This is a genomic window from Cohaesibacter haloalkalitolerans (assembly GCF_003574655.1).
GTDB lineage: Bacteria > Pseudomonadota > Alphaproteobacteria > Rhizobiales > Cohaesibacteraceae > Cohaesibacter > Cohaesibacter haloalkalitolerans.
On sequence record NZ_QNUM01000002.1, the window covers coordinates 115,344 to 230,686 of the forward strand.

General features: G+C 57.4%; 98 protein-coding genes, 1 pseudogene and 1 riboswitch (1 of these 100 only partly in view). Of the genes and pseudogenes, 50 read left to right on the forward strand and 49 right to left on the reverse strand.

Annotated elements, in window-relative coordinates; translation table 11 throughout:
* Window positions 1-31: 31 nt before the first annotated feature.
* Window positions 32-1,195 carry a PA0069 family radical SAM protein gene (locus DSL70_RS04400; protein ID WP_119306712.1) on the reverse strand — a complete coding sequence of 388 codons (1,164 nt, stop codon included), beginning with the start codon at window positions 1,193-1,195 and terminating at the stop codon, window positions 32-34.
* A gap of 222 nt (window positions 1,196-1,417) precedes the next feature.
* Window positions 1,418-1,747: a hypothetical protein gene (locus tag DSL70_RS04405; protein ID WP_119307257.1), complete on the reverse strand. Its 330-nt coding sequence runs from the start codon at window positions 1,745-1,747 to the stop codon at window positions 1,418-1,420.
* Between the two features lie 405 nt (window positions 1,748-2,152).
* On the opposite strand from DSL70_RS04405, the gene DSL70_RS04410 reads away from it, so the two are divergent.
* Entirely contained in the window at window positions 2,153-2,734 is a 582-nt protein-coding gene (locus tag DSL70_RS04410) for an ATP-dependent Clp protease proteolytic subunit (RefSeq protein ID WP_119307258.1), read from the forward strand.
* 81 nt (window positions 2,735-2,815) lie between these two features.
* Here the strand turns inward: DSL70_RS04410 and DSL70_RS04415 are convergent, their stop codons facing one another.
* Window positions 2,816-3,076, reverse strand: coding sequence for a DUF1127 domain-containing protein (locus DSL70_RS04415; RefSeq protein ID WP_119306713.1), 261 nt, complete (start codon window positions 3,074-3,076; stop codon window positions 2,816-2,818).
* Between the two features lie 161 nt (window positions 3,077-3,237).
* On the opposite strand from DSL70_RS04415, the gene DSL70_RS04420 reads away from it, so the two are divergent.
* A complete protein-coding gene (locus DSL70_RS04420; RefSeq protein ID WP_119306714.1) occupies window positions 3,238-4,167 on the forward strand; it encodes a LysR family transcriptional regulator in 930 nt (309 codons plus the stop codon).
* Between the two features lie 54 nt (window positions 4,168-4,221).
* Window positions 4,222-5,025 carry a hypothetical protein gene (locus tag DSL70_RS04425; RefSeq protein WP_119306715.1) on the forward strand — a complete coding sequence of 268 codons (804 nt, stop codon included), beginning with the start codon at window positions 4,222-4,224 and terminating at the stop codon, window positions 5,023-5,025.
* Between the two features lie 37 nt (window positions 5,026-5,062).
* Here the strand turns inward: DSL70_RS04425 and DSL70_RS04430 are convergent, their stop codons facing one another.
* From DSL70_RS04430 to DSL70_RS04440, 3 genes are all read right to left on the reverse strand, one after another.
* Window positions 5,063-6,001, reverse strand: coding sequence for an AEC family transporter (locus tag DSL70_RS04430; RefSeq protein WP_119306716.1), 939 nt, complete (start codon window positions 5,999-6,001; stop codon window positions 5,063-5,065).
* A 119-nt stretch (window positions 6,002-6,120) separates the two neighbouring features.
* Window positions 6,121-6,354 (reverse strand): hypothetical protein, encoded by a 234-nt coding sequence (locus tag DSL70_RS04435; RefSeq protein WP_119306717.1) that lies wholly within the window; start codon window positions 6,352-6,354, stop codon window positions 6,121-6,123.
* Window positions 6,355-6,578: 224 nt separating this feature from the next.
* Window positions 6,579-7,499 (reverse strand): S49 family peptidase, encoded by a 921-nt coding sequence (locus tag DSL70_RS04440; protein WP_119307259.1) that lies wholly within the window; start codon window positions 7,497-7,499, stop codon window positions 6,579-6,581.
* A 283-nt stretch (window positions 7,500-7,782) separates the two neighbouring features.
* Between DSL70_RS04440 and DSL70_RS04445 the strand changes: the two genes are divergently transcribed.
* Window positions 7,783-8,988: an amidohydrolase gene (locus DSL70_RS04445; RefSeq protein ID WP_119306718.1), complete on the forward strand. Its 1,206-nt coding sequence runs from the start codon at window positions 7,783-7,785 to the stop codon at window positions 8,986-8,988.
* Window positions 8,988-9,509, forward strand: a complete 522-nt coding sequence (locus DSL70_RS04450) for a GNAT family N-acetyltransferase (protein ID WP_119306719.1) — start codon at window positions 8,988-8,990, stop codon at window positions 9,507-9,509. Before DSL70_RS04445 ends, DSL70_RS04450 begins: the two co-directional genes overlap by 1 nt.
* A 4-nt stretch (window positions 9,510-9,513) precedes the next feature.
* Here the strand turns inward: DSL70_RS04450 and DSL70_RS04455 are convergent, their stop codons facing one another.
* The 3 genes from DSL70_RS04455 to DSL70_RS04465 form a co-directional block, all read right to left on the reverse strand.
* Window positions 9,514-9,903, reverse strand: coding sequence for a lysozyme inhibitor LprI family protein (locus DSL70_RS04455; protein ID WP_162916349.1), 390 nt, complete (start codon window positions 9,901-9,903; stop codon window positions 9,514-9,516).
* 112 nt (window positions 9,904-10,015) lie between these two features.
* On the reverse strand, window positions 10,016-10,861 hold the full coding sequence (locus tag DSL70_RS04460) for a tRNA1(Val) (adenine(37)-N6)-methyltransferase (protein ID WP_162916350.1): 846 nt from the start codon (window positions 10,859-10,861) through the stop codon (window positions 10,016-10,018).
* Between the two features lie 68 nt (window positions 10,862-10,929).
* Complete coding sequence (locus tag DSL70_RS04465) at window positions 10,930-11,166, reverse strand: putative signal transducing protein (protein ID WP_119306722.1); 237 nt, start codon at window positions 11,164-11,166, stop codon at window positions 10,930-10,932.
* A 385-nt stretch (window positions 11,167-11,551) separates the two neighbouring features.
* Between DSL70_RS04465 and DSL70_RS04470 the strand changes: the two genes are divergently transcribed.
* The 3 genes from DSL70_RS04470 (at window position 11,552) to DSL70_RS04480 (ending at window position 16,336) form a co-directional block, all read left to right on the forward strand.
* Window positions 11,552-12,580, forward strand: coding sequence for a polyprenyl synthetase family protein (locus tag DSL70_RS04470; RefSeq protein WP_162916351.1), 1,029 nt, complete (start codon window positions 11,552-11,554; stop codon window positions 12,578-12,580).
* Window positions 12,581-13,057: 477 nt separating this feature from the next.
* Window positions 13,058-14,959, forward strand: a complete 1,902-nt coding sequence (locus DSL70_RS04475; RefSeq protein WP_162916352.1) for a tetratricopeptide repeat protein — start codon at window positions 13,058-13,060, stop codon at window positions 14,957-14,959.
* A 492-nt stretch (window positions 14,960-15,451) separates the two neighbouring features.
* Complete coding sequence (locus DSL70_RS04480) at window positions 15,452-16,336, forward strand: 4-(cytidine 5'-diphospho)-2-C-methyl-D-erythritol kinase (protein WP_119306724.1); 885 nt, start codon at window positions 15,452-15,454, stop codon at window positions 16,334-16,336.
* 44 nt (window positions 16,337-16,380) lie between these two features.
* Here the strand turns inward: DSL70_RS04480 and DSL70_RS04485 are convergent, their stop codons facing one another.
* The 3 genes from DSL70_RS04485 to DSL70_RS04495 all read right to left on the reverse strand — a co-directional run bounded on the left by DSL70_RS04485 (window position 16,381) and on the right by DSL70_RS04495 (window position 18,960).
* Window positions 16,381-17,736 (reverse strand): DUF3422 family protein, encoded by a 1,356-nt coding sequence (locus DSL70_RS04485; protein WP_119306725.1) that lies wholly within the window; start codon window positions 17,734-17,736, stop codon window positions 16,381-16,383.
* Between the two features lie 183 nt (window positions 17,737-17,919).
* A complete protein-coding gene (locus tag DSL70_RS04490; protein WP_119306726.1) occupies window positions 17,920-18,426 on the reverse strand; it encodes an arsenate reductase ArsC in 507 nt (168 codons plus the stop codon).
* A 126-nt stretch (window positions 18,427-18,552) separates the two neighbouring features.
* Entirely contained in the window at window positions 18,553-18,960 is a 408-nt protein-coding gene (locus DSL70_RS04495) for an ArsR/SmtB family transcription factor (RefSeq protein WP_119306727.1), read from the reverse strand.
* A 403-nt stretch (window positions 18,961-19,363) separates the two neighbouring features.
* On the opposite strand from DSL70_RS04495, the gene ppdK reads away from it, so the two are divergent.
* The 5 genes and pseudogenes from ppdK (at window position 19,364) to DSL70_RS04520 (ending at window position 29,140) form a co-directional block, all read left to right on the forward strand.
* Window positions 19,364-22,036: a pyruvate, phosphate dikinase gene (gene ppdK, locus DSL70_RS04500; protein ID WP_119306728.1), complete on the forward strand. Its 2,673-nt coding sequence runs from the start codon at window positions 19,364-19,366 to the stop codon at window positions 22,034-22,036.
* 269 nt (window positions 22,037-22,305) lie between these two features.
* The gene (locus DSL70_RS04505; RefSeq protein ID WP_119306729.1) at window positions 22,306-22,935 is read left to right on the forward strand and encodes a LysE family transporter; all 630 of its coding nucleotides are present in this window, start codon (window positions 22,306-22,308) and stop codon (window positions 22,933-22,935) included.
* Window positions 22,936-23,093: 158 nt separating this feature from the next.
* Window positions 23,094-24,074: an ArgK/MeaB family GTPase gene (locus tag DSL70_RS04510; RefSeq protein ID WP_119306730.1), complete on the forward strand. Its 981-nt coding sequence runs from the start codon at window positions 23,094-23,096 to the stop codon at window positions 24,072-24,074.
* Between the two features lie 2,199 nt (window positions 24,075-26,273).
* Window positions 26,274-26,726, forward strand: a pseudogene (locus DSL70_RS22515) (cell wall hydrolase); the annotation flags it as partial.
* 428 nt (window positions 26,727-27,154) lie between these two features.
* Window positions 27,155-29,140 (forward strand): methyl-accepting chemotaxis protein, encoded by a 1,986-nt coding sequence (locus DSL70_RS04520; RefSeq protein ID WP_119306731.1) that lies wholly within the window; start codon window positions 27,155-27,157, stop codon window positions 29,138-29,140.
* A gap of 90 nt (window positions 29,141-29,230) precedes the next feature.
* On the opposite strand, the gene DSL70_RS22835 is transcribed toward DSL70_RS04520, so the two are convergent.
* Window positions 29,231-29,677, reverse strand: a complete 447-nt coding sequence (locus DSL70_RS22835; RefSeq protein WP_342635282.1) for an excalibur calcium-binding domain-containing protein — start codon at window positions 29,675-29,677, stop codon at window positions 29,231-29,233.
* Between the two features lie 30 nt (window positions 29,678-29,707).
* Window positions 29,708-30,370, reverse strand: coding sequence for a uracil-DNA glycosylase (locus tag DSL70_RS04530; protein ID WP_342635283.1), 663 nt, complete (start codon window positions 30,368-30,370; stop codon window positions 29,708-29,710).
* A 376-nt stretch (window positions 30,371-30,746) separates the two neighbouring features.
* Here DSL70_RS04530 and DSL70_RS04535 point away from each other — a divergent pair, with 376 nt between their 5' ends.
* Window positions 30,747-32,438, forward strand: coding sequence for an electron transfer flavoprotein-ubiquinone oxidoreductase (locus tag DSL70_RS04535; RefSeq protein WP_119306733.1), 1,692 nt, complete (start codon window positions 30,747-30,749; stop codon window positions 32,436-32,438).
* Window positions 32,439-32,641: 203 nt separating this feature from the next.
* Here the strand turns inward: DSL70_RS04535 and DSL70_RS04540 are convergent, their stop codons facing one another.
* Together DSL70_RS04540 and DSL70_RS04545 are read right to left on the reverse strand one after the other, a co-directional pair.
* A complete protein-coding gene (locus tag DSL70_RS04540) occupies window positions 32,642-33,364 on the reverse strand; it encodes a protein phosphatase CheZ (RefSeq protein WP_119306734.1) in 723 nt (240 codons plus the stop codon).
* Between the two features lie 349 nt (window positions 33,365-33,713).
* Complete coding sequence (locus DSL70_RS04545) at window positions 33,714-34,097, reverse strand: response regulator (RefSeq protein ID WP_114009869.1); 384 nt, start codon at window positions 34,095-34,097, stop codon at window positions 33,714-33,716.
* Between the two features lie 817 nt (window positions 34,098-34,914).
* On the opposite strand from DSL70_RS04545, the gene DSL70_RS04555 reads away from it, so the two are divergent.
* Window positions 34,915-35,367, forward strand: a complete 453-nt coding sequence (locus DSL70_RS04555; protein WP_119306736.1) for a MaoC family dehydratase — start codon at window positions 34,915-34,917, stop codon at window positions 35,365-35,367.
* A gap of 44 nt (window positions 35,368-35,411) precedes the next feature.
* Here DSL70_RS04555 and DSL70_RS04560 read toward each other — a convergent pair whose 3' ends face one another.
* Both DSL70_RS04560 and DSL70_RS04565 read right to left on the reverse strand, forming a co-directional pair.
* The gene (locus DSL70_RS04560) at window positions 35,412-36,041 is read right to left on the reverse strand and encodes a DJ-1/PfpI family protein (RefSeq protein ID WP_119306737.1); all 630 of its coding nucleotides are present in this window, start codon (window positions 36,039-36,041) and stop codon (window positions 35,412-35,414) included.
* A gap of 27 nt (window positions 36,042-36,068) precedes the next feature.
* The gene (locus tag DSL70_RS04565) at window positions 36,069-37,535 is read right to left on the reverse strand and encodes an MATE family efflux transporter (protein ID WP_119306738.1); all 1,467 of its coding nucleotides are present in this window, start codon (window positions 37,533-37,535) and stop codon (window positions 36,069-36,071) included.
* Window positions 37,536-38,015: 480 nt separating this feature from the next.
* On the opposite strand from DSL70_RS04565, the gene DSL70_RS04570 reads away from it, so the two are divergent.
* Window positions 38,016-38,564 carry a hypothetical protein gene (locus DSL70_RS04570; RefSeq protein WP_162916353.1) on the forward strand — a complete coding sequence of 183 codons (549 nt, stop codon included), beginning with the start codon at window positions 38,016-38,018 and terminating at the stop codon, window positions 38,562-38,564.
* A 221-nt stretch (window positions 38,565-38,785) separates the two neighbouring features.
* Window positions 38,786-39,778, forward strand: coding sequence for a bifunctional riboflavin kinase/FAD synthetase (locus tag DSL70_RS04575; protein ID WP_119306740.1), 993 nt, complete (start codon window positions 38,786-38,788; stop codon window positions 39,776-39,778).
* 93 nt (window positions 39,779-39,871) lie between these two features.
* On the opposite strand, the gene DSL70_RS04580 is transcribed toward DSL70_RS04575, so the two are convergent.
* Entirely contained in the window at window positions 39,872-40,729 is an 858-nt protein-coding gene (locus DSL70_RS04580) for an N-acetylmuramoyl-L-alanine amidase (RefSeq protein ID WP_119306741.1), read from the reverse strand.
* A gap of 646 nt (window positions 40,730-41,375) precedes the next feature.
* Between DSL70_RS04580 and ileS the strand changes: the two genes are divergently transcribed.
* The 4 genes from ileS to DSL70_RS04600 all read left to right on the forward strand — a co-directional run bounded on the left by ileS (window position 41,376) and on the right by DSL70_RS04600 (window position 47,559).
* The gene (gene ileS, locus DSL70_RS04585; protein ID WP_119306742.1) at window positions 41,376-44,294 is read left to right on the forward strand and encodes an isoleucine--tRNA ligase; all 2,919 of its coding nucleotides are present in this window, start codon (window positions 41,376-41,378) and stop codon (window positions 44,292-44,294) included.
* 117 nt (window positions 44,295-44,411) lie between these two features.
* Window positions 44,412-44,948: a signal peptidase II gene (lspA, locus tag DSL70_RS04590; protein WP_119306743.1), complete on the forward strand. Its 537-nt coding sequence runs from the start codon at window positions 44,412-44,414 to the stop codon at window positions 44,946-44,948.
* Between the two features lie 193 nt (window positions 44,949-45,141).
* Window positions 45,142-45,930, forward strand: coding sequence for a hypothetical protein (locus tag DSL70_RS04595; protein ID WP_162916354.1), 789 nt, complete (start codon window positions 45,142-45,144; stop codon window positions 45,928-45,930).
* Window positions 45,931-46,482: 552 nt separating this feature from the next.
* Window positions 46,483-47,559 carry a porin gene (locus tag DSL70_RS04600; RefSeq protein ID WP_162916355.1) on the forward strand — a complete coding sequence of 359 codons (1,077 nt, stop codon included), beginning with the start codon at window positions 46,483-46,485 and terminating at the stop codon, window positions 47,557-47,559.
* Between the two features lie 225 nt (window positions 47,560-47,784).
* Here the strand turns inward: DSL70_RS04600 and DSL70_RS04605 are convergent, their stop codons facing one another.
* Window positions 47,785-48,603, reverse strand: coding sequence for an SOS response-associated peptidase (locus tag DSL70_RS04605; RefSeq protein ID WP_119306746.1), 819 nt, complete (start codon window positions 48,601-48,603; stop codon window positions 47,785-47,787).
* Window positions 48,604-48,930: 327 nt separating this feature from the next.
* Here DSL70_RS04605 and DSL70_RS04610 point away from each other — a divergent pair, with 327 nt between their 5' ends.
* Window positions 48,931-49,431 carry a hypothetical protein gene (locus DSL70_RS04610; RefSeq protein WP_162916356.1) on the forward strand — a complete coding sequence of 167 codons (501 nt, stop codon included), beginning with the start codon at window positions 48,931-48,933 and terminating at the stop codon, window positions 49,429-49,431.
* 40 nt (window positions 49,432-49,471) lie between these two features.
* On the opposite strand, the gene DSL70_RS04615 is transcribed toward DSL70_RS04610, so the two are convergent.
* Complete coding sequence (locus DSL70_RS04615; RefSeq protein WP_119306748.1) at window positions 49,472-50,155, reverse strand: glutathione S-transferase; 684 nt, start codon at window positions 50,153-50,155, stop codon at window positions 49,472-49,474.
* A gap of 347 nt (window positions 50,156-50,502) precedes the next feature.
* Between DSL70_RS04615 and DSL70_RS04620 the strand changes: the two genes are divergently transcribed.
* Complete coding sequence (locus DSL70_RS04620) at window positions 50,503-51,339, forward strand: class I SAM-dependent methyltransferase (protein ID WP_119306749.1); 837 nt, start codon at window positions 50,503-50,505, stop codon at window positions 51,337-51,339.
* 58 nt (window positions 51,340-51,397) lie between these two features.
* Here the strand turns inward: DSL70_RS04620 and DSL70_RS04625 are convergent, their stop codons facing one another.
* The 6 genes from DSL70_RS04625 to DSL70_RS04650 form a co-directional block, all read right to left on the reverse strand.
* Entirely contained in the window at window positions 51,398-54,904 is a 3,507-nt protein-coding gene (locus tag DSL70_RS04625) for a chromosome segregation SMC family protein (protein ID WP_119306750.1), read from the reverse strand.
* A gap of 198 nt (window positions 54,905-55,102) precedes the next feature.
* Window positions 55,103-55,759 (reverse strand): DsbA family protein, encoded by a 657-nt coding sequence (locus DSL70_RS04630; protein ID WP_119306751.1) that lies wholly within the window; start codon window positions 55,757-55,759, stop codon window positions 55,103-55,105.
* Between the two features lie 214 nt (window positions 55,760-55,973).
* A complete protein-coding gene (locus tag DSL70_RS04635) occupies window positions 55,974-56,600 on the reverse strand; it encodes a class I SAM-dependent methyltransferase (protein ID WP_119306752.1) in 627 nt (208 codons plus the stop codon).
* Between the two features lie 337 nt (window positions 56,601-56,937).
* The gene (locus DSL70_RS04640; protein ID WP_119306753.1) at window positions 56,938-57,357 is read right to left on the reverse strand and encodes an organic hydroperoxide resistance protein; all 420 of its coding nucleotides are present in this window, start codon (window positions 57,355-57,357) and stop codon (window positions 56,938-56,940) included.
* Window positions 57,358-57,495: 138 nt separating this feature from the next.
* A complete protein-coding gene (locus DSL70_RS04645; RefSeq protein ID WP_119306754.1) occupies window positions 57,496-57,933 on the reverse strand; it encodes a MarR family winged helix-turn-helix transcriptional regulator in 438 nt (145 codons plus the stop codon).
* A gap of 115 nt (window positions 57,934-58,048) precedes the next feature.
* Entirely contained in the window at window positions 58,049-58,597 is a 549-nt protein-coding gene (locus DSL70_RS04650; RefSeq protein ID WP_119306755.1) for a DUF721 domain-containing protein, read from the reverse strand.
* 620 nt (window positions 58,598-59,217) lie between these two features.
* On the opposite strand from DSL70_RS04650, the gene DSL70_RS04660 reads away from it, so the two are divergent.
* On the forward strand, window positions 59,218-60,264 hold the full coding sequence (locus DSL70_RS04660; protein ID WP_119307263.1) for a site-specific DNA-methyltransferase: 1,047 nt from the start codon (window positions 59,218-59,220) through the stop codon (window positions 60,262-60,264).
* A gap of 270 nt (window positions 60,265-60,534) precedes the next feature.
* Here the strand turns inward: DSL70_RS04660 and DSL70_RS04665 are convergent, their stop codons facing one another.
* The 4 genes from DSL70_RS04665 to mutY all read right to left on the reverse strand — a co-directional run bounded on the left by DSL70_RS04665 (window position 60,535) and on the right by mutY (window position 63,530).
* Window positions 60,535-61,410, reverse strand: coding sequence for a bifunctional helix-turn-helix transcriptional regulator/GNAT family N-acetyltransferase (locus DSL70_RS04665; protein WP_205563155.1), 876 nt, complete (start codon window positions 61,408-61,410; stop codon window positions 60,535-60,537).
* Between the two features lie 174 nt (window positions 61,411-61,584).
* Entirely contained in the window at window positions 61,585-61,935 is a 351-nt protein-coding gene (locus DSL70_RS04670) for an antibiotic biosynthesis monooxygenase family protein (RefSeq protein ID WP_119306757.1), read from the reverse strand.
* A gap of 78 nt (window positions 61,936-62,013) precedes the next feature.
* On the reverse strand, window positions 62,014-62,493 hold the full coding sequence (locus DSL70_RS04675; RefSeq protein WP_119306758.1) for a GNAT family N-acetyltransferase: 480 nt from the start codon (window positions 62,491-62,493) through the stop codon (window positions 62,014-62,016).
* Entirely contained in the window at window positions 62,490-63,530 is a 1,041-nt protein-coding gene (gene mutY, locus DSL70_RS04680) for an A/G-specific adenine glycosylase (RefSeq protein WP_425359337.1), read from the reverse strand. The genes DSL70_RS04675 and mutY overlap by 4 nt, the downstream gene beginning before the upstream one ends.
* Window positions 63,531-64,083: 553 nt before the next feature.
* Here mutY and DSL70_RS04685 point away from each other — a divergent pair.
* A complete protein-coding gene (locus DSL70_RS04685; protein ID WP_280955340.1) occupies window positions 64,084-65,703 on the forward strand; it encodes a methyl-accepting chemotaxis protein in 1,620 nt (539 codons plus the stop codon).
* Between the two features lie 123 nt (window positions 65,704-65,826).
* Here the strand turns inward: DSL70_RS04685 and DSL70_RS04690 are convergent, their stop codons facing one another.
* On the reverse strand, window positions 65,827-66,276 hold the full coding sequence (locus DSL70_RS04690) for an EF-hand domain-containing protein (protein ID WP_119306761.1): 450 nt from the start codon (window positions 66,274-66,276) through the stop codon (window positions 65,827-65,829).
* 317 nt (window positions 66,277-66,593) lie between these two features.
* Between DSL70_RS04690 and tldD the strand changes: the two genes are divergently transcribed.
* Window positions 66,594-68,093, forward strand: a complete 1,500-nt coding sequence (gene tldD, locus DSL70_RS04695) for a metalloprotease TldD (RefSeq protein ID WP_119306762.1) — start codon at window positions 66,594-66,596, stop codon at window positions 68,091-68,093.
* Window positions 68,094-68,239: 146 nt separating this feature from the next.
* On the opposite strand, the gene DSL70_RS04700 is transcribed toward tldD, so the two are convergent.
* Window positions 68,240-69,922, reverse strand: coding sequence for a methyl-accepting chemotaxis protein (locus tag DSL70_RS04700; RefSeq protein ID WP_119306763.1), 1,683 nt, complete (start codon window positions 69,920-69,922; stop codon window positions 68,240-68,242).
* Between the two features lie 224 nt (window positions 69,923-70,146).
* On the opposite strand from DSL70_RS04700, the gene DSL70_RS04705 reads away from it, so the two are divergent.
* From DSL70_RS04705 to DSL70_RS04720, 4 genes are all read left to right on the forward strand, one after another.
* Window positions 70,147-70,455, forward strand: coding sequence for a DnaJ family domain-containing protein (locus tag DSL70_RS04705; protein ID WP_162916358.1), 309 nt, complete (start codon window positions 70,147-70,149; stop codon window positions 70,453-70,455).
* Between the two features lie 337 nt (window positions 70,456-70,792).
* A complete protein-coding gene (locus DSL70_RS04710; RefSeq protein ID WP_119306765.1) occupies window positions 70,793-72,646 on the forward strand; it encodes a DEAD/DEAH box helicase in 1,854 nt (617 codons plus the stop codon).
* A gap of 278 nt (window positions 72,647-72,924) precedes the next feature.
* Window positions 72,925-74,412: an MATE family efflux transporter gene (locus tag DSL70_RS04715; RefSeq protein ID WP_119306766.1), complete on the forward strand. Its 1,488-nt coding sequence runs from the start codon at window positions 72,925-72,927 to the stop codon at window positions 74,410-74,412.
* Window positions 74,413-74,556: 144 nt separating this feature from the next.
* Window positions 74,557-74,775 carry a DUF2093 domain-containing protein gene (locus tag DSL70_RS04720; protein ID WP_119306767.1) on the forward strand — a complete coding sequence of 73 codons (219 nt, stop codon included), beginning with the start codon at window positions 74,557-74,559 and terminating at the stop codon, window positions 74,773-74,775.
* 40 nt (window positions 74,776-74,815) lie between these two features.
* Here DSL70_RS04720 and lpxK read toward each other — a convergent pair whose 3' ends face one another.
* The 5 genes from lpxK to DSL70_RS04745 form a co-directional block, all read right to left on the reverse strand.
* Window positions 74,816-75,835 carry a tetraacyldisaccharide 4'-kinase gene (gene lpxK / locus DSL70_RS04725; RefSeq protein WP_119306768.1) on the reverse strand — a complete coding sequence of 340 codons (1,020 nt, stop codon included), beginning with the start codon at window positions 75,833-75,835 and terminating at the stop codon, window positions 74,816-74,818.
* 23 nt (window positions 75,836-75,858) lie between these two features.
* Window positions 75,859-77,121, reverse strand: coding sequence for a 3-deoxy-D-manno-octulosonic acid transferase (locus DSL70_RS04730; RefSeq protein ID WP_245418094.1), 1,263 nt, complete (start codon window positions 77,119-77,121; stop codon window positions 75,859-75,861).
* A gap of 411 nt (window positions 77,122-77,532) precedes the next feature.
* Window positions 77,533-78,237, reverse strand: a complete 705-nt coding sequence (locus DSL70_RS04735; protein WP_245418095.1) for a lysophospholipid acyltransferase family protein — start codon at window positions 78,235-78,237, stop codon at window positions 77,533-77,535.
* Between the two features lie 300 nt (window positions 78,238-78,537).
* Window positions 78,538-79,380: a 3'(2'),5'-bisphosphate nucleotidase CysQ gene (locus DSL70_RS04740; protein ID WP_119306770.1), complete on the reverse strand. Its 843-nt coding sequence runs from the start codon at window positions 79,378-79,380 to the stop codon at window positions 78,538-78,540.
* On the reverse strand, window positions 79,367-80,737 hold the full coding sequence (locus tag DSL70_RS04745) for a TldD/PmbA family protein (protein ID WP_119306771.1): 1,371 nt from the start codon (window positions 80,735-80,737) through the stop codon (window positions 79,367-79,369). The genes DSL70_RS04740 and DSL70_RS04745 overlap by 14 nt, the downstream gene beginning before the upstream one ends.
* Before the next feature lie 287 nt (window positions 80,738-81,024).
* On the opposite strand from DSL70_RS04745, the gene DSL70_RS04750 reads away from it, so the two are divergent.
* Window positions 81,025-81,672, forward strand: a complete 648-nt coding sequence (locus DSL70_RS04750; protein WP_119306772.1) for a DUF6101 family protein — start codon at window positions 81,025-81,027, stop codon at window positions 81,670-81,672.
* Window positions 81,673-81,816: 144 nt separating this feature from the next.
* On the opposite strand, the gene DSL70_RS04755 is transcribed toward DSL70_RS04750, so the two are convergent.
* Both DSL70_RS04755 and DSL70_RS04760 read right to left on the reverse strand, forming a co-directional pair.
* The gene (locus tag DSL70_RS04755) at window positions 81,817-82,503 is read right to left on the reverse strand and encodes a hypothetical protein (protein ID WP_119306773.1); all 687 of its coding nucleotides are present in this window, start codon (window positions 82,501-82,503) and stop codon (window positions 81,817-81,819) included.
* Window positions 82,504-82,663: 160 nt separating this feature from the next.
* Window positions 82,664-83,500 carry a patatin-like phospholipase family protein gene (locus DSL70_RS04760; protein ID WP_162916359.1) on the reverse strand — a complete coding sequence of 279 codons (837 nt, stop codon included), beginning with the start codon at window positions 83,498-83,500 and terminating at the stop codon, window positions 82,664-82,666.
* Window positions 83,501-83,621: 121 nt separating this feature from the next.
* Between DSL70_RS04760 and DSL70_RS04765 the strand changes: the two genes are divergently transcribed.
* The 4 genes from DSL70_RS04765 to DSL70_RS04780 all read left to right on the forward strand — a co-directional run bounded on the left by DSL70_RS04765 (window position 83,622) and on the right by DSL70_RS04780 (window position 86,943).
* Entirely contained in the window at window positions 83,622-83,819 is a 198-nt protein-coding gene (locus DSL70_RS04765) for a heavy-metal-associated domain-containing protein (protein ID WP_119306775.1), read from the forward strand.
* A gap of 472 nt (window positions 83,820-84,291) precedes the next feature.
* Entirely contained in the window at window positions 84,292-85,785 is a 1,494-nt protein-coding gene (locus tag DSL70_RS04770) for a sigma-54-dependent Fis family transcriptional regulator (protein WP_119306776.1), read from the forward strand.
* 313 nt (window positions 85,786-86,098) lie between these two features.
* Window positions 86,099-86,365 carry a hypothetical protein gene (locus DSL70_RS04775; protein ID WP_119306777.1) on the forward strand — a complete coding sequence of 89 codons (267 nt, stop codon included), beginning with the start codon at window positions 86,099-86,101 and terminating at the stop codon, window positions 86,363-86,365.
* A gap of 86 nt (window positions 86,366-86,451) precedes the next feature.
* The gene (locus DSL70_RS04780; RefSeq protein ID WP_162916360.1) at window positions 86,452-86,943 is read left to right on the forward strand and encodes a GNAT family N-acetyltransferase; all 492 of its coding nucleotides are present in this window, start codon (window positions 86,452-86,454) and stop codon (window positions 86,941-86,943) included.
* Window positions 86,944-87,080: 137 nt separating this feature from the next.
* Here the strand turns inward: DSL70_RS04780 and DSL70_RS04785 are convergent, their stop codons facing one another.
* Window positions 87,081-87,719: an EF-hand domain-containing protein gene (locus DSL70_RS04785; protein ID WP_119306779.1), complete on the reverse strand. Its 639-nt coding sequence runs from the start codon at window positions 87,717-87,719 to the stop codon at window positions 87,081-87,083.
* 471 nt (window positions 87,720-88,190) lie between these two features.
* Window positions 88,191-89,099 carry an EF-hand domain-containing protein gene (locus DSL70_RS04790; protein WP_162916361.1) on the reverse strand — a complete coding sequence of 303 codons (909 nt, stop codon included), beginning with the start codon at window positions 89,097-89,099 and terminating at the stop codon, window positions 88,191-88,193.
* A 423-nt stretch (window positions 89,100-89,522) separates the two neighbouring features.
* On the opposite strand from DSL70_RS04790, the gene DSL70_RS04795 reads away from it, so the two are divergent.
* The 5 genes from DSL70_RS04795 (at window position 89,523) to DSL70_RS04815 (ending at window position 95,312) form a co-directional block, all read left to right on the forward strand.
* A complete protein-coding gene (locus DSL70_RS04795; RefSeq protein ID WP_119306781.1) occupies window positions 89,523-90,290 on the forward strand; it encodes a response regulator in 768 nt (255 codons plus the stop codon).
* The gene (locus tag DSL70_RS04800) at window positions 90,287-91,924 is read left to right on the forward strand and encodes an ATP-binding protein (protein ID WP_162916362.1); all 1,638 of its coding nucleotides are present in this window, start codon (window positions 90,287-90,289) and stop codon (window positions 91,922-91,924) included. The genes DSL70_RS04795 and DSL70_RS04800 overlap by 4 nt, the downstream gene beginning before the upstream one ends.
* Window positions 91,925-92,265: 341 nt before the next feature.
* Window positions 92,266-92,784, forward strand: a complete 519-nt coding sequence (locus DSL70_RS04805; RefSeq protein WP_119306783.1) for a GNAT family N-acetyltransferase — start codon at window positions 92,266-92,268, stop codon at window positions 92,782-92,784.
* A 343-nt stretch (window positions 92,785-93,127) separates the two neighbouring features.
* Window positions 93,128-94,519 (forward strand): SulP family inorganic anion transporter, encoded by a 1,392-nt coding sequence (locus tag DSL70_RS04810; RefSeq protein WP_119306784.1) that lies wholly within the window; start codon window positions 93,128-93,130, stop codon window positions 94,517-94,519.
* 202 nt (window positions 94,520-94,721) lie between these two features.
* Window positions 94,722-95,312 carry an AAA family ATPase gene (locus tag DSL70_RS04815; RefSeq protein ID WP_119306785.1) on the forward strand — a complete coding sequence of 197 codons (591 nt, stop codon included), beginning with the start codon at window positions 94,722-94,724 and terminating at the stop codon, window positions 95,310-95,312.
* Here DSL70_RS04815 and DSL70_RS04820 read toward each other — a convergent pair.
* On the reverse strand, window positions 95,309-97,336 hold the full coding sequence (locus DSL70_RS04820) for a methyl-accepting chemotaxis protein (protein WP_119306786.1): 2,028 nt from the start codon (window positions 97,334-97,336) through the stop codon (window positions 95,309-95,311). The two genes, DSL70_RS04815 and DSL70_RS04820, sit on opposite strands and share 4 nt — an antisense overlap.
* Before the next feature lie 592 nt (window positions 97,337-97,928).
* Between DSL70_RS04820 and groES the strand changes: the two genes are divergently transcribed.
* The 4 genes from groES (at window position 97,929) to DSL70_RS04845 (ending at window position 101,548) form a co-directional block, all read left to right on the forward strand.
* Entirely contained in the window at window positions 97,929-98,216 is a 288-nt protein-coding gene (gene groES / locus DSL70_RS04825; protein ID WP_119306787.1) for a co-chaperone GroES, read from the forward strand.
* A gap of 63 nt (window positions 98,217-98,279) precedes the next feature.
* Window positions 98,280-99,929, forward strand: a complete 1,650-nt coding sequence (gene groL / locus DSL70_RS04830) for a chaperonin GroEL (protein ID WP_119306788.1) — start codon at window positions 98,280-98,282, stop codon at window positions 99,927-99,929.
* A gap of 458 nt (window positions 99,930-100,387) precedes the next feature.
* The gene (locus DSL70_RS04840) at window positions 100,388-100,705 is read left to right on the forward strand and encodes a hypothetical protein (protein ID WP_119306790.1); all 318 of its coding nucleotides are present in this window, start codon (window positions 100,388-100,390) and stop codon (window positions 100,703-100,705) included.
* A 207-nt stretch (window positions 100,706-100,912) separates the two neighbouring features.
* Complete coding sequence (locus DSL70_RS04845) at window positions 100,913-101,548, forward strand: MarC family protein (protein ID WP_119306791.1); 636 nt, start codon at window positions 100,913-100,915, stop codon at window positions 101,546-101,548.
* A gap of 100 nt (window positions 101,549-101,648) precedes the next feature.
* Here the strand turns inward: DSL70_RS04845 and DSL70_RS04850 are convergent, their stop codons facing one another.
* Both DSL70_RS04850 and DSL70_RS04855 read right to left on the reverse strand, forming a co-directional pair.
* The gene (locus DSL70_RS04850) at window positions 101,649-103,304 is read right to left on the reverse strand and encodes a methyl-accepting chemotaxis protein (protein WP_119306792.1); all 1,656 of its coding nucleotides are present in this window, start codon (window positions 103,302-103,304) and stop codon (window positions 101,649-101,651) included.
* A gap of 12 nt (window positions 103,305-103,316) precedes the next feature.
* On the reverse strand, window positions 103,317-103,922 hold the full coding sequence (locus tag DSL70_RS04855; protein ID WP_119306793.1) for a hypothetical protein: 606 nt from the start codon (window positions 103,920-103,922) through the stop codon (window positions 103,317-103,319).
* Between the two features lie 617 nt (window positions 103,923-104,539).
* On the opposite strand from DSL70_RS04855, the gene DSL70_RS04860 reads away from it, so the two are divergent.
* Both DSL70_RS04860 and DSL70_RS04865 read left to right on the forward strand, forming a co-directional pair.
* The gene (locus tag DSL70_RS04860) at window positions 104,540-105,394 is read left to right on the forward strand and encodes an alpha/beta hydrolase family protein (RefSeq protein ID WP_119307266.1); all 855 of its coding nucleotides are present in this window, start codon (window positions 104,540-104,542) and stop codon (window positions 105,392-105,394) included.
* Window positions 105,395-105,898: 504 nt separating this feature from the next.
* Window positions 105,899-107,380 (forward strand): methyl-accepting chemotaxis protein, encoded by a 1,482-nt coding sequence (locus DSL70_RS04865; RefSeq protein ID WP_342635284.1) that lies wholly within the window; start codon window positions 105,899-105,901, stop codon window positions 107,378-107,380.
* Between the two features lie 173 nt (window positions 107,381-107,553).
* Here the strand turns inward: DSL70_RS04865 and DSL70_RS04870 are convergent, their stop codons facing one another.
* Complete coding sequence (locus DSL70_RS04870; RefSeq protein WP_119306794.1) at window positions 107,554-107,763, reverse strand: SlyX family protein; 210 nt, start codon at window positions 107,761-107,763, stop codon at window positions 107,554-107,556.
* Between the two features lie 185 nt (window positions 107,764-107,948).
* Here DSL70_RS04870 and DSL70_RS04875 point away from each other — a divergent pair, with 185 nt between their 5' ends.
* From DSL70_RS04875 to DSL70_RS04885, 3 genes are all read left to right on the forward strand, one after another.
* Window positions 107,949-108,431, forward strand: a complete 483-nt coding sequence (locus DSL70_RS04875; protein ID WP_119306795.1) for an RrF2 family transcriptional regulator — start codon at window positions 107,949-107,951, stop codon at window positions 108,429-108,431.
* A 123-nt stretch (window positions 108,432-108,554) separates the two neighbouring features.
* Window positions 108,555-109,019 carry a phage regulatory CII family protein gene (locus DSL70_RS04880; protein ID WP_119306796.1) on the forward strand — a complete coding sequence of 155 codons (465 nt, stop codon included), beginning with the start codon at window positions 108,555-108,557 and terminating at the stop codon, window positions 109,017-109,019.
* 182 nt (window positions 109,020-109,201) lie between these two features.
* Entirely contained in the window at window positions 109,202-110,212 is a 1,011-nt protein-coding gene (locus DSL70_RS04885) for a hypothetical protein (protein ID WP_119306797.1), read from the forward strand.
* Between the two features lie 805 nt (window positions 110,213-111,017).
* Here DSL70_RS04885 and DSL70_RS04890 read toward each other — a convergent pair.
* Complete coding sequence (locus tag DSL70_RS04890) at window positions 111,018-111,755, reverse strand: ChbG/HpnK family deacetylase (protein WP_119306798.1); 738 nt, start codon at window positions 111,753-111,755, stop codon at window positions 111,018-111,020.
* 996 nt (window positions 111,756-112,751) lie between these two features.
* Window positions 112,752-112,856, forward strand: a riboswitch (SAM-I-IV-variant riboswitch).
* Between the two features lie 92 nt (window positions 112,857-112,948).
* Here DSL70_RS04890 and DSL70_RS04895 point away from each other — a divergent pair.
* Window positions 112,949-113,290, forward strand: a complete 342-nt coding sequence (locus DSL70_RS04895; protein WP_119306799.1) for a hypothetical protein — start codon at window positions 112,949-112,951, stop codon at window positions 113,288-113,290.
* 41 nt (window positions 113,291-113,331) lie between these two features.
* On the opposite strand, the gene DSL70_RS04900 is transcribed toward DSL70_RS04895, so the two are convergent.
* Entirely contained in the window at window positions 113,332-114,462 is a 1,131-nt protein-coding gene (locus tag DSL70_RS04900; protein ID WP_119306800.1) for a glycoside hydrolase family 3 N-terminal domain-containing protein, read from the reverse strand.
* Window positions 114,463-114,579: 117 nt separating this feature from the next.
* On the reverse strand, window positions 114,580-115,343 hold the 3' portion of the coding sequence (gene hisG / locus DSL70_RS04905) for an ATP phosphoribosyltransferase (RefSeq protein WP_119306801.1). The gene runs 223 nt beyond the window's last position; the window shows 764 of its 987 coding nt (coding positions 224-987); the start codon falls outside the window, past its right edge — the gene reads right to left on this strand; its stop codon occupies window positions 114,580-114,582.

The window sequence follows — 115,343 nt, forward strand, 5'->3', positions numbered from 1 at the left end:
GATGTAATCCAAGTTGTCATCAAAAACTGCGTCAAAATAATGACAACTGATCCTCATTTCTCTTTGGCCCCACAAAATGTTTCAAGGATAAGCGAGTCCTCTTGGTGCTATAGCCAAGATTTCTACAGGCGAGGTCCATTCTTTTATGCAGAAGTTCAGCAAAAGGACCCGTTCCACGCATCCGCTGACCGGTTCGACTGTCGTAATCCTTGCCGCCCCGCATGGATCGCAAGACATTCATCACATGTCTGTAGCGATCCGGGTAGTTATGCAGCAACCAGTCCTGAAACAGCGGGCTGACTTCATGGGGCAGACGCAGAAGTATTGTTCCGGCTTCACGGGCTCCGGCTTCATAGGCCGCCTTGAGGATGGCTTCCAGTTCGCTATCGTTGAGCGCCGGGATGATCGGAGCAACCATGACTGCAGTGGGAATGCCAGCCTCGGCCAGCCGGGCAATTGTCTCAAGGCGTCGTTGCGGACTGGCAGCACGAGGTTCCATCGCCCGCGAAAGCTTGTTGTCTAGTGTGGTGACCGACAAGGCGACCTTGACTAGGCCGCGCTCATTGAGCTTTTTGAGCTTGTCGAGATCTCTCAGGATCAACCCGGACTTGGTGACGATCCCCACCGGATGGCCGGTCTCTTCCAGAACATCCAGAATGTCGGGCATAAGCCGATAGGTCCGCTCCACCGGCTGGTAGGGGTCGGTGTTGGTGCCGATGGCGATGGGACGCGGACGATAGCCGGGGGCGGACAATTCGCGCCGAAGCTGGTTGGCCGCATCCGGTTTGACAAACAGCTTGCTTTCAAAATCGAGCCCTGCCGACAGCCCCATATAGGCATGCGTCGGACGGGCGAAACAATAGACACAGCCATGCTCGCAGCCTCGGTAAGGATTGATGGAGCGGTCAAAAGGGATATCGGGCGAGTCATTGCGCGTGATGATCGTGCGCGACTTCTCCTCCTGCACTTCCGTGCGCAGAGGCGGCAGCGCCTCGTCATCGACGTAATCGGACCAGCCGTCATTAATGGGCTCTGTCTGATAGGGCTCGAACCGGCCGGCCTGATTGCTACGGGTTCCCCGGCCACGGATGCGTTTGCCCTCGTGCAGATCGGGATCGACCTGAAAGCCGACAAACGGATCGGCATCTTCCTTAGCGGCTTGTTGAGCAGTTGCCCTGGCGGCTGCCATTGTCATCACTCCATCGCTTGTCGAAGTCAGGCAGTTGCGCTTTGCCTTCGATTCTGTTAGCGCTTTGTTCTATTGGAATGATGCGATATTAAAAAGAACATATCAAGAACAAATTTGATTTGTCCGCTATCGGACGAGGCCCAGAAGATGGAGGGAGCATCTCCCCCCAACACAGAGGAAGCGGCGCGAAGTTCGGAGAACTTCGGCGACTGTCGATCGCTTCAGATGCTATTCGTTGAAGGTGAAGGTCCCGATCTTGCAAACATCGACATCTTCCTTGGTGAGTTGATCGCCATCTTCGAACACAGCCAGGAAGTCGAACATGCAGTTTCCGGTCCCGTCATCAAAGTTGACGTCGATGGCATCACCATGATTGAGGCGCTGACCACCCAGAATATTTTCTTCCCAGTCCTCGGTTCCGCTGTTGGATCCATAGAATTCAACAATCGCATAGCCGGTCTCATTCTTGATCGTGACCTTGCGGTCTGCGGCCTGTGCGGAAACGCTTGAAGCAACGGCCAGACCAAGAAGGGATGCTGCAAGGATATAGTTTTTCATGAAAAAGGTCTCCAATCCCTTCGCAAAGCGCATGCAAAAGCGACCTTGCCCGGGTCGTTTGAAATATCAGACAGGTCTCCGCGCAAGAACAGACATGTACATTAAAAGTGTTTTAAACTCTGAGGTTTAACGGAGGTTGCATTGATTAGATTCCACAAAACCGGGCATTCGGCAACCTGTTTTGCCAGCTTCTCCTCTATAGACCCCTTGAGCAGACATGCAGCATTGTGCCCTTTTCTGCAAACAAAGCCTCGAAGATGCCTTCAATGAGCCATTTTGTTGCATTCATAAAAGGACTTGTTCACGTGTTGTTATTAAGGTGGGCGCGAACTATGTTTGATTCGACGCCCGGTTTGAGCCAGATGCCAAAAGGGCATAGTCAATTGCCATATGGGAGTTCGCACCATGAGCGAAGAAAATGAGAAAAAGTCGGAAGACTCGATGGGCAAGGATGCGGCCGAGGCCCTGTTCAAATCCCGGTCCGTCTTCATTTACGGTGAAGTCACGCAGGAAATGGCCCAGAAGGTCAGCGCCCAGTTGATTGCCCTTGCCGCAACAGGAGACGAGGACATCAAGGTCTTCATCAACTCCCCCGGCGGCCATGTCGAATCCGGCGACTGCATGCATGACATCATCAAGTTCATCAAGCCGAAGGTCTGGATCATCGGTACCGGCTGGGTCGCATCCGCTGGTGCACTGATCTATATCTCGGTGCCAGTCGAGCGTCGTCTCTGCCTGCCGAACACCCGCTTCCTGCTGCATCAACCGTCCGGTGGCGCGCGGGGCATGGCATCGGACATCGAAATTCAGGCCCGCGAAATCATCAAGATGAACGAGCGCCTCAACAAGCTGTTCTCCGAGGCAACCGGTCAGCCGATCGAAAAGATCGCAGCCGATACCGACCGCGATTACTGGCTGTCTGCTGAAGAGGCCAAGGATTATGGCCTTGTATCCAGAATCATCACCTCGCACACCGAAATCGGCTAAGTCGGGGGACCTGCCTTGCGCCCAATCCAGTGCGCGAGGCGATGAGTTCCGAATGCTTTCACAAATGCCTTCTGGCAGGCTTCAGGCCTGCCAGAAATGTTTTGCGGCTTCCCTTTCCGCCTGCTGCCGGGTCAACCCGAAGTCTTCGAGCACCGTGTCGGTAAAGCCGATCGAGTTGAGATCCCGCGCCATCTGCCGACGCTGCCTGTAGCGCCCCAGCCAGAGCACAAGTCTTTCCTGCATTGTTGCTGGTTTACCGGACCGTCCTGCTGCCTTTTCGATGAGCGCCAGCACTTCCCTGTCGCCGAAGCGGTTGAACTCGCCTTCAAACGTTGCCTTCATGGCCTTCTCCTTGATTGTTATTGTTATCCATTGCCCGTGCTATGCCGACAGGATTTGTCCTGATGCAATTATTGCGCTTTTTGCACTGTAATAAAATTGAAAAATAGAAACCTTATATGTGAGAAAAAGTGACATGCCCGCCTCTATCGGAGCCCCTTTCCATGGTGCACCTGCCCCCGCTTGCCTCATTGCTGGCCTTTGACGCTCTCTATCACAGCGGATCGGTGACCGGCGCGGCCCATCAGCTCGGACGGACCCACAGCGCAGTAAGCAAGCAATTGCACCAGTTGCAGGATCTCGCTGGCGTCGCATTGTTCGAAAAGCATGGATCGGGCGTCCGGTTGACACCAGAGGGGCAGAAATTTGCCATTGTGGTTTCTGCGAGCCTTGCCGACATCCGCAGGGGCTACGCCGAGGTGACGCGCAGCCGGAAGCAACAGACGGTTTCCATCAAGGTCAGTTCAACCTTTGCCCGCGTCTGGGCGATACCGATTGTGGCCCGGTTCAACCGGCATCATCCCGATATCGAGATCCAGATCACCCTGACCGTGCCGCAAAATTCCCATGCCATCGATGGCTCTGTCGATCTGGTGCTCAGTTGGGACCGACTGGTAAGCCCGATGGAGGCCCATCCGAATGCCACCACCTTGGGAGATGTGCATATCGGGCCCGTCCTGTCTCCGACCTATGGCTACAGCATCGAGGGCGGTGCCTTCCGCTTTCGCACCCGGATCAACCGGCGCGGATCGGAAACAGGGTGGGAGCGCTGGTCCGAACTGACTGGCCTCAGGATCGTGAGCGAAACCCAGCAGACCTTCGAGCTGGCAGGGCTTGCCTATGAAGCTGCCGAGCGAGGCATGGGCGTGGCGCTTGCGCCGAAGTTTCTGGTCGAGAAGGAGCTGAAGTCGGGGACCCTTGTTGCCCCTGCCGGTTTCTACTGCTTCCGGGAAGGACTGGTGGTGCGGCCCTCCTCGGAGCGCCCTCAGCCCAGCCCCGCAGCCCGGATCTTCCTGGACTGGCTGTCGAGCCATGGACGATTGGGTGACGACGGTTATCTGGCCGCTGACGTGCTGGACCCGGTGTGGGGTTAGTGCCACGATCTCACAGAAAGGCATCACACAGGCACCGTGCAAGGGAAACAGGCGATGACATTCACTATTCTGGAACAATTCAGTTGCGGCAAGTCCGTCAGCGGATACACCGAGGACCGCGTTGTACTGTCCGACCATCATTTCGGCATATTGGATGGTTCGCGCGGGCCAGCGGTTTCCGGCCCGGATGTCATCACGGCCCTGCTCGACGCAGCCAAAGCCCTCATCGAGGCAATGCCATCGGACATCACGCTGCCCGCTTTGACAGAGGCATTGACCGGGCTGGCCGTTGATCACAAGAAAGCGGCAGGACTGAAAGACTTTCGGACAACCGGCGGCTTTGTCTTCTGTCTTTTCTCGCAATATCACCAAGAAATCTGGCGGATTGGCGACTGCAAATTTCGCAATGCGGGACAGGAAAACGCCGTGTTCTGGCAGACGGAGGAGATCTGCGCCAAGGCACGCGCGCTCAAGATCAATGCGCTATTGCAAGATGGCCATGAGGCCGATGCCATCATGGCCCGCCCTGACTATGACCATCTGATCGATGATCTGCTGCTGGACGAGGCGCGCTTCCTGAACCGGCAGGACAACGCCTTCAGCTTTGGCGCGATCAACGGGCAAGGCGTGCCGGACGTGTATAGGGAGAGCTTTCCGGCCCGATCCGGCAGGCTGGTCATCACGTCGGACGGCTACCCCAGTGTTCTTGACACACTCGATGAGTGCGAGCAGGAACTGTCCCGCCTGCTGATGATCGATCCGCTCTGCATTGCTGAAAACCTGCAATGCAAGGGGCTCGGCCCGGCGCGCCATTCCTTCGATGACCGGTCGCTGATTGCCGCCGACCTGACGCTCTGAGCCTTATCCCCTATCTGCTCCTGCCCCTCGCAGCGCATCACAGCGTGGGGTGGAAGCCCAGATAGATGGAGAAAATCGCCAGACTGACCACCGTAGAGACCGCCAGTGCGTTGATCACATAGGCCTTCTCGTGTTCGGTTGCCTTCTGCATGAACAGCGGAATGATGAAGGGTGGCGGCAGGATCATCAAGGTGAAGAAGGCCATCTGGAAGGGCGCCCCGAGCCCGAGCAGACCATCGAGCACAAGGCTGTTGAGCAGCAGGGCCAGCGGCACCAGAATGCCATAGCGCAAGGCGACCAGTTTCAGCACATCGCCAAGGCCTTCACGATGAATGCGAATGCCATAGCCCACCACCAGCAGGATGAGTGGAATGGCCATGCCCGCCAGCAGTTTCATGGTGCCATAGAGGCTGGCCAGCACCGGCGTGGTCTTGATGGTCTCTGACAGGCCGAGCCCGTTGCAGACAAGACCCGCTACCAGCCCGATCACCACCGGCGAGGTGACAAACATCTTGAGGATGGCTGCAGGATCGCTCCGCCCATCGCGGCGGATCATCAGCATGGGAGCAAAAATGAACCAGATGAACAGCTCGTGCGCCAGATCGACCACCGCGATATAGCCCACGGCCTGCAGACCATAGGCACCACCGAACAGGCTCACCCCAAGCATGCCATATTCAAAGCCGGTCATCAGGAACGGGAAGTATGGGTGTCCGGGCGCGAGCTTCGGCCCGACCAGACGCCCAAGACCATAGAGCCCGCCGCAAATGGCTGCCGTTACCACAAACATCCCCAGATAGGATGCCTTCATCTCCATGTCGAGAAAGACCGTGAACAGCACGCTGGGCAAGACCAGATTGACCACCAGCCGGGTCAGCCCCTCCATGATCTCGGCGGACAGGACCTTGAGCAGGCGCAACGACATGCCAGCCAGAATGAGAAACAGAATTGGCAGGATCTGATCGAGCACAGACATGACAACGCCCCTCCCCCGGGCGATCTCTTCCCGCCATGCGTGCGGGACATTGTCAATGCTAGTGTCCAGAATGGTCTCTTGGCAAGGGGGACGCAGTCGCCTTCCCCTGCGCTGTTCGGCTAACGCCTCTCGCGGAAATCGCCGGTTTCGGGGTCTTCTTCAAGATCGATGATATCGGCCTCGCGCTCGGCCCTTGCACGGTCTTCCCTGATGGCTTCAGCCTGTCGCTGCTGCACCTCGGCCTCACGGCGCCGGTTGAGTTCGGTGCCCTGGGCGCGGATCTTGACCAGCAGTTTCGATATGATCCAGAGCGCGGCCAATGCGGCCAGCATTACCATCAGTTTCGCAATCAACGGCGCTCTCCCTCTCTCGGCGGCCAATCCGGATGAACAGGACCGCGATAGCAAACCGCGGCGCCCCTGTCCAGCAGATGTCCTTCAGATGACAAGGTTGGTCAACAGGGGTTGGCTAACAGGGCGAGCCAACAGGTCATGTCTGAATTTGCTTCGAAATCCGGTCTTCAGCCAGCAAGGTGCAAGGGCCCGACGGCCTTGCCTCCAGTCATGAGAAGAGAGGATCAGAGCCCGATGCGTGACCAGAGGGCCCGTTCTTCAAGGCTCGCCAGAACCCGCTCGGCGGATAGACCTTCGGCGATGCGATCAACCGGGTCGCCTGCACTGCCGCTGTGGCTTGATCCCATCGAGAGGGAGCTGGAGTGGAAGAGGCTGAAGAAGCCGGACGGTGGCGCAATCAGCTTTGTCTTCATGTCTTCGCCATAGCGACGCTTGAGATAGCTGTTCATATCGCCCAGTTCGTCAACCAGACCGTAGTCGAGCGCCTTGTTGCCGGTCCAGAACGCACCGGTAAAGAGCTTGTCCTCCGGTTCGGTAAGCTTGTCGCCGCGGCGTCTGCGCACCAGATCCTTGAAGCTTTCGAACAGATCCTGCAGCAGCTCATCCAGATGGGCCACATGCTCGGGGTTTTCCGGCTTGAACGGATCAAGCATCGCCTTCTGGGTGCCTGCGGTGTAGATCCGGCGCTCGACGCCGAGCTTGGCTATGGCGTCCACGAAACCGAAGCCGCCGGACACAACGCCGATGGAGCCCACGATCGAGCTGGGATCGGCGATGATCACGTCACCGGCGACGGCGATCATGTAGCCGCCAGAGGCTGCCGCATCCTCACAGAAGACCAGCACGTCTTTGCCCTTTTCGGCGGCGAGCTGGCGGATGCGCTCATGGATGAGGCGACTTTGCACGGGCGAACCGCCGGGGCTGTTGATCGAAATGGCGACGGCTGGCGCGTCCTTCATGTCGAAGGCCTTCTGCAACGGCCCGGCAATGGAGGCCATGTTGAGGCTTGACCGCATGTGGCCGCCATTGCTGACCATGATCGGCCCGACCATGCGCACCACCGGAATGACCACGGGCTCTTTCAACCATTTTTCAGGCAGAATGCTCGAAGGAATGACTTTCCTGAGATATTTCATGATTTTCATGGCAGACATCCTCTGGTTCACGGTGATCGACGCGGATCGTTCGCCTTGTTTTGTCTTGTTTTATCTGGGGCCGACACTGCTGTATTTCCAGTGCGACGCATTCAAAAATTGTGTTGTCAACGCTCTAGCGCAGGAGCCGTTGAGGTTTGGTTGCATTTTTCTGCAATCTTGCACATTTCGGCCTTTTGGTCTCGCTTTTCCCCTTTTCTTTGCATCGGCGAGAGTCATAAGATGCGCGCGCCGATTGGCACCTACACGCAGACCAAGTTGGAATTTGGATATCATGAGCACAGAGCTGACCAATGCCGAGATCAACCACCTGATCACCTTCCGGCAGGCACTGCACCGCCGACCCGACCTGTCGGGGCAGGAGATGGCGACCGCGCAAAGGGTTGTCGCAGAGCTGGAACAGCTATCGCCGGACCGGATTGTGACCGGGCTCGGCCCATGGGCCGAGCCCGATGGCACCGCCCTTGGCGGCACCGGTATTGCGGCTCTGTTCGAGTCCGGCAAGGATGGTCCGACGCTGCTGTTTCGCTGCGAACTCGATGGCCTGCCCATCGAGGAACGGTCCGACGTACCCTATTGCTCGGAGCTTGAGACCAAGGCCCATCTATGCGGCCATGACGGTCACATGGCCATTCTTCTGGCGCTGGCCATGCGCCTTGGCAAGCAACGCCCGGCCTCTGGCCGCGTGATACTGGTGTTCCAGCCTGCCGAGGAAACCGGCAAGGGCGCCAGAGCGCTGCTGCAGGATCCGGAATTTGCCACCCGTCTCCCCAAGCCGGACATGGCCTTTGCCCTTCACAATCTTCCCGGCCTCGGGCTTGGCAGCGTGGCGCTTAAATCCGGCGCCATGTGCTGTGCCTCTCGCGGCATCCGCATTCAGCTGGAAGGCAAGACCTCACATGCCTCAATGCCACAGGACGGGATCTCTCCGGTCGAAGCTATGATGACCATTGCCGCAGGCCTCAACGGCCTGTCGAATGGCCTTGATGCGGGGCAGGAACTCGATACCAGCTACAAGCTTGTAACCATCACCCACATGAGCGTCGGCGAACCCTGCTTCGGCGTGGCCCCCGGCGCAGGTGAAATCTGGGCGACGCTGCGCACGGTCACCGACGACGTGATGGGGGGGCTGGTCAAGGCAGCCGAAACGCTGGCCAGCAATGCCGCCAAGACTGCCGGTCTTTCCCTGCACATCGAAGAAGACGACGTCTTTGACGCCTGCACAAATGCACAAGAGACCACCGCGATGGTGGCAAAGGCTCTTGCGGCGGAAGGCATCCGCACCGAGGAACAGACCGAGCCGATGCGCTGGTCGGAGGATTTCGGCCAGTTCGGCCATCACTGTCCCTCTACCCTGTTCGTGCTCGGCTCGGGCATCGATCAGCCGCAATTGCACAACCCGGATTTCGACTTCCCCGATGCCCTGACGCCTGTCGGGGCCCGCATCTTCGAGCGCATCATCCGTGATCGGCTGGGCTGATGGTGATCAGGCCCGCACAACCCGAGGACGCCAGCGCTCTGGCCGCCCTCAGCCTTGAAGTGTGGCTGCACACCTATTGCCGCCCCGGCATCCCGCCGGTCTTTGCCAGTTATGCGCTGGAGACATTCACAAAGGCCAATCTGGAAGCACAGACTGCCGATCCCGATCGCCATTTTCTGGTCGACGCCGTGCCCTACGCCGGGCAGGACGGGCTGCGGGGCTACCTCAGCTGGTGCTGCCCGACCGACCTGCCACAGCCTAACTGTCCAAAGAGCGAGATCGATACGCTCTATATACGGGAACGGCACAAGGGACAGGGCGTCGGGTCGGCGCTGCTCAAGGCCTGTTATCAGTCCATGGCAGGCGCGGGACACACGGCGGCATTCCTCCGGGTCAACGCGGAAAACCGCGAAGCCATCACCTTTTATGAGCGCAAGGGCTTCGAGACAATCGGCGAAACATGGTTCGGGATAGAAGGTGAGCGCTATCTCAATTTCGTCATGCGAAAAGGGTTTGTCTGAAACTTCAGAAAAGTGGCTCGCCTGTGGCCGGGTCAGTCCGCAGTTCGGTGCTGCGCCGCGATGTCATTTCGCTCAGGCATGACAGATGGGCCAGACCTGCCATTGATCCGCCGCGAAATGTGTCGGCCACCCGCGCACATTCGGCTTCGCGATAGGGAATCCATGCCCGCTGGGTGTCGCGTAGCAACAGCTTGCCCGGCTCATCAAGCATCGAACGCAGTTGCTGATAAACATCATTCAGCTCGTCATCAGCTTTCTGATAATCGATTGCCGCGCATTCGCTCATATCGACGGTGGTCACCGGGTTTTGACAGTCCAGCGCATAGGCAGATGCTGTCATGGTCAGACTGGATGCGAGTGCGAGAATAAACCGGGTTCGTCCATGGCCAGTCATTGTATGCCCCTTTGCTGCTGTGCCTGAAAAGAGACCGTCTCTGTTCGCCGCCATCATACAGCACGGATAGCTAAATCCATAGCGCCGAAAGGCCCGGGCGGGAATTCGACTCTTACCCCAGATCAATAGCCGCTCCGTGGCGGTGGACCGCTTCGACGCGGGCGCCGGGGGTGTCTGTGCCTGCATCATGCAGGGCAATGGCTGGCAACAGCCGGAACGGGCCGCGGGACTGTTTCTTGCCCTGAACCACCACACGGTGGGCCGCCTCGCCTTCTCTTGGCGAGAAGGGTTGCACGGTAATGCCGCCAAAGCGGCCTTCCATCAGCGTGAGCAGAGCGGGCAATTCATCCGCCCGCTGGACAACGGTGAAGGTGCCACCGCTTTTGAGAATGGAAACGGCGGTGCGGAACCACGGCTCCATCCCCTCGTCGGTCAGCATGTGGGCCGTGGCGCGGGCCTCATTGGGCGAGGTCTGAAAGCGTTCCGGCCGGTAATAGGGCGGATTGGCAATGACGTGATGGGCGAGATTTTCCGTCAAGCCAGCCAGTTTGCGCGGCTCGCCCCGCAAAGCCACATCACAACAGATGACCGATGCGGCGGCCAGATATTTTGCCGAGCGGGCGATGTTGGTGGCGGCAATGGCAGCAACGTCCGGGTCAATCTCGACAGCAAGCAGCCGCAGCCCGCCGACGCGCGCGGCAACGCAAAGCCCGGCAGCCCCGACCCCGGAGCCCAGATCGACCACCAGTTCGCCCGGTCTGGCAGGGGTGCAGGCTGCCAGCAGCACGGCATCGGTTCCCGAGCGGTGATGGCCCTTTCTGGGCTGCAGCAGGGAGATCCGTCCGCCAAGAAAATCATCCTCGCTCATCACCACGTCCGAAGGCAGAGCATCGGCGGAAACAGTGGCTACATCCTCCAGCAAGGCAGGCAGCAGGCTTGGAACGGTCATTGAAGGCATCGCGGGTCTTTCCTGAAAGTCTTCCGGCATCTTTTTGGGAAGTACACTCCCCGCCCTGATCTTCAGGGTCAGTCATCAACTGAACAGTCGAGCTCTTTTTCCAGCCCGGCATCGCGCAACAGTTGCCGGGCGCGCAGCAGATGCGCGTCATCGACCAGCACGCGGCGGGCAATTTGGTGGAGGATACTGCCGTAAAGGGTGCTCATGTTGTGATCAAGAGACTGGAAGGGAATATCCGCATCCCTCAGCAGGGCTTCCACGAAAGAGAGGGTTACCGGATTGTTGGTCTTGATGAGTTCGTCCACGCCAGTGTCCTGCGGCTAAGTCTTCGTTATGGCCGATGGCCAGTGCCCAATGCTTCATGAAAGGGCTCAGGAACCATAAATAGATTTGCAGCCCCTGAAAAGAGCCTTTCGCGGGCTTTCACCCCGCCACAGCCCTCGTGACCCAGCCGTAATAGCCAGCATGAAATGAGGCAAAAGAAGAAGCTCAGACGGCTTGATCAGAGCCGCGAAAGGGCGAATTTTTCACGTTCTGATGGGCGCCCGCATCAAACTGGGCAAAAAAGCCGTTTCGAAGCCGAAATTTGGCGTGATTAAGTAACATTCTTTCCCCCTCCCCCTTGTCGTTCCGGGGTGAGCCGCCTATTCTCGCGACCGAAATTTGAAGACACAAAATTGGAGCCGCCGCGTGAGCGTTGTCCCTCCTCTCAATGAGGCAAACAAGTCCCAGGCCAGCATTCAGCCCCTCATCGACCTCGTCAAACAGGACATGGGAAGGGTGAATGATCTCATTCTCGAGAAGGCTGGTTCGGACGTCGAGATGATTCCGGAAGTGGCCAAACACCTGATCGATTCAGGTGGCAAGCGCCTGCGCCCGATGCTGACGCTGGCCGCCGCCAACATGTGCGGCTATGAGGATGCAGCAGCAGCCGGGCACGTCAAGCTGGCGATGGCGGTGGAATTCATGCATACGGCCACCCTGCTGCATGACGATGTGGTCGATGAGAGCGACATGCGTCGTGGCAAGCTCGCCGCTCGCATGCTGTGGGGCAACCAGGCCAGCGTTCTGGTTGGCGACTTCCTGCTCGGGCAGGCTTTCCGCGTGATGGTCGATGTCGGCTCGATCAGGGCTCTTGATGTGCTCTCGACCGCCGCCTGCGTCATTGCCGAAGGCGAGGTGTTGCAGCTTTCTGTCGCTCAGAACATGAAGACCTCGGTTGCTGAATATATGCAGGTCATCCGCTCCAAGACGGCCGCCCTGTTCGCTGCCGCCTGCGAGGTTGGGCCGATCATCGCGGGCAGCGATGAGACCCGGATTGCGGCGCTGCGCGATTATGGCATGGAACTGGGCAATGCTTTCCAGCTGATCGACGATGCCCTTGATTATGGCGGCTCGGCGGCGGCACTGGGCAAGAATGTCGGCGACGATTTCCGCGAAGGCAAGATTACCCTGCCGGTGATTCTGGCCCATGAACGGGGCTCGGCCGAGGACAAGGCCTTCTGGAAGCGGGTCATGGAAGAGCGCAAGGATGTCACTGACGGTGCGCTTGATTATGCCATGGGACTGCTGGTCAAGACCAATGCCCTTGAAGATACGTTGAAACAGGCCAGAACCCATGGCGCGACTGCCATTGCCTCGCTTGATGTGTTCGAGGACAGCCCCTACAAGGCAGCGCTCATTGACGCGGTGGAATTCTGCATCGCCCGCGGGCACTAACCTTTCAAGGCTTTGCAAACATGGTCGGAAGGCGCTGTTAATTCAGCGCCTTTTTTGTTGCAGCAATCAGGCCTCATGACCACGACGGCCACAGGGCTCTTCTGACATCTCCACCTCCGGCGCTCTGGCCGTTCTTTCGGATGGTCAAATTTTCGCCACCTCTCCCGGCTATGATTTCGACAGTTTGTTTAATTGATCTTTACCGCGCTTTATTATGTACAGGACAAGACACGAGGGCTTGCGAGCAAGCCTCAAAAAAGCCATGCTACATTCCTAATTCGTAAAGAGCTTCAAAGCGGCGCACAGTCACTCTGACTCTTTTGTCCGGATGGACTGGCGGACGAGGTGCCGGGTTTTCCGGTTACAGACACGGGACACTGGCAAGGCGCAATTGCCGCGGCTCTGCTGTCCAGCCAATAATGCTTCGGATTGCGCAACAACAAGGCTGACTAAATGCACTTTCGATTTTCCCTCAAGATGTTTAGACAACACCTCCTGACCGGCGTCGTAGGATTTGCCTTGTTGATGGGACCGGCAACGTTTGCCGGGGCTCAGACAGAAGCCCCCGATATCCCGGAGGAATCCGTGGTGGACGCGCTCGCGGACATCCCGACGACCCTTACCGGCACCTATCTTTCTGCCCTGATCGCCCAGGATGAGGACGACCTTGAACTGGCTGCCCACTTCTATGCTCAGGCGCTGGAAAAAGACCCGGAGAATCCCCTGTTGCTGGAGCGCAATTTCGCCCTGACGCTGGCGGTGGGTGATCACGAACGCGCCTTTGCCCTTGCCGACAAGATGGCAGTCCAGAGCAGCCACAAGGCGGCAGCCAGCAAGGAAGCCGAAGACGGCAAGGCAGAGCAGGATGATTCGGCGGTGGATGCCGAAGGACTTGATGGGCGGATCGCCCCGATGGTGCATATGGCCCTCGGTGTCAAGGCTCTGAAGGGCAGGAACTATTCAAGCGCCGCCATCCAGTTCAAGAGTGGCATGGACGTGATGCAGAACAATCCTGCGCCGCTTCTTGCCCGCGCACCGCTGCGCCGCAATCTCAATGATCCGCGTCTACTCAGCGCCTCGGCGCAGTATGGTCCGTTTGCGCTGATTTCCCAGACCGTTCTGGATGCCTGGGCGACGATCGGTCAGGACAAGACCAAGCTTGACGATGTGATCAGCCTGCTCAAGGCAGATGATGACAGCGAAGTCAACCAGTTCTTCTTTTCGCTCCATGCCGGGCTGATTGCAGCCTACGCCAAGGATTACACCAAGGCCGTGACCCTGTTGCAACAGAGCCTTGATGCGGATCCCAATTCGCTGGCAACGGCAACGGCGTTGGTTAACAACCTTTTGAAGGCTGGCAACAACAAGCGCGCCAGCGAAGTCATCGACACCTTTGCGGCCAGTGCTGCCGACACCGAGGAAAAAGAATGGCTGCAGCAGTCCTTCAGTGCCATGAAGCCGATTGCCAATTCCATCCGCACGCCGCAGGACGGGGCTGCGGAGTTCTTCTCCACTCTGGGCAACGCACTGACGGAAGAAGGAGCCATCGAAGGCGGGGCGCTTTATCTGCAGTTTGCTGACTATCTGCGACCGGGCGACGACTATACCGAGTTTTCCCTCGCCCGCCTGTTCGAGCACATCAACAAGAATGAAGTGGCCCTTGCGCATTATGACTCCATCAAGCCGGAGAGCGCGGTCTATCGCAAGGCTCAGCGACGGGCTGCCTTTGTCGAGGCGCGGCTCGATCATCCCGATCTAGCCATCAAGCGGATGAAGACCCTGCTGGAAGGCAATTACTCCGATCTGGAAACGGTGTCCGTTCTCTCGCGCATCTACCAGTCGGAGCAGCGCTACAAGGAAGCGGTCGACACTCTCAGCCGCGGCATCAACAGCATTCGCACCAAGCGCGACATTCACTGGTCGCTCTATTTCCTGCGCGGTTCTGCCTATGACCAGCTCAAGGACTGGCCGAACACGGAAAAGGACATGCAGTCTGCCCTCAAGCTGTTCCCCAATCAGCCGACGGTGCTGAACTATCTGGGCTACAGCTGGGTGGATCGCGGCATCCATCTGGACAAGGCTATCGAAATGATCCGGCAGGCGGTGGCGTTGAGGCCATTCGACGGATTCTTTGTCGATTCTCTTGGCTGGGCCCACTATCGCCTCAAGCAATATGAGGAAGCTGTCAACTTCCTTGAACGGGCCGTTGAACTGCGCCCCGAGGATCCAACCATCACGGACCATCTGGGCGATGCCTACTGGCGCGTCGGCCGCAAGAACGAGGCAACCTTCCAGTGGCAGCGGGTCAAGACCATGCAGCCAGATGACAAGCTCATGCAATCGGTCGATGACAAGATTGCCAAGGGCCTTACGGACTGACAGTCAGAAGGCTCGCAACGACACAAGCATGGAACGCGCAGAGGCATGGCCTTTGCGCGTTTTTCATGTCACCATTATGCTTTCGTCTCGCTCCGCAAAGGGTTTGCCTTTCCAGACGGGTGTCGGGTCCAGGCAATCTGAACTTGTGTCTAATACGTATCGGGCGAACTTCTCTGAAGGGATCTGGACAAGCCGGGTGGATGTCCATATGCTACTGATTTGAGGGAATTTTTCGTTGGCCTTCAAGGTCTGCCCCCTTCGTCAACCGTTCGTCAGGTTATGTGACTATCAGGAAGGCGACACAGGGTCGAGAATCGTCCTATGGTCAGCCCAAGGTGGTCGGATCAGGGCAGACAGTTAGCGCCAAAGCGGACCGAGAGTCATCAGGGCTGCGGTTCGGGCGCATCTTTCAAGTCCATCTTTCTGTTCCCCCCACAGACGCCAGACCCTATGCGCCCAACACTGACAACCGCTTGAGACAGACAGCCAGCAATGACGAAACCGTCACAGGACCCAGATATCCTCACCTTGACTGCACCAGCCAAGATCAATCTTGCCTTGCATATCACCGGGCAGAGAGACGACGGATATCATCTTCTGGAATCGCTGGTGGTGTTTGGCGGTGCGGCTGACCGCATCCAGTTCAAGCCTTCCAAGCATCTGCACCTGTCAGTCAATGGCCCGTTTGCCGCCAGCTTGCGGCAGGAGCCGGACAATCTGATGGTTCGCGCTGCGCGGCTTCTGGCAACCGAACTCAATTGCGCGGTCGCAGCTGACATGACACTGGAGAAATTCCTGCCCATCTCGGCGGGCGTTGGCGGCGGGTCTTCCGATGCGGCGGCAACCCTGCTCGGTCTGCTGCGTCTCTGGCAACGGACCATCAATGACGACAAGCTGCGCTCCATAGCGCTTAAGCTTGGTGCCGACGTTCCCATGTGCCTTGAAGGCTCCTGCCTGATTGCGCGTGGCATCGGCGATGAGCTGTCCTTCGGGCCCCGGTTGCCCAAGGATCTGGGCATGGTGCTGGTCAATCCGCGCGTGCCAATCTCGACGCCAAGTGTCTTCCGTCGCCTCAAGAACAGAAGCAATCCGCCAATGGGCCCGATGCCCTCGGCTTTCCTCTCGGCTATGGCACTGGCAGACTGGCTCGACAACCAGCGCAATGATCTGGAAATGGCCGCCATTGAACAGGCGCCGGTGATTGAAACCGTGTTGCAGGCGCTGGAAGATGATGGCGACTGCCTGTTTGCCCGCATGTCCGGTTCGGGAGCAACATGCTTTGCCCTTTTCGCTTCAGTGAAGCACGCGGAGTATGCGGCGCGGCGCATGGCCTTCACCCACCCCAACTGGTGGGTCAGCCACGGCGGCGTTCAATAGGGGCCTTGCCCGGACGCATCATCTCTTGCCGGAAGCGCCACCTGTCAGTGCTCCTTTGAGCCGGTCTTGTGGATCAGGCGCTGCTTGACCTTGTGCATGGAAAACCAGATGAAGCCAACCACCGGCACGACCAGTGCGGCGGACAGCAGGCTCTTGTCGAGATGAACGAGCTTGGCCGCGGGTGCCAACAGGTAGCTCAGCAGGCTGACCGCATAATAGGAGATTGCCACCACCGAAAGCCCTTCAACGGTTTCCTGCAACCGGATCTGCAGCGCGGCACGGCGGTCCATTTGGGCCAGCAACTGCCGGTTCTGATCGGTGGTCGTCACCTGAACCCGTGTGCCCAGCAGTTCCGAGGCATGGGCGGCACGGAATGTGAGGTCGTCAAGCTGGCTCTGCGCCGAGCGACAGGTGCGCATGCTGGGTTGATAGCGCCGCTTCATGAATTCGGAGAACAGCTGTCGTTCGAGAATGCGTTGCTCACGCAACAGACCGATGCGCTGCATCACCAATTCCTCATAGGCCCGGCCCGCGTTGAAACGCGAGGAGCTGCTGGTGGACAACATCGACAGCTCGGCGGATATGCCAAGCAGCTCATCAAGCACCACCTTGTCGCTTTCCTGCTCGTCACCAATCCTTGCCACGGTCTCGCTAAGCTTGATGTTCAAGGCACGGATGCTGCCCAGAACCTGCCGTGCCACGGGCAGGGTCAACATCGACATTGCCCGGTAGGTTTCGACTTCCAGAAATCGCTGGATCACCCGCCCCAGACGGCTGGCACCAACATCGCGGCAGGCCAGCACGGCAAGGCGAATCTGTCCACGGTTGTCGAGGTCGAAGTCGGCGGCAATGGCGGCATCACCGTCGCTGACATAGGCGGCGGCAAAACTGGATGGCGAACCAAACCAGTCACGGACCACACCAGACATCTGCTCCTCGATGCCCTTGAGATCAGGCACTGTCTCAATGCGGGCGGAGACCGACGAAACGATCCGACCGGGGAAAGCCTCAAGCCAGTCGATGGTGAAGCGATCATGCAGATCCGTGGCGAAACTGTCCGGCCCCAGATTTGCCGGGCGTGGAGCATAGGTATAGAGGGTGTAGGTGGCAAACTCAGTATGGTTTTCCCATTTGAGAACCATGCCGCCAAGGTCGGCAATGTGATAGACAGCGCCCTCTTCCGGCTGTGGCGCACCGAAGCCCTCCAGAAAAGCAACCAGCTGTTGCCGGGCCAGCTCCGCCGTATGCAGCCCGTCTTCTTCGGGCTTGAGGGCGATGAAGGCCAGGCGGCTCGGAGCATCAAGCTCGAGGAAGGGCCGCGCATGCATCTCGCGGATCATCGGCGCCCGCATCGAGTGGTTGAGGCGCGCTTTGGCTAGACTGGTCTGGCTATCGGCCACTGGATTGGTCCTTCCTGTCCCTCTATCTGCTTTGCCTGCCCACCTTCCGGGCCAAACCGGCAAAGTCTGGTCAAGGAAGAATAATAGTCAAATGTTACAGACCTGTAGAGAGTAAAAGCGAAACACCGTCGCGCTGGCTGGAAAAACCATCGGGATCAAACGGCAGGAAGCGATCAGCGGGCTCTAGTCCAGATCTTCCGTATTGCCCGAATAGCTGGCGATTTCCCGCATTGCAGCCCGCAGATCGTCTTTACTCATGCTCTCGATCGGCAGGGATACGAACCGTCCGATACGATCGGACAGTTGGGCATAAGCCGTCAGGAAAGCCAATTGCATGTCCTTGTCATCTCCCACCTCGGCAGCCGGATCGGCGATGCCCCAGTGGGCAATGGCCGGATTGCCCGGCCAGATCGGGCAATTTTCGCCGGCCGTATGATCGCAGACGGTGATGATATGATCCATTTTCGGGCTGCCCGGCTGGTTGAACTCGCTCCAGTTCTTGGAACGCAGGCGGCAGATCTGATAGCCAAATTTTTCCAGCAGCTGGATGGCCCATGGGTTCGGCTGGCTTATTGTCAGGCTGCCGGCAGAAAAGGCCCTGAACCGCCCTTGTCCGACGCGGCCCAATATGGCTTCAGCCATGATGGATCGAGATGAATTGCCGGTACAAAGGAAAAGGACATTCTGCATTGCGGGCTCCTCGCAGCGCGTTCGATCAGGGAATCGTCAGGGGATACGATTGAAAGATTCAGAAAAGGGTATAACCCAGCAGACACCACACTTTTGAGGCGATTGATACTAACCTATCGGATTAGATCACGCTTCTTTTACCTGCTGTGCCGCGGCATGTTCGACATCAAGGTCAAACCGGGGCCGGTCGACATCGATTTCCCCCGGCATAGCCGTCGGGCATTCATCCTGAAGGAAGGCCATGAGGTCGTTGAGACAGTCCTCAAGCCCGAAATAGATGATGTTGCGACCGCTGCGCTCCGAGTTGATGAGACCCGCCCGCTGCAGAATGGACAGATGGGTCGACAGGGTGTTGTGCGGCACGTCCAGCCTCCGGGCGATTTCGCCAGCTCCCAGCCCCTTTGGCCCCGCCTTGGACAGCAGCCGAAAGACCTCAAGCCGCGTCTCCTGAGCCAATGCGGAAAGGATGATCTGCGCCCGGGTTTGGGACTTCCATGTGCTGGTATTCGTATTGGTGTTGGTGGCGGTGTTCATTGCAAACCTGCCTCTGGAATCTGCTGATGCGCCGAAGCGAGACGTGTCCACGCAAGGGACAATGCGATGGCAGGGACACGATGAGAAAGCGGCAGCCTGCATGACAAGGCCGACTACAGGTCGATGGATATCGACAGCTCATGACACTGACATGACAGCAACGGCCAAAATTGCACCTGCACACAAAAGTTGCCAGCATTTGTAATGCAATGCCCAATCCGAGGGGATATATAGAGGGAGGAGCTTTCGTCGGAAGAGCCACGGCCCTGGCAGACAAGATGGAACCGGCAAGGGAGGCCCCTGCAACAGCAGGCAGAAAAAATGGCCCCTTTTCCAGTTTCACCTTGATCTGAACGACAGGGCAGGTACAGAAGGACTCCTAAACAGAAGGAATGGAAAGAAAATGGTTCTGTCGTCTCATTGGGTCTTTAATTTCGGCGGTGGCAAAGCGGATGGCAACGCCAAGATGCGCAACCTGCTTGGCAGCAAGGGAGCCAACCTTGCCGAAATGACCAACATGGGACTGCCGGTGCCACCGGGCTTCACCATCTCGACCGAATTGTGCAACAGCTACTTCGCCATGGGGCATGTCTATCCGGCCAGCCTGAGGGGCGAGGTGGATGCCGCCATCGAGCGCATCTGTACAGAAACCGGTCGTCGTCCCGGCGACCCGGACAAGCCGCTGCTGCTGTCGATCCGCTCGGGTGCGCGCATCTCCATGCCGGGCATGATGGAAGCCATTCTCAATCTCGGCCTCAACGACGAGACCGTGAAAGCCTTGGCACGGGAGACCGGAGATGCCCGATTTGCCTATGACAACTATCGCCGCTTCATCCAGAAATACAGCGACGTGGTGCTTGGGATCGACCAGATCGCCTTTGAGGAGATCATCGAGGACTACAAGGATGAACGGGGCGTCCTTTATGATTCCGCCCTCACGGCCGAAAACTGGATGGAGATCATCGACGCCTTCAAGGCGATGATCCTGGATGAACTCGATGAGGACTTCCCACAGGAATTCGACAAGCAGCTGTGGGGCGCAATCAGCACGGTTTTCTCCTCCTGGATGAATGCCCGTGCCATCACCTATCGCCATCTGCATGACATTCCGGAAGACTGGGGCACCTCTGCCATCGTGCAGGCCATGGTGTTCGGCAATCTCAATGACCAGTCCGCCGTGGCGGTCGCCTTTACGCGCAGTCAGGAAACCGGCGAGAAGAAGCTGGAGGGATGCTTCCTGCCCAATGCCCACGGCGAGGACATCATCGACGGCGAGTGCAAGCCGCTGCCTCTGACCCATTCGGAAGGCTCCGACGTCAAGAGCATGCAGGAGCTGATGCCGACGCTGTTCAGCCAGTTTCTTGCCATTTGCGAGCAGTTGGAAACCCACTACAAGGACATGATGAAGCTCGGCATCACCATCGAGAATGGCAAGCTGTGGCTGCTGCAAGCCCGGGCAGCAACCCGCACGCCGAAGGCAGCCCTGCGGGTGGCTGTGGATCTGGCCAAGGAGGGTTTGATCAACGAGGCCGAGGCAGTCTCGCGGGTTGACCCGCGGTCGCTCGATCAGTTGCTGCACCCGACCATTTCCGACAGCGAAAAGCGCATCGTCTTTGCCAAGGGCATGGCGGCTTCACCGGGGGCAGCCTCCGGCCATCTGGTTTTCAGCACACGGGACGCGGAAGAATTCGTCAGCCACGGCCGTCAGGTCATCCTGATGCGCATCGAAACCAGCCCGGAAGATGTGCATGGCATGCATGTTGCCCGTGGCATCGTCACCGCACGTGGTGGCATGACCAGCCACGCCGCCGTCGTGGCGCGCGGCATGGGCATTCCATGTGTGACCGGCGCAAGTGCGCTGCAGATCGACTATCAGGAAGAGTCAGTCACCTCCGGTTCGGTCACCCTGCGCAAGGGCGACCTGATCACCATCGACGGCAGCACGGGAGACGTGCTCAATGGCGACGTCCAGATGCAGAACCCGGAACTGAGCGAGGAATTCGCCACGCTGATGGAATGGGTCGACAATATCCGCCGCCTGAAGGTGCGTTGCAATGCCGATACGCCGCAGGACGCCAAGGCGGCGCGCGATTTCGGCGCCGAGGGCATCGGCCTTTGCCGCACCGAGCACATGTTCTTTCAGGACGATCGCATCTTTGACATTCGTGCGATGATCATCGCCACCAGCGAGGAAGACCGACGCCGCTCGATGGACAAGCTGTTGCCGCTGCAGCGGGCCGACTTCGAGGCGCTGTTCGAGACGATGGCCGGGCTGCCGGTCACCATCCGCCTGCTCGACCCACCGCTGCATGAGTTTCTGCCCAACCAGCCCGAGGATATTGCGGCGATGGCGCGGGCGCTGAAAATGGATGAGGCAAGCCTCAAGAGCCGCATTCACGCCATGCACGAATTCAACCCGATGCTCGGCCACCGTGGCTGTCGGCTTGCCATTTCCAAGCCCGAGGTGGTTGAAATGCAGGCCCGCGCCATTTTCGAGGCTGCCGTTGCGGCTGGCGAGAAGACCGGAGCACCAGTACAGCCGGAAATCATGGTGCCACTGGTTTCCATTCGCGAGGAACTGGAGTTCGTCAAGGCGCGCATTGATTCCACCGCCAAGGCAGTGATGAAGGAGATGGGTCACGAGATCGACTATATGGTCGGCACGATGATCGAGCTGCCGCGCGCCGCCCTGCAGGCTCGCAAGATCGCTGAATCGGCAGAATTCTTCTCCTTCGGCACCAACGACCTGACCCAGACAACCTATGGCATCAGCCGTGACGACGCCGCCCGCTTCATCGCCGACTATATCAAGGCCGGTGTTCTGGAGCAGGATCCCTTCATCTCGATCGATATCGAGGGGGTCGGCGAGCTGATCGAGATCGCTTCCGAGCGCGGGCGCTTTGCCCGCCCCGACATCAAGCTTGGCATTTGCGGCGAGCATGGGGGTGATCCCGTTTCCATCGAATTCTGCGAGCGGGTCGGCCTCGACTATGTCTCCTGTTCGCCCTATCGCGTGCCGATTGCCCGCCTTGCGGCTGCTCAGGCAACCCTCAGACGGCATCAGATGATCAAGTGACCGATGCAACAGGGCGGAGGCGGACCTTGTCGGCTCCGCCATCGCCGCAAAAATTTCGGCGCGAGAGAGGTAGTACACAGGGAAAGCGCAAAACATGCGGTCACCATCATTATTTCCGCAAATTTTCTGTATTTTTGAAACCACAACACGATAATATTGCATTTTTCGCAAGGATATCCGTAAACTATCCGGTGTAAACAGCAGCCTTGATCCCTCATTGCGCCAAAGGCTGGCGCGATGCGGGATCCTTTCCGAGCCGGACCAATAGCATGACCAGCGTCTATCTTCAGGGAACTCTTATCGGCCTTGCCATTGCGGCTCCTGTCGGGCCGATCGGCCTCTTGTGCATCCGTCGCACCTTGCGGGACGGACGGCTCATCGGCGTCGCCACCGGCATGGGTGCGGCAACTGCCGACGGCCTGTACGGGCTCATCACCGCAATGGGGCTTTCAGTGTCCGGCCTGCTAGTCAGCCACGGCGACTGGATGCGCCTTGGCGGCGGGTTGCTGATCCTCTATCTCGGTGTCACCACATTTCTGCGTGGCTTTCAGCCTCAGGGGCATGATGCGGCTTCAGCTCCCCCTGCCCATGCTCCGCTCAAGGCCTACGGCACTACCTTCCTGCTGACAGTTTCCAACCCGGCGACCATCATCGCCTTCATCGGCATGATTTCCGGCCTGTCCAAAGGGGCAGAGAGCGGGCCCGGTGCCGCCTACTGGCTGGTGCTCGGCGTCTTTTGTGGCTCGGCCCTGTGGTGGTTCATTCTGGTCGGCATCACGTCACTGCTGCGCGGGCTGGTGTCGGACCGGTTCATGCAGGCGGTTGATTTCGGCTCAGGTGCATTGCTTTCGTTCTGGGGCGGCATGCTCATCTGGCAGGCTGGCCAGACGCTATTCTGAGCCCCTGTTGATGCAGCCTTGAGCAGTAACGCCGAAAGCTGTCCGCACCTCTATGGGACACCCCCCATCAGGAGTTCTACGTCTAACGTCTGTCTGGCCTCCTCCGGGTCATCTGGTTAAGCGATAAGGCAACGCCTGAAACGCCGAAACCGGGATCCATGACCACAACAGCAGCCACCAGTAGCGCCTCTGCCCTGACCCTCGACGCCATTCGCGACGGAGGCAAGAAGGCTTTGGCGCGCGCACTCAGCGCGCTGGAGGCTGAGGACGGCAGCCTTGCCGTGGCCCGGTTGCTGGACGAAGCAGCGCACAATGCTACAGCGCATGTCGTGGGGCTGACCGGCCCACCGGGGGTTGGCAAATCAACATTGACCAATGCCCTTATCCGCCACTGGCGCGCCAATGGTGAGCGGGTTGGCGTTCTGGCGGTGGATCCTTCCTCCCGATTTTCGCAAGGCGCTCTCCTTGGTGACCGCACCCGGCTCGACACAGACCCGAGCGACAAGGACATGTTCGTCCGCTCCATGGCTGCGCGAGATCGCCTGGGGGGGCTCTCGAATGAGGCGGTTGCTGCCATTGTGCTCATGCGGGCGCTGTTCGACAGGGTGCTGGTGGAAAGCGTCGGCATCGGCCAGTCCGAAGCCGATATCGCCTTTGCCACGGATACTGTGATTCTCTGCATCCAGCCGGGTTCAGGCGACAGCCTGCAATTCATGAAGGCGGGCGTGATGGAGCTGCCCGACGTCATCGTCGTGACCAAGGCAGATGTCGGCAAGCCGGCCATGCGCGCCAAGGCCGATCTCGAAGGAGCCCTGTCGCTGACCATGCGCAAGGACAAGGACTGGTCCGTGCCCGTGTTGCTGGTCTCAGCTTTCGACGATACAGGGTTACAACAACTTATAGCAGAAATTAGCCGACACTACGGCAGTTTGCTGGAAAGCGAGAAATTCCTGTCAATCCGTCAGGATCAGGCAACACTTTGGTTGCTGGATCGCATTCGCAGAAAATTCGGAGAGATTGGCCTCGCGCAGATCAACGCCCGGGAACTCATCCATCGAGCTGGCGGCCCGTTCATGGCAGAACAGATGATCTCGGAGGATTTGTCACAAAGACTTGCAAAGAAGGTGGATGACTTGTGAAACTGGTCGGCTGCAAATAAAAGCAAATGGTTAAAACAACCTGAAACGCTTCCGTACATTGGCTCCATCGGAAATTATTGATATGAAACAATTCAGTTCGGCATGGAGGAAAATATTCGTAGCGAACACTTGCGTTTTGGGAGGTTAGATCTCGTATTATGGGAAAATTTTTCTATTCATAACTTTTTCCTATTGGAAATTTGGTAAATTATGCAATTTAAAACGCGAAAAGGTATAATTTTTGGGTGATTTAATATTCATTTCCAGTTAGATTTGAATTGCCTAAATGCATGCTCGGGGGAGCGTCACCTTATTTGGCTCTAGGTGTAGTGCGGACATTCTGCGGGGACTGTTCTGACAATCGCCTCCTACGTTTGAAGTTCTTTGCTGGTTTGAACCAAACGGAAGAGCAAGCTTTTAGGTATTACTTGCCCGGACCCTTTTCAGGGCTCCGGGCATTTTTTTATCCAGACGTCCGAATCTGTGCCCTGCGTTACCCTCCCCAACGCCTCTACAACCAGAAATGTGCATTGACGACCAGAATGCATTCTGTTGCCAAAAACCTTTTCAGAACCCGATTTGCCACTTTCCTCCACATATTCGTGCTGCAAAATGCGACGCATTGTCATTTTTCACTAGAGAAAATTTTTCCTGCCCAAGCTTCGCCTCATTGACCAGTTACGGGGCCAGCAGGGTGACCTGTGAGGGTGCCTGTCTAGGGCGCCGTCGGAAGGGACCGCTTATGGTTTTTTTAACGACAATTGCGACGTTAACGCTCTTTCAAGGTTAATGGTGCATTATTGCCTCTATGGATCGGTCGGTTTTCCGGTTTCTGTGCGTGCGCAGCCCAGCGTATCAATACGGGCATGCGATAGAGTGTAATAGTTGCGTTGTGTAGTTGGTGACAGAATGTCTAAATCCTTGCTTGGCCAAAAGAGCCCTGGTCTGACCGCCTGTCTGATGATCGGTACCGCATTGGTCCTTTCTTTCACTCAATCTCTCGACGAAGACAGGTCTGCTGCGGTCTCTCTGGCCGATCTTAGAAAGCAGGGTTGGACTGCGGAAACTTACGAACAAGCCTTCATGACCCGGCAAGGCGCTGCCAGCCAGCAGCCAGCCCGGGCAAGCGCATCCGGTGCTTCGCAAGCGCCACTCCCCGTACAGACCGCTGCTTTTGCTCCCACAAATGTTGTCGCCAGCGCTTCGGCTGGCCAGTTCCGCAAGGGCACCTATATCCAGATCTCCGAGCCTTCGGACAAGGCACCGGATATCCGCTCACAGCAGTCCTATGCAGTTGCCAGATTGTCGGATCTGGAACCGACCCTCACGGTCGATGCAAGCCGCAAGGGCGATCGCCGCCGCAGCTGGACATGGGAGCCGTTCAAGGTTGCCCACGGACGTCGCGACATTGCCATGAACTGGTCGGGTTCCGTCTGGCACATGGCAAGCCCTGTGGCAGAGGAAAGCAACGACGCCTTGCCAAAGCTGGCTTTTGAGCCTGCTGACGACTTGACGATGGTCATGGCCGATGCACAGCATTTTCTCAAGTCCGACAGCTTCCCGGACGGCTCAGACATGATGTTCGCGCAGAATGGCAACGACTCCGGGACCACAGAAGCAGTTGACCCGACCGTCACCGGCTCGACAGCCCTTGCCTATGCGCCAACCTCGGACAGCACCGAGGCACCATTCGAAGCCATCCTGACCGAGCAGCGCAAGGGCGCCATCAGTGAAGACAATCAGGTGACCGTGATCGATGCGATCGACGATTACAACAGCACCGGCGACGACGGCCCGGCCAAGGCATCCGGCAATGGCGCAACACTGCTAGCCTCTCTGCCCCCTATCAACGCCCTGCCCCGCGCTCGGGTTCCATATTCTTCCACGACAGCCGAAGTCGCCCAGACGTTGCCTCAACCGTCGCCTCAGCCGTTGCCCAAGGTCAGCAAGCCGCTTGACATTTCTCCCATCGTAGCCGATGCCAAGCCGCATCTGACCGAGGAGACCGAAAGCACGCAACAGGCAGCACAGGAAAAATCGGTTCCGTTGACCCTTGCCCGCAGCCAGGCAAGGCGCGCCGAGCTTAAGCTGGCCAAACTCGCTGATACCGATGAGGAAGAACCGACCAAGAAGAAGTCCCGCTGGGCCAGCTGGTTCAACTTCTCCAGCCCCAAGAAGGCCAAGATCGATACCCGTGGCGAGCATGCCTGGGTAACGAACAAGATTCCGAAGTCTTCCTACACCAGCAAGCAGAAGACCTGTCTTGCCAACGCCATCTATTTTGAAAGCCGCTCCGAGCCCGAAACCGGCCAGATCGCCGTTGCCCAGGTTGTGATGAACCGCGTCAAGAACCCTGCCTATCCGGATTCGATTTGCGGCGTGGTCTATCAGAACCAGAACATGCGCAACGCCTGCCAGTTCTCCTTCGCCTGCGATGGCATTCCTGACCGTGTCCGTTCCAAGAAGGCCTGGGATCTGGCCGTGAAACTGGCCAACGAGGTCATCAACGAGGAAGTCTGGTTGAAAGACGTCGGCTCCGCGACCCATTATCATGCGACCTATGTCCGTCCGAAATGGGCCAAGACGATGAAGAAAGCCGACAAGATCGGGTTGCACATCTTCTACAAGACCTATGGCGGCGGCTGGAGCTGATCGCGATCAGAAGAATTCAGGCGGCCCTGCCGCCTGCTCTCCCCCGCAAGGGGGTGGCTTCAAGAAAGCCAGACAGTTCAAGACTCACGACACAAACTGCATCATTCGGGCCTTTCGGGGCCCGTTTTTTTGTTCTGTGATCAAAGGGCGCGGAAACTTTTTCCTCATTTTTACCCAACGACAGGGCATTTTGCACCGAAATCATACGCTTGAAGACGCCAGCGAGGTCAAAATCTGGCCTCCTCTATTTGGAACAACCCCAAATAGCTCCTCCACGATACTGAAAAGAATAATTTTTCTACAATTGCATCTTTCGAAAACATATATTGATATTCTTATTTGTTATGTAAATTATTTTTTTAGATCCTTCTGACAAAATACAACCTGAATTCAGCCCTCTCGAATTTTCTCACTTATTCGGTGCCCTCATGTTTCTCAAATCCCGCAGGCTGGTTGCGTTTTCGCAATCTTTGAAAATTTCCCATCGTATTATCGCTCTGACCGTTATCTGTTTGCTTGGTGTGGCCATTCTTGGAACGACCAACTACCTTGGCTCACAGATGCGAACCGCTGCGATCAAGGAAGGCGAGACGGCCTCGTCGATCAAGGATATCGTTCAGCAGGTCAATCTTGCTGTGCTGAACATGCGCAGCAACGCTTCGAACTTTCTGACGGTCAACGACCGCAAATTCGCTGTCCGCTTTGATCTGGCCTATGAGGATGCCGACAGCCTGCTTAACAAGATTGAGCAACTCGACAGCGAGGGCAAGACGACCGAAGCTCTCTCAGAATTGCGCAAGGCGCTTTCCGATGACAAGGAAAGCTTTCACAAGATCGTAGACAAGAAAACCGAGATTGGCCTGTCCGATTATAGCGGCCTGCTGGGTGATCTGAACAGTATCGCCTCGGATGTCGATAGCATCATCCGCAAGTCTCGCAATCAGCAGCTGATGATCCTCGTTCTTGAAATGCGCCATCTGGAGAAAGACTTCCTCAAGACTGCCGCCGCCGACATTCTCTCGGACCTGCAGGGCAAGCAGAAGGAAATGTCCAACGCGGTTGCCACCGCGATGCTGTCTCCTGATGCTCGCAAAGCCATCATTGATGGCGTCACCACCTATGTGGAGACGATCAACAAGATCCAGTCGATGAAGAACGAGCTGTTCTCGATGTCATCGGAAATGAACTCGCTCTACAACACGATGTCGTTCAAGTTTGCGTCCATCCGGGAACTGGCCAGCGACAGCAACAATCAGGCGCAGGAAAAGCTGAACAAGATCGACCAGCAGGTCGCCTATATTTTTGCAGCAACGCTGGTCGGCTCGATTGTCCTCACCGTGTTGTTTGCCCTGATGCTCGGTCGCAGCATTGTCATGCCGATCCGCACCATCATCAGCTCCATGAACAATCTGGCAGAGGGTGATCGTCAGTCCGAGATCCCCTATGTGGAAGCCCGCAACGAAATGGGCGACATCGCCAAGGCCGTGGAAGTCTTCCGTCAGAATGCCATCGAGCGCGAACGTCTGAAGACCACGACCGAGAAGGAACAGGAGGAAAGAATGCGCCGCCAGCACCGGATGGACGAACTGATCGAACAGTTCCGCGGTCTGGCACAGCAGACCATGGGCGCAGTTGCCGAAAAGACCAAGGGCATGGAAGAAATCGCCAGCACCCTGTCGGCCAACTCGACCCAGACCTCGACACAGGCCGACGCCGTGGAACGCTCTTCCAACGAAGCGCAGGAGCATTTCCAGGCAGTTGCCGCCGCCGCCGAGGAACTGTCCGCCTCGATCAGCGAAATCGGCCGCCAGACAGAGAGTTCTTCAATCGTCATCCAGAAGGCCGTCAATACGGCAACCGCTGCTGACCAGAAGATCTCGAGCCTTGCAAACGCTGCCCAGCAGGTCGGCGAAGTCGTGACCATGATTCAGAATATTGCCGAACAGACCAACCTGCTGGCCCTGAACGCCACCATCGAGGCCGCCCGCGCCGGGGAAGCCGGCCGCGGGTTCGCCGTGGTGGCTGCAGAGGTCAAGGAACTGGCCAACCAGACCAGCAAGGCAACCGAAGAGATTTCGGGCCAGATTTCGGCCATTCAGGCCGAGACCGACGAAGCTGTGGAAGCCATTCGCGCCATCACCCAGACCATGACCGAGGTTGGTTCGACGTCCAACATGATCGCGGCGGCCGTGGAAGAACAAGGCAGTGCCACCGAGAACATCAGCGAGAATGTCCAGCGCGCAGCCGCGGGTGCTGCCAACATCACCGAGAATATCGGCAGTGTTGCAGAAGCAGCCGGTGCAAACCTCGACTCGGCCCAGTCCGTTCTAACGGTTTCCCACGAAATGCTGTCCCAGACACGGGAACTGCAGTCGCTGGTCAACCAGTTCCTGGAAGATGTGGCCGCCGCTTGACCTGACATATAAATGCAAAACAGAGAAACCGCCTCCGGCTTCAACCGGGGGCGGTTTTTATTTGTGCGTTTTCGGGCAGGCAATCATTCTCTAGCGGCAAAGAGAATTGCAGGGGATCCCGTCGTGATTGCCGTCAAGGCGGCGATTGCCGCACTGAGTGAGCTGATACTTTGCCTCTGCACAGGATGTCATCTGCTTGCAGCTTTTCTTCACCGCACAGGAGAAAACCTCCTGCCCACCAGAGGGTTGTGCCACGGCTTTCACCGTGCCCGGCACGAAGGCTGCGCCACCACTGGCTGCAAGGCGCTGCTGAAAGAGGGCCATGGTATTGCCGCAAATGGCCTCACAAGGGATGCCGTCATGGTCAGCGTCTCGTTGTGCGTGCCCGCAAACCCGGAAGTAATAATTTGCCTCGGCACAGGAGCGCATTTGCGAACAGAACTTCTCTACCGAGCAGGATTGGGCAAATCCCGGTCCGGTTGCTGCGATGGTCATCGCAAAGAGAAGGCATGCCATGTGGATGTGTTTGTACATCATGCAAGCACAATAGCATCCATAGCCTAATAATTAGGACTGAAATTCTTTCAGTTTGGCAGCCACTTCAAGAAGGTCCTGCCAGGCGGCCCGCTTCTGGGCAGGTGTACGCAGCAGAAAGGCGGGGTGCAGGGTGGACATGGCCGGGATCTCGCGATGTGGTCTGTCCTGCCCGCCAATGGCGTAGCTGCGCCAGCGCCCGCGCAGACGCATAATGCCATCCTTGCTGTTCAGCAACTGCTGAGCCGATGTGCCACCAAGAAAGACCAGCACCTTCGGATTGACCAGTTCGATATGACGATGGATGAAGGGCTGCATCAGCGCCTGTTCGTCAAGACTTGGCTTGCGGTTGCCAGGTGGGCGCCAAGGCAGAATGTTGGTGATGTAGCTGCTGGAGCGGTCGAGATGGATCGCCGCCATCATCTTGTCGAGCAACTGCCCTGCCCGTCCGACAAAGGGAACGCCCTGCAGATCCTCGTCCCGTCCCGGAGCCTCTCCGATGAACATGACGTCGGCATTGGGATTGCCATCTCCGAAAACCAGCGACTTGGCGGAGAATTTCAGGCTGCAACCGTTATAGGCGCCAAGGGTGGCTCTCAGGGCTTCAAGACTTGCGGCATTGGCGGCAAGGGCGCGTGCATCCTCGACCGTACCCTGCGTGGCGGCCGCAGCACCGGCCCGGGCTGGCGGCGCCATATTGTGCGCCGCAACATTGGACGAAGGATGGGATTGATTGCCCGCTGCCGCTGGCGTACTCCTGTTGGCAGAACCTTGCGGGGAAGACTGCCGATTTTGTGGCGAAACCTGCGCAGATCGTGCCGTTTGGCGCGACAGCATCTGACGCTGACTTTCGGCAAATCGATCTTGCGGCGCAGCATCAACATAGCAATCTGCCCCCATCGCCTCGTACCAGTCGAGGAGGGCTTTAAGATCATGAGATGTTGTCACCACGTTATGCATATTGAACACTTGGATTCGGGCTTCTTTTTCCGCTAATGGTAATCCTTATAGGGCCAACTGCAATAAGTGTCGATAGAAAGCCTGTCTACCGGATAATGAAAAGGACCTGCACATGACAGAGGCAATAGGGACTGGGGTGAGCGAACTTCCTGAACGCGAAAGCATGGAATTCGACGTTGTGATTGTTGGTGCCGGACCTGCCGGGTTGTCTGCCGCAATACGGATCAAACAACAGGCCGCCGAGAAGAATGAAGAAATCTCGGTGGTGGTTCTGGAAAAAGGCTCGGAAGTGGGCGCCCACATCCTTTCGGGTGCGGTGATCGACCCGGTCGCCCTCAGCCGCCTCATTCCGGACTGGAAAGAAGATGAGAGCTGCCCGGTGAAAGTGCCGGTCAAGAAGGACAAGTTCCGTCTGCTCGGACCAGCAGGCGCCATCGGTCTTCCCGGTTTCATCATGCCGCCCTTCATGCACAATGAGGGCAACTACATCATTTCCCTTGGCAATCTGTGCCGCTGGCTGGCTGAAAAGGCCGAAGAGCTGGGCGTCGAGATCTATCCCGGTTTCGCGGCGGCCGAGCTGCTCTATGATGAAAACGGTGCCCTGCGTGGCGTGGCCACCGGCGACATGGGAGTGGGCAAGGACGGACAGCCCAAGGACACCTACATGCGCGGCATGGAGCTTCTGGGCAAATACACCCTTATCGGCGAAGGCGTGCGCGGCTCGCTGGCCAAACAGCTGATCGCCAAATACGCGCTCGACAAGGATTGCGACGTGCCGAAATTCGGCATCGGCATCAAGGAAATCTGGGAAGTCGACCCGGCCAGGCATCAGGAAGGCCTCATCGAACACACCTTCGGCTGGCCGCTTGACAGCTCGACAGGCGGCGGCTCGTTCCTCTATCACATGGAAGACAACCAGGTGGCCGTGGGCCTTGTGGTCTATCTCAACTACAAGAACCCGTATCTGTCGCCCTTCGAGGAATTCCAGCGCTTCAAGACCCATCCGACCGTTGCGCCGCTGTTTGAAGGCGGCAAGCGCATTTCCTATGGCGCTCGCTGCATCGCTGAGGGCGGCTATCAGTCCGTCCCGCGCCTCACCTTCCCCGGCGGGGCTCTGGTCGGCTGCGCGGCCGGTTTTGTCAACGTGCCGCGCATCAAGGGTATCCATAATGCGATGGATTCGGGCATCTTCGCCGCCAACGCCGTGGTCAATGCGCTCAACGACGGACGGGCCAATGACGAGTTGGTGGCCTTCGAGGAAGGCTGGCGCAAGGGGCCGATCGGCAAGGACCTGTTCAAGGTGCGCAACGTCAAACCGTTGTGGGCCAAATTCGGTCTGGTTGTGGGCGTCGGCCTTGGCGGGCTCGACATGTGGACCAACCAGCTGTTCGGCTTCTCCTTCTTCGGCACGCTGAAGCATGGCAAAACGGACGCCAAGGCGACCCTGCCCGCAGCCCAGTGCAAGCCGATCGACTATCCCAAGCCCGATGGCAAGCTCACCTTCGACCGCCTGAGTTCGGTCTATCTGTCCGGAGCCAACCACGAAGAGGATCAGCCCTGCCATCTGGTGGTGGCCGACAGCGCTCTGCAGAAAAGCTCCGAGCATGATGTCTACGCCGGTCTGTCCCAGCGCTTCTGTCCGGCTGCAGTCTATGAATGGGACGAAAGCGGCGAGACGCCTGCCTACGTCATCAACGCGGCAAACTGCGTCCACTGCAAGACCTGTGACATCAAGGACCCGAACGGCAACATCACATGGACCGTCCCTGAGGGTGGCGGTGGGCCGACATACCCCAACATGTGACGATCCATGGTCTCTTCTCGATAGGCTTTCAAGCGGCTGCACCGCTTTGCCTATCTTGGGACCGTCCCCGAAGGCGGCGGTGGACCGACCTACCCCAACATGTAAGGGGTGTACCGTTCGGGCCAGAACGAGAAAAGCCGGGCTGATGACCCGGCTTTTTCTTGTCTTTCACTCTTCCAGCATTCCTGTCGAGAAGAAGGCGCCTATCCGAACAGGGCGTCGATATCGTCCTGACTGCTGTCCTCTTCCTGCTTCAGCTTCTTGTTGCTGAAGTCCAGATCGGCCAGCATGGCGTCGACTTCATCCTGCTGCACCCCTTCACCGGCATGCTGCGGACCATGCAGAATCAGTTCGCGCTTGCGGCGTTCTTCGGGCGTTTCTTCATAGTAACCGGCGTCGATATCACTCATCTTCATCCGTTCGATGAATGTCGTAACGCGTCTGTCGATCACGTTGAGCGCATTGACAACCTTGGATATACGCTGCCCGGTAATATCCTGAAACGAGCAGGCCTCAAAAATCTCGATCACCTTGTCATTGACCAGAGCAAGATAGGCATCCACGTCGCTGGGGTCAGCGCCCATGATTTCCTCGGCGGATGACATGATGATATTCGTTGCATTCTCCGTAGCCTCGACCACGGCATCAAGCTCGCGGCCAGCATCGGGAATTGCGGCATGGCGCATTTCTGAAGGACGAAGAGCGGCAATCTCGTCTTTCATGGAAGAGATCTCGCTCGCAATGGCCGTAAACTCCTGATACAGGGAGGTATCCATCGCCTGCAGATAGGAATCAAGACTTCCCGCCATCACTTCGGCCAGAGCCATGATATCATTGAGGGATATGTTTTCCCCCTTGTTCTGCTCCAGAAAAGCGACGAGTTGCGCGACTTTGTCGGCACTTAGCTGTTCTGCTTCGGCTGCCATTTCAAGTTCCCTTCAGTCAAATTACTGTTTCTTCCATGACTTGGGCGCGCTTTCGTTTCCCAATATTTCTGCGTGCTCACCGCCAAAAGCGCCTGTTCCTTTTGTTCTTTCCCGTTTTGGCGAGATTGAGCGATAGGCGCTACTGTTGGCCATCAGGTTTTCCCTGCGGCTCCCCACCTGCACTGAGGCTGTGGGGTGGTCCTGATTTCCCCGGTCAAGAGGCCTGAGGCGTCTGGTCTGCCTGATGAGTGTGCCGGGCTGCAGGGCCCGGCTACTCGGCCCAACCAAACAATCAAGATGTCTTGCAAGACCTTCCCTTCTACAAGGCGGAAGAGAAGCCCCTTCCAACCTAGTTATCGAATACGGCGTCGATCTTGGTTTTCAGGGTTGCTGCGTTGAAAGGCTTCACGATGTAGTTGTTCACACCAGCCTTCTTGGCTGCAATCACGTTTTCTGTCTTTGATTCTGCCGTCACCATGATGAATGGTGTCTTGGACAGACTGTCGCTTGCACGCACCTGTTTGAGCAGCTCGTAGCCGGTCATCGGCTCCATGTTCCAGTCGGAAATGACCAGACCATAACGGCGATCCTGCATTTTTGCCAAAGCTTCGGTGCCATCGGCTGCATCATCCACGTCTTCAAAACCAAGCTGCTTGAGCAGGTTCTTGATAATGCGGATCATGGTCTTGTAGTCATCGACGACCAGTACTGGCATAGAAAGATCGAGGGCCATTTGTTTACTCCAAACTCACACTGCATTGCCGCCTTGATCAGCGGAATTTTCGACTTTTCAGATTGTTGGTTATAAGTTGCTCAGGAACACGGAGATCCCTGACCTGAACTGCAGACTATCTCAAGGGTTTAAAAAAGCGGTTAACTGGCGTTCAGTCTAAAAAGACCAAATCCCTAACAAACACCCGTTTTTGTTAGTAAATCATCGGAATTTGCTTCAATATTTACTTAGTTGTAGCAATTTGTTCAGTCTTTACTAACCTAAATTTCGATTAACCATAAGTGGTCGTCGCGGATCACAGGATTTCCGCTTTGAACACAGTGCCATTCCTCTTCAAGCGAGTTCTGACGGGGCGCTTTTCCATAGAACAATCCGCAGCAAGCCAAGCGTTGGCAGGGCATGCCGCGATAAGGGCAGGACCGTAGTCCCATCGGACAATAGCCGCCGGGAAGACCCTCGCGGAGCTTTCACGAGCCCCCATGCACTCCCCCACCAAGGCGCTCTTTGACCAGGGACGTCCTTTTATGCACAGTCTTCAAAAAGTGAATCATGGCGTCTTGAGCAGAGACTGTTCTTGCGCCTTCAGACGCCTTCTTTACCGAGTCCTTCCCGCCGAAAGAGGTCTTTCCACTTTTGCTCAATAGACCTATGCCCTGTTGACGCGCAGCACCTTGTTGCACATGCTCAGTTTTGTTGCATTGCAAAAGGCCAAAACAGATTTCAGACCATAAAGTAAAGCAAAGCACAGCAAGACCTTTCTGATGGTAGAGCGTCATCCGCTCGGAGAGAGGGTGCTAACGACCAAGGGAGAGAGAATATGACCGCACCACTGCAAGGCATCACGGCGCAAACCGTCTATTATGAAGACATGCAGATCGGACAGACGGAAAGTTTCACCCATCAGGTGTCCGAGAGCGATATCGCTGCCTTTGCCGACCTGACGGGCGATCACAATCCGGTCCATATCGACAAGGCCTATGGGGAAAGCAGTCGGTTTGGCAGCAATATCGCCCACGGGCTTTACACTGCCAGCCTGTTCTCGGCCATTCTTGGCATGCGCCTGCCCGGGCCGGGGGCGATCTATGTTTCCCAGACCCTGCAATTCAAGGCGCCGGTGCGTCCGGGGGATGCGGTTACCGTCTCGGCAACCGTCAAGGCGAAGGAAGACAAGGGACGCCGCGTCACGCTTGATTGCTGCGCCGAAGTGGACGGGGTTGTCGTGCTGTCAGGGGAAGCGACCGTCATGGCTGTCAGGAAGCCGAAGGATTGACCTCAACGGCAAAGAGAGGGGCAGCCAGAGGCCACCCCTTCGGCTCAGGACAGTTTGACGCCGGTGCGTTTCCAGTCAAAGTCCATCTGGCGGGCAGTCTGCTCCGCCAGCCCTTCCGAGCCGAGCCTTGCGACCATCTGCAGCGCCATGTCGATGCCTGCGGAAATCCCGGCAGAGCTGATCAATGCGCCATCTTCCACCCAGCGGACATGCTCGATGATCTCGACATCCGTGTAGCGGGTACGGAAGTCGGCGATGTCCTCCCAATGGGTGGTCATGCTGCGGCCGCTCACCAGTCCCGCTTCTGCTAGAAGGAAAGCACCGGTACAGACAGATGCCAGCAGGTCCACCTCTGCTGCCCGCCTCTTTACCCAGTCGATGAGCGGCTGGTTGTCCAGATGCGGTTCATGCACACCGCCGGGCACCAGCAGGCAGGCAAGCGCGGGGCAATTGTCATAGTCGTGATCGGGCAGTACGCGATAGCCCGCGCGCGCCACCACCGGCTCCCGGTTCGCAGCAACCAGCAAAGGGGTATAAGGGAAGGCTTCTCCCCGCTTCGCGGCCACGCGCTTTGCGGTTGTGAGCACCTCGAAGGGGCCGCTGAAGTCCAGGACTTCAACCCCTTCATAAAGCAGAATGGCAATATGGCGCTCGTTCCCTTCAGTCTCGGTCATTGCTGATTCTTCCCCTGTCCCCGGTTCTCAATGTGGCCTGTTCGGACCATCCACTATGACCAGATGATCAAAATTGACCAGCCCCAATCGCTCCCGATTGACGAAGCGATAAGTCAGAACCATCGCCGTGATGGCCAATCCCGCAGCCAGACCGACCCAGATCCCCTCGCCTTCCCACCCAAGTTTGAAGGCGCAGAAATAGGAGATGGGCAGCCCGCAGACCCAATAGCCGAAGACCGCAATGAACATCGGCACCTTGGTGTCGCTGAGACCACGCAGAGCACCGGCCATCGTTGATTGCAGCCCGTCCACAAGCTGGAACAGCCCCGCATAGGCAAGATAGCTGACGGCCAGTGCGTATGGAACGGTGTTGGCAGCAATCGTCGGATCCAGATACAGCCCGACCAGGAAATGCGGGAAGACCAGAAAGCTGAAACAGCTGAGCGAGTTGAACAGCGCCGAAATAACCACGGCGACCCAACCGGCACGGCGTACCCCTTCCTTGCAGCGCGCACCATAGGCAAGACCGGTGCGGACTGTGATCGCCTGACTGAGCCCCAGAGGCACCATGAAGGCCAGCGAGGCGAGCTGAATGGCAACCGTGTGCGCGGCCAGGGCATCGGTGCTGATCCAGCCCATCAGGAAGACGGCAGCGGCAAACAGACCCACTTCGACCATGACCATCAGACCGATGGGAATGCCGACGCGGAACAGCTCAAAGAATCGCGGCCAGTCAGGCTTCCAGAAGTGGAAAAGCAGATTGTATTTCTTGTAGCTCTTCTTGCGCAGCACATAGGCCACCAGCAGAACAAAGACAAAGGTCTGCACCACGGAGGTGGAGATCCCTGCCCCGATCAGACCAAGCTCCGGGAAGCCGAACTTGCCGAACATCAGCACATAATTGCCGGCAAAATTGACAAAGAAGCTGGCGATGGTGGTCAGCAGGATCACGCGGGTTTCGCCATGGGCTGTTACCAGCGAGCGCAAGGCAACAAAACCGAGCGAGGGAAAGACACCCAGTGCCGCAAAGTTGAGATAGCCCGCAGCCTTGGCCGAAATGTCCGGCATCTGGCCACCGATGCGATAGATATATTCACCCTGATAAAGGAGGGCCATGATCAGCACCGATATGACAAAGGCGACCCAGATGCCCTGACGGGCTGAACGGCGCACGGAGGTTTCATCCTTGGCACCAATCGCCTGAGCAACCATCGGGCTGACGGCGGAAAGCGCACCGATGCCGAAAACCGCCACGGGATGCATCAAGGCTGAGGCCAGAGAGCCTGCGGCCAGCGCATCGCGGCCAATCCAGCCCATCATGACCACGTCGGTGATCTGGAGAGAAAACTGTGCCAACTGGGCCAGCACCAGCGGCCAGGCCAGCGCCAGTGTGGCAGCGGCCTCGCCGCGCCAGGAAATCGGGGCACCAGAGTTGCTATCGGTTTGGGCAGTCAAATGGCTCTGCCCTTCCAGCACGGGTTGCTGGTCTTGCATGATATCACCAGGGTTTGCGAGATTATTCAGTTCTTCGCCGGCGACCCTGGGGGCATATTTCCATCCACAGCAATCGCCATGGACGGTGCGCCATAAGTCTTCAACGCCGAGCAGTCATATGATCGGAGACAAACCCTATCTGTGTTGTCTCTCCATGTATAGTGCTATTATTGCCTCATGTAACTTTTCCTTGCGCAGGCGATGCACTCACATCTCCTGCTTTCAGGCAAGCCAATTGATGCCCGATGAAAGTTGCCCGCGCCCGGCGATTTGACCAAAGCTGAGGAAAAAGAACTGGCCTCAATCGGGGAGCCGTTATAAAACGGAGATCATAGGTATTTTGCCCTTCTGGCAAGCGTTGCTGCCGACCATTTTCAAGCGCAGCCTTGCACGGGCTATCCGGTCATACTGATTTGCTTTTTTCGAGATTGCTCTTCCGCGGGATCCCTTCCCGACCGGAGCCGACGTCCCGAGGTTGACATGTTGCGCGCAAAACCATCTCTCCGTTCCACCTTCGCCCTAGCCCTCCCCTTAGCTCTCATGGCCGGGCTCGCCGGATGCCAGACCATGCCGATGGGCATGGAAGAGATGAGCGAAGCGCTGTCCTCGGGCGAGGCGATAAGCGGCGAAGCGCAGTGGGGCTTTTCGGCGGCGAGCGGTGATGTGCTGCTGGTTGGCCTGCAGGACGCATCCGGCGTGCTCAGATCCACCGAAGTGATCCCCACGCCGGGTGTTCAGCACGCGGATTTTGCCTTGTCGATCAGCAGCAACGACCGGACCAAATGCGCCTCGCGCGGGTCCTGCCGGTATTCGGCCGAGCTGCGGGCTGGCAATGCGGTCAAGGCCAGCGGCTATGTCTATTACACCACCACCCAGCATCCGGTAATCATGATGACATCGGCCATTGCTGCCCCACCGGAAGCCGCAGCGGCGGCGTTCGATGCGCCAACCACCAGCCAGATCGCCGCTCCGTCCACTGTCGAGCAAGGGAGTGACCGTCAGAGTCTGCCCGCCCCGGTCTATAGATGAGCCAAGGCGCATGAGGATCATCAGAGCGGGAAAGGCATGCCGATTTGTGGTGGCTGGCACGCTCTTGATGTGAATCGGGGGGAGGCTATATTAATGAAGGCCCTTGACCTTGGTTGCGAGGTTAGGCACCTTCCCGCCCGTTCAATCACATGTTCCGAATGACATGCGCTTTCAGTTTCAACCCTGCCGGTCATGGACCGGTCAAGTGGAGTTGCCCCAAGATGATGACCCCTGCTGCGTCCTTTATCGATATCAGACATCCTGAGCAGCCGTTGCCGGACAGCTTCAAGGGCAGCGTTGTCGCAATCGGCAATTTCGACGGCATGCATCGGGGCCATCAGGCCGTTTTGGAAGACGCCGTCAAGGAAGCGCGCGCGACAGGGCTCAAGGCGATCATGCTGACCTTCGAGCCGCATCCTCGCACCCTGTTCCGCCCCAATCGTCCGGTGTTCCGCCTGACCCCGCATGAGGAAAAGGCGCTGGTCGCCAAGGCGCTCGGCCTTGATGGCATGGTGTCGCTGACCTTTGACGAGGCCTTTGCCAGCCAGTCGCCAGACCTGTTCATCACCGACATGCTGATCTCCAAGCTCAACGCCAGAAAGGTGATTGCCGGCTATGATTTCCATTTCGGCAAGGACCGGGTGGGCACCCCGGACTATCTCAAGGAAAAGGGCGAGGCGCTGGGTATCGGCGTCACCATCGTTGACATGAAGACCGACCGCTCGGGAGATGCCGTGTCATCAACCCGCATCAGGCAGGCGCTGGAAGACGGGGCGATCGCTCCGGCCAACCGGCTGCTCGGCTATCGTCATTTCTTCTCGGGCGTGGTGATTCATGGCGCCAAGAACGGACGCAAGCTGGGCTATCCCACGGCCAACATGACGCTACCGGAGAACAGCCGCCTCAGGGAAGGCGTCTATGCGGTCAAGTTCGTGCGCAAGGACGGTTCCCTGCATGATGGCGTGGCCAGCTTTGGCCGTCGGCCGATGTTCGACAATGGCCCGCGGGTCTTCGAGGTGCATATCTTCGACTTCGAGGGCAATCTCTATGATGAGGAAGTTCGGGTCATTCTCTACAGCTACCTGCGCGAAGAGATGAAATTCGACGGCCTTGACGCGCTGATCAACCAGATGGATACGGACAGCGTTCAGGCCCGCGCCATTCTGCGCTATGCCGAACCACTGTCCGAACTGGAAACACGGCTCTGGGATTGAGCCCTCAGGCTCATCAGGAACGACCATCTTTGCAAGACCGGATCGAGAGGCCCCTTGGGGCCTCTTTTCGTTTGCGAGACCGACTGAACACCGTCAATCCATGTCGATCAGGGTGCCATTGATCCAGCCCTGCTGGTCGCCTGTGGCCACCAGATGCCAGACCTCGGGATGGCCGAGGGGCTTGAAGGTGCCACTGCGGATGACATCCACCGCCGCACCCTTACCGATCACCTTGATGACATTGTCCGCATAGGATGGCCAGCGGCGCAGGTTGGCGTCGGTCAGCAGGGTTGGTCCGGTTGCATCATCCTGCCGTTCTCCCAGCAGCGAGGCTCGCAGGCTATCAAGGGGAAACAGCGGATTGGGGTCGATCTTGCGGCCCGCTGCGATTTCAAAGTGACCGGCGATGAAGGAGAGATCATAACGGGCGATCAGGGTCTGACAGATGGCTACAAGCGTCCTGATCTGCGCCGGGGTGTAGTCGAGCCACCAGCCCTTGCCATGGGCGCGGGTCGCCGCAAAGGCAAAATGCAGGCCGTCGGTGCCATCGCGATAGTCGCCCTTGAACCATGGCTGAAAGGAGCCATCCCGCATCTTGGCACATTTGCCCAGATTGACCATCTCTATGCCGAAGGCAAAGGCATTGACGCCACTTTTGCCCTTGTAGCTGCTCTTGCCAGCGTGCCAGGCGCAGCGGTTGAAGGCGACCTGCTGGGTTACGGTTCCGTCGCGCTCAATGGTCAGATGGGCCGAGGCCTTGGCATCCGGTTTCAGGAACCAGCGGACGGCACTGCCATTGTCAAGGCGGCCTGCTGTGTCATGCAGGATGATGCCGCGCGGCGCAAAGGTGGCGGACTGGTTGGGTGACCGTGCAAAGGCTACGGGCTCGCCATTGTGGCAAAGGCTGTGGTTGCGGATGGTGAATGGATTGGAGGCCGAGGTGTCGAACATGATGTTGCTTTTGTCCCTGTTGCTTTCTCTCCGGCTTCTCTTCTGGTTCCTGTCTGCTTCTGGCCCGCAGGGGACCTATCGGCCTGAAATCATCGGAAGCCGCCGGGCAAGCATCGCATGGCAGGGGAAACGGGGGATTTGTGGGATTTGTCGAGCAGGCCGAACCACGCCTGTCGCCCCAGCCACCAAGGGGCCGGACTGCTGCTCGGCACCCATGCGACAAAAGCGCTGTTTTTCGAGAAAACAACGGCCATGGGGGGCTTGTGCTCAGGGAAGGCATGAATTAATGTCGCGCGCGAGAAAAAGGCAACCGCGATGCTTACGAGACATGCCCCGCGCATGAAACCAGATATGAGACTTGCCCAGTTCCGGTGCTATGCACCCCCCGCCGCAGGCCACATTGGCCAGATAGCCAGTCGAATTACTGGCCCGGCCTTCGTGTAACTGGCGCAGATGCAGCGCCCACGAGGGACCGGGACGAACAAGGGGCCGGGTGCACTTGCTGCCACCTGTTGCCTTTTCCCACGAATTCAATAGCTTGACCGAACCACACCTCGCCGCAGGACAGCCACTTCAAGGGCCTATCCGCGGTTTTGCTCGCAAAGAGCCTTAGACGACTGGTCGAGCTGCACGGAAGTGATAGACAATGACTGAAGAACGCGATTATTCCAAAACGCTTTATCTGCCGCAGACCGATTTCCCCATGCGTGCGGGCCTGCCCAAGAACGAGCCCAAGATCCTTGAACGCTGGGAATCCATGAATCTCTACAAGGCGCTGCGCAAACGCTCCGAAGGCCGCGAGAAATATGTGCTGCATGATGGCCCTCCCTATGCCAACGGCAACCTGCATATCGGCCACGCGCTCAACAAGATCCTGAAGGACACCATTACCCGCTCCTTCCAGATGCGCGGCTATGATTCCAACTATGTGCCCGGCTGGGACTGCCACGGCCTGCCGATCGAATGGAAGATCGAGGAAAAATATCGCAAGAAGGGCCAGAACAAGGACGCAGTTCCGGTCAAGGAATTCCGTCAGGAATGCCGCGAGTTCGCCCAGCACTGGATCGGCATCCAGTCCGAGGAATTCAAGCGTCTGGGTGTCGTCGGTGATTTCGAGACCCCATACCGCACCATGACCTTTGATGCCGAGGCCCGCATCGCTAACGAGTTGATGAAGTTCGCCATGTCCGGCCAGCTCTTCCAGGGCTCCAAGCCGGTGATGTGGTCGATCGTCGAGAAAACCGCACTGGCCGAAGCCGAGGTCGAGTATCAAGACCATACCTCCTTCACCATCTGGGTGCGTTTCCCGATCACCGGCCTGCATGGCACGGTCGACGAAGACAAGATGGATGATATGCTTGATGCCGACGTGGTCATCTGGACGACCACCCCGTGGACCATCCCGGGCAACCGCGCCATCTGCTTCAACCCGTCCATCTCCTATGGCCTTTATGAAATCACCGCTGCCGCAGAGGACAACTGGGGCAAGGTCGGCGACAAGCTGATCATGGCAGATGCTCTGGCTGAAAGCGTCTTCAAGGCAGCCCGCGTTGAAGGCTACGAACGCAAGTTTGACGTCGATCCCGCCCAGATTTCCGAATGCGCGCATCCGTTCGCCGGCCTTGACGGCGCCGATGGCTATTATGATTTCGATGTGCCGATGCTGCCGGGTGAGCATGTCACCGAGGAAGCCGGTACGGGCTTTGTGCATACGGCTCCGGGTCACGGTGCGGACGACTATGAAGTCTTCATCGCCAACCGCGAACGCTTTGCCGAATGCGGCACTCCGGAAATTCCGCACACCGTCATGGAAGACGGCTCCTATTTCCCGCATGTTCCGCTGTTCCAGGGTCTTTACATCCTTGACCGCAAGGGCGGCGAAGGCACCACCAACGGCGCCGTCATCAACAAGCTGGCGGACGTCGGCTTTCTGCTGGCACGTGGCAAGATCAAGCACAGCTATCCGCACAGCTGGCGCTCCAAGGCTCCGCTCATCTTCCGCAACACGCCGCAGTGGTTCATCGCCATGGATCGCAACATTGACGGCGAAGGCGACACCCTGCGCAAACGGGCGCTCGAAGCCATTGACGCAACCCGGTTCGTGCCAAAGTCCGGCCAGACCCGCCTGCGTTCGATGATCGAAACCCGTCCGGACTGGGTCATCTCCCGTCAGCGTGCATGGGGCGTGCCGATCACCATTTTCGTCAAGAAAGACGATCCGACCGTCGTGCTTCAGGATAGTGAAGTGAACCAGCGCATCTTTGATGCCTTTCTGGAAGAAGGCGCCGATGCATGGTTTGCCGATGGGGCCAGGGAACGGTTCCTCGGGGCAGACTATGATGCGGAAGACTGGAAGCAGGTCACCGACATTCTCGATGTTTGGTTCGATTCCGGTTCGACCCATGCCTTCTGTCTGGAGCAGCGTGAAGACCTGAAATGGCCAGCGGATCTCTATTTGGAAGGCTCGGACCAGCATCGCGGCTGGTTCCACTCTTCCCTGCTGGAAAGCTGCGGCACCCGTGGCCGTGCGCCCTACAATGCCGTTCTGACCCATGGCTTCACCATGGACGAACAGGGCCGCAAGATGTCCAAGTCCATCGGCAACACCATCGCGCCGCAAGACATCATCAAGGAATATGGTGCGGACATCCTGCGCATGTGGGTGGCCAGTGCGGATTATTCGGACGATCAGCGCATCGGGCCGGAAATCCTCAAGACCATCGCCGACGCTTATCGCAAGATGCGCAACACAATCCGCTGGATGCTCGGCTCGCTGGCTCATTATGACGGCGCTGAAGTGGCCCTCTCCGACATGCCGGAGCTGGAACGGCTGATGCTGCACCGTATCCATCAGCTCGACAGGCTGGTCAATGATGCCTACGACAATTTCGATTTCAAACGCATCATGCACGAGCTCAACTATTTCATGGGTATCGAGCTGTCGGCCTTCTATTTCGACGTTCGCAAGGATGCGCTCTATTGTGACGCTCCAAGCTCCATGCGTCGCAAGGCTTCGCTCTATGTCATCCACGAGCTGTTCATCCATCTGACCGCATGGCTCTCCCCGATCCTGCCGTTCACCATGGAAGAAACCTGGCAGAGCCGCTATCCGTCGGAAAGCGACTCGGTTCACTTCCGCCAGTTCCCGGAGGTTCCGGGCGAATGGAAGGATGATGCGCTGGCAGCCAAGTGGGAGAAGGTGAAAGCCCTGCGCCGTGTTGTCACCGGCGCGCTGGAAATCGAGCGTAAGGAAAAACGTATCGGTTCCTCGCTGGAAGCCGCCCCGAAGGTCTATGTCGCTGACGCAGCGATCATGGATGCCATGAAGGGCATTGATCTGGCAGAAATCTCCATCACCTCGCAGGCCGAGTTGATCGCCGGAGATGCTCCTGCCGGAGCCTTCGTGATCGAAGACGTTAAAGGCGTTGCAGTTGTTCCTGCTCTGGCGGAAGGCAAGAAGTGCCTGCGCAGCTGGAAGATCCTGCCCGAGGTTGGCTCCGATCCGGACTATCCGGATCTGTCCCTGCGCGATGCGGCTGCCATGCGTGAAATCGATGCCGCGTAAAGGTCGCATTTGAGCTTAAGGTAAAGCCGGGGTCTGGCGTGGTTCGGACCCCGGCTTTCTGCTATCCCCGGTTAAGGCTCCTATTCTGCCTTTTCCCTTTTGCTTTCGGAGGCGTGCATGTCGTCACGGTCGCTGGCCTATCTCATTGCCCTCACCGGCTTTCTGGTCGATCAGGCATTCAAGCTCTGGCTATTGTTCGGATATCAGATCGACAGTGTCATGCGCCTGCACGGGCCTGTACGGCTCGCCCCCTTCTTCGATCTGGTGCTGGTCTGGAACCGCGGCATTTCCTATGGCTGGCTGCAACAGGACGGCGATCTCGGCCGCTATCTGCTGATCGGACTGGCGGGAATTGCTGCCATTGTGCTGGCACTGTGGATCTGGCGGACCCGCGACCGGCTCACAGCCTTTGCTCTGGGGCTGGTGATGGGCGGTGCACTGGGCAACGGGCTTGATCGCATCCTGCACGGGGCGGTGGTCGACATGTTCCACTTCCATGTCGGCAGTTTCAGCTGGTATGTCTTCAACCTTGCCGACGTCTGGATCGTGGCTGGAGCCGCCTTGCTGGTGATCGAAAGTCTGTTCGGGGGTGGCAAATCGTCATCTGCAGCAAAAAGCGGCGCGGCCAGCCGCAAAGATGCCGCAAATGAGTGATTAGTCCAGACAGGTGAGCTTTTTCCGCCGGGCCCGGTGTTTTTGTCTCCCTTGAGGGACAACCTTCTCTTGATCTTGAGGCCCGTTCGGAAGTATGTCTAAATCTGATAGGCACATTTTTAACGATGTGTATCAGGTTTGTTTGCGTATGGGCTGGCGCGTTGCTGCCCGAGTATCAAAAGGCGAGATCTTCATGACTGTTAGACGGTACAAGGACATTTTCCAATCCGGTGCCCCAACTCTCGAAAATCGGTCGGCTCGGTCGTCCGGTCTGGTCGCGCTTGCTGTGCTCGGCACCATGGGAATGAGCCTTGCCGGCTGTTCCAGCATGTCCAGTGCCACCTATGGCACGGGTGAGACCCATGAGCAGGAACTGCTGAATGACGTGACCGGCGTCTTCGGGATGCTGCCCAACGACAAGAAACAGACCACGATCGATTACAAGGCGCGCGCCGGACTGGTCCTGCCGCCACAGGATGCCCCCCTTCCCAATCCGAACGACAAGAGGAACAATCCTTCCTATGCCGCCGCCGACTGGCCTCAGGACCCGGACGTGTTGCGCGAAATCTATAATGAGCGCATGGAGAACATGACCGACGCCGAGCGCGAGCAGTTGCTTGCCGCCATCCGCCGTCTGCCTCCGGAACAGCGCGATTCCATTATCAAGAACAACACCGCATCAGCCAAGTTCGCCCAGCAGATCAAGGAACCGGATTACTCCAAAGGGCCGGTCAGCCCCTATGAGCAGGCCGAGTATGACAGGCAGGTCAAGGAACGCCTCGCTCTTATCAGAGGGAAGACGGACGGCGAAAAGAACAAGCGCAATTATCTGACGCAGCCGCCGGAACGTTTTACCGACGTACCACCGGAAGTGGCCGCCGAAATGGACAAGCTGAAGCAGGAAGAAGAAAAGCCGGGCAAGAAGCGCTTCTTCTCCCGTCTTTGGCCTTTCGGCAAGAAAGATCCCCAGACAGGATCCTGATACTCAGTTACAGCACAGATAAAAGGCCGCCTTCGATGGTTCCATCGGGCGGCCTTTTTTGTTGGTCCTGTCATGGCACCCCGCTTTCCAGTGCCCGATGTCGGGCGACAGACCTTCCTGTCCCTGTCTCAGGCCACTCCGAATCTTTACAGACAGGATCACCCGATTCTCGGGCAAATGACCTTTGATCTGTCATCTTCCTCTCTGTTCGGGAGGAATCGCAGTCGATAGAACGCAAAAATCTGCAAGACGATTCCGTACCGACTGGATAATTTCTCCTTGGAAACACGCATAAACCGGGTCGACAGATCCGTAAACCCACATGATTTCTATTAATAATTCAGTAACGAATTGGCAGAAATCTGCGGCTCAAGGGCCAATTTGTGTTTTTTGTGCAACAGTCCCTGCAAAGTAATCCCCCCGATAACAAGAGACGATTGATACAGCCGGAGAAACGAGTATTGTCAGTCTTGTCGCAAGCAGTGAATTACAGTTCTGACTGGACTGGTCACTGCAAAAAATTTTTTTGTTATGACAATGAAGGTCAGAAACATGAACATCAAGAGCCTTATCCTTGGCTCCGCAGCTGCTTTGGTAGCTGGCGGTGCAGCACAGGCAGCAGACCTGCCAGTAGCAGAACCAGTAGATTACGTTAAAGTATGTGATGCATACGGCGCTGGTTACTTCTTCATCCCAGGTACCGATACCTGCCTGAAGATCTCTGGTAAAGTCGAATTCGGCATCCAGAACGGCTTCGTGAACTACAATGGCATGCAGGGCAAGTCTATTGACGAAATTGGCTACTATGTAGAAACCACGATCGCATTCGACGCCAAAGAAGAAACCGAATTCGGTACTCTTGCTGCTCACATCGAGTATGACAACGATACCAACGCTGGTGCTACCGGCGGCAGCATCGCTAAGGGCGGCAAGGGCATGGCTTTCGATAAAGCTTACCTGCAGCTCGGCGGCCTGTATGCTGGTCTGACCGACTCCATCGTCGACTTCAACGCTGGCCTGTACTACGATGACTTCGCCATCGGCCATGACGACCTGCAGTCCATCGGTTATGTTGCTGCTCTGGGCAACGGCGTTACCGCTACTGTAGCTCTCGAAGAATACACCTCCAACACCGGCGGCGCTGGCACCACCATGCCTTCTCTGGCAGCACGTATCGCTGTTTCTCAGGGCTGGGGTTCTGCTAACGTAGCTGCTGCTATCTATCAGTCCCGTTACGCTTCCGCAGCTTTCTCTGCTGACCTTGGCTACATTGTTGGTGCAGAAGCTTCCTTCAACCTGATGGAAGGCCTGTCCTTCGGTATCGCTGGTGGCTACGAAAACGGCTACACCAACGACGGCCTTGGCAACCTGTGGAGCAAGTGGGGCGTTTCTGCTGGCCTCGAGTACGCTCTGGCTGACAACCTGAAAATCGGTGTTGACGCTGGCTATGTCGACTACGATGAAGCTAACTACAAAACCTGGGGTACTTCTGCTCAGTTGACCTACTATCCGGTTAAAAACCTGGAAGTTGGCGCTCGCGTTGGTTACGAAAAGACCGACTTCGACACCGGCTTCGGTACCGACTGGGACGACGTAGCAGGCAAACTGTACCTGAAACGTACTTTCTAATCTAAGCTTCGCTTAGACTGGAAACAGTTCTTGGGCCCCGAGAGATTTCTCTCGGGGCCTTTGTTGTTTTGGGGTAATGAATGATGCACCTGCTGAATCCTGCGTCTGGCAAGACAGATCGTCCGGGAGATCGTCCCAGCGCAAAGCGCAAGCCAAACCGGGGCCAGACCATATATCCGCCCGCACCCTCCCAACATCAACCGTAAGGCAAGTTTTGAAGCCTGATCAGAAAAGATCGAACTGATCGCTCCGCTTCGGGGCCTTTCCTGTATTTTCTTCTCTGCGGGTCGCTGCTTTCCCTCGCCTGCCAGCTTTTCCAGCATCCGCCTCTACAGTCTGGCGTATTGTCACAGTCTGCCCTTGTCCGCCGCGAGGCTCTGTCAGGGACGGATCGTCGTTATGACGCTGGTTGACCCTGTCCGAGACAGGAAAGGCGGTCAGATGGCCGTCCGCCGATGAAGAGAGCAGCGGGCGAGCGTCCTCAAACCGGCCGGAGCGCGTGTTGAGCCAGCCACCATAGTCATCAGGAGCAATGATCAGAGGCAGTCGGTCCGTAACTGGCCTGAAGGCGCGAGGGGCCGGGGTTGTCAGGATCGCAAGCCCATCAAACTCTTCGCCATTCGGCCCCATCCAGGCCTCCCATATTGCGGCCAGCGCGAACAATCCCTGCCCCTCAGAGCGAAAGAAATAGGGCGTTGTCTCTCCGCTTGCATGACGCTGCCATTCGTAGAAGCCGGTCACAGGAACAAGGCAGCGCCGATAGCGGATCGCATTCTTGAACGACGGCTTCTTTTCAACGGTTTCCCGGCGTGCAGAGGTGATCAGCGAAAACTCGCGAGGGTCTTTCACCCAGTCAGGAACAAACGCCCATTTCATCAGGCGTGCGGTGCGTCTGCCATACTCCTCAACGATGGTCAGCACAGGTTCTGTCGGTGCGACGTTATGTCTGGGCGGCATCGGATGCATACCGGGCAGTTTTCCGGCTTCGCCAAATAGTGCAATGAAGTCAGCAAGTTCAGCAGCAACATGTAGTCTTCCGGTCATGACTATCCAATTCGAGCTGTTCTAATCGGTTTTCCAAATCTTTATCTTGTTTCATCTTTTTCACTGTCGCAGCCAGACGTCAAGTATTTGGAAACTATAGCACCCTATGGTTAAAAGTGGACCGGGTAGGAAATCGGTTCGGGATGCTGACTGACGCCGACACTGTCCAGCAACCTGCAAAGCAACGGGTCATATCTTCTCATGCGGGATCAGATAGACCAGGGAACTGCAGGCATCATCGGCGCGATCTGGAACCGAACGCGTTCAATTCCGTGCAAGTTGCCCTGTAGTCCGTGAAGCTTCGTTGAGAGTTCCAAGATGTCAGACATGTCCGTTCTCCCTGAGCCAGAGCTGTTGTTGGAAGCCAACATCAACCCCGTGACGTTGTTGGCGACGGACTATCTCAACCATTTCAATGAAGTTCTGATGCTTATCGAGATGTTGCCCTCGATGCCGGAATGCGCTGAAGACATCGTCTCTTGGCGCCCCATGTGCTATCCAGACTATTTCGAGCAATCAACCTTCAAGGAAAAGCAGCTCGCCATTTCCCTATACGATTCCGTCCAGCCGCAGGTGCGCGATCAGCTGGAATCGTTGGTCCATGATATCGACACCAAGATCATGGGGCTTGTCGAACGCATCGTCTCGGTGGAAGGGGAGCAATCGGGCGCCAGCTTCGACGCCCTTGCTTTCATGGCTTCCACGGAAATCCGACCTCTGATCGACCGCGTCAGTGCCCTCATCAACGATACGGCAAGCGCAACGGACTGGATGCTGGCCATCGACCATCCGACAGCTCAGGATGAAGTCGACCGCCTGTTCGACTAGTCACACAGGCCACCGCTTGCGTGTGCGGGATGACGCTGGTTTATGCCTCGTCTTCCTCGACGACCCATGGCTCCTTCAACGCGGCCTCTTCCCACTCCTTCCAGGCTGGCAGTGTTTTCATGGCAAAGCGATAGGCGTGGAACACCTCGCTGTCTGTCAGTGCGTATTTCTCGAAGCGATTGATGACCGGCGCAAACATCGCGTCCACCGCCCCGAAGGAGCCAAACAGGAAGGGACCACCGGATGCATCAAGGCTTTCGCGCCAGATCTGTTCGATCCGCTCGACATTCTTGACCACGGCAGCTGCGCTGTAGGGGTCCAGATCAAGCGGCTTGATCTCACGGCGCATGTTCATCGGACAACTACCCCTGAGACCGAAAAAGCCTCCGTGCATTTCAGCGGCATAGGCTCTCGCCTTGGCCCGGTCAATCAGATCCTCCGGCCAGAGCCCTGCTTCAGGAAAGAGTTCAGCCACCACTTCAAGGATTGCCAGGCTCTCGCAAATGGTCACGGGCTCCTTGCCCTCTTGCTCGATTTTCAGAGCGGGGACTTTCTTGGTCGGAGAAAACTCGATGAAGTGCGCGTGGCCCGTTGCCTCGTCAAATTGCAGGAAATGCTCTGTGAAGGCAATATTCTTCGTCTTCATCGCAATCCATGGCCTGAAGGACCAGGAGGAGTAATTCTTGTTGGCGATATAAAGCGTCAGCTTGAGAGTCTCGGTCATATCGGCACCTCTTGAAATCGAGTTGATCCCCTAAGTGGGTGCTCAACCCTATTCGGAAATGAAAAGAACGGAAATAGGGATTTCTTATCATATGCTCGGGACATCCTGTCCCTTCCGCTTTTCTCTTGCAGGAGGTGCTCCACAATTATATGGTGTGGGCACTTTCTTTTATTCAGCATGACATGAGCGCGCCCGATCAGGAGTGCGCCTTCCGCCCCCCCCCCCCAAAAAAAAGTCCCGCTGTCGGCCGGATGGGGGTTTGTGCCTTGAATTGATAGCGCTCCTCTTTTCCCGAAATCCAACACAACAAGCGTTCCGGAAAAGGGACCTCTCCGAAAGAATGCATCATGTATGATCTTCTGAACCGGTTTGCCGTCAAACCAATCCCCTTCTGCCAATATACCACACCGGAGCTGTGGACACGCCCACACATCGCCCAGCAGATGCTTGCCTATCACCTTGATGGTAGCAATGACATTGCGTCCCGAAGTTCTTCTGCGATCGAGGCAATCACAAGCTGGATCGATGACCGCTTTTCTGTCCATGGAAAGGCAGTCTGTGACCTCGGATGCGGCCCCGGCCTTTATGCTCGCCAGCTGGCACAAAGGGGAGCGAAGGTGACGGGTTTTGATATTTCCTCCTGTTCTCTCGCCCATGCCCGACAACTCTGCGCAGATCTGGACACAGAACCACGCTTCATGTCAGGCAATTATCTGAATGACCCGCTGCCGACCGATCAGGATCTCGTTTTACTGATCTATGCGGATTATTGCGCCCTGTCCCCCCAACAACGCGCTCACCTGCTCGCAAAGATGCGCGGCCAGTTGCGCGCTGGAGGGCACATCATTCTGGATGTTTTTTCCGACCTGATATTTTCGCAGTTGTCGGAAAGCCTGACCATTGAGCCCAATCTCATGGGAGGTTTCTGGGCTCCGGCTCCTTATGTTGGCCTTCAAAGAAGCTGGCTTTGGCCGGAGAGCATGCTTGCCCTTGACCACTATCTCATCGCAAACGAGAACGAGCAGTTCGAGATATACAACTGGATGCAATATTTCTCACCCGAAGACCTCCGGCGGGAACTTGCCAGTTTTGGTTTCGAGAAGGTGCAAATGGTCGACATTCTTACAGGAGAGGCGCTTGGCGATGAACAGCCAAGGGAGTTTGCAGCAATTCTGTCTCTATAGACACCACGCAAACAGACGAGCGTCTTCGCCAGCCTCGGTAGCAGGCTGAGAACAATCGTCAGGGCTGAGGATGCCCTGGAGGCACCGTGGCGATGGCGGCGCGGCTCTCGTCCTCAGCCACCAGTTCTTCGGCAGCCTCCAGATTGACCGAGACCAGTTGCGACACACCACGCTCGGCCATGGTCACGCCAAACAGCCGGTCTTGCCGTGCCATGGTAATCGGGTTGTGGGTGATGGTCACAAAGCGGGTTTCGGTAAGGGCGCGCATTTCCTCCAGCAGGGCACAGAAGCGCTCCACGTTGGCGTCATCAAGCGGCGCGTCGACCTCATCCAGCACGCAGATCGGGGCCGGGTTGGTGAGGAACACGGCAAAGATCAGCGCCATCGCCGTCAGCGCCTGCTCTCCGCCGGACAAGAGGGTCATGGTCTGCGGCTTCTTACCAGGCGGGCGGGCAATGATATCCAGCCCTGCCTGTAGCGGATCGTCAGCCTCGGTCAGGATCAATTCGGCCTCTCCGCCACCAAAGAGTTTGGCAAACAGCGATTTGAAGTGATTGTTGACCACATCGAAGGACGATAGCAGGCGAGCGCGGGCTTCGCGGTTGAGGTTGAAAATGCCGGTACGCAGCTTCTTGATGGCCTCGATCAGGTCATCCCGCTCGGTCTCCATCGTGGTGAGCTGTTCAGAAATCTCGGTTGCTTCCTCGTCGGCGCGCAGGTTGACCCCGCCGAGCCGCTCCCGTTCTGCCTTCAGCCGGTCGAGCTTGCTTTCCACCGAGGCCATCGACGGCAGCGGAGCATCCTTGTGCAAGCCGGAAAGACCAAAGGTAGCGGCAGGCGCACACTCCATGGCATCGTCGATCTGGCGGGTCAGTTCGGTCTTGCGGGCCCTGATGCCGTTGATGCGTTCGTCGGCCCGGCTGCGTTCTTCGCGCGTGCTGCCAAGCGCCTCAAGGGCGGTCTTGGCTGCAACGCCTGCTTCAAGGGCGGTGCGCTCGGCCTGCGCCAGCTTGTCGCCGGTTTCCTTCTGGGCTTCCTCGGCCTTGCCGATTTCCGAAAGCAGAGCGCGGCGCTTGATGGAAATGTCGTCAGGCCTGTCCAGCAGGTCGTCCCGCTCGGTTTCGGTTTGCGCCAGACGTTCGTCGAGTGTGGCGATCTGGACATCGGCATTATCGGCGCGAGACACCCAGCTCGCCCGTTCTCGCTCGATGGCGGCAAGCCGTTTGGCGCGCATCAGGGCGTCGCGGACCAGCCCGTCCGCCTCGGCACGGACCTCGGTCAAAAGCGTGCGCTTTTCGGTCTGGAGCAGCCGGGCACTATCCCGCTCGCGCTGCAGATGATCGATGGCGGGCAGTTCTTTCTGCTGACGCTCCGCGTCGGTCAGCGCGGCCCTTGCCTCGGCCTCTTCTTCGGCCAACCGGCCAATGGTGGCTTCCAGTGTGGCCTTGCGGGCAAGGATCTGGTTGGCATCGCGCTCGGCCCGTGCCAGCGTGTCGCGCAGGGTGGAAAGGCGCTTCTGGGCATCACGCCACCGGTTCCGGGCGGTCTGTTCGTCCCGTTCCTTGCCTGCTGCCAGCGAGCGCTGTTCCTCGAATGCATGGCGGGCGTTCTCAAGCTGCTCCTCGGCCTCGCCAAGGCGGCCTTCCAACTCGTCCAGCCTGTTGCGCTGTTCAAGTCGCTGGGCGGCGGCAGTGGGCGCGCCTGCACGCATGACCAGTCCATCCCAGCGCCACAAATCGCCTTCCCGGCTGACCAGTCTCTGGCCCGGTTTCAGGAGTTTTTGCAACTCGGTGCCACGATCTGCGGCGGCGATGCCAATCTGGTTGAGACGACGGCTGAGCCTCTGAGGGCCGGAAACATGGGCGCCGAGGCGCGGCAGGTCACCGGGCAGCGACAGTCCGTCATCATCGCCACTGATCTCCCCCCAGTGGCGGGGTGCGGCCGCGTCAAGCGGCGCATCGAGATCGTCACCAAGGGCTGCGGCGAGCGCCACCTCGAACCCGGCGTCGACCTTGAGGCTATCAAGCAGAGGCGGATAGCGCTTGTCCTGCCCACCTTCAACAATCTTCTGCAGTGTGCGCGCTTCAGTGTCGAGCCTATTGAAAGCGCTTTCCGCATCGGCGCGGGCGCGACGGGCGACACTCTCGGCTTCACGGGCTTCAGCAACGGCGCCTGTAGCCTCTTCTGCCTCCTGCTCCAGCGTTTCGAGAACTTCAGAGGCGATATCCACCTCGTCGCGGAGAGTGTCGAGCCCGGCATCCCTGTCGAGTTGTTCGCTGACCCGGTCAAGATCCCGCTCACTCTGGGCCTTCTGGCTGGAGAGGCGCGCCAGACGGCCACGAGCCGCCTCTGTTGCCTGCTGCAATTGCCGCGCAGCCCCTTCGGCCTCAGCCAGACGCGAGGTCCAGTCGCTGGCAACCGCTTCAGCTTCTGCCAGTTCGGCCTCGGCATTCTTCAGCGCGTCATTGGCGGCATGCTGGGCGGCGGCGGCCCCCTCGTCTTCCGCCATCAGCTCGGCCCGTTCCTCATCGAGCGCTTTCAAGAGATCGGCATTTTCGGCCAGCAACTGCTCCTCGCGCTGCTTGTCGGCCTTCAGTTGCTCGACGCGCCGGGCGAGATCCGCCAGCTTTTCCTCAACCCGCTTTTCCTCATTGTCGAGTTCACGGGCGGCAAGGGTCAGGCGCTGCAGACCGGCAGCCTTGGCGGCGGCTTCGTCACGCAGAGCTGGCAGGCTGTGGTTGACCACAGCCTCCTCTCGCGCCGCAGCGGCCTGAGCCGTGGTTGCCTCGGCGACCTTGAAATCGGCGATCCGCAGTGTCTCCTGCGCTTTTTGCTCCTCGTCCAACAGCTCCTGCCAGCGCAGATGATAAAGGGTGGCTTCTGTCGCGCGGATGTCGGCTGAAAGATTGCGATAGCGGCTGGCCTGACGGGCCTGACGCTTCAGGCCTTCCAACTGGGTGGAAATCTGCGCCATGATATCCTCAAGGCGCTCCAGATTGGTCTCGGCGGCCTTCAACCGCAACTCGGCCTCATGGCGGCGGCTGTGAAGACCGGAAATGCCCGCAGCTTCCTCCAGAAGACCGCGCCGTTGGGTCGGCTTCTGGCTGATGATCTCGCCGATGCGCCCCTGCCCGACCAGCGAAGGGGAGCGCGCCCCGGTCGAGGCATCGGCAAACAATAGCTGAATGTCACGGGCGCGGGCGTCCTTGCCATTGATGCGGTAGTTGGACCCGCTTTCGCGCTCGATGCGGCGGGAAATTTCCAGCTCGTCACTGTCGTTGAAGCCAGCCGGAGCCGTACGGTCGCTGTTGTCCAGATAGACGGTTACTTCAGCGGTGTTGCGGGCGGGACGGTTGGTGGACCCGTTGAAGATGACGTCATCCATGCCCGAGGCACGCATGTTCTTGTAGCTGTTCTCGCCCATCACCCAGCGCAGGGATTCCACCAGATTGGACTTGCCACAGCCGTTTGGTCCGACGATGCCGGTCAGGCCGCCTTCGATAACGAAATCCATGGGTTCAACAAAGGACTTGAACCCCAAGATGCGTAGTTTGGTGAATTTCATCGGCCAGCCCCTCGCCCTGCGCCTGAGGCGTTGTGCCCACCAGAACGGACAAAAGAGCGGGTGGAAAGGCGATCAGCCCCGGCAGGACGAGGACAAACAAAAAGGCGCCCCCCGGTCCGCCTCGCATCAGCTGTGCGGGCAGGATCAGGGCGCGCCACAAAACGGTCGGCGGGGACAGCCCCGCCAACGGAAAAGCTCTTACAGCAATGGCTCCAGTACTTTGTCGAACTCCTCATTCGACAGGGCTCCAATATGCTTTTCGCCATTCACGAAGAAGGTTGGCGTTGAGTTGATTCCGAATTCCTTCTGACCACGTTCCCGCACTGCTTCAATGGCGTCCAGCAATTTATCGTCAGAAACGGCTTTCTCAAAGCTTTCCTGTGAAAAACCGGCCAGTTTGGTCAGGCGCTGCAGATTGCCTACCGGATCATCGGTGAAGGCCCAGTTGCGCTGCTGGTCGAGCAGCAGATCGATCATTGCCAGCGCCTTGCCACCGGGGGTGCGGCGCGCCAGCATGGCACCGGCGGTGGCCAGTGGATCAAGCGGGAACTCCCTGAGGATGAAGCGCATCTTGCCGGTGTCGATGTATTTTTCCTTCAGATATTTGAAGGTGGTGCCGTGAAAATGCGCACAGTGGCTGCAGGTCATCGAGAAATACTCGATCACGGTGATCGGAGCCCCTTCTTCACCGAGGGAAATCTCTTCGAGATCAACATTTCTCTTGAGCATTTCTTCGAGCGGATAGGATTCAGCAGCAGCAGGTGCTGCCATTGCAAGGGGAAGAGCCGCCAGGGCAACGAAGCCAGCTGTTGCTTTTGCGCCGGTAATCAGGAAGTCTCTACGGTTCAAAGCCATGGTGTAGTTCCTTAAGAGTTGCGATTTGGATCGTTGGGGACAGTTGCCAGATTTTAGCGAAAAAGCCCCGGCAGTCCTGTTACTTGTCTTACCCTATCCAATCACATTTTGGCGATGAGAGGGCAAGCTGCGACGAAATGCCATTCGTTACAAAATTGTAATTTTCACTTCTTCGAAATTACTACATATTTTCAAGCCTTTTACGGGCTTGTGGTCAAAGTTTGCGCGCGACGATGAAGCGCACCTCCGACGCTTTGGGGAAGGTGCAGGATTCCAGAATCTCGAAGCCCTGCGCCTGCATCAGCAGTTCCAGTTTCTCGGCTGAAATGTAGCTGACGTGAGGCGCCTTGCCGAACCATTGCATGATGGTGATCGGTATACGCAGCAACCCGTGCCTGCCGGACAGGCAAGCTGTTTTGGAAATCAGAACCCCGCCGGGTTTGAGCAGCTTGTGCATGCGCTCGAGCGACGCCGGGATATCTTCCAGAAGATGCATGAAGTTGAAGGCCCAGATGCCGTTATAGGGGGCGTGTTCATCAATGGCCGGGGCAAGAATGTCACCGTGGATGAAATCCACATTGGTCACGTTCTGGTCCTTTGCCTTCTGCCTGCCGATCTCGATCAGGCGGGACGAGATGTCACTGGCCCAGATGTGCCCCACGTGGGGCGACAGCAACAGCGCCGTGGAGCCGGAACCGCAGCCCAGCTCCAGCACCTTGTCATCAGGCTTGAGATAGAGGCGCGTGCGCTCCATCGTCTTTTCATAGGCCTCGACATTCTTGATCGGCCTGGCAGCATAGGTGTTGGCCATGGCGTCCCAGAACTGCTCCGACGTCGGCATAGGGCATCTCCTCATCATTCCCTTGCAAAGGGCCCTTGCAAAAGGCCCTTGCGACAGGCCCTTGCGACAGGTTGCCAGTGAAACAGTCACAAAAGACCGGGCCACCGCAGTTTTCTCACTGCTTGTCAGGAGGCTTTCTCCGGCTTTGAGGCACGCCTCAGCCTGCAGGGATTGTTGGTTCTATCTTACATGGTAATACCTAGAGGAAAAACAAAGACGTTTGCGCAATTCTCATGAAAAATGGCGCTTCCTGTGGCCAGGTGCGCCATTTCACGCATTCTTGATCAAGAGCACCACTGGCGTCGCAAGCCAGCCTCCGCTGAGGATCGTTGTTCGCCTACTTTGCCGAGACGGTCACTTCGATGTTGTCGCGGGTGGCGTTGGAATAAGGGCAGACCTGATGAGCCTTTTCCAGAAGGGCATCTGCAGTTGCAGCATCAAGATCCTTGAGATCGGCGACCAGATCAACTTGCAGGGCAAAACCGACACCCTTGTCGTTCGGGCCGATGCCGACAGTTGCCGTGATGGTCGGGTCGACCAGCTTGACCTTGTCCTGCGAAGCAACCAGTTTCAGAGCACTGAGGAAACAGGCTGCATAGCCGGCTGCGAACATCTGCTCGGGGTTTGTCCCCTCACCGCCTGCACCACCCAGTTCCTTCGGGGTCACCAGAGTGACCTGCAACTGGCCGTCTTCTGATCTGGCAGATCCCTCGCGGCCACCGGTTGCCGTAGCGCTCGTGGTATAAAGAGTTTTCATGGGCTCGTCCTCTCCTCTATTGATGTGTGTCTGATAGCGATCATCTGACTATTATTTATTGCGATAACTATTTGGGCGCTGTTTTGCGTTCTGCGCCCCACGTTCATAGCATTAGCGCACATTTAGTTATCGCGCAAACTATTTTTGAGAATCGAGCAGATTTTTTCGCAACCCTTCCAGTTTGGCTTTCAGATCGATGAGTTCCGGGAACGACATGCCACAGGCTTCCGCCACGCAAGGGGCGACCTTCGATGCGGGCTGGCGCAGCGCCTCGCCTTTTTCCGTCAGGCTGATATTGAGTGCACGTTCGTCCTTTTCATCGCGGACACGCTTGACGAGGCCATCCTGCTCCAGCCGCTTGAGCACCGGGGTCAGTGCGCCGGACTTCTGACCGAGCCGGCAGCCGATATCCTTGAGACTTACCCCGTCCTTCTCCCACAGGATCAGCATGATGAGATATTGTGGATAGGTCAGCCCGAGTGGCTCCAGCAGCGGCTTGTAAAGCTGGGTCATGGCAAGGGAGGCCGAGTACAGAGAAAAACAGAGTTGCCGGTCGAGTGGCATGATATCGGTCATGGCGCGTTCCTGATTTGTTATCGCGCAACGTAATCATGCCCCAGTCCGTTGACAAGGTGTTCTTAAGTGGGCCATGCACCCGTCACCCGGGGACCGGAACATTTTCGGGGAATCGTCAGTTGCGGGCCAGAACCGCATGGCCAAGACGACGCAGGGCGGCAGCCATCTTGTCGTCTTTCACTCCTTCGATCTGATGCTCAAGGGCATCTGCCTCGCTCACCGTCAGGGCGCGCAAGGGATCTGGACGCCGCGACGGTTTGGCGTGAACCGGGCGCTGCAATATCTGGATGCGATCGATGGCAGGATAGCCGAAATAGGCATTGACCCGCTGGATGATGGTGGCCTGTTCATGTTGCAGGAAAACCGACTGGGCACCCTCGCAATGCAGCACCAGGGTACCGGGCCTGAAGCCTTCGGATTCATCCCGGCGAGGCCAGCGGATGCGCTCCGGCTCGGTGCATTCGGCAAATTGCGGGCCGACAATTTCGCCCCAGAAGCGCAGGATATCGGAAGACGCAAAACCCTGTTTGCGACACAACGGGGTCAGGGATGACCCGATGACATCGCGCAGCTGTACCGCACTCTTTCTCTGATAGCGGCGATTGGCGGCCTCGAAAGAGCGCTGTGCCGATTGCCTGTCGTTGCTGTCTTCTGTTTTCTTCATGCCAACAGCCGATCCTGTTTACCCGACTGATTAACCAATGACGCTGCGGGCCTTGTGCCCCATCTGAGGGATGCCTAGAACTCGCGTGGTCAAATTAAGCTGATTTGCGAAGTTAATCCAGATTATCTACGCAAAAATAGTGAGATAGAGTAAAGATTGCGGCAATTTTACGGTTAACTTCATGCAGTTGCTGGCATTTTGTGAAGAAGCGACAGTAAAGGCGGCCCTCGGCAACCACAGGAAATCGCACCGGTTGCCTCGCCTTTTCTCTTTCAAGGTGGGGTTCCACGACAACATCCTCCTCGACATCTGGCTGAAGAGGCGCCCGGCAGTTCTTTCAGTCCGCTGCAAACTCACCTCGTTAACCATTTGTTATCTATAAATTTTCGGTCTTTTCTAAAGTCCTGGATCAAATTGCTTAAAAAGGACAAGTTGCGCTATTCGCTTAACCACCGGTTTACCATGTTGGCTCAGGATGGAGGTAGACGGAAGGGTCTTCGAGTGCGTTTCCTTCCAGATGTAGTTCAGTTGAGTAGAGTATGCGTATGCGTTCGAATGTATCCCTGCAGTCAGGCATCGACCCGACAGAAGCCACCCTCTCCGATCGGCTTGATACCATCATGAAGGGCGACTGTGTTGCCCAGTTGGAAAAACTTCCCAAGCATTCCGTCGACGCGATTTTCGCGGACCCTCCCTATAATCTGCAGCTGGGCGGCGGGCTGACCCGTCCTGACCAGTCGGAAGTGGACGGGGTTACCGATGCTTGGGACCAGTTCGAGAGCTTCGAGGCCTATGATGCCTTCACCCGCGCCTGGCTGCTGGCTTGCAAGCGCGTGCTGAAGCCGAACGGCACCATCTGGGTCATTGGCTCCTATCACAATATTTTCCGCGTCGGCGCGATCATGCAGGACATCAATTTCTGGCTGCTCAATGATGTGGTCTGGCTGAAGACCAACCCGATGCCGAACTTCCGCGGCAAGCGTTTTACCAATGCCCATGAAACCATGATCTGGGCAAGTCGCGACAAGGCTTCCAAATACACCTTCAACTATGAAGCGCTGAAGGCCTTCAATGATGATGTGCAGATGCGCTCGGACTGGACCCTGCCGATCTGCACCGGCCACGAGCGCCTCAAGGGTGACGACGGCAAGAAGGTGCATCCAACCCAGAAGCCTGAGAGCCTGCTCTATCGCGTGCTGCTGTCCTCGACCAATCCGGGCGACGTGGTGCTTGATCCGTTCTTTGGCACCGGCACCACAGGCGCCGTCGCCAAGAAACTCGGCCGCCATTTCATCGGCATCGAGCGCGACCGTGACTATATCGAGGCTGCGCAGGCTCGCATCGATGCGGTCGAACCGGTGGATCTGAGCTCGCTGAAGGTCAGCCAGGGCAAACGCGCCGAACCGCGCATTCCATTCGGGCGCCTGCTGGAAGAAGGCCTGTTGCTGCCAGGGACCGAGTTGACCGACAAGGGCGGTCGCTACACGGCTACGGTGCGGGCCGACGGCTCGCTGGTTTCCGGGGGCCACACCGGGTCCATTCACAAGGTCGGCGCTTTGGTGCAGGGGCTCGACGCCTGCAACGGCTGGACCTACTGGCATTTTGACAAGGATGGCTCGCGCGGCCCGATCGACGACCTGCGCCAGATCATCCGTGATGCGGCCTGATGGCCCTTGCCCGTTTCCGGCGGACCAGTTGGCCCGCCCTCAAGGTTTAACCAAGGAGATGTTCTGAGTTCCGGTTTTTCGGTGAAATCCTGATCAAGATCCAATGTCGCCTGCCTTGAGTTTTGCGTAGCAGGCGGCGGAGGCTTGCTCTGACCCAGTTTGCGACCTCGTGATTTTCACCCAACTGAAGGCGGCCTGATGGCCGTCTTTTTATTTGGGCGGCAGGCTTTGAGATGATTTGCTTTTAAAGAAGCCCCGGCGCAGTGAGGCTCACAGCCGTTTTTCGAAGAACAGATCCGGATAGGGATCTTCATTGAAACGTTCAATCTCGCTCCAGCCGAGCTTGTGATACATGGCCACGGCGTCGCTCAGGACGCTGTTGGTATCAAGCCTCAGGCAGGCGATGCCGAGGTCCCGCGCCTTGGCTTCGGCTTCCCTCATCATGCGCTGGGCAAGGCCCATGCCACGGGCGGTGGGGGCAATCCACAGCCGCTTCAGCTCCGCATATCCCTTGTCGGTTCCCTTGAGGCCGATGCAGCCGATGGGCATCCCGTCCTGCATCGCCAGCAGGAAGGCTCCGCGCGGATGCTCCATGTCCCTAGCTTCGGGATCGGCAGACAGATTGACGTCAAAGCCACTCTTGAGGCGCCTTGCCAGCTCAGCGTAATAGGCTTCAAGGCAGACAATGGCTCGTGGATCAAGCGGCGAGACGATCTCGATGGTCGTGCGCTCAAAGCCAAGGGCAGTGGCGACAATATCCATAGCCTGCAACAGCACCTCCGGATGCGGATGGCGGGCAACAATGTCTGCTGCCTGCTTGTCCGACAGGGCTTCATAGGCGGCAAACTCCGCCGCGCCAGCCTCCGTCAGGGCGACCGAACGGCGACGGGCATCGGTCTCACTGCTTTCAACGGTCACCAGCCCCTCTTCTTCCAACCCGCGCAACAGGCGGCTCATGAGGCCGGAGTCAAGCCGCAGATAGGCGCGGATTTCCCCGATGTCGGAGATGCCCCGACCAATGGCATTGAGAACCCGGGCCGGTCCCAGCGGTCGCCCCCTGCCCAGAAAAGACGCATCCAGCACCCCGGCCTCGGTGGTGACGGCACGATGAAAACGACGGGTGCGCGCTATCGGATCTGACAACATACCCCAACTCCTTGCATTGTTCTTCCTGTTCGCGACGCTTAATAAGCTGAGCTTCATCTGAGCTTCGCGAATTTACCTGACTTTAGTCAGAAATATTTTCAAGTGCAATGGGGGTAGCTGAGAGATCAACCAAAAATGAAAGAGCGAATGGAGAGCAAAGGGACGTATGCCGCCTTAAAGCCCTTCCCCGCGCCCCTCCGGTCCGGAATAGGCCCGTTCGACGCGGGCAACGCGCAACTCGTAATGCTCGTACCATCGCTCGATGCCGAGCTGCTGTGCCATCAGATGCTCGGCATTGCGCTTCCAGTCGATCATGCTCTGCTCGTCCTGCCAGTAGGAAACCGTGATGCCGAAGAGTGCGCCGTCGCGGGTGCTTTCCGCTCCGAGGCAGCCGGGCTGTTGCAGAGCAAGACTGGCCATGGCCTCCCCCATGGCTTCATAGCCATCATGCTGCGGCTTGAGCCGGTTGGAAAAGATCACCGCGTAATAAGGTGGCTCCGGGGTCTTGGCGAAACGGTCAGTCATCTTGTGGCTCCATGGTTGGGGTGAAGCTTCGCATGCTCTTGGCAGGTGCCCGATGGCATAGACAGACAAGCCCAGATGCTAATGCGCCTGACCAACTGGCTTGCGCATCGTGATGGATGTCGGACGGTTATAGCCCGGGTGAGCGGTCTCAAGGGTTTTGACAAAGCCGAGCGCAGCAAAGATCCGATGGTTTTCAACGAGTTCGATACGGGTCTGCAATTCCAGCGCCGTATAACCGAGGCCCTCGGCCCGTTGCTCGGCAATTTTCACCAGCGCCCGCCCCAAACCATCGCCGCGGGCGTCGGCCGATACAGCCATCTTGCCCAGATAGAGACAATCGGGTTTGCCCGTAAGGAACACACAGGCCTTCACCGGGGAACCGATCGACCAGACTTCGCCAATTTCGCATTGGCGGGCGATGTCTTCAACGGTCAGATGATGCATGGAACTCGGCGGATCGATGCGCCCGTCCATATAGGCAAAGGCCTCATGGATGAGCGCCAGAATCTCGCCAAGAGCGGCATCTCCGGGGGCGTGCTTGATTGGATTCAAGGTCATGGGGTGAACTCCACCACTTTGCGGAAGACGGTCGGCAGGGCCTCGCCCCTGATCTGGTCCGGTGTCGACCACCAGCCCCGAGCAAGCGGCGCCTGCGCTTCACACGTCGTTTCATAGATATCGAGCTCAAGATGAAAGTGGGTAAAGGTATGGGTGACCTGCCCCAGTCTCTTGTGAAAGGGCAACCCTGCCGGGGCGGCGGCACGCGCGGTTTCCGGATCGAAGCGCTCGCCTTCCTTCTTGTCGAACCAGTCCGTGGTCGGCACTGCCGTCATCGAGGCAAGCAGTCCCTTGTCCGGACGCTTCTGAAGCCACAGGGCGCCATCCGGTCGGCGAATGAGGAAGGCCGCACCACGTCGGACCGGTTTGTCTTTCTTGGGCGCCTTGACGGGATAGCGCTCCATATCGCCCACCATCTCGGCTTCACAGGCGCCACTGAAGGGGCAGAGCGAACAGGCGGGCCTCTTGGGGCTGCACAGGCTGGCGCCCAGATCCATCATCGCCTGCGCGAAATCGCCCGGACGGTGTGCAGGAGTCAGCTGCGCCATCCTCTCTTTGATCGGCTTCTTGGCGGCAGGCAAAGGTTCATCAATCCGGTAAAGGCGCGCGATGATCCGCTCGATGTTACCATCGACCACCGCCACCGGTTCATCAAAGGCGATGGCGGCGATGGCCGCGGCGGTATAGTCGCCGATGCCCGGCAGCGCCTTGAGGGCTGCGGCACTCTCGGGAAATCGTCCGCCGTGATCGGCAACGATGGTGCGGGCGCATTTGTGCAGATTGCGGGCACGGGAATAATAGCCGAGCCCGGCCCATGCCTTGAGGATGTCCTCCTCATCGGCAGCCGCCAGATCGCCAACCGTTGGCCAGCGCGCCAGAAAGGCGGTGAAATAGTCTTTGACAGCGCCGACAGTGGTCTGCTGCAGCATGATCTCACTGAGCCAGACATGGTAGGGCTCAGGCAGCACACCAACCGCAGCATCGGCCGGGGACGTGCGCCAGGGCAAGGTCCGGTGATGCCTGTCATACCAGGTCAAGAGAGCGGAGGCCTTCGGGGCATTTACCGTCCCGGAGGCACGCTGGAGCGCGGTGCTGTCGTTCACTTTGGGGTCACCTGTCTTGTTCTACCCATGGAGAATCGGATTTTCCCTTAGTGTGACCATTTCTCCTCGGGCAAATCAAGCGTTGCCCTATGGAGAGCGATGGGCATGGCCAATGCCAGCCCCAGCCCAGCCCCAGCCATAACCAGAGCTTTATTTGATATTCATTTTTACTATAAATAAGGAAGATAACTTATACATAAACCACTACATTCAGATGTAATATTGGTAATAAAATCTCCTACTTACGCAAATAATACAATCAATTACATTTTTTTAACTTGTGCGGACCAAAATTTTCACAAAATCGCAAGTAGGTTAGTCTTCAACAAAGCAAAACATGAAGAAACCTTTTCAACAGGGACCAGTCATGTCAATCAATTCTCTCTCCTTTTTGCCAAAATGGGCAACTTCGATAAAGTTCAAGATCTTTTCGATAGTATTGCTATCAGCTATAGGTATCGTCACTTTGACTATACAATCGGGAATGATGACAAAAGACGATCTGATGGCAGACAAGGAACGGGAACTCTCACACCTTGTTCAATCCGCAGTAGCTATAGCTGAAAGCTATAGTCAACAGGCGCAAAAAGGCGTCCTGACAGAAGCGGAAGCCAAGCAGCGCGCCATGGATGCCATTTCCATGATGCGCTACAACGCGGACGACTATTTCTTCATTCTCGGCATGGACAGTCGCATTCTCATGCATCCGTTCAATGCCGATGTCGTGGGCAAGGACACCTCCGGTACCAAGGATATCAATGGTGTCTACACCACGCGCAACTTCATCAAGATCGCCAATGAAAAGGGTGCCGGTAGTCTCAATTATGTCTGGCCGAAACCGGGCGAGACAGACGCCACGCCGAAGATGTCCTATGCCACTCTGTTTGCCCCATGGAGCTGGGTGGTGGTCACCGGCGTTTATATCGATGATATCAATGCGATCTATGCCGCCAACATGCAGCGGCTCTATCTGTTTGCAGGCATCATTGCCCTCGTGATCGTCATCAGTTCCGTCCTTACCGCCTTCTCCATCACCCGCCCGCTGGGCAAGGCCGTCCAAACAACCCGCCTGCTGGCTGACGGCAATCTGGATCTTGATATTCCCAACACGCACAGAACCGATGAGATCGGGGACCTGGGACGGGCGTTGATCGTGTTCCGGGACGGCTCCAGAGAACGGCTGGCGCTTGAAAAGGAACAGGCGATCCAGAAGAAGAAGGGCGAGGAACAGCAGCGCATCATGATGATGGACATGGCCGACCGGTTCGACAATGCCGTCAGCCATATCATCAAGACCGTTGCCCATGCTGCCACCGGTTTCGGGCTGCAGACCGAGCAACTGGCCGAGCGGTCGCGGGAGAATAGTGATCGTGTCAAATCGATCTCCGAGGCCATGTCTGCTTCCAGCAGCAATGTGCAGACCGTCGCCGGAGCGTCCGAGGAAATGACCACCTCGATCACGGAGATTGCTTGCCAGATCGACGAAACCAACCGCTTCTCGCGCACCGCCGTGGATGAAGTGCAGAAGGCGTCGGGTGTCATCGGCTCCCTGTCCCAGTCCTCCAAGGCAATCGGCCAGATTGTCGGGTTGATCAAGGACATTGCCGAACAAACCAACCTTCTGGCCCTCAATGCCACCATCGAGGCCGCCAGAGCGGGCGAGGCAGGCCGTGGCTTTGCGGTTGTGGCAGCAGAAGTCAAGGATCTTGCATCCCAGACCGGCAAGGCAACCGAAGAGATCGCCGACCAAATCAATACGATCCAGAGGATGATTTCCGAGGCCGTGGTCGCCATCGAGCATGTCGACGGCACGATCGGCGAACTCAACCGCATTTCCAGCACCATCGCCTCAGCTGTGGAACAGCAGGGCGCCGCCTCGCAGGAAATCAGTTGCAGTATTTCCGATGCCGCGCGCAACAGTCATCAGGTGACCGAGAATGCAGAAGCTCTCAACGGCTTGGCGCACGAGAATGATCGCGCTGCCGCCGACATGTCCCGGCACGCAACCGATCTGGAGACCCAGATCGCCAACCTGTCCGAGCAGGTCGACGCCTTCCTTGAAGGGATAAGGCAGCAAAATGCCACGGGCGAAACCAGGGTCGCCTGAGCAGCCCGCTCCGCTACAATCCGCTCGCGGCTGAACCGAAAAGAAAAACCCCTCCATCGGCAACAGATGGTGGGGCTTTTTATGTTATGAAAGAGCGAGCGGACTGTCACGCCTCAGGAACAATCAGGCGGACAGGTCAACCGAATTGCCGTCCTCTTCACCGGAATTCTGCAGCTTCAGCGCGGCCTCGTATTCATCCGTCAGGTGCAGCATGTAATTGATGAAATTCTGCTTGCTTTCCTTGTTTTCCAGCTGCGAGACGATCTCGGTAAAGGTATCCTCGTTAATTCCCTCGCCACCCAAAACCAGCGCCAGCGGATTGATCGTGCTGCCCTGCCCGACTTCCAGTTTCATCTGGTTGAGATAGGACATGAACTCCGACTTGGTCAGCTTCCCATCACCAAAGCTGTCAGCGGATTCGAAGTTCTTGCGGCTCAGGATGGGCACATTCTGTGCTTCGTCGACATCAAGGTCGCCGCTCTTGTCGAGATCGTATTTGTCAACCATCATGTCAACGGCCGTCTGATTGCTGATCCGGAAAATGGGCATGTAGCCCGACGCACCACTAATCATGGCTACACTCCCTTCGTGTCTCCGCGGCCATCATCATGGTTAATGATTTTAGGAAAATATGGTTAACCCGAAGTTTAATTTTTACATTACGCAACATTCTTAAAAAATCAGACATAAATCTTCGTGCGGACCATCGGCACACCTCATCTCAGGTGGTCTCAAAGGTCATAGATACCGGGGAGAGAATTTTCGGGATTCACAGGACTTTAAGCGAAGTCGTTTTTATTGTTTAATTCTTTAACTGGATATTGGGCGGCAAGCGCCTTATGTCTAGAGTGAACATAGTCACACAATTGCAATCATTCCGCGGGTCCACCATGCATTCTCTCTCTTCTTCGTTGCCAGCCGCCTTTCAGGCGCTCTCGCCTGCTTCCAGTCTCATCAAGGGCGAAGGCAATGATTTGCTTGAGAGTTATGGTCTGGACAAGGATGAACTGCGGCAACTGCTTGCCGATACGGTGCATGGAGCCGACGATGGCGAGTTGTTCTTTGAACAGACCCAGTCGGAAAGTCTGGTGTTTGACAATGGCCGCCTGAAAAGCTCGGCATTTGATACCGGTCAGGGCTTTGGCCTCAGAGCCGTTGCTGGCGAAATGGCGGGCTACGCCCATTCCGGCGAGCTCAATATGGCCGCCATCCGGCGCGCAGCCGACTCCGTTCGCGGCGTGGCACAAGGTTATGAAGGCGTCTGGGACATGGCGCCACCGCGGGCCAACCACCAGATCTATCGTGGGTTCAACCCCGTCGATGACCTGACCCTTGGCATGAAGATCGCCCTGCTGGAAGAAATCGACGCCTATGCACGCGACAAGGATCCCCGTGTCCGGCAGGTGTCGGCCTCACTGGTTGGCAACTGGCGCCGCGTCGGTATCCTGCGGCCCAACGGCCAGTGGTTCGAGGATGTGCGTCCGCTCGTTCGTCTCAACGTGTCCGTGGTCGTGGGCGAAGGGGATCGCATGGAAGCGGGCAGCCACGGTTTTGGCGGCCGCAACAGTTATGAATTTTTCCTGCAGGACAACGGGCTGGAAGGCGGCTGGCAGAATGCAGCCGATGAAGCCATCCGTCAGGCACTGGTCAATCTGGAAGCCATCGCGGCCCCGGCGGGCGAGCTTGATGTGGTGCTTGGTCCGGGTTGGCCGGGCGTGCTGTTGCATGAAGCGGTCGGCCATGGCCTTGAAGGCGATTTTAACCGGCGCAAGAGTTCGGCCTTTTCCGAGTTGATGGGCAAGCAGGTCGCAGCCAAGGGGGTGACGGTTGTTGACGACGGCACCATTCGTGGCAAGCGCGGCTCGCTCAACATCGACGACGAGGGCACTCCGTCCCAGCGTACCACACTGATCGAGGATGGCATTCTGGTCGGCTACATGCAGGACAGACAGAACGCCCGCCTGATGGGGACCAGCTCCACCGGCAATGGACGGCGTCAATCCTACGCCCATCTGCCGATGCCCCGCATGACCAACACCATCATGGAAGCGGGTGAACATGATCCCGAGGAAATCCTGAAATCCGTCAAGAACGGCATCTATGCGGTCAACTTCGGCGGCGGTCAGGTCGACATCACCTCAGGCAAGTTCGTTTTCTCCTGCACCGAAGCCTATGTCATCGAAGACGGCAAGGTGGGTGCTCCGGTCAAGGGCGCGACCCTGATTGGCAATGGTCCGGAAGCGATGAAACGCATTTCGATGATCGGCAACGACATGGAGCTGGACACCGGCGTTGGCACCTGTGGCAAACAGGGTCAGGGCGTACCGGTGGGCGTCGGACAGCCGACCCTCCGGATCGACGGCATTACGGTGGGCGGCACGCGCACCTGATCCCGTCTTTGCCACCTGCAAACGGGATGAAAAGCACCAATTGAAAAAGGAGGATGGCCCGTGGTCCTGTGGGCCGCCCTCCTTTTTTCGTTCAAGGTCTTCAAGACGCCCCTGATGACGAGGCGCTCAAAGCCGGTTATCTCAACTCAGGCCGCAGAGACATCGGCAAGGAATTGCTCGATATTCCTTTTCAGCGAGACGGCACTTGAGTTCAGCTCGTTGGTGGCATTCTTGACCATCTGAGCGGATTCCGTGGTCTGGGCGGCTTTCTCGGAAACCGAATGCATATTCTGCGAGGCGGAATGGGTGCTGTCGGCTGCCTGCTGCACATTCGAGGCGATTTCGCCCGTGGCTGCGCCCTGCTGCTCGACTGCGGTGGCAATCGCGGAGGTGTACCCGTCGACCTCTTCCATGACCCGGGCAATCTTGGCGATCGATTCGACCGTCTCTCCACTTGAAGCCTGAATGGCGTTGATCAGGCCGCTGATTTCCTCGGTTGCCTTTGATGTCTGATTTGCCAGTTCCTTGACTTCTGCGGCAACGACGGCAAACCCCTTGCCCGCTTCTCCGGCCCGCGCAGCCTCTATGGTGGCGTTGAGCGCCAGAAGGTTGGTCTGCTCGGCGATGGCCTGAATAAGGCTGACCACCTCACCGATCTTGCGTGAGGCTTCGTCCAGTTCGGCGACCTTGCCGTTGGAGATCTTGGTGTCTTCGGTTGCAACGGCGACCACTTCCTTGCTGCGCACCGCCTGCTGCATGATTTCGTTGATCGAGGCGGTGAGCTCTTCGGCAGCAGAGGCAACCGAGCGCACATTGGCCGATGCATCATGGCTGGAGGCGGACGCCTGCGTGGAGCTGCCCTCGGTCTGGCGGGCGATGTCTTCGAGATTGTTGGCAGCATGATCCATTTCACCGACCTGGGTTGCGACCACATCAAGATTCCGGCCAACGCTCTCCCGGAAAAGTCTGATCAGCTCAGACGTCCGCTCTGCCCGTTCGATACGCTCGGCATCATTCTGCTTTTCCAGTTCGGCCAGTCGGCGGCGTTCGATGGCGCCAATGCGGAATTTCTCGACAGCGCGGCTCATGGCACCGATTTCGTCATTGCGGTCCTGACCGGAGATATCGGCGTCAAGCTGGTTGTCGGCAATGGCCAGAATATCCTGATTGAGCAACGAAATGGGCTTGGCAATATTGCGGGCAAGAAAGAAGCCGAAGCTGCCCGCAACCATCACAAGCACCAGCGCGATCATGCCGGAGTTGCGGGCCGCTTTCCAGAATGTGTCCTGCACATCGGTGAGCAGCACGCCGGACCCGAGAATCCAGTTCCAGGCCCTGAAGTGTTTCACATAGGAGAGCTTGTCGAAATACTGCCCGCTCGGGTCCTGATAGACATAGCCGACATAGGCATTGCCATTCTGCGTTGCCTTCTCGATGAACTCCCTGACATGATACTTGCCCTTGCCATCCCGAGACTGCATCATGTTGGTGTTCTCGTGTTCAGGCTTGGCAGGATGGACAATATTCACACCAGTTCCATCATAGACGAAGACATAGTCCTTCTCCTGATAGCGCAGACCACGCAAGGCGGTTCTGGCTCGAAGCTGAGCCTCTTCCGTGGAAAGCTCACCACTCTGGGCCTTCTGGTAGAAGGTATCGGTCACGTTGTAGGCAGCGTCAACGACGCTCTGGATTTCGTGGCGCTTGAAGCTATTGAGGTTGCCGTCGAGGGTAAAAAGCTGGTAGCCGAGCATGAGCATGAAGGATAGGACAAAGAAAGCAACGAGCGCGTAGAGTCGGCTCGAGATGCTATGAAAGATCTTGGACAAGGTTTGGCTCCTGTGCACTTTTGTTGGTATGCTGGTTTTCGCCGATTGTTTGCTGTTTACGGTTATAGAAAGGTAAACTTGCGGGAAACTTATTACCCAAAAGCATTAGATTGGTTCCAATGAGTAGAGACCTTTTGTCTCACAGCATACCACTTGCTATGGTCCGGCTAATTTGCGTTCCCTTTTCGTTTTCGATTCAGGCATTTACCAAGGCAAATCCTACGATGACAAAGCATCCTCTTGATCATTTGATCGAACAGCGCATTCAGGAAGCGCTCGACAACGGCGACCTTTCCAACCTGCCCAATGCGGGAAAACCACTGCCCGATCTAGATCTTTCGTCAGAGGACCTGCTGGCCCGCGTGGTCAGGGAACAGGGTGGGGAGCCAGCCTTTGTTACCCTCAACAGGCAACTGCAAATGCTTCTCAAACGGCTCGATCAGGTAAAAGACCCCATCCGGCACAGGGCGCTTGAGCAACAGATTGCCGATATGCGGACAAAAATGGCGATTGAGAAGGAACGGGGCTTCTAGGCGACACGATTCATTTTCTACGCAAACCCGGCAGAGCATATCCTTCACGGCCACTTATCCCGGTCCAGAGGCCCGCCCACCTCTCTGTCACAGCCCTGCCCCTCCCTGCCGAGTGCTTTGTGACAATCTTTTTGCCCAATTGCGTCAATCGGGCCAAGGAACGATTGCATTTTACAAAATCGTCCTCTACAAGGAGGCCTCACCCCGTGACATGGTTGGCCGATGGTGCAGCTTGCCTCTGAGCAAAGAAAGCTGCGAGGGGAAAAGGCTTCAAGACGCGGGAAACAATTGACGAAGGCCAGAGCTCTGCTGGCAAGGATTTCCTGGAAAGCCTCACATGACTACTTTTGAAAGCGTGCATCCCGCGCTTGCCTCCGCATTGACCAAACGCGGCTATGATCACCTCACATCCGTACAGCAAGCCGTCATCGAAGCCGACGTCAAGGGACGCGACCTGCTTGTGTCCGCCCAGACGGGTTCGGGCAAGACCGTTGCCTTCGGCCTTGGCATGGCAGAAAGCCTGCTGGACGCTGGCGGCAAGCTGCCGCGCGCTTCCGAGCCGCTGGCGCTGGTCATTGCCCCGACCCGCGAACTGGCCATGCAGGTCAAGGCCGAACTCGAATGGCTCTATGCCGACTGCGGCGCCCACATTGCGTCCTGCGTTGGTGGCATGGATATCCGCCGCGAGCGCCGCGACCTGTCCAACGGCTGCCATATTCTGGTCGGTACGCCAGGCCGCCTGCGCGACCATATCGAACGCGGGTCTCTCGATCTGAGCCAGCTCCAGGTTTCCGTGCTGGACGAAGCGGACGAGATGCTTGATCTGGGCTTCCGCGATGATCTGGAGTTCATTCTGTCCAACGCTTCGGAAGAACGGCAGACATTCCTGTTTTCCGCGACGGTTCCGAAGCCGATCGAAGAACTGGCCAAGACCTATCAGCGCGATGCCCTGCGGATCACCACCGCTGAGCAGCGTCACCAGCATGCCGACATCGACTATCATGCCCATCTTGTTTCGCCAAAGGACAAGGAAAAGGCCGTCATCAACGTGCTGCGCTTCCATGAATCCCCGAGCGCGATGATCTTTTGCTCGACCCGTGAGATGGTGCGCCACCTGTCATCGCGCCTGTCCAACCGCGGCTTTGCCGTTGTGGCCCTGTCCGGCGAGCTGAGCCAGAGCGAACGTACCCTTGCGCTGCAGTCCATGCGGGACGGTCGGGCGCGGGTCTGCGTGGCAACCGACGTTGCTGCCCGCGGCATCGACCTGCCGAACCTTGATCTGGTGATCCATGCGGATCTGCCCAACAACTCCGAAACCCTGCTGCACCGCTCGGGCCGTACTGGCCGCGCTGGCCGCAAGGGCAACTGTGCGATCATCGTGCCGCAGAACAAGCGCAATCTGGTCCACCGTCTGTTGAAATTCGCCAATGTCCGCGTTCAATGGGAGGCAGTTCCTTCCATCGACGACATTCTCAAGCAGGATCAGGCCCGCATTTTCAACCATCCGCTGCTGAAGACTGCGCCGGAAGGGGACGACCTGGCTCTGGCCCAGAACCTGCTGGCCACCTATGGTGCCGAGCAGATCGCTCATGCGTTTCTCGGTACCCAGCAGGCAAACTACCCTGCACCGGAAGAACTGATCGAACTCAGCTATCAGGACGACGGCCGCAAGGGCGAGCGTGAGCGCGAACGCAACGACTTTGAAGATGGCGTCTGGTTCCGTGTCAATGCCGGTCGCAAGCATCGCGCCGAACCACGCTGGCTGTTGCCGCTCATCTGTCGGGTTGGCGGCTTCAACAAGAAGAAAGTCGGCTTCATCCGCATTCTCGAGAGTGAAACCGTGTTCGAACTGGCTCCGGATGTTGCAGACCGGTTCCAGGATGTGATGGAGACAGAAGGCACCGGTGAAAAGAGCCTTCGGATTACCAAGATCGGCGAACGTCCGGAACAGCTTCTGGGCGGCGGTCGTGGTGGTCAGGGTGGTCGTGGCAAGCCGCAGGGCAAGGGCCCACGGTCCGGCGATGGTCCGGGTCCACGTTCGCGTCGCCGTGATGCGCGCCCGGAAGGCCGCAGCAGGGATGATGGCTTCCGCCGGGACCGCGGAGACGACGGCTTCCGCCGCGACAAGAAGCCTTACAGAAGCAAAGGCGGCAAGGGCGGAAAATCGAACTATCATCCGCTCAACGACTAGAGTGCTTGCGGCTTCCTTCGCCTTGCGTGGGAACTCATGCCGAATGACAGAATTGCAGCAGCCCGGGTTTTGCCCGGGCTGACTTGTTTCAGGGGCCTGCAATGTCTGCAAAGACAGCCGCAAAACAGACCCGCAAAGGTCAATTATGCCCGCCCCCTTTCATTTCCCTGCAACATTGCCTATCTAGTTGTCTCACGCCCGGACGTGCATCCTGACGCGATGCGCCCTCAGATTTCCTAGCCTCTGCCCTTGACGGCTGCCACTTGACAGGATTTTGCATGAACGAAAAGCTCACGCAGCCGACTTCGACACCCGCCCCCGCGACCAGTCCGACAGATCCTTCAGGCGACAAGCCACAGCGACGGGCGAAATTTGTCACCGGCTCGATTTTCCGCCATGTGGTGACAATGACAGCGACCGGGGCCGTGGGCATGATCGCGGTGTTTGCGGTCGATCTGGCCAACCTTTTTTATATCTCGCTGCTTGGGCAGGCCGAGCTTGCCGCCGCCATCGGCTATTCGGCAACCATCATGTTCTTCAACAATGCTCTCAGCATTGGCATGATGATCGGCGGCTCTGCAATTATCGCTCGTGCGGTGGGGGAAGAACGACATGACCTCGCCAAGCGTCGGGCGGGTAGCACGCTCATTGCCGTTTTCCTGATGATGATCGTCATGGCGAGCGTGATCTTCAGTTTCATCCCAGAGCTGCTGACCTTCATCGGCGCGCGCGGCAACACCCACACCATCGCGACAAGTTTCCTGTCCATCGTCATCCCGTCGATGCCGTTCCTTGGTCTGTCGATGATGCTGGCAGGCATCATGCGTGCCAATGGCGACGCCAAGGGCTCGATGTATGTGACGCTGGCTGGTGGCTTTGCTTCGGCGGTGCTTGACCCGATTTTCATTTTCGGGTTCGGGCTTGGCATTGAGGGGGCGGCCATTGCCTCCATCCTGTCCCGCTTCGTGATGATCGCTGTCGGCATCCGGGGCACGATGCAGACAAAGAGCCTCATCAGCCGCCCTGCCGGGCTCGCCGATCTGCTGGCGCAATGGCGGGTGCTGTTCCCGATTGCCATTCCTGCCATCCTCACCAATATCGCCACCCCGGTTGGCAATGCCTATGTCACCATGGCGATTGCCGATTTTGGCGATGATGCCGTGGCGGGCTGGGCGATTGTCGGGCGCATCCAGCCTCTGGCGTGGACCGCGCTGTTCGCCCTTTCTGGCTCGGTCGGGCCGATCTTCGGGCAGAACCTCGGCGCTGGCCTCTATGATCGCGTGCGCATGACGCTGCGGGACAGCATGTATTTCATCCTTGGCTATTCGGCAGTCGTCTGGCTCATCCTGTTTCTCGCGCAGGATCTGATAGTCCAGGCCTTTGGCGCCACAGGCGGGGCGGCAGATTTTGTCCGTTTCTTCTGCACATGGATCGCCCCAAGCGGCATCTTCATGGGCTTTCTGTTCGTGTCCAACGCCGCCTTCAACAATCTGGGCTATCCGGCCTATTCCACCGCCTTCAACTGGGGCCGTTCGACGCTGGGCACCGTGCCAACCGTGATGCTGGGGACCTATCTGGCTGGCGCTGAAGGGGCCATTCTGGGTCAGGCAGTGGGTGCTGTTCTGTTCGGCCTGATGGCTATTCTGAGCTGCTTCCGTGTCATCAACCGCAAGCAGGGTGGACCGGGAAGCGGCTCCGGTGAGCCGACCGAAATCTGGTATCGGCGGGCCCTGTCACCCTTCTCTTCGGCCAAGGGCAACATGTAGCACTGCGGCGGCAGGATGGGCACAGCCTTCCCGCTTTCTGACGGGACGGCAGAAAATGCGAACAACCGGCATGACGAGGCTGGCCATGGCCCGAAATGGGCGTTAGAACAGGGCAAGGCACAATTTCTACAAGGACGTATAAGGATGATGATCACTCTACCCAATTCCGGCAAGGAAGCCGTGGTACGATACATGGATGGCGATCTGCAGATCGTTCACGCCGGATCCTATGTCACCTGTGCGGTTACCGGTCGCCCGATCCCGCTTGATGACCTGAAATACTGGTCGGTGGACCGGCAGGAAGCCTATGTGGATTGTGAAGCATCCTACAAGGCAGAGAAGGCCGCCGCTCAAAAGGCGTAATCGGCACAGATCTGAAGACTGAAGCGCCGCAGCGACACGATCAGCGGCGCGAGAATTTGCGCTGGGCCTGCTCTATGACCCGCCGCGGGAAGCTCATGTCGTCGAACTTCATTTCGACCTCAATGACATGGGCCTTGCGGGCCAGCCGCGCCCCAGCCTCCCCCAGAGCCTGAAGACGGACATGATCCTTTGAGGTGGTGACGATATCGAGATCCTGAGCCTCGGCCCGGGCCAGCATCGCCTCTGCCTCAGCTTCCGTGAAAGCGTGGTGGTCGTCAAAATCCTGATAATCGACGATCTCCAGCTCCAGCTCCTCCAGCGTCAGATAGAATTTGTCCGGATGGCCGATGCCGCAGAAGGCAAAGACCCTTGTGCCACCCAGGAGACTGCACTTGCCCGGACGCAGAGAGGCATGACTGCTGGGCTTGCCAAGGCGTGCCAACAGCTGGCGCAGCTGCGGCGCATGACCGCCCTCGCCGACAACCAGAAACTGGTCGGCGCGACGCACCTGCGGATTGAGCGGGGCGCGGAGGGGACCGGCTGGAAAGACAAAGCCATTGCCCAGACTCTGACGGGAATCAACCACCACCAGATTGAAATCCTTGTGCAGATAAGGATTCTGGAAGCCGTCATCCATGATGATGACACCGCCCTCCCTTTCGGCAGAGATCTGTTCGGCAAGCCTGGCCCCTTTGACGCGATCTCGCGACACGATGGTTGTCGCCACCCGCGCCAGCAGCAGCGCCTCGTCCCCCACCTCGGCAATGGTGTGACGGGAGGGATCGACCACAAGCGGCCCCGGCTCGCTGCCCTTGAAACCACGCGTGAGAAAGACCGGCGACAGATTGAGCCCGACCGCAGCCCGCCCGAGCGCCAGAGCTGTCGGGGTCTTGCCTGCTCCCCCCAACACCAGATTGCCGATGCAGATCACTGGCATGTGGGCCTTGTAGCGAGGCTTCTTGTTGAAACGGGACAGAGAGATGCTGCCGTAGAGAAGACCAAGCGGATACAGCAGCCAGGCCAGCGTGGTGCGCTCAGTCCAAAAGCCGGGAGCCTTCATGTCCGTCTCTCCTTGTGGGTGCCCTAGATCGAAGGATCGTCGCTGTTGAAGCGGTTCAGCTCAGCGTTGATCTTGAGGGGTTCAAGGAAAGGATTGAGTGCCATCATCGTCTTGTCAAGGGCACCGGAGAAGGGCCGCATGGCGCGACGCGCCAGTTCGATGCGGCGATCAATTTCCGCAGGCGAGGCAATGAGCCTTGCGAGAGTCTGGATCAGCTCCCGCTCGTTGTTGAGGCACTGGGCGCCGCCAGTCTGATCGAGGGCGTCATAGATGTTGGCGAAGTTGCTGACGCTCGGACCATGCAGGATGGTGCAGCCCAGCCGCGCTGGCTCGATCGGATTCTGCCCGCCATGATTGACCAGCGAGCCACCGACAAAGGCGATGCGCGACAGGCGATAGAAGAGCCCCAGTTCGCCAATCGTATCGGCGATGTAGATGTCAGTCTTGGGGAAAAGATCCGGTTCCTCGGAGCGACGCTGCACGCGCGGCACGATACCGATCATTTCCCGCACGATCTCCTCGCTACGCTCCGGATGACGCGGCACGATGATGGTCAGCAGATGGGGAATGCGCACCGCCATGCGGCTGTGGGCCTGCGCCAGAAGGCGTTCCTCTCCCGGATGGGTACTGGCAGCAACCCAGACCGGGCGAGACCCGATGGCGGCCCGGAGGCGCTGTAGCTGTTCCTCGTCGGCCTGAGGCGGCGGAACATCGAATTTCAGATTGCCCGTTACCTCAACCTGCGTCACACCAAGATTGGCATAGCGCTCGCGGTCCTCATCGGTCTGCGCCAGACACAGCGGCACATTGCCGAACATCTGCCGGAAGACGGACGGGAAGCGAGACCAGCGCCGGAAGGACCGCTCAGACATGCGGCCATTGACGACGATCATAGGAATGTCGCGATTGTTGAGCTCGGACAGGGTATAGGGCCAGATCTCGGACTCGACAAACAGTGCCATGTCCGGCTGCCAGGTATCGAGAAAACGGTTGACAAAGGGGGCAATATCGAACGGCACGAACTGATGGATCGCCCCTTTCGGCAGATGCTTCTGGGCAATCTGGGCAGAGGTAACAGTGACCGTTGTCAGCAAAACCTGCGTGCCGGTTTCGGTGATCTGGGTGATCAGCGGCAACACAGCATTGGTTTCACCCACCGAGGCGGCATGCACCCAGATGAGGGGGCCGGACGGACGAGAAAGGGTCGTTTTTCCATAGCGCTCCTTGCGGCGGGCGGGCACTTCCTTGCCCTTGCGCGCGCGCAATCCCACTAGCAGAGGAGCCAAGGGGCTCGCTGCGTATCCCGCCATGCGATAGGCGGAAAGTGCGAATCGTCCTGACCAGTCCATCAACCTTCCGTTCCGTTTTTCCTCACTATGGCCTAAACTTATGGTCCAAAAGATGGCAGCGGAGACATATTCAACATTCACCCCGGATATCCGGAATGGTCTCCCGTTGTTCTCTCTTTCAGGTGCGCAACACAGCACAACCAAACCACCACCACGGGTAATTTTGGTCGCTCTTGTCAAATATTCTCAAAGTTGCCTCACCATGCAAGTGTTTTGGCAAATTTGCAAGACCCGGATCTTGCTGGCTCGCGATATGTCGTCAAGTTCCGTTGCATGAGGACACCGGGCGACAACAGGGAACAAGCCCAATAACAGGCCCGGTCTGTCGCGGCAAGTGCCTTGCTCCGATCAGCGCTCCAATGCAGCATAGGCCTTGCGGGTGGCCTCGTTGAGAGCCGCTTCCACCTTCTGGCGCATCAGTTCCAGTTCTTCGTCGTCAGCCTCGCGGTTCACATAGATCGGGTCGCCGATGATGAAGGCGGCCCGGCCGAAAGGCAGATTGATCGACGCCTTGTCCCAGGTGTCGAGATCAATGCGCCGGGAGGAGGCATAGGCGGCAGGAATGATCGGCCGCCCACTGAGCTTGGCCAGCGTTACAACACCCAGCCCGCATTCCCGAGCCCCTGTCTTTGGCACATTGGCGGTCATCACCACACCGACGCCATCACGCAGGCAGGTGATGAGATTCTTCAGGGCCGAAATGCCGCCCTTGGTCAGGGTCTTGGAGCGATTGCGCCCGCCGGAGCCGCGCACCACGCCCACGCCCAGAGCCTGAGCTGCCACGCTGTTCAGGTGGCCATCGCCGGAGCGCGAAACCAGAGCCTTGAAGGGATCCTGTTTGCGCTTCACCAGCGGCACCATGAAATGCTGTCCATGCCAGAGAGTCACAATTGCCGGATAGTGCCCTTCGACGCGGGCGTAACCTTCGGCAGGATCGTTGACCATCCGCGTGGTGGCGTGCACCAGACGCAGCCAGAGAGCGATGAGCCGTCCACCCAACGTCAAAACAAATTTGGAGCGAAAAACTTTCTTCAACTCTCGCACAGTCTGCATTTTCTCCGATCTGACCTGACGAAGAGAAATCCTGCTCGTACAAGTCAGCCAGCTCCGTCCTTTGCGCTCTCCATATAGTGCTATTTTTCAGCAAATGGAAGGGCCGAGACTGCCCCGGCGGAAAAGGATGGGCGATATCAGTTGTCGCGCAAAACTGCGGCCTTGGCAATCCACAAGCAAGAGGGAAAAGTAGGCCTTTTGCTGGGCGGAGAAGACAGGAATGCGGACGGCTTTTGACAAGTTGAAAAGGCACCGCGCAGGTTTAAAGAGCCGATCAGAAGAAGCCTTGCAAACGATGGCTCAGTCCTGACGCCTTTGCGGGAACTGCAGCGCCGGCATCATCGGGGCAACAAGCCGGCTCAGCTCCTTGCAGGAGGCAAACAGGCAATCATGGTGGACATTGGGCATGTTGTATTTGAGGACCATGTTCTTCTTGTCCCGCAATACGCCGTTGGCCTCTTCAACAATGAGGTCAGCAGCAGCCAGATCCCAGTCATTGGAATAGCCGCGCGCCAGCGCCAGATCAAGGGCGCCGGTGGTGACCATCACGATGCGATAGGCAAGCGAACGGATGTAGCCTGCGTTCTGCACGCCTGCACGCGCCAAGGGCCCCCGTGCGATGGCCGGGCGCGGTCCGGCCACCCGTGCGCCTTCCAGACTGGCGAGCCGCGGGCAGACGACCGGCACATTGTTAAGCTCGGTGCCACCGAAGCGGGAAGCGCAATACATTTCGCCACGCACCGGCGCATAGAGCACAGCGGCGACGGGGCGGTTGTTCTCCACCACGGCAAGAGAAATGGTCCACTCGGTACCCCCGTCAATGAAGGCGTGGGTGCCATCGATTGGGTCGATGACGAAAACGCGCTGCTTGTCGAGGCGGTCGGGATTGTCCTCGCTCTCCTCGGACAGCCAGCCATAATCGGGACGAGCGTCCAGCAGTCGTTCCTTGAGAAAGGCGTCGACGGCCAGGTCCGCTTCTGTCACCGGGCTTGCGTTCTTCTTGGTCCAGACCTGAGGATCGCGGTTGAAGTAGCGCAAAGCCAGCTCGCCGGCCTGGTAGGCGGCAGCTTCCAGCAGCAGCTTGTCTTCCTTATAGGCATGTTTGAAACCAGCAGAAGGCTCAAAAGTCTTATCGTCCGGCAACGGTCATTCCCTCGATCAGAATGGACGGTGCGTTGACGGCATGCTCAAAGGAAAGGTCATCGGCCGTGATCACCCGTGCAAACATGTCGATCAGGTTACCGGCGATCGTGATTTCGGAAACGGCTTCAGCCAGCTTGCCATCCTTGATGCGAATGCCGGAAGCGCCGCGGGAATAGTCGCCCGTCACGCCGTTGACCCCATGGCCGATCAGGTCGGTGACATAAACCCCGTCCTTGATGCCGGAAATCAGCTGTTCCTTGGTGTGGGATCCAGCTTCCAGTCGCAGGTTGGTTGTCGAGGGATAGGGGTTGGCGCCCGAGCGCGAGGCACGGCCATTGGTCTTCAGCCCCAGCTCGGCAGCGGTTGCGCTGTCCAGAACCCACTGGTTGAGATAGCCGTCTTCCACCAGCGCCAACGGCTGACAATCAACCCCTTCGCCGTCGAATGGCCGCGAGCCCAGACCGCGCCGCAGCGTCGGGTCATCATTAATAAAGACACCAGCGGGAAATATGCGCCGCCCCAGTTTGCCGTTGAGGAAGGATGTGTGGCGCGCGATGGCAGCCCCATTGATGGCGGAGGCGAAATGACCGACCAGTGTTGTTGCCACACGCGGCTCGAACAGAATGTCATAGGTGCCGGTCTCAATCTTGGCAGGATTGAGCCGTTCGACGGCCCGCTCCCCTGCCCGACGCCCGACAAGGCTCGGCTCGCGCAGGTCGTCCCGGTGCACCGCCGCCGAGAAGGAATAGTCGCGTTCCATGGTGGTGCCCGAACCGGCAATCGCTGTCACGGAAAAGGAAATGCGCGAAGACATATAGGAGCCAACGAACCCGTGCGAGGTTGCCAGCACCGCGCCACCGAGGAAATGCCCGGCGGCAGCGCCCCCAGATTTGGTTACCCCATTGACAGCCATGGCCGCTTCTTCAGCCTCTTCCACCATGCGGGTCAAATCTTCCGAGGTGGGAATGTTCATGTCGGCAGGGTCGAGAGCCTTGATGCGCGCCTCGACCAGAGATGGCTCCATCAGATCGCTGCGCGCCGCAAGGCGGGCAAAGGGATCCGGCGGAGACATATGCGCCATGGCCACCGCTCGTTCCGCCAGCTTGGTCAGGATATCCATATCATCGGTGGTATTGGTCGAAATCGATGCCTTGCACCCATCGATGAACACCCGAAGCGCCATGGAGTCATTTTCGGAATGCTCATTTTCTTCCAAAGCGCCATCGCGCAGTCCAACGGAGCTGGAGATCGCCCGGGCGGCAACGGCGTCGGCGGAATCGGCTCCGGCCTTCATGGCCGCCTTGACCAGATGGTGGGCTCTTTCCTCTATGACGGATTGATCGAGAAGGTCTGACATGAACTATTGTCTTCTGCTTGAGCTGGTGGAGCGCAAAAAAATATCGCTTTCTCTATGTCTTAGGGACTTGCAGCGGCTTGAGCAAGTAAAAAGGCATACAAGCCCTTGCCACAATCTGGGGGAAACTGGTTGCCAAAAGGTGAAGATTCACCCCCGGTAATATTTCACTAACCCTATATAATATCACGTTTTTTTAACCCTGCTAATTAAGCAAATAATGAAGCCTCTCTGGTAGCCTGAGCCTATTCAAAAGAAGCACCCTGAATGGGGCTCGAAGGAGAAGGCACGTGAGGCGTCAAGAAAATCAGAAATACACGGAAGCCATTTCCTACCAGGCTGTAGGGGCCGCACGCATCGACCCACACAATCTGGCCAAATACTTCCAATCCGGCGAGATCCGCACCAAGGCGGCCAAATTGAGCGGTTTCAGCGAAACAGCCCTGTTTGGAGCCCATGTGCCCGGCATCGCGCAGATCAAGGCCAATCAGGTTCTGGTGGAATGCAACCTCAACTGCGGGCTGCCACTCATCGTCCGCGTTCCACTGTCCTATTACAAGGGCATCGGTGCCCGCTTCATCGTCGGCAAGCGCGAAGGCAATCCGCTGATCTGCATCCTTGAACTGGTTCATGAAGACCCCAACCTGACCCTGCCATTGATGGTCAGCACGGATCTTGAGGATGCAGCCGTCGACTGGCAGAGCTGGTCCAAACGCTACAATCTGGCCATGTTGCACAAGCCACTCGGCGCAGGCGACTATGAAGTCGCGTCGGATCAGGATGGCCCTCTGTCCGATCTCGTCAAGGGACCGCAGATGGCGCGCCGCCCCCATGCTCAATTCGCGATCCGTCGCCCCCGTTTCCTGACCCGCCGCAAGGTCGGTGTGGCCGGTTCCCTGCCGCGCTTTGAAGGGCGCGAGATCATCGCCCGCAACTAGGCGCAACCGAACCGCAAAAGTGGGAAACAGATTTCAATGGAGGGCCGCATGGCCCTCTTTTCGTTTGGCACATGTCAGTGGTACGGCTTTCCATCCGCGTCGACACACGGATGCGGGTTGTTCAGCCAATCTCTCAGGAAAAGATCAGTTGCAGGCCATTTGCAAAGGCGCCACGGCGGCGGTGTCGATGGTGTAGGCAACCTTTTGCGGCTGCATTGTCAGTCGCGTGAGCGTTGCAGGCATCGCGCTGGCGCTCTGCCCGGGCAATGAAGAGCAAGGGCCTGCCGCGCTCTGCGTCCGCGAGCGCAGCTCGTTGTAGCGGTCTATCTGGTCCGGCCTCAGAATGGTCAAGGTCTGCAAGTGGGCGGACAGATGAATATAGCGGAGTTTGCGCCGGGATTCCTCGATATATCCAAGCGCCGTCTGCAGCAGGCCATCATTGATATTGCCAGAGCGAAACTCTTTCTCAAGCTTGGCTTCCTGAGCCAGATAGCTCCGCCCTTCCTTTTGCGCCTCTTCGGTTGTGCGCTCATCAACGGCCTGCAACTCCTTGACCTGCTCCGCATCGAGCGGAATCCTGTCCTTCAGTTCCAGAAGACTAGCTGGTCCCGGAACACCGTTCAGTTCGGCAGCATCGGCAAAATTCGCGCCATTTCCCTGTTTCAGAGCCCGCACAGCCTCCTGATCAAGACTACGGATCTTGACGCTGTTCTTTTCTGCCGCTTTGGTGCGCTCGTCGCCGGGAGCGACGGCAGTCATCGCTTCCAACGGAATAAGAACAGCCAGAAAGGCCCCGACGCAAAAGGTCGGAAGCAGCGGTGTCAAGGGCATATGAAGCCTCAGTCAGGACAAGGTTCAGATTACCAGTAATAAAACATAGGTATTATCACCTGGCAAACTCAACATAGGGCGAAGACGCCGCCTTTGACACGGGAAATCCCCTGAGAGCCCGGAAAAGCAGCCAGAGAGCCGGAAGAGATAAAAGGGGCCATCAACGGTCCAACAGGCGCCCCAGACTGGTCTTCACCTCGTCCTTGGTGCGTTTGCTTGCCGCCAGAATGTCGGCTGCCTTGAGAAAGTCGAGCGGACGGAATGCATCGACGCGCGGGCGCACCAGCAGATCGGGCTTGTCGTGACGCATCTTTTCGCGCTGGATCGTCTGCATCAGCACCTGCGTTGCGCCAAAGCCCATTTCAAACGACCCGATCCTGTTGTCCGCAGGCCTTTGCGGAAGGCCGACAACATCAACAGCGATGACGATATCGGCCTTCTTGCGTACATGGTCCACCGGCATGGGATTGACGCAGCCGCCATCGATTAACAGCCGACTGTCGATCTCGATGGGGCGGAACAGGGCGGGGATGGCGATGGACGCGGCCAGTGCCTGGCCAACAGCCCCCTTGTCGAAAATGACTTCCTCACCGGAGAAATAGTCAGTCGCGCTGAGACTGACAGGAATCTTCAGCTCACTGAAATCCGCCTTGATTTCGTGCGGCAGGAAGGTTTCGACAATCCAGTGGGGATCGAGCTGTGTCCAGCTGGCCATCGGGTTCTGCAAGGTGAACATTTGCGAGAGACTTTTGGGCCTGTGTTTCCAGAAGCGGGACAGCACTTCGCCGGTATTGCTGAACAGCGCCAGCATATAATCATGCAAATCCTTGCCGCTCATCCCCGAGGCATAGCAGGTCGCCGCAAGGGCTCCAATGGATGTGCCGGACAGGGCCACCGGTGTAACGCCGAGTTCGTCCAGAGCTTCCATGACCCAGATATGGGAAATGCCGCGTGCGCCACCGCCACCGAAGGCCACCGCTACCGTCTTCTCGCTCATCCGTCCGCCTCTTTGGTTTTTTGCATGCCATTTGTGATGGCAAGGCCATTGCATGCCGCGCAGGCAATAAATATATTTTTCCTATTCAACTTTAACAGATCAAACAACAGAGACCCTTGTCATGATCAAACTGAACGTACAGGAAATGTCCTGCGGCGGCTGCGTCAAATCTGTCACAGAAGCCGTCAAGAGCGTCGATGCCTCTGCCGAAGTCGACGCCAGCCTCGAAACAGGCGCGGTCACCGTGGAGTCCGGAGCCGATCCTGAAGCCATTCGCTCAGCCATCGAAGAAGCCGGTTTCCCGGCAGCTCTGGCGTAACAACGCCCCGCCACCAGACGCATCACAGGCGACGGGACGCTCCCGGACGTCTGTCCATGCGATCCCCCTCAAGAACGGCTGGACCTTTCCGAAATGCCCGGCCATTCCATCCCCTCAGGGTTTGTGCCCCAGTCATGACACGGGCATAGCCCAATCACAACACAGGCATAGCTTCAATCATAACACGGGCACGCCTACATCATTGCAGCCCTTTCTTGCCCCGAGCCCAGATTTTGCCGCCACTCACGCGGGAAACTTCCGGAACATTTTTATCTGACCCTGTTTAAAAACGTGCCCGTAGGCTGGCTCCCCGCTCGTCGGCAAGGGTTTGCACACCATAATTTTGCCTTTTTTTTGCAGAATGCGGCAAAAAGACCCGTTAAATCCCCTCCCGTGCCCAAATGAAAAGACTTTGTTTACTCTGTTTGCGCAACATGGTTGCCGAAGACAATTCAGTAGGGGTGTTCAAATCATGTCATCAGGACCTGCGGATCTCAATTCCGTCCGCATCGCAGTCGTTAGTTCTGATCCAGCATTTCGCCGCATGATCAACGATCAATTGACGGGGTTGCTTGAAGACAAGCTCAAGCAGCCATGCGACATTCAGATGTTTGACGACAAAGCCCCGGCCAGTTTCCTCATGGAGCCGGCTTGCGCCCTCATCACGTTTGAAGATGAGGAAGAACTGAAGGTCCTGTCCCGTCTTGCCAGCCGCCACCCCAACATGCTGCTTCTGGCCCTGAGCGGAAATGGCTCGGTGTCCCGCGCGGTTGCCTCGATGCAGGCTGGTGCCCATGATTTCATCGCCCGGCCAGTATCGGCCGACGTGCTGAGCAGCCGGATGAGTGAAATGATCGCCCATCACCGCCCTGCCCCACGCAGCGATATCGTCCTCTCTTCCCGCCCCACAGCCGCCTCGACACCCGATGGCATGGGCGCGTCCCGTGCGCAGGACCAGTCATCCGATTTCGAGATCATGCGCGATTTCGAGGGCTTCATTGGCAAGTCCCCGGCCATGCACGGGGTCTATGACCAGATCATGCGGATCGCCGGTTCAAAGGCCCCCGTATTCATCACCGGGGAATCGGGCACCGGCAAGGAAGTCTGCGCCCAGGCATTGCATGCCCGTTCGTCGCGCAGTTCCGGCCCGTTCATTGCCATCAACTGCAGTGCCATTCCAGCAGATCTGATGGAATCGGAAGTTTTCGGCCACATGCGTGGCGCGTTCACCGGGGCCAATGACGACCGCAAGGGTGCGGCAGAGTTGGCCGACGGCGGCACGCTTTTCCTTGATGAGATTGGCGAAATGCCGCTCGATCTGCAGGCCAAGCTGCTGCGCCTCATCCAGACCGGCAGCCTGCGCCGGGTTGGTGGCAGTCAGGAAATTTCTCTCAACATCCGCTTCATCGCCGCCACCAATCGCGATCCGCTTGAGGAAGTGCGGGCCGGCCGGTTCCGTGAAGACCTGTTCTATCGCATGCATGTGCTGCCGATCCATCTGCCACCGCTGCGCGACCGCTCCGGCGATATCGTGCCGCTGGCCAAGAGCTTCCTCAATCAATATGCCCATGAGGAAGGCAAGAGCTTCCGCATCTTCAGCACGGAAGCCGAGCGCATGCTGGAAGCCTATCGCTGGCCGGGCAACGTGCGCCAGCTGCAAAACGCCATTCGCCGCCTGACCGTGATGTATGACGGCACGGTGGTTGAGCCGGATCATCTGCCAGACCTGTTGCATTCGGACGACAGCTTCGAGCGCGACCTCAACCGCGCCATCAGCGACCTGCGCCAGATGGGCGCGGCGATGTCCGATGCGATTCAGCCATTCTGGCAACAGGAAAAGCAGATCATCGAAGGGGCTCTCAGCCATTTTGACGGCAATATCTCCCGCGCCGCAGCCGCGCTGGAAATCAGCCCCTCGACAATCTATCGCAAACGCATGAGCTGGGCCCAGAAGGAGCCCGCCTGACGTCCTGATCCCGCCCCGCCATCAAGCCATGTGCCTTGCTGATTCCGTCAGCGGGCAAGCAATCACGGGCGAAATGATTCACAGCCAGCCGCCTGCTGCGGCCCCTTCCCGATTGCGCTCATCCGCCGTGCAGGCGTGGGCATGACGAGCGATTGCCAAGTTTTTCTGTTCCGTTTCGGCCAGATTTGCAGCCTGATTGGCTCTTCATCCGGCGTCATCCCCGTCTTCTGTTTCATAAAAGGCGATAACATCTCGACAGATGACCCCAACGTCTTTAAGAGTCGGAGCTATCGGGTACGAGAGAGACAAGTGCATGATTTTCTGTGTTCAGGGTAGGGCCAGCGAAGCCCCCAAACCGCCGCAAACGCAACCGCAGCGCCGCAACTTCATTGTCGCCATCGACAGTGAACACGCCGGTTTTGCGCGGGAAACCGCCAAGCAGGTGTTGATCAAGGCGGGATATAATTTCATTACCGTTTCCCGCGTGCTTCGGGCTGGCCCCGATGTGCAGGATCCTGCGCTTGCCGAGATTGTTGATCAGGCTCGCCGCAACGGCATCGGCATCGCCATCTATCGCTGATCGAGCAGCCGTCCCCTTCCCCAAGAGCGCCGAGCCCGAATGGATGATCGGCGCTTCCGTTCTGTCATGACCGAAAGAAGATGCCCATGAGCTATGCCCTCATTCGTCCCGCCGCCGACACCGATGGCCCGGCAATCAGCAAGCTTATCGCTGATATCTTCGCCGATTATGAGAATTGCCATTTCGTTGCCGCCGAATATCCCGAACTCGCGCACCCAGCGAGCTACTATGCTGCCATAGGCGGCGAAATGTGGGTAGCAGAACAGGACGGGGAAATCGTCGGTTGCCTTGCCGTGTCGGAATCGCTAACACCGGGCCTGTTCGAGCTGCACACAGTCTATGTCGCCCAAAAGGCCCGCGGTGAAGGCCTTGCCTGGTCAATGTTCAATCTGGCCACCGATCTGGTGGACGGCCGCGAGGGCCATGCCATTCGCCTCTGGAGTGACACCCGTTTTCTTGAAGGGCATGCCTTTTACGAAAAAATCGGCTTCACCAAGGTGCCGGTCGTGCGGTTCCTGGGCGATGCGTCTGACAGCTGGGAATTCGGCTATCGCCTCGAAGCACAGGACGCAGAGTAGCGCCACGCCCCAACCAGATATCAAAAGCAAAAAGAAACCCGCTGCCCCGAGAACAAGGCAGCGGGTCTTTTTTCAGCAGAAACGGGTGGCACCCGGCCTTAATCCGAGCCGGGTCGCCTCGCCATTACACCTCGTCATTACTGGGCAGATCCCTCTGATGGTGCCGGAGCTGGCTGCGTCGGAGCTGGCACTGGACCATTCATGAAGCGCGGGCCGAAGCCTGGACCATATCCCATGCCGCGGCGCGGGCCGTCATTCTGATCAAGCTTGCCGTCGCCATTGCTGTCCATGAAGGCAAACATGGCATCGGCATGGCTCTTGAGCTCTTCCGGCGTGATCTTGCCACTGGCATCGCTGTCCAGACGCTGGAAGCCGCGAACCATGCGGTTCTGGGTCATCTTCAGCCATTCATTCTTGAATTCCTCAAGAGAAATGGCGTTATCACCGTCCTTGTCATTTTCGGTGACTTTCGCGGCAAAGCCAGTGTCGACTTCTTCCTTGGTCAGGACGCCGTCCTTGTTGGCATCAAACTGCTGCAGCATCATGGCGCCACCGAAGGCCGGCCCTGCTGCACGGTTGTAGACGTAGCCACCGGGGCCCATCATGCCGCCACGCATGCCACCGCGACGGCCCATCCAGGTGCCGTCCTGCTGGTTGTTCCAACCATAGCCACCATAGCCCCAGCCACCGGCTGAAGCCGCGTTCAGTGTAATGGACGCTGCCGATACGCCAGCGACCAATGCGATTGCGAGTGCAATTTTCGATGCGGTTTTCATCTCTTTGTTCCTCTAGCAAGCGGCAGCCAATTCCTCATTGGCTTCCAATTTCCATTTCCAGGTCCCCTGGCGGATCAAATCTCTTCGTCCTGCCCGACCTGCAACCGGATGACCGGCACTTCGCCAGCTCGGTCGATGATTGTGTCTTGCCCCCAGAATAGTACAATTTTCGGGAGTTTCCGGAGAGTTTTGTCACCCTCTGTGTCAGCATTTTGCTCTGATACAGACGGTTACAATTCATCTCCGGTTATCCCCCGCACCCTTGTCGTGACGTCTGCTCAACGGCGGAAAAAGCCTCGAAACAAAAACCCCGCTGCCAGAGACTGACAACGGGGTTACGCGCTACATCTGTTTTATCTAGCGCTTCTATCGAGCGCTTGTGGCGGGCCTTCCCTGCTGGTTTTGGACCCGCATCGTTTTTGGGCCGCAGACGCACTGCTGGCCATTGATCTGCCGGTTTGGAGGCCGGTGCTATTCCACCATGGCGATGGGCGGAAGGACCGGAGCTTCTAAGGACGCTGCGTCAGGTGCCTGAGGGGCAACCGATGCCGGGTTATCAGCGGTCGGAGCCAACTGCGGTGCAGGAGCTGGCTGACCCGGCCCCATCTGGCCCTGGCCCATACCCTGGCCCATACCCTGACCGGGCATCGGCTGACCGAAATTGCCCTGAGGATACTGGCCCATCTGGAACTGACCACCATGCGGCCCGCGCATCTTGCCACCCATCATGCCGGGACCACCCATCGGTCCACCCTGAGGTCCGAATTGGCCACCGAACTGGGGACCCATCTTCCCCTGCTGGAACTGGCCCTGTGGGTACTGACCCTGCTTGAACTGGCCGCCTCGAGGACCACCGCCCCAACGGCCGTCACGCTGGCCCCAATTGCCCCGCGGCCCCTGTGCCTGACGTGCCTGACGGTCGGTGTTATCGATCTTGCCGTCATTGTTGGCATCAAGGCGATCAAACTGGGCGGTTGCCGGAGCGCTGAATTCTTCAAGGGTTACCTTGCCATCGCCGTCACGGTCGAAACGCTGGAAGGCGCGAACCATGCGGTCTTTGGTCATGGCCATCCACTCGGTCTTGAACTCCTCAAGAGATACGGCATTGTCACTATTGGTATCATTGTCGGTGATTTTCTTGCCCAGACCGGCTGTCAGCTCTTCCTTGGTCAGGGTGCCATCCTTGTCGGTGTCGAGGGCCTTCAGATCAAGAAAGCCACGCGGCCCATCAAAGCGCTGCCCCTGAGCAGGGCCCATCCCGGCACCCATTGCCGGGCCGTTGCCCCAGCCCCGGGCAGATGCGGTATTGACACCCATTGCCATGGCGGAAGCGCCGCTGATCAGTGCGACAGTCAATGCGATTTTCGTCAGGTTTTTCATTTTCTTTTCCTCTCGTCTCAGAGGCCAATTCCTCATTGGCCATCGAGCCTTGTTCGCTCTACAGTATCCATGAAGCCCTGTAGACTTCGCAGGGCCGGTTGCTCTTCGGGTCAGCGTTCCATGCTCTGGTTCATCGCTTGCCGATGACTTGAAGATAGGCCGAATCCGGCGCAGGTCCATCGTCGAATTCTGTCCGATTGTCTCTCTGTGTAACGGGTTCTCAGATTGATACAAACGGTTACAATTTCCTTCGTTAGTGCTTGAAAAAACTCGTATATTTTTCTGGACAGCAACATATTTCCTGTTATCTGATAATTGATATAGGATGGCGGCACGACGATATGTCGAAGGAGAGGAGCCCCAACCGGGCAAAGGCCCCCGCGACGCGCAGCGGGGAGCAAAAAGGCAACGGAGATTTCAGCCATGGAACAATCTGCACATATTCTGGTGGTGGATGATCATCGTGACATTCGCGAGCTGTTATCGAAGTATCTCTCGAAGAATGGCTTCCGGGTGAGCGATGCGGACGGCGGCGTGAAGATGCGCCAGATGCTGAAGACGGCAGCGATCGATCTGATCGTGCTGGATGTCATGATGCCCGGCGAGGATGGCCTTACCCTTTGCCGCTATGTGCGCGAGAACGAGAATATCCCGGTCATCCTGCTGACGGCGCTGGGCGAAGAAACCGACCGCATCATCGGTCTGGAGATCGGGGCCGATGACTATCTGACCAAGCCATTCAATCCGCGCGAACTTCTGGCCCGCATCAAGTCGGTGCTGCGGCGCAGCCAGTCGATGCCACGCGAGGCGGAAAAGCCGAACGAGCCCGAAGTGCTGACCTTTGACGACTGGACCCTCTATGTGCATCAGCGCGAGCTGGTCAGCCCCGATGGCGTTACCGTGCCGCTGAGTGCCGCCGACTATCGGCTGCTGGTTACCTTCCTCAAGCGCCCCACCATGGTGCTGTCGCGCGACCAGTTGCTGGATCTGACATCCGGCCGAACGGCCCAGATCTTTGACCGCTCCATCGACAATCAGGTCTCCCGCCTGCGCAAGAAGATCGAGGAGGATCCGAAAAATCCCCGCATGATCAAGACTGTGCGCGGTGGTGGCTATGTCTTCACGGCCAAGGTGACCGGCAAGGTCGAGGACGCGACCTTTGATGACGTCGACGAGGAGAACGATATTTGACCCGATCCGCGTCTCAGGAAGCCATGCAGAAGACCGAGGCCCCGCGCAGGCGCCGTTTCACGCTCTGGCCGCGTTCGCTTGCGGGGCAGTTGATCGCTGCCCTGATGCTTGCGTTGGTGGCTGCGCAGGCCATCTCAATCATCATGTTCGCCTTCGAGCGCAAAAGCATCACATTGACGGCGACCCGTGGCCAGATCCTCGATCGGACCGCCTCGGTGGTGCGCGTGCTCAACCAGACCGACATGACATTGCACGGCCGCTTCCTCAAGGCGGCAGAAGGACAGGGCATCCGGTTTGATCTGGAGGATTCAACCGATCTGTCCGTGCCTGAAGAGGGCAGTGTCGAGGCTGGCCTTGCCCGTCGATTGGAGCGGCGCGCCGGTCTTGCAGACAATACCGTCCGTTTCAGCAAACTGCCGGATGATCCGTTTCTGCTGGCTCAACCCAGACCAGCCCCCGAAGATGACATGGCCAGCATGATGGCTCCGCCGCAACCCTCACCGGCTCCCAATGGTCCCTTGCGCAACGGCCAGGGTAATGGTTTGGGCCGCGGTTTAGGGCAAGGAGTGGGCCAGGGCATGGGTCAGGGCATGCGTAACGGGCAGCCGATGGACGGCAACGAACTGGGACGTCGCAGTAACTGGACCAACGGCCAGCGCCCATGGAGGCGCTTTGCTGACCACACCCCCCCGGTCTGGACACAGGACATGAAAATTGCCGTGCCACTGGACAGCGGCCAATGGCTGATCGTGCAATCGGAAGTACCGACACCGCCAGCCAAATGGGGGCGGCCATTCATGGTTTCTCTCATCGTATCCGCCGTCCTGATTATTCTGGTGGTCGTGCTGATCGTGCGCAAACTGACCGCCCCCTTGCGGGAGCTGGAAAGCGCCTCACGCAAACTTGGCCGTGGCGAGGCGATTGCGCCGCTCAAGGAGGAAGGGCCGACGGAGATCCGCGGCACCATCAGCGCTTTCAACGCCATGCAGGAAAGGCTGCTGCGCTTCGTGCAGGACCGAACCCGGATGCTGGCTGCCGTCAGTCATGACCTTCGGACGCCGATCACGACCCTGCGGCTCAGAACCGAGTTCATCGATGACGATGAAATGCGCGAGAAGCTGCAGGCGACGCTTGAGGAAATGCAGGCAATGACCGATGCGGTTCTGGCCTTTGCCCGCGAGGATGCCAGCAAGGAAGAAACGCGGGACGTCAATCTGGCGGCGCTGCTGTCTTCCATGGCGGAGGACTATCAGGAACTGGGGCGCAATGTTACATTCGATGGCCCGGACAACCTGACCTTTTCCTGCCGACAGGTCAGCCTCAAGCGGGCGCTGACCAACCTCACGGAAAATGCCCTGCGCTATGCTGGCAATGCCGATCTGTTCCTCAGCGCCACCCCGCGCCACATCGAGATCCGGATTTGCGACAATGGGCCGGGTATCCCGCCAGAGAAGCTTGAGGAAGTGTTCGCGCCCTTCTTCCGGGTGGAAGGATCGCGCAATCTGGAAACAGGCGGCGTCGGCCTCGGCCTTTCGATCACGCGGACGATCATCCGCAGCCATGGCGGTGACGTGACCCTTCAGAACCGGCCATCGGGCGGGCTTGCCGCCACCATCACCCTGCCACGCAAATAGCAAGAACCAACGTTTTGGGCGGGCACAGGATGTCCGCCCTTCCCCCTCACAGAAATGCCAGACGCCACAGCCCTCAGCCCCTAACGATGCGCCCGCCTCCGCATCCAATGAGCGTTGAGGGAGCTACGGGGAGTGCACCGGTTTATACGTCTTTCGTCTTATAAGAATGCCTGTAAAAGTCGTCCGACTGGATTTGTCATCATCTTGTCACCATATTCACTGCATAAACATTGAGTGAACCAAACGACACAAATAATACCGGCTCCCGTTTCAGACACTGCACGCACCAAGCCTGCCTATCTGAAAGGGTCGACCCGCCGGAGCAAGAACAGGAAAACAAGATGACACTGTCATTTTCGCTGGCCAAACCGAGCCAGCTCCCCCATATCCGCACGCTCTTCATCAAATCCATGGCTTATATCGGAGACCGAATGGGCATCGGCCAGTCGGCAGACGCCTTCTCCAACATGTCCGACTTCCAGAAAGCCGGGAACCTCTATGTTCTCGAAGCCGAAGGTGAAGTTCTGGCAGCAGCGGCCCTGCATGAAGAGAAAAACGGCCTCTACGTCGATTACCTCGCCGTTCAGAGAGAACATCAGCATGAAGGACTTGGCAAGCGTATGCTGACTGAGCTGGAAATGCTGACCGAGTCCCGCGAGCTGCAGTATCTGCGCCTGCATACGCCCGAAGCAATGGACGAACTCGTTGCCTATTACAATCGTCGCGGCTTTGCAGAAACCCACCGGGTTCTCCCTTCCCACGGACGGGATCAGCTGATGCGCGTCCATTTCCGCAAGGAAATCACGCTCAACGATCAGGGCATGGATCTGGAATACGAACACGACCGTCAGCTCAGCTGACGGTGCCCCTCGGGGTGCAAGCGGGCCATTCGCGCCCGCCCCTCTCTCCCACTTTTCAAAACCGGCACAATTTTCTGGCTCTACGCATAGCGCATGGCTTGCGTTGCTATTGCCAGAGCTCTGCTCTCAGACACACTACTTTCCGCTGATTTCTGCGATTTTTATTGATGCATTTCATGTACACATATACAGTTACGGAAAGTGTCGGGAGCCAGCCAGACTGTTTGTGCATAGAAGCTGTGAGCTAATCTGACTTGTCTTCACGCCTATTAGACAATAGTCAAAGATCTTCCCCCGCAACGGACGCAAAGTCCGGTAACCTGTTCACAGTGCCAACAATGCCATGCGCCAGCCAAAGATCCTAACGACCATCAAAACCTATAACCGCGACCAGTTCTTCGCCGACTGCTTCGCGGGGATCACTGTCGCCATGGTGGCGATGCCACTCAGCCTTGCGATTGCAATCGCGTCGGGCGCGGATCCGGCAAAGGGTTTGATCACGGCGATCATTGGCGGTTTCTTCATTTCGCTGCTCGGCGGTAGCCGGGTTCAGATCGGCGGACCAACCGGTGCCTTCATCGTGGTGGTCTTCAACGTGATTGCGACCCACGGCTACGACGGGCTGGTTATGGCCACCTTCATGGCAGGCATCATACTGGTGCTGGCAGGTTATTTCCGTGTCGGGCGTCTGATAGCCTTCATTCCCGAAGCCGTGGTCAACGGCTTCACCATCGGCATTGGCATCATCATCGCGTCCAGCCAGCTAAAGGATTTCATGGGCCTGCAGTTGGCGTCCGTCCCGGCGGACTTTCTTGAGAAAATCGCGGCCCTGTGGCACGCTCGCGACAGCTTAAATATGGCCGCCTTTGGCGTTGCTGCCGTCACGCTGCTGCTGATTGTCGGCCTGCGCCGCGCCTTCCCGCGTTTTCCGGGGCTGATCGTTGCCGTGGCCCTGGGGTCGCTGCTGATTGTCGGCATGAACCTGCAGGTAGACACGCTGTTCTCCCGCTTCGGTGCGCTGCCTCAGAGCCTGCCGCTGCCCAGCCTGCCCGTGTTGAGCTGGGCCCGTGTCGTTGAACTTTTCCCTTCGGCACTGATCATCGCCTTTCTGGCCGGGGTTGAATCCCTGCTCTCTGCTATGGTTGCCGACCGCATGATCGACGGCCACCATCGCCCCAATGCGGAACTGACCGCACAGGGCTTTGCCAACATCGCCTCTTCGCTGTTCATGGGCCTGCCAGCCACGGGCGCCATTGCCCGCACGGCAACCAACATCAAGGCCGGTGGCCAGACGCCGGTTGCCGGTATCGTCCATGCCATCGTGGTACTGCTGGTCATGCTGGTTGCTGCGCCGCTTGCTGGCCATCTGGCAATGCCTGCGCTTGCCGCCCTGTTGATGATCACGGCATGGAACATGAGCGAGCCACACAAGTGGAAGAGCTATGCAGCCGGTCCGCGCGGTGACGTGATCCTGCTGGTCATTACCCTTGTGCTGACGGTGCTTGTGGATCTGACCGTCGCCATCGGCGTCGGCGTTTCGCTCGGCCTGGCCATGCGCTGGTGGGAACGGCGTTCGACAACCAGCGACTGGACGACCCCGGAGCGCTCATGGACGGCATCTGAAGAGGAAGCCCAGGCCATGGCCAATGACCTTGAGTCCATCGCGCAGGATGTCGAGGGCATGGTTCCCGCGGTCAATGTTGCCCCGGTTGCCAACCAGCCTGACCCGGCTTGAGGCCAATCGCGCTCCGTCGCATTCATCCATCACATTGCCGATGAGGGCTTCATGCCCTCATCCCTTCGGGCATTGCCGCCCAGATCACCTTCAGCCTTGGCCATATGAACTGATCGGCCCGTCAGACCCGTTCGGGATTGACAATTTCTGCGCGCTTTGAGACAAAACGCTATCGTTCTCCTCGCACAGATACGGCCTGACCATGCCCTTTTCCCGTTTACCCCGTCTTATCCTGACCGGCCCGGAAAGCACGGGCAAGTCCGCCCTCGCCCGTTCTCTTTCAGATTATCTCGACGGCATTCTGGTGCAGGAATATCTGCGCGACTATTTCGAGGCGCAGGGGAGCCTGACGCTGGAAGACGCCATTCCCATTGCGCAGGGCCAGTGGGTGAACGAGGAGCGCGGTGCCGAAGAGGCCGAGGCTCAGAACAAGATCCTGATCTGCGATACGGACCTGCTATCCTCACTGGTTTACACCACCCATTATTACTCCCATGACATGAATTGCTCCACCTGGGCCCTGTGGGAGAAATGGGCCGAACGACACAAGCGGCGCCTTGCGGCAGCTCCCTTTTCGCCCCGCCTCTATATTCTGTGTGATGTGGATTGGCCCTGGGTAGATGACGGCCAGCGGGATGCGCCGGATCAACGGCCGCAGTTTCTCAAACGCTTTGAAGCGGAATTACAGGCCATGGGCTGCGACTATATCACGGTCAGTGGCAGTCTGGATGAGCGCCTTAGCGCAGTGCTCGCCCATCTGGTTCGCGATCACCTGCACAAGCAGAAGGACTAGGCCACGTCCTTCTCTGCCTGCATCTCTGACCGCCGGGCATCAAGATCCTGCTCCACGGCATCAAGGAAGGCGCGGACGGATTGTTCCATGTCCGTGATCACCGCTTCCAGCTGCGTCGATACAAGGCTGAAGGCCTCGGATTCCTGACTGGAGCGGGCGATGGTTTCGACCACATCTGCCACCCGATTGCTGGCCCCAAGACTTTCTTCCAGTGCACGCGTGATATCCCCGTCCATCTGCGCGGTAGCCTCCTTCTGAACATCCACCGCTTCGGCAATGGTGCTGGTCACTTCGTTGACGCTCGCAATCATGTCCGAGATAGAGTTGATCAGGGCGCCTGCTTCTGAAGCTGCCTGCTGCAGGTCTGCAATCTGGGAGGAAATGGTGGAGGTCGCTCTGGCGGTCTGCGATGACAGCTCCTTGACCTCCTGCGCCACGACGGCAAAGCCTTTGCCCGCCTCTCCAGCGCGCGCAGCCTCAATGGTTGCATTGAGGGCGAGCAGATTGGTCTGGGCGGCGATCTTGTCGATCATCTGGACGATGTCGCCAATCTGGGTGGTGGCCTGATTGAGCTTGTCCATGGTGCCATCCGCCGACCGCGATACATGCTCAGCCTCTCCCACCACACGGCGGGCCTTTTCGGTCTGCTCGGTGATGGCGCTGGCGGCTGCCTGCAAATCCTGCCCTCTGCCGCTGACGGCCTTGGCATAGCCGACGCTGGAAGCTGCTGAGGTGCTGGCCAGATCCGACGATGCCCTGGCGCTGTGCGATATGTCATTGAGAGTTGCCGTCCGCCGGATCACCTCACGCGCCTGCGAAGACACCCGTACCACGGCCTGTTCTGTTTCCTGTCGGAAGCGCGTCAGCATATGCTCGAGGGCGGCCTGACGATCCAGCTCCTTCTGACGGTCCAGTCTGGCGTTGTCCTTGAGACGCGCCCCCTGAATGACGCTGTCCAGAAAGTTACGGGCAGCATCCGACAGGCGGCCCAGCGCATCGCGTGAACGGATCTGCGGCAACTCGACGGTCAGGTCGTTGACCCGGATACGATCCATGACATTGGCCAGACGGGATAGAGGCCCGGTGATGGAGCGAGCGATCATCACGGACAGCAGAATGGTCAGCACGGCGATGGCAATGGTAATGCCATAGAAGGCCTTTTCCGCATCCTGCTTCTGTTGCAGGGCGATGGTCATTTGCGCCGCCCCCTGGGCAAGCACCGCTTGGGACTGTTCCTCAACATTGGCGACCAGCTTGCTGATCGTCTGGCGGAAGGACAGGACCGTCTCGTCGAGAGCCTCCTTGCCGGAAACCCAATCGGTAAAGTCCTCCCGGTAGACCTTCAGAAACCCCTTCATCTCCATGCGGGCAACAACCTTGAAGCCAGCCGGTTTCATCGAGGCAATCAACTCATCATAGGTGGTCTCGAACTTGGTGATGATCTCCGGATCACCAAACAGCATATAGTCCTTCTCGTAATTTCTCAGCTGCAGCATTTTCGCTTCAACCGTGCCGGACGATGGCCCAAGACCATATTTCTCGGTGAAGAACACCAGCTTCTCGCGAGCTCGCCGGACAGCGGCATTGAGCTTGCCGCGCTGGCCGTCTTCCTCGCCCAGCCCGACGCCGACGCGCCGGGTCCTGATCTCATCAAAGGACCGGGCGGCGTTCGCAAGCTGATCAAGGCTGGCATGATAGGTTGGGCTGAATTGTCCAAGCACCGTTTCATCGACCGGCTGGGCCAAAGCGGCAGCGAACAGCCCGGCGGTCACATCGGCCTTGGCGATGTCCCGCTCCAGCAGAAATTCCTCGGAGAGCTTGGCCGCCTTGAGGCTGACGGTCTGCAGCGCCTGAAACAGGCGCGCCCGCTCCTGAGACGCCTGTTCCATAGAGCGGGCCTGGTTGAGCATGCTGGTCGTCTGGCTGTTGACCAGAAGCATTCCCAGAAATCCCAACAGCATCAGGACGACGAGCGCGGCAATCCTCTGCCGGATAGTCAAAAAGGCAAAAAATTGATTCAACATACCATCACCAACTCATACGCAGTCACATACCTGAGAGAACTGAGGATCTTGACCCCCCCCGGCCATTTGGTATCAAAATGGTATATCCATGTTAAAAATCACTAAATCAAAAGAACTATATTTGTAAAATTATCCACCTCACGTTTATATATTCATATACGTACAATTTTATAAATATAATTCAGTTTCAAATGAACTTTCATTTGAAACTTGTAAGAAATATTCTTTATTTTCAAAATACAAAACTTGAATATCTCCTTTCGTGAACACGATTGAACTTCAGATACCTCCTTCTGCCCTCTCCCGCAGCATCGGTCCTGACGACAGGAGCGGACAAGCACTCATTGAAAGGCGACAGCCGGTCAAGGATGCGCATTTTTCAATTGCGCATAGATTTTTTTCACTCCATTTATTGACTTCTGACCCCCAGGCTCCTAAATGAAAAGCGCTGTTAGCACTCCCTTATGTAGAGTGCTAACACACTTGTTAAACGAGGAGCAGACTGCTCGGATGCCGCTAGCATTTTAGGGGCATGCAATGCCCGAAAATGGGTCCGGGGAGCTGCATAACAGCTTTAGGGAAAGTTCAGACAATGAAGTTCCGTCCTCTGAATGACCGCGTCGTTGTTCGCCGCGTTGAATCCGAAGAGAAAACTGCTGGTGGTATCATCATCCCAGACACCGCCAAAGAAAAGCCATCCGAAGGCGAAGTTGTTGCTGTGGGCACCGGCGCTCGCAACAATGACGGCACGCTCGTTCCTTGCGAATGCAAGGCAGGCGACCGCGTTCTGTTTGGCAAATGGTCCGGCACCGAAGTCAAGATTGACGGTGAAGACCTGCTGATCATGAAAGAGTCCGACATTCTGGGTATCCTGGGCTAATAGCCGGATCTCAAGTCGAACCGCCTCACATTACAAGTCACACAGATTTCAGGAAGAGCTAAAATGGCTGCTAAAGAAGTCAAATTCGGTGCCGATGCACGCGAAAAAATGCTGCGCGGCGTGGACATCCTCGCAAACGCTGTAAAAGTTACCCTTGGCCCGAAAGGCCGCAACGTTGTCATCGAAAAGTCCTTCGGCGCTCCGCGCATCACCAAGGACGGCGTATCCGTTGCCAAGGAAATCGAACTGGAAGACAAGTTCGAAAACATGGGCGCACAGATGGTGCGTGAAGTTGCTTCCAAGACCAACGACATCGCTGGTGACGGTACAACAACCGCTACCGTTCTGGCTCAGTCCATCGTTCGTGAAGGCCACAAGTTCGTTGCTGCCGGCATGAACCCGATGGATCTGAAGCGCGGTATCGACATGGCTGTTGCTGAAGCTCACAAGGCTCTCGTCGCTGCTTCCAAAACCATCAATTCCTCCGAAGAAGTTGCCCAGGTTGGCACCATCTCTGCAAACGGCGAAACCGAAATCGGCAAGATGATTGCTGAAGCCATGCAGAAGGTTGGCAACGAAGGCGTCATCACCGTTGAGGAAGCCAAGACCGCTGAAACCGAACTGGAAGTCGTTGAAGGCATGCAGTTCGACCGTGGTTACCTGTCTCCTTACTTCGTAACCAACACCGAGAAGATGGTTGCAGATCTGGAAGATCCGTTCATCCTGCTGCACGAGAAGAAACTCTCCAACCTGCAGTCCATGCTGCCGATCCTGGAAGCAGTTGTTCAGTCTTCCCGTCCGTTGCTCATCATCGCTGAAGACATCGAAGGCGAAGCACTGGCTACCCTCGTTGTCAACAAGCTGCGCGGCGGCCTGAAGATTGCTGCTGTCAAGGCTCCTGGCTTCGGCGACCGCCGCAAGGCAATGCTCGAAGACATCGCTATCCTGACCGGTGGCACCGTGATCTCCGAAGACGTTGGCATCAAGCTTGAAACCGTTACCCTCGACATGCTGGGTACCGCCAAGAAGGTCAACATCACCAAAGAGAACACCACTATCGTTGACGGTGCTGGCGCCAAAGAAGGCATCGAAGCACGCGTTGCTCAGATCAAGGCTCAGATCGAAGAAACCTCTTCCGATTACGACCGTGAAAAGCTGCAGGAACGTCTTGCCAAACTGGCTGGCGGCGTTGCCGTTATCCGCGTTGGCGGTGCAACCGAAGTTGAAGTGAAAGAACGCAAAGACCGCGTTGATGACGCTCTGAACGCTACCCGCGCTGCTGTTGAAGCCGGTATCGTTCCTGGTGGTGGCACCGCTCTGCTGCGCGCTTCCAAGGCCGTCGAAAAAATCGTTTCCGACAATGCTGACATCGAAGCTGGCATCAAGATCGTTCTGCGCGCTCTGCAGGCCCCGATCCGTCAGATCGCTGAAAACGCTGGCGTTGAAGGCTCCATCGTCGTCAACAAGGTTCTGGAAGGCAACGAGACCCTCGGTTTCGACGCTCAGTCCGAAAAATATGTCGACATGCTGGAAGCCGGCATCATCGACCCGACCAAGGTTGTTCGCACTGCTCTGCAGGACGCAGCTTCCATCGCAGGTCTGATGATCACCACCGAAGCCATGGTTGCTGATGCACCGGCTAAGGAAGGTGGCCATGGCATGCCTGACATGGGCGGCATGGGCGGCATGGGTGGCATGGGCGGCATGATGTAATCATGACGTTCCAGGCTCTCTGCTTGGTTCTTGAGAAAGGCCGGTCATTAGACCGGCCTTTTTCTTTGCCCCCACGCCTGTGCCTGCAACGTTTGGGCGTGCGGCGTACCGGGGCAGCATGGTGGTGTCATGGCGCCCCAGATCCTAGGTTCCAGGCTCTCAGACTTTTCCTTTGATCCCCCCATGCGCGTAAAGGCTGCCGCGCGGCCAGTCGGCATCTTGTCTCAATCGCGGGGCAAAGAGCACATGTCAATCCAGACATCTTCATGGCCAAAGGGTTGTCATGGCCGCAGGTTTGTTTCAGATCACGCATCAGGTGTTTCCACAAATCGAAATCCCGCTTTTTCCGATGATAAGCGCGGAACATTTCTTGCTTTGGCCCATTTGGGAGAAAAGGCTCAGAGGGCTTCGCTGGCAACAGCGGCTCCTTTACCCTCCCCTCTTTGCAAGGATATCCCATGCGCCTGTTTTCAACCGTCATGATTGCCTCCTTCCTGTTGGCCTCACCTCTTGCCATGGCAGCGAAAAAGACCCCTGACTGCTCGCAGCCATCGGCAATGAACAGCCAAGCCTGCGCACCGGGCAAGAAAGTGCAAAAGCCAGCGACCGTGCCTCATAAAGCACCGACTGCCGCCAAACAGCCGGAACAGAAAAAGACAAGGGCCGCACCTGAGAAACAGAAAAAGAAAGCAGAACCAGCAAAGCCCGAAAAGAAAAAACAACCCGGTGCCAAGACCCTGCTCAAGCTGCTCCTGCCCGATCAGCCCAAGCCCTGACATCCAGCATGGCAACTGCCATCAAGGCCGGTCTGCCGGTCGGCCTTTTTGTTGCCCCCAAACTGCCCACTGATGGCAAGGCGCAGGACGGGGCCATGGTTGTGCCGCGATTGCAGTCCATACGGATTGACACCTGTTGCCTACGCAGCCGACGAGCATACAATCTAACTGCTCCACCCGTTCGCCAGACCACAAACAGAGCCTGCCATGACCTCCTTTACCATCGTCAAGATGTTCGGCGTGTTTTTCGCCATCATGAATCCCTTTGTCAATTTGCCGATCTTCCTGTCTCTCACGGACGGCTTCGGGGTGGCGGAGCGCAAGCTGCTGGCGATCAAGGTGGTGCTGTTCTCCTCGGTCATGTGTCTCGTGATCCTGTTTGGCGGACAGGCGATCATCAGCTTCTTCGGAATATCCGTTGATGACTTCCGCATCGCTGGCGGCGCCGTTCTGGCTCACATCGCATGGTCCATGCTCAATGGGGACGATGCGGCCTCACACCATGGCTCGGATCAGGAAAATGAGAACCCCAAGGTTCTCAGCGCCCTTGCCTTTTATCCGCTCACCTTCCCGATGATTGTCGGGCCGGGCACCATCGCGACCCTGATCATCTATTCCGGCAAGGCTTCGGGGCTTGCCGGGGTCGGAACGATTGCCGCAGTGCTCGCCGTAATCCTCGTCATGTTGCTGCTGGTGTTCTATTTTGCCTCGCTGTTCAGCGCCTTCATCACCCAGACCATGCGCATCATCATGATGCGGCTGATGGGTATGATCCTGCTGGCCATCGCGGTGGAAATGATCATCTCAGGCCTTAGAACCCTGTTGCCGGGCCTTCTGGGCTAGGCTCCCCGACAACCAGCAAACGGACGCAGATTACAGCCAATAGCAAAAGGCCAGTCACAGGGACCGGCCTTTTGTTTTCATTCATCAGCTTGGACAGATATCAGGCTGCGAGCACGTGGTTGATGAAGGCGTTGGCCTTTTCCTGCAACTCGCGGGTCTGGTTGTTCATGTCTGCGATCATGGCCTGAACAGAGGCGGCAAGGTCGCCGGTTTCCTGTGCAATGCCGGACACGGTTTCGATGTCCTTGCTGACATGATTGGTGCCGGTTGCTGCTTCGTTGACATTCTGGGCGATCTCGGAGGTCGCGGCAGACTGCTGATCCGTGGCTGCCGCCATGGCCGTGGTCTGTTCCGTGATTTCCAGAACCTTGTTAGCGACCGTTTCGGTTGCGCTGATGGAACTGTTGGCAGCATTTTCCATGTTGGTCAGCTGGCGATCGATTTCCTCGGTTGCCTTGGCGGTCTGGTTGGCCAGATCCTTCACTTCCGCAGCCACAACGGCAAAGCCCTTGCCTGCTTCCCCGGCACGTGCAGCCTCGATGGTGGCGTTGAGAGCCAGAAGGTTGGTCTGTTCCGCGATATCGTTGATGAGGCGGGTCACCGATCCAACCTCCTGCAGAACGCGCTGCAGATCAGCAACGGACTGGCTGGTCAGCTCGACTTCATGGTTGGCTTCGGTTGCCAGTCGGGCGGCACTGGTGACCTGACTGGAGATTTCGCGGATAGAAGCCGACAGCTCCTCGGTCGCACTGGCAACAGCCTGTACATTGGCATTGGCCTGCTGGGTGGAGGCGGAAACAGCGACGGAGCGTTCAACCGTCTCACCAGCCTTTGATGCCAGATGAGCGGAGTTCTGTTCCATCTGGGCACAGAGATCTGCCTGCCGGGTCACGATGGAACCGACCACCTTGTCGAACTCGTCGGCGAGACGGCGCATTTCGCTCTTGCGATCCTGTTCCGCCTGCTTGCGATTCTCGTCTGCTTCCAGCTCGAGTTCCTTCGACCGGCGCAAGTTGGTCTGGAAAACCGCCAGAGCCTGATACATCTTGCCGATTTCGTCGCCGCGATTGTTGCTGATGTCAACGTCCAGATTGCCTTCGGCAAGCGACCCGGTAACATTCACCATCTTCTTGAGCGGGCGAGAAATGATCATGTTGTTGAGGACAGCAAGGCCCAGCGTTGCAACAAGCATGGCAACAAGACCGATGAGGGCGGCGCTTGTCACGCTGTTGAGCTCGGCATTCTGCTCAGCCGTCAGTTCATCCATTCTGGTCTGACGATTGACAATCTCGGCATCGATGTGTGCAAGCACATCCTTCAGCTTTTGGTTGCTTTCGCCAGAAACTTCAATGGCGCGAGCCAGTTCCACGGTCATCGGGTCACGCATCATCTGCAACTGTGCCCCGGCAAACCGGTTGTACCAGTCCATCCATTCAGCCTTCACCTCGGCAATGCCCTGCTGGGTGGCATTTTCATCAAAGTGACCGGACAGTTCATTGAAATCGGACTTCACGGTATCGGACCAACTGAGATCTCCCGTCAACAGGAACGACTTCAAGGCGATCGCCTGATTCTGGATGTCGAGCTTGAGCCCTTCCATGGCCGACACCTGATTTTCAACGACCTGACGCTGGGCAACTGCTTTCTTGGCAGCATCGGACTTGAAATAGCTCACCAGTCCAACGGCGATCCCGACCATGGCAAGGAGGCCGAAGAACAAAAGGCTTTTGAAGGTCAGAGAGACATTGTTCAACATTGGGCGAGCCTCCTAATTTGTTTCGGCCATACGGCGTGCCCACTCGGTCAAATTGACTTCGATGGTCGCAGCTCCGATGAGATTGCCGGTTTTGGGCTCGGTCAGGCTCTTGTTGAGCTGAACGCGCCAGATCTTGAATGTATCGTCCCATTCCGGTTCGTCGACAAACACCGCGTCCGGTCCAACCAGATAAGTCTTCTGATACTTGGCTTCGTCGCCCTGCCAGAAGTCGGAAGTGATTGAAGATTGGCCTACATTGAGACCCTTGTTGTCCATGACGAAGATTTCAACGAACAGCCCCACCGACTGCCCCTGCATGCGGGACAGATAGACAGACAACGGGCCTGAAAGGGTCGCCGCGATCAGAGGTTTGTCGTCGACTTCCGTTTCCTTGCGCCACTGATTGTCTAGCGCTGCGATCTGGGATTCATTCATGTTGCCGTATTGGGCATTATGCGCGTTGACGCTGACGGCAACGATCTCGGTATTCAGCCAGGTGTCGATCTGCTTTGTCAGAGCCTGAAGGTTTTGCTGATCTAGTCTCGGTGCTACTGAGGTCTGCGCCTGAGCGCTCACGGACAGCGCAAGCGCGCCAAGAGCGATTAAGAGCTGCTTCATTGATTTTTCCTCGTTATAATTTTCATTAAATTCTGAGGAAAATTACTTAACAATACATTGCAATATTACATTTCATACGTGTTTCTAGCCAAAAATTTATAGATTAAACTATAAATTGCAAAGTTTATAATTAAACTTTTAAATGAATTCTAAAGTATAGATTAATAGTAGAAATACAAGTCACTCACTGATCAAGACTTTCTGTGTCGAAATATTACCTACGAAAATTTGACAATACTCAACTCCAGTCATAGCAACCATACTCAATCAGCCAGATCAGCACGGCTCATCGGCAGGTAAATGTGCCTCATGTGGCTTTGATAAACACTGCCCATCCATTGCGCCGAGGCAGTTCATCCACCGGCTTTCACGGTGCTGCCATTAATCCTTTTCAGAATGCCATCGGCAAAGCATGAACAGACTGGAAGCTCTGCTGCGCTGGGGCATTCGAAAAAGTCCATCCATCAGCGTCAACTGACCGCCCCCCGTTAACCGCTTCAATTGCTGAAGTAATTCCCGTTTGCTCTCAGGTGGTTATGGGATTAGATTGGATATGAGCATTTCCTTCACCAGGTCCCGGAGCGTTTTCGCTATCTGGACCGTTCAGTCATATGGCCATGTCACAATCCTTGTTCGCATCCCTGTTCTCTCCGCTATCCCTGCCCGCACAGCCTCCGGAGGCAGAGATTTCGCGCCTTGACAGGCGTATCAGTGCTCCAAACGTGCTGTCAGGGCTTTGGCCGGACCGGCAGATGCAGGCCGTCCATACGCCGGAATTGCACAGTTTTCGCGTTGTAAAGCCTTGTGCGCAGGCGCTGGTCTATGCCGGTGGCGGCTACACCAAGCTGATGTATGACAAGGAAGGGCTGGAAGTGGCGCTGTGGCTCAACAGCATGGGCATTGACGCTCATATACTCGTGCACCGCTTTCCCGGCGGGGATAGCGGCACAGGGGGCGTCTATAATAGGAGTATTGCCCTGACAGATGGAACAGCAGCTCTCAGGCTGTTGGAACAGCAGAGCGCTGCCCTGCCGCTTTTCCATGTCGGACTGTCGTCTGGCGGGCATATGGCCGGTCTCATGGCCTGCCAGCCCAGCAGTCTAGATGTTCGCGGTGCGCTTATCGCTTATGCCCCGATCAATGCCAATCATCGCCACCACAAATATCCCGAGGGCAAGGCGGACTATCCTCCCGTCCAGAAGCAGGACTTTTATGATGACTGGGCGATCGGCATGGAGGGGCACCCCCACGGCCTGCCACACTGCCCACTGTTTCTTGCCTATGCCCTGCAGGACCGCTCCGTACCGGTTCAGCATGCGCTCAATCTGTTACAGACGGCCAGCCGAAACAATCTGACAGTCGATGCCCATATATTCGGGACGGCACCGCATGGATTTGCGTTGCGCAATCTGGATGGAACTCATGCCAGTTGGCCCACATTGGCGCAAGACTGGATCAGGCGACGGCTCTGACGCCTCGTCCCCCTATTCAACAATCTGCCACTCTGTCAAATCATCCCACGGTCTTCGTGCCATCACAACAATGCCCTGATAGCGGATGCTGGACCACAGGTTCCTTGACCAACAAATGACGGTCGTACTGTTGTTGTCGCCCGGCCCAATTTTAGTCACCATTATGCACAACAACCATGAGATGAGAAACCCAAATATTCCCCTCACCAATTCATGATAAGAAAGAACAAATCCTCCTTTTCATCCTGCCCCGTCACTTTCATCAAGAGTAGAAACATTGCCTTCTACACCCAAACCTTCTTTTGATTGCAAAATACAACCATTTTAGCGTTACCGAATCCTATCAATATACATGATAATTCGAGTTATTTATTTATTTATCTCAAACTATATAAGTAAATTCCCTCATTTTGTTTTAGAACCAATTTAAATATTTAAAGCTACCTTTACCAATAGACTGACATACTCCGCAAAAAATTCGGGTCTTTGTGCGAGGAAAGCATCGTGATCTCTATAACCAGCAACAATGATAACAAAGCAAAACTGGACGCAATCGGAAGCGCTTGGGCAATCATCGAGTTTGATCTTGATGGTACCATTCTGACTGCCAATGAGAATTTCTGCAAAGCTCTGGGATACAGTCTCAGTGAGATCAAGGGTAAGCATCACAGCATGCTTGTCGATCAGACCTACAGGAATTCGTCTGACTACAAGACATTCTGGGAAGATCTCCGCAAGGGCAACAACCAGTCGGGCGAATTCCTGCGGATCAGCAAGACAGGTGGCGAGATCTGGATCGAGGCTTCCTATTGCGTTGTGAAGAATCGCAGCGACAAGCCGGTCAAGGTCATCAAGATCGCCTCAGACATCACCGAGCGAAAGAAGCAGGCGATCTCCAATCAGGGACAGATCGAAGCCATCAACCGCTCGCAGGCTGTCATCGAATTCAATCTGGATGGTACAGTCATCACGGCCAACGAGAATTTCTGCAAGACGCTTGGCTATAAACTGAGCGAAATCCAGGGCAAGCACCACCGGATATTCGTAGAACAAGGCTATGCGTCCAGTTCAAGCTACAAAGACTTCTGGAACAACCTGCGAGAAGGCCGGTTTCAGGCCGGTGAGTTCATGCGCCTTGCCAAGAACGGCGACCAGATCTGGATACAGGCCAGCTACAATCCCGTATTCGATCCGCAAGGTCGGCCGGTCAGTGTGGTGAAGTTCGCAACCGACATCACGGCAAAGGTCAAGGAGCGCCAGCGCCGTGCGGCGATCCAGAAGCAGATTGACGCTGATCTGAACGACATGGCCCAGACCGTGTCTGACACCAACGAGCAGGCCTCCACTGCAGCCGGAGCCGCCATTCAGGCTTCGTCCAGTGTCCAGACCGTCGCAGCAGCAGCAGAGGAACTGGTGGCTTCCATCGAGGAAATCAGCCGTCAGGTTTCGCAGGCCACCTCCGTTTCCCATCAGGCGGTGGAAGAAGCAAACCAGTCTGCGACCATCATGAACGGGCTCTCGGACGATGCCCAGAGCATTGGGGACGTGATCGAGCTGATTGACAGCATCGCCGCCCAGACAAACCTCCTGGCGCTCAATGCGACCATTGAGGCGGCTCGAGCCGGTGAGGCCGGACGAGGCTTTGCCGTCGTGGCTGCCGAGGTCAAGGAACTGGCCTCGCAAACGACCAAGGCAACCGAAAATATCAGCGCCCGCATCAATTCCGTGCAGCATTCCACCGCCGGGGCCGTGAGCGCCATCAACGCCATCAAGGATGTCATCCAGCAGGTTAATGACATCTCCAGCAGCATCGCCGCTGCAATTGAGGAACAATCTGCAGTGACACGCGACATCTCGGGTAACATGCAAACCGCATCGATCGGCGTGGCCACCATCACCGAGAATGTTGGTGCCATATCTCAGGCAACCTCGCACATGAACGCCTCAACGCGAAGTGTCCGCGAGGCTTCAAGTCAGCTTGGCTAAGGGGCAAGCGCCGAGTTCGATCCCGGTACCAGGGATCGGGAAACAAAAAGAGGTCAGCCTGACGGTTGACCTCTTTTTTATCTTCACGGTCAGCGACCGGTGCGACCCAGGCAGTCTGGCCCAAGCACTCTACCCATGAAGCGAGGGCAGAAGAGCCGAAAGGCAACCGCCTTTCAGTAGTGGGGAGGCTTTTCATTGCCGGGAGGGCTGATATTCTCCTCCAGCTCGACCAGAGTATCCTGCAGCGACGAGACCTGCCGGGACAGGCGGTCAATCATTTCCCACTGTCGGGACACCATTTGCGAGAGGTCGTCGATTGTATTGGCCTGATGCGTGATCTGGATTTCCAGATCAACGACACGGCTTTCGAGTTCCTGTGTCAATTGACTTCTCCCTTGCTTGCTACCGGTTCAATTGTGTCGAACCTGACGGCTAATAGCGCACTTTTGTGCCTTCCATGCAAGATGAAACGGTAAAAACATGACTTTCATCTCGATAATTGACGCAGCTCAAAGAAAAACAAGAGGGGCGCCTTCAGGAATGCATGACAACCAAAGTGAGGTAACACATGAGATTGGCCAAAGGAACCGATTTTGCCTATCGGATTTTAATGCTGGTCGCCATGAATGACGAGCGCAGCCTGACGGTGGAAACCGTTGCCTCCGCTTTGCGCCTGTCGCGCACGCATTGCATGAAGCTGATTGCCAAGCTTTCCAACAACGGCTTCCTGAAAACGACGCGCGGTCGCGGCGGCGGGCTCGTATTGGGCATGGCAGCCGAGGACATCCATATGGGTGATGTTGCCAAGGCGATGGAAGCCGATTTCGGCGTGGTGGAATGTCTCTGCCCGCGCTGCAATGATGATCCCCAGCCGGACTGCCCGATGTTTGGCGGCTGCGAGATGTCGCGTGTGATGTCGCGCTCGATCAAGCAGTTTGTTGCTAGCCTCAACGAGCACACGCTGGCAGAAATTGTCGAGAAATCGAAAAACTCCAAACATCTTGTTCTCGAGCCAGACGGCACCCTCGTGCCATGTTCACCGGCAGAATAGGGATTTTCCCCTCTTTTCCGCCCGTGATGTGATTCTGACAGGCTCAGGCTCTTTTTGCGCAACCGCGTCCAATGTAAGGTTGTTCCGTCTCGACTCAGCAATCTTGACGGCAGGAGACCTTTCATGAGCCCGATGAAAACCAAGGACCGGGGAAAGCACTTCGGATTTCTGGTTCGCAAAGCCATCACGGAGAGCAAGCGGTATGACATTGCGTCTGTCGCCAAGGGCACAGACATGAGCTATCAGTCGCTCTACCAACGGCTACAAGGAACCACCCCTTTTTCCGCAGATGAAATCCGGCGGCTGATCGCCTTCTTCCCGGACCCTTCGCTGGTTGGCTATCTGTTGAAAGGGACACCGTTTGTTGCAGCAGAGCGGCTGGAGGCCGAGGACGGCGACAGCGAGGACCATATCTTTCAGGCAGCCCATCGCATCGTGTTCGAAGCCTCCGACGTTCTGGAAGCCATTGATCAGGCTCTCAAGGATCGCCGCATCGATCATCGCGAAGCGGCGACCATCATGCAGGCCATCGACGATGCCGAGCGCGGCCTGATCTCGTTGAGGGAATTCGTTGCTGGCATGAAATGACGACCGGGCGACCCTACTGCCTGCTCTATCGCCATCTGCAAGCACACCAGTAAAATGCACGCAGATTAAAATTCACCCTCCGGTTTTAATCGACAGCGGCCACTCGTCTCACCAATTATAGCAATAGAAGAACGGCGCTGGCGGTCAATCCGTTCGTTCCCCATGTTATCAAGGTGAGCATCGTGAACAAGATTTCTTCAAAGGGCTTTGACGCCCCCTCTCCATTCCCGACAGTTCTGACGGCACCGGCCATCGCACCCAGTGGCATCGAGTTGCAGCAGCTGACCCGACAGGCCACCATTGGCTGCAGTTTTGACAGTTTCATTCAGAACATCACGATACGCGACATCATTCTGGAATGCGAAGGAGACGGGCCGCTCGCCCAGCATCCGGCTTTTCCCGGCGCCGTTCGTCAGGCTATCGGATCCCAGCTGATGCAGACAGCCTCCCGTGAAGCCTTGGCCGGTCTGCCTTGCCCGTGGAGCCCAGCCTGCGGCTTTCAGGTCTTTTTCAATGGTATCAAGGGCTCCGGCAGCATGGAGCAACAGCAACACGGTGACGGCCTGACGCCACCATGGGTATTGCGTGGCGAGACGGCGGATGCCTCTAGTGTACGGATAACGCTGCGGCTTTTCGGTCTTGGACTGCTCTGGAGCAGCGATCTGGCCGATGCCTGCCACCGCGCCGTGGAACAAGGCATCTTCATTGGCGGTATCGGACCGGTGTGCGAGGGGGTGTTGATCCGCTCAACAGAATCCGTCTGGTCCGGGTTCGAGGATGCCCCCGCCAATGCCGAACGGGCAATGGTCAATTTCAAGACCCCATTTCACTGCATTGAGACTGACGATGCTCCCTCGCTCGGTGCGCAATTCATGCAGAGCCTTGTCGATCGCGCCTGCGAGCTCGCACGTTGGCACGGCCTTACCCTAGCTGATGAGCTTACTTCGTTCAGGGCTGTTGCAAGGGATTGCCGTTATGATGAGAGCGGGTTGACCTCCCTTCAATGGAATCGGGCTGTCAGCCAGAGGCGCAGTGCCTCCATTGCGATGCAAGGCCAGACCGGCCTCATGCAGATCCTGCTGCCCGAAGAGGGCCGCCAGCAAATCATCCAGTTGCTCCGCATGGGGGAACTGCTACACACCGGCCCGAAATTGGCATTTGGCCAGGGCCGCTATGAGTTGTTCCTTGTCTAAACCTCCGCAAGAGGCGATTGAGCCTATGGGCTGGCAGTGAAACTCTGTCGGCCTCCGGCGCTCCAGAGGCTCATCGGGCCGAGCGCATTTTCTCCATGTTGAAAAAACCTGAGACGGTGAAACAGAAGCGAAAATTGCCCCACATAGCGATACATTCATTACACAAACGATGACCGTTGGCTAAAGAAACGCAAAAAACAGCACAATTCTGAGTCAGGTTTTGAAGATAATTGCAGGAAGATGCGAAAGAGGCGGGCCACCAGTCCCCCGAAAAGCGGCCCGCCTTGTCGCAGAATCGAATGATGTCCGACCGCGACTGTGTCTCACATATGATCAGTTTGAACCGATCAAATCCGGCACGTGCATCTGTTCAGTCTGTCAGAGCCCGGCACCGGAACAGGCCCTCACGAATAGCTAACTTCACGAGAAGTAAGATCAACCATTTCAGTGACATATGTCAAAAGCCATTCCGCTGTTCCAACCAAATCGGCACCTCTAGACAACGCGCCTGGCGCGGGCCTGTTCTTGAGAAGAATACCGATATGACGAACGGAAACAGACCCGTATGGCCTGGTCTTCCTGCTTGCTTCGCGACATCCAGCACGACGTCAATTGTGGCGACCAGACAATGAAATCGCCCAAATATTCATCAGTGATGTGCTATTAGCATACCTCTACCCCTCAGGAACTCAAGTGGAGACCTGAAAATTTTGCACGGAATTGTTGCATAAGCCAAAGTGGCGCAGCTGAACCTTCCCGCAGGAAGTCGGATCATCCATAAACACAATGCAATCCGATCAGACGATCAGAGCCAGCTGAGTTGGTGCACCCGCATCATTGGATCCTTGTCGAATCGCTTGAGGCGATCATCCTCGAAGGCCGGACGAATGGCTGACCAGACCTTACCGTCCTGAAGCCAACTGCTTCTTGGCGGCAGCCGTCCGGGCTCCTGGACCTCCATCATCGCCCGTCGGACCCACGGCTCGCGCAATTGATCGTTTGCTTTCCAGGCATAGCGTTTGATCAGGCGATCCTTGAAGCTGGTCGGCAGCGGCAGGAAGGGGCAGATGACCGGCAGGCCCTTGGTTTCGAATTTGGCAAGGGTAGCCGTCACCGCGCGGGAGGCAGGACCAAACGACAGGATTTCGGTTTGCAGGACCAGAAAATCGGGCTTCCGGCCCAGATGTGCGGTGAAGCGCCTGAACTGGGCGCGAAACTCGGCCTCCAGCGGTGCCTCGTCCAGCTCGAAACGACGAGCTGCCCGAGCCAGATCTTCAAGCCGTGGCAAGTATCCCTGATGCTCCCTATTGTCGGGAGTAAAGCCGGTCGAGAGAGGAGAAAACTCACCCGACAGGGTCAGACTCAGACCGACGATGGGCCGCTTGTGGGCCTGTTTCAGAAAGGCCTGCAGTCCCAGCGCACTCTTGGGCCATAGATCGGAAACCGGCAGACAGGCGATCGCTCCGATCGTCCCCGCTCTCACGAGTTGGATGATTGCATCATCAACCCCTTGCGCCAATCCATAATCCAGAGCGCACAGCATCGCCCAACTCCAAAAGCCACAGGACAATCCTAGGGGATTTCATCCAGGTCGAGCACCGTCAGTGAATGGGCGGCTCGCGTGAATGCCCAAGGCATCTCTCAGCGATGCATGCGCTGATGCTCGATGAAAATCAAGACCGCGCCCATGTTGGGGCCTTTTCTCCCCACAACCATCGGTAATCAAAAATAATGACCCGGTGGGTTAAAAAATGCATAACGCATGGACGAGACACAACCCGGAGAAACAGTCTAAGACACTCTACACCTATAAGGGAAGTGCATTTATTGCGCATCTGCTTGTCTAGATTTCCATTCAAATTCAAACCAAACCATAGCATTGAGGCATGCCAAGCAATTCCACCTATTATTCTTTGAATAAAAATCAATAAATACTATTTATCTCAGCATATAATTTAAAATCTCAACGCAACAATCCTATTTAAACGATATATACACAAATTTAATCTGACCAATATTTCGCAAAAGACAAAAGTAATATTTATTTTTTCAATCAAAAAGACACCTAACTCGATAAGGAAAATAAATATTTGCATTTTATAACTACCCAAAATCAATCTTATACCAAACATCCAAATTAGAAGGACTATGGAAATTCAAATAAATAGCGAATATAGTCAAAGACAAGAAAGGCCAAAAACAAAAGATGCCGACGGTGTCAGTCCCCCAACAAGACACTAAAAGAGCATAATATACGGTCTTTCCAAAGAACGGTCCCCACACACATACCGTCACTAGAGGTCGTCATCCGACGGCCTCTTGTTCTTTTTGGCTCTCCCAACTGCAATCATTGGCTGCCAACAGCGGATCTGGCGAGGCCGACGGGTGCCATTGTCTGCGCGACCGCAAATTGGTCACAGGTTCAATTTATGCGAGCAATCTGGACGGATGTCCAAGGATGGCGTCTGAAAAAATCTTCCCCCTTGTACGAACTTTCCACAAGATACTTGATTATATCTCAAAGATGCTTTATTCGTGTCGTCATCATCATGAGAAGGGCTGACGCCCTCGCCAACCTGCCAACCGCGGCAAGGTGGCACCTGTACGGGGATGTGGCGGCATCTTTGCAAACCGCGAAGATGGACGCAACTCAGCGGAGTTCCCATACCTGTTGTCGTCAGTCTTCCAAACCCGTGCATGGGCGTTTTCCCATGGGCCTGTTAGGAAGGAAACACAATGTTTGAAGCAGTCGATCAGAGTTTCGATTTTCCTGTCACTCACGCCTCCAGCCTTGCAAAGGAAACGGAAAGCAGGAGCGAGATCAAAACCACAAAGGCGCCAAGCGAGGCGACACTTGAGGTTTTGAAAGCAGGCTTCCGTACACGTGTGATGTCCTACCGCTCTGCCTATGATCTGGGCGCGCGTAGCGGGCTTTCCCTTTCCAGCCTCAAAAGCCGCACCGAGCAGAGCGCTCGCCTCATTCAGGCAGGCCTTGGCTATGCTGTCGATGAAACCGTGTTCGCAACACTGGTCTTCCATTATCCGGAACTGGCAAAAGCCCTGTCGCGTCAGCGCTAGGGCTCCGCTGCCGTCACGGCAAGGCAGAACCTCGGGGGATTTCAGGCCGAGCGGGATTTTTTCAGACGGGCTGCCGTTGCGAGAATCTGGCTCTCCTGAATCTGCCCCTGCCGAACTGCGTCCCGAATCCAGCCGACAGCCTCTACAGGCAGGTCGGCATTCGGCTTGAGGGAGTTTGACAGCAAGAGAATATCATAGCCGGCCTGAGCGGCCCTGATGGCCGCTTCCCTTGGCTGGGCGATCTTGCGAACTGCCCCCATATCCAGATCATCGGTCATGATCAACCCGCCAAAGCCCATGCGGCGGCGCATGACTTCCTGAACCAGCGTGCTTGAGAAGGTCGCCAGTTCCCCGTCATTGCCCTTGCCCACGCGCACATAAAGATGACCGGACATGATCACATCGGCCAGCCCTAGGCGGACCAGTTCGGCAAAGGGCTTCAGTTCTTCCGGCTGCCAGGTCTCGCGAATATCGACAAAGCCATTGTGGCTGTCGGCCTTGGAAAGGCCATGGCCGGGGAAATGCTTGAGCGCAGTGGTAATGCCATAGCGGCGGTGAGCTTTGACGAAGGCACCGGCGTAGCGGATGACCGTATCCGCATCCTTGCCATAGGCACGCTTGTTTTTGCCGATCACCGGGTTATAGGCCCGGTGCAGGTCAGCCACAGGCCCAAGATTGAAGGTGAAGCCCGCCTCGGCCAGCTCCCTTGCTGCTGTGGCGTAGATCTTTTCGGCACCACCTGGGCTGGTCTTCTGGGCGATGGTGAGCGCTGGTGCAATGCGGGTAAAACCGTGCTGCTCCCTGAGGCGCTGGACGGTGCCGCCTTCATGGTCGATGGCGATATGCGTCACCCCGGCATCATGAAACAGCTTGTTGAGCCCCAGAACATCCTTGCGGGTGCCGATGTTGGTGGACAGATAGACAACCGACGCCGCCCTGCCCTTGGCGATATGTCCGGCGATGGTGCGCGCAAAGGAGCCGCCAGCACTCTTGCCGGAGAAGCCCACCATGACAAGACTGCCAATGGCGCGGTCGAGCTCGGCGGCGTTGACCACACTGGCACGGATGAGCGCCGGAGCGGCCAGACCGGCAGCGACCAGCTTGAGAGTGGCGCGGCGGGAGAATTCTCTTGTCATTGTCACTGTCATGGTCTTGGTCATGCTCACAGTCATTGGAGGCTCATCTGCTGCTGAAAGGGCGACAGCACTTGTCGGGTGCTCGTCTTGCCGCAGAGTGCCCCCAGCAATGCGTCCAAATCAAGGCCGTCCCGCACACCGGCGCAGAGCTCCTCAGGCTTGTTGCCCGAGGCGCTCCAGCATGTGGTCATAGAGAGGGTTGGAGGCCTCAAAGACATAGTCAAGGCGGCCAACCGACACTGACACCGCCCCCAGAGCCCTCAGACGGCTGGCAATGGCATAGACCGAGGCTTCCGGCGCGTGCAGGCGCACGATATGCTCGTTATGGCCATAGGGCGCAGTAATCCCCGACTCCTCGAACTCGTCACAAATCTGCTGGCTGATGGCCGCCGCATCATAGTGGGCTGCGGTGATCTCGCGGACGGTACGGGCGGCTTCCTCGGCTTGAATGCGATCAAGGATTTCCGCCAGAGCCGACTTGGCCTCGGCCGACCAGTCTGCCGTCAGCGAAGCAACGAGGTTGGCCTCGGAGCGCAACATGACGCCGTCTTCAAGGATCTTGAGATTGTTGGCCTCAAGGGTCGAGCCGGTCGAGGTGATGTCGACGATGATGTCGGCAGAGCCTGCAGCGGGTGCTCCTTCGGTTGCACCAAGGCTCTCGACGATCTTGTAGTCAATGATGCCATGGCTGGCAAAGAAGGCGCGGGTCAGATTGATGTATTTGGTGGCTACGCGCAGGCGATGGCCATAACGTGCCGGCATGTCCATGGCCACGTCGCCGAGGTCTTCCATGTTGCGCACGTCGATCCAGGCCTTGGGCACAGCGATGACGACATTGGCATGGCCAAAGCCGAGCTTGATCAGCAGATCGATGTAGCTCTCCGGCTGGGCCAGATGTTCTCGGATCAGATCCTCGC

What these genes read in the sequence shown, in the direction of transcription:
- DSL70_RS04575 (WP_119306740.1), top strand. Translation starts at nt 38,786, where the DNA reads ATGATGACCCCTGCTGCGTCCTTTATCGATATCAGACATCCTGAGCAG.
- DSL70_RS04860 (WP_119307266.1), top strand. Translation starts at nt 104,540, where the DNA reads ATGTCACAATCCTTGTTCGCATCCCTGTTCTCTCCGCTATCCCTGCCC.
- DSL70_RS04610 (WP_162916356.1), top strand. Translation starts at nt 48,931, where the DNA reads ATGTCCGTTCTCCCTGAGCCAGAGCTGTTGTTGGAAGCCAACATCAAC.
- DSL70_RS04765 (WP_119306775.1), top strand. Translation starts at nt 83,622, where the DNA reads ATGATCAAACTGAACGTACAGGAAATGTCCTGCGGCGGCTGCGTCAAA.
- ppdK (WP_119306728.1), top strand. Translation starts at nt 19,364, where the DNA reads ATGGTTCTGTCGTCTCATTGGGTCTTTAATTTCGGCGGTGGCAAAGCG.
- DSL70_RS04405 (WP_119307257.1), bottom strand. Translation starts at nt 1,747, where the DNA reads ATGAAAAACTATATCCTTGCAGCATCCCTTCTTGGTCTGGCCGTTGCT.
- DSL70_RS04780 (WP_162916360.1), top strand. Translation starts at nt 86,452, where the DNA reads ATGAGCTATGCCCTCATTCGTCCCGCCGCCGACACCGATGGCCCGGCA.
- groES (WP_119306787.1), top strand. Translation starts at nt 97,929, where the DNA reads ATGAAGTTCCGTCCTCTGAATGACCGCGTCGTTGTTCGCCGCGTTGAA.
- DSL70_RS04855 (WP_119306793.1), bottom strand. Translation starts at nt 103,922, where the DNA reads ATGAAGCAGCTCTTAATCGCTCTTGGCGCGCTTGCGCTGTCCGTGAGC.
- DSL70_RS04505 (WP_119306729.1), top strand. Translation starts at nt 22,306, where the DNA reads ATGACCAGCGTCTATCTTCAGGGAACTCTTATCGGCCTTGCCATTGCG.
- DSL70_RS04675 (WP_119306758.1), bottom strand. Translation starts at nt 62,493, where the DNA reads ATGACCTTGAATCCAATCAAGCACGCCCCCGGAGATGCCGCTCTTGGC.
- DSL70_RS04880 (WP_119306796.1), top strand. Translation starts at nt 108,555, where the DNA reads ATGAGCCCGATGAAAACCAAGGACCGGGGAAAGCACTTCGGATTTCTG.
- DSL70_RS04490 (WP_119306726.1), bottom strand. Translation starts at nt 18,426, where the DNA reads ATGCAGAATGTCCTTTTCCTTTGTACCGGCAATTCATCTCGATCCATC.
- DSL70_RS04735 (WP_245418095.1), bottom strand. Translation starts at nt 78,237, where the DNA reads ATGCAGACTGTGCGAGAGTTGAAGAAAGTTTTTCGCTCCAAATTTGTT.
- DSL70_RS04710 (WP_119306765.1), top strand. Translation starts at nt 70,793, where the DNA reads ATGACTACTTTTGAAAGCGTGCATCCCGCGCTTGCCTCCGCATTGACC.
- DSL70_RS04690 (WP_119306761.1), bottom strand. Translation starts at nt 66,276, where the DNA reads ATGATTAGTGGTGCGTCGGGCTACATGCCCATTTTCCGGATCAGCAAT.
- ileS (WP_119306742.1), top strand. Translation starts at nt 41,376, where the DNA reads ATGACTGAAGAACGCGATTATTCCAAAACGCTTTATCTGCCGCAGACC.
- DSL70_RS04625 (WP_119306750.1), bottom strand. Translation starts at nt 54,904, where the DNA reads ATGAAATTCACCAAACTACGCATCTTGGGGTTCAAGTCCTTTGTTGAA.
- groL (WP_119306788.1), top strand. Translation starts at nt 98,280, where the DNA reads ATGGCTGCTAAAGAAGTCAAATTCGGTGCCGATGCACGCGAAAAAATG.
- DSL70_RS04630 (WP_119306751.1), bottom strand. Translation starts at nt 55,759, where the DNA reads ATGGCTTTGAACCGTAGAGACTTCCTGATTACCGGCGCAAAAGCAACA.
- DSL70_RS04810 (WP_119306784.1), top strand. Translation starts at nt 93,128, where the DNA reads ATGCGCCAGCCAAAGATCCTAACGACCATCAAAACCTATAACCGCGAC.
- DSL70_RS04600 (WP_162916355.1), top strand. Translation starts at nt 46,483, where the DNA reads ATGAACATCAAGAGCCTTATCCTTGGCTCCGCAGCTGCTTTGGTAGCT.
- DSL70_RS04635 (WP_119306752.1), bottom strand. Translation starts at nt 56,600, where the DNA reads ATGCCGACGTCGGAGCAGTTCTGGGACGCCATGGCCAACACCTATGCT.
- DSL70_RS04685 (WP_280955340.1), top strand. Translation starts at nt 64,084, where the DNA reads ATGACAAAAGACGATCTGATGGCAGACAAGGAACGGGAACTCTCACAC.
- DSL70_RS04560 (WP_119306737.1), bottom strand. Translation starts at nt 36,041, where the DNA reads ATGACCGAGACTGAAGGGAACGAGCGCCATATTGCCATTCTGCTTTAT.
- DSL70_RS04455 (WP_162916349.1), bottom strand. Translation starts at nt 9,903, where the DNA reads ATGACTGGCCATGGACGAACCCGGTTTATTCTCGCACTCGCATCCAGT.
- DSL70_RS04815 (WP_119306785.1), top strand. Translation starts at nt 94,722, where the DNA reads ATGCCCTTTTCCCGTTTACCCCGTCTTATCCTGACCGGCCCGGAAAGC.
- DSL70_RS04555 (WP_119306736.1), top strand. Translation starts at nt 34,915, where the DNA reads ATGACCGCACCACTGCAAGGCATCACGGCGCAAACCGTCTATTATGAA.
- DSL70_RS04745 (WP_119306771.1), bottom strand. Translation starts at nt 80,737, where the DNA reads ATGTCAGACCTTCTCGATCAATCCGTCATAGAGGAAAGAGCCCACCAT.
- DSL70_RS04400 (WP_119306712.1), bottom strand. Translation starts at nt 1,195, where the DNA reads ATGACAATGGCAGCCGCCAGGGCAACTGCTCAACAAGCCGCTAAGGAA.
- DSL70_RS04420 (WP_119306714.1), top strand. Translation starts at nt 3,238, where the DNA reads ATGGTGCACCTGCCCCCGCTTGCCTCATTGCTGGCCTTTGACGCTCTC.
- DSL70_RS04790 (WP_162916361.1), bottom strand. Translation starts at nt 89,099, where the DNA reads ATGAAAAACCTGACGAAAATCGCATTGACTGTCGCACTGATCAGCGGC.
- DSL70_RS04520 (WP_119306731.1), top strand. Translation starts at nt 27,155, where the DNA reads ATGTTTCTCAAATCCCGCAGGCTGGTTGCGTTTTCGCAATCTTTGAAA.
- DSL70_RS04565 (WP_119306738.1), bottom strand. Translation starts at nt 37,535, where the DNA reads ATGCAAGACCAGCAACCCGTGCTGGAAGGGCAGAGCCATTTGACTGCC.
- DSL70_RS04770 (WP_119306776.1), top strand. Translation starts at nt 84,292, where the DNA reads ATGTCATCAGGACCTGCGGATCTCAATTCCGTCCGCATCGCAGTCGTT.
- DSL70_RS04480 (WP_119306724.1), top strand. Translation starts at nt 15,452, where the DNA reads ATGACGAAACCGTCACAGGACCCAGATATCCTCACCTTGACTGCACCA.
- DSL70_RS04670 (WP_119306757.1), bottom strand. Translation starts at nt 61,935, where the DNA reads ATGACTGACCGTTTCGCCAAGACCCCGGAGCCACCTTATTACGCGGTG.
- DSL70_RS04785 (WP_119306779.1), bottom strand. Translation starts at nt 87,719, where the DNA reads ATGAAAACCGCATCGAAAATTGCACTCGCAATCGCATTGGTCGCTGGC.
- DSL70_RS04475 (WP_162916352.1), top strand. Translation starts at nt 13,058, where the DNA reads ATGTTTAGACAACACCTCCTGACCGGCGTCGTAGGATTTGCCTTGTTG.
- DSL70_RS04415 (WP_119306713.1), bottom strand. Translation starts at nt 3,076, where the DNA reads ATGAAGGCAACGTTTGAAGGCGAGTTCAACCGCTTCGGCGACAGGGAA.
- DSL70_RS04410 (WP_119307258.1), top strand. Translation starts at nt 2,153, where the DNA reads ATGAGCGAAGAAAATGAGAAAAAGTCGGAAGACTCGATGGGCAAGGAT.
- DSL70_RS04645 (WP_119306754.1), bottom strand. Translation starts at nt 57,933, where the DNA reads ATGACCGATATCATGCCACTCGACCGGCAACTCTGTTTTTCTCTGTAC.
- DSL70_RS04775 (WP_119306777.1), top strand. Translation starts at nt 86,099, where the DNA reads ATGATTTTCTGTGTTCAGGGTAGGGCCAGCGAAGCCCCCAAACCGCCG.
- DSL70_RS04890 (WP_119306798.1), bottom strand. Translation starts at nt 111,755, where the DNA reads ATGCTGTGCGCTCTGGATTATGGATTGGCGCAAGGGGTTGATGATGCA.
- DSL70_RS04900 (WP_119306800.1), bottom strand. Translation starts at nt 114,462, where the DNA reads ATGACTGTGAGCATGACCAAGACCATGACAGTGACAATGACAAGAGAA.
- DSL70_RS04430 (WP_119306716.1), bottom strand. Translation starts at nt 6,001, where the DNA reads ATGTCTGTGCTCGATCAGATCCTGCCAATTCTGTTTCTCATTCTGGCT.
- DSL70_RS04425 (WP_119306715.1), top strand. Translation starts at nt 4,222, where the DNA reads ATGACATTCACTATTCTGGAACAATTCAGTTGCGGCAAGTCCGTCAGC.
- DSL70_RS04605 (WP_119306746.1), bottom strand. Translation starts at nt 48,603, where the DNA reads ATGACCGGAAGACTACATGTTGCTGCTGAACTTGCTGACTTCATTGCA.
- DSL70_RS04540 (WP_119306734.1), bottom strand. Translation starts at nt 33,364, where the DNA reads ATGGCAGCCGAAGCAGAACAGCTAAGTGCCGACAAAGTCGCGCAACTC.
- DSL70_RS04840 (WP_119306790.1), top strand. Translation starts at nt 100,388, where the DNA reads ATGCGCCTGTTTTCAACCGTCATGATTGCCTCCTTCCTGTTGGCCTCA.
- DSL70_RS04510 (WP_119306730.1), top strand. Translation starts at nt 23,094, where the DNA reads ATGACCACAACAGCAGCCACCAGTAGCGCCTCTGCCCTGACCCTCGAC.
- tldD (WP_119306762.1), top strand. Translation starts at nt 66,594, where the DNA reads ATGCATTCTCTCTCTTCTTCGTTGCCAGCCGCCTTTCAGGCGCTCTCG.
- DSL70_RS04460 (WP_162916350.1), bottom strand. Translation starts at nt 10,861, where the DNA reads ATGCCTTCAATGACCGTTCCAAGCCTGCTGCCTGCCTTGCTGGAGGAT.
- DSL70_RS04720 (WP_119306767.1), top strand. Translation starts at nt 74,557, where the DNA reads ATGATGATCACTCTACCCAATTCCGGCAAGGAAGCCGTGGTACGATAC.
- DSL70_RS04760 (WP_162916359.1), bottom strand. Translation starts at nt 83,500, where the DNA reads ATGAGCGAGAAGACGGTAGCGGTGGCCTTCGGTGGCGGTGGCGCACGC.
- DSL70_RS04705 (WP_162916358.1), top strand. Translation starts at nt 70,147, where the DNA reads ATGACAAAGCATCCTCTTGATCATTTGATCGAACAGCGCATTCAGGAA.
- lspA (WP_119306743.1), top strand. Translation starts at nt 44,412, where the DNA reads ATGTCGTCACGGTCGCTGGCCTATCTCATTGCCCTCACCGGCTTTCTG.
- DSL70_RS04440 (WP_119307259.1), bottom strand. Translation starts at nt 7,499, where the DNA reads ATGAAAATCATGAAATATCTCAGGAAAGTCATTCCTTCGAGCATTCTG.
- DSL70_RS04495 (WP_119306727.1), bottom strand. Translation starts at nt 18,960, where the DNA reads ATGAACACCGCCACCAACACCAATACGAATACCAGCACATGGAAGTCC.
- DSL70_RS04850 (WP_119306792.1), bottom strand. Translation starts at nt 103,304, where the DNA reads ATGTTGAACAATGTCTCTCTGACCTTCAAAAGCCTTTTGTTCTTCGGC.
- DSL70_RS04845 (WP_119306791.1), top strand. Translation starts at nt 100,913, where the DNA reads ATGACCTCCTTTACCATCGTCAAGATGTTCGGCGTGTTTTTCGCCATC.
- DSL70_RS04620 (WP_119306749.1), top strand. Translation starts at nt 50,503, where the DNA reads ATGTATGATCTTCTGAACCGGTTTGCCGTCAAACCAATCCCCTTCTGC.
- DSL70_RS04445 (WP_119306718.1), top strand. Translation starts at nt 7,783, where the DNA reads ATGAGCACAGAGCTGACCAATGCCGAGATCAACCACCTGATCACCTTC.
- DSL70_RS04660 (WP_119307263.1), top strand. Translation starts at nt 59,218, where the DNA reads ATGAAGGGCGACTGTGTTGCCCAGTTGGAAAAACTTCCCAAGCATTCC.
- DSL70_RS04450 (WP_119306719.1), top strand. Translation starts at nt 8,988, where the DNA reads ATGGTGATCAGGCCCGCACAACCCGAGGACGCCAGCGCTCTGGCCGCC.
- DSL70_RS04615 (WP_119306748.1), bottom strand. Translation starts at nt 50,155, where the DNA reads ATGACCGAGACTCTCAAGCTGACGCTTTATATCGCCAACAAGAATTAC.
- DSL70_RS04545 (WP_114009869.1), bottom strand. Translation starts at nt 34,097, where the DNA reads ATGGCCCTCGATCTTTCTATGCCAGTACTGGTCGTCGATGACTACAAG.
- DSL70_RS04530 (WP_342635283.1), bottom strand. Translation starts at nt 30,370, where the DNA reads ATGGCGCCGCCAGCCCGGGCCGGTGCTGCGGCCGCCACGCAGGGTACG.
- DSL70_RS04580 (WP_119306741.1), bottom strand. Translation starts at nt 40,729, where the DNA reads ATGTTCGACACCTCGGCCTCCAATCCATTCACCATCCGCAACCACAGC.
- DSL70_RS04595 (WP_162916354.1), top strand. Translation starts at nt 45,142, where the DNA reads ATGACTGTTAGACGGTACAAGGACATTTTCCAATCCGGTGCCCCAACT.
- DSL70_RS04895 (WP_119306799.1), top strand. Translation starts at nt 112,949, where the DNA reads ATGTTTGAAGCAGTCGATCAGAGTTTCGATTTTCCTGTCACTCACGCC.
- DSL70_RS04820 (WP_119306786.1), bottom strand. Translation starts at nt 97,336, where the DNA reads ATGTTGAATCAATTTTTTGCCTTTTTGACTATCCGGCAGAGGATTGCC.
- DSL70_RS04640 (WP_119306753.1), bottom strand. Translation starts at nt 57,357, where the DNA reads ATGAAAACTCTTTATACCACGAGCGCTACGGCAACCGGTGGCCGCGAG.
- DSL70_RS04650 (WP_119306755.1), bottom strand. Translation starts at nt 58,597, where the DNA reads ATGAAGAAAACAGAAGACAGCAACGACAGGCAATCGGCACAGCGCTCT.
- DSL70_RS04535 (WP_119306733.1), top strand. Translation starts at nt 30,747, where the DNA reads ATGACAGAGGCAATAGGGACTGGGGTGAGCGAACTTCCTGAACGCGAA.
- DSL70_RS04755 (WP_119306773.1), bottom strand. Translation starts at nt 82,503, where the DNA reads ATGCCCTTGACACCGCTGCTTCCGACCTTTTGCGTCGGGGCCTTTCTG.
- DSL70_RS04715 (WP_119306766.1), top strand. Translation starts at nt 72,925, where the DNA reads ATGAACGAAAAGCTCACGCAGCCGACTTCGACACCCGCCCCCGCGACC.
- lpxK (WP_119306768.1), bottom strand. Translation starts at nt 75,835, where the DNA reads ATGAAGGCTCCCGGCTTTTGGACTGAGCGCACCACGCTGGCCTGGCTG.
- DSL70_RS04805 (WP_119306783.1), top strand. Translation starts at nt 92,266, where the DNA reads ATGACACTGTCATTTTCGCTGGCCAAACCGAGCCAGCTCCCCCATATC.
- DSL70_RS04570 (WP_162916353.1), top strand. Translation starts at nt 38,016, where the DNA reads ATGTTGCGCGCAAAACCATCTCTCCGTTCCACCTTCGCCCTAGCCCTC.
- DSL70_RS22835 (WP_342635282.1), bottom strand. Translation starts at nt 29,677, where the DNA reads ATGATGTACAAACACATCCACATGGCATGCCTTCTCTTTGCGATGACC.
- DSL70_RS04795 (WP_119306781.1), top strand. Translation starts at nt 89,523, where the DNA reads ATGGAACAATCTGCACATATTCTGGTGGTGGATGATCATCGTGACATT.
- DSL70_RS04875 (WP_119306795.1), top strand. Translation starts at nt 107,949, where the DNA reads ATGAGATTGGCCAAAGGAACCGATTTTGCCTATCGGATTTTAATGCTG.
- DSL70_RS04665 (WP_205563155.1), bottom strand. Translation starts at nt 61,410, where the DNA reads ATGTTGTCAGATCCGATAGCGCGCACCCGTCGTTTTCATCGTGCCGTC.